This window comes from Sphaerisporangium cinnabarinum (genome assembly GCF_055567015.1).
This window is the reverse complement of the sequence record NZ_JBVHRG010000002.1, coordinates 57672-170695: the sequence shown is the minus strand read 5'-3', so window position 1 is coordinate 170695 and position 113024 is coordinate 57672. Positions and strand designations below refer to the sequence as shown.

Sequence of the window (113024 nt, the reverse complement as noted above, 5' to 3'; positions counted from 1 at the left end):
CCTCGAGGCGCCCGGCGGGGAGGCGGTCGTGCGCGAGCAGGCGGGACTGCTCGACACGTCGGCGATCGCCGGCAGCGAGACCTGGGACGTGGACGGCCGTCGGGTGCACGTGCTGTCTCAGGAGCCGTGGCACGTGGTGTGGCAGTCGGGCGACACGGTGATCGACGTCGTCGCGGACACCGAGCAGGAGACGGTCGCCGCCCTCGTGGCGGCGTTCCCGGCCCGTGACTACGATGCCGGGGTCCCGGCGCGCATCTCCCGGGGCTGGACGACCATGACAGGAGCGCTCGGCACCTCATGACCGACCCCCAGACCGGACCGGAGCAGCCCGGTCCGCGCGACGCTGCGCCGAACCCGTTCGCGCCGCCGTCGGCCTACCGCAGCGTGCCCGTCCCGCCGTCCGCCGACGCGCCACGTCCCACCGAGGGCGGGGCCTCGGGGCACGTCCCGCCCGCGTACGGCCCGGGACCGGTCCCGCCGCCGCCCGCAGCGCCCGCGCCCACGGAGCCCTCGACCGCGGGGTCCACGGACCCCTGGGAGCGGCTGAGCGCGTTCGGCCAGCCCGAGGCGCCGACGCGCCCGGGCGGGTCCGTCGACCCGACCCTCGTGGGCGTGCCCCGCGGCGCCGTCGGGGCCGCGCCGCGGCGTGGCCTGCGCCCGGCCGCGGTGGCGGGCGTCGCGGTGCTCGCGCTCGTCGCGGGTGCCGTCGGCGGCGTCGCCGCCGATCGTCTCGCCGACCCGCGATCCTCCGGCTCGTCGGTCTCGGCGCTGCCGCCCGCGAGCGTCGAGCCCGGCGCGGACCGCCCGGACGGGTCGGTGGCGGACATCGCCGCGACCGTGCTGCCGAGCGTCGTCTCGCTCCAGGTGCGCGGCGCCGACGGCGTCGCGACGGGCTCCGGGTTCGTGCTGCGGGAGGACGGCTTCATCCTCACGAACAACCACGTCGTCGCGTCGGCCGCCGACGGTGGCGACATCGTCGTGCTCTTCTCCGACGGGCACGAGAGCCCTGCCGAGCTCGTCGGGCGGACGGTCGACTACGACCTGGCGGTCGTCAAGGTCGAGGACTCGGGCCTCACGCCGCTCGCGCTCGGCGACTCCGACGCGGTGGTCGTCGGGGACCCGGTGGTGGCGATCGGTGCGCCGCTCGGGCTGAACGGGACCGTCACCACGGGGATCATCAGCGCGCTCAACCGCCCGGTCCAGGCCGGCGCCGCGGCGGAGACGGCCTTCATCAACGCGATCCAGACGGACGCGGCGATCAACCCGGGCAACTCCGGCGGCCCGCTCGTCGACGGCCGCGGCCAGGTCGTCGGCATCAACTCGGCCATCGCGCAGCCGCCGGGGAGCGGCGAGGCCACGGGCAGCATCGGCCTCGGGTTCGCCATCCCGTCCAACCAGGCCCGTCGTACCGCCGAACAGCTCATCGCCGACGGCGTCGCGACGTACCCCGTGATCGGCGTGCTCCTCGACCAGCGCTACCAGGGTGAGGGCGTGCAGGTCTCGACCGACGCGCAGTCCGGCACGCCCGCGGTGACGCCCGACGGCCCGGCGGACGCGGCCGGGATCCGGCCCGGGGACGTGATCCTGTCCATCGACGGCCGGCCCGTCACGGAGTCGGACGAGCTCATCGTCGCGATCCGGGCGAAGGCACCGGGGGACGCGGTGACCCTGCGCGTGCGGACCGGCGACCAGGAGCGCGACGTGCGCGTCGTCCTCGACGAAGCCACGAGCGAGTAGTCTGTCGGCGTGTTCGGGATCAACGGAGCCGAGTTCGTCGTGCTCCTCATCGTGGCGGTCGTCGTCATCGGTCCCGAGCGCCTGCCGCGCTACGCGGAGCAGCTCGGGGCGTTCGTGCGGTCCGCGCGGGGATACCTGCGCGACGCGAAGTCGCGCGTGGACGCGGAGCTCGGCGAGGAGCTGTCGGACGTCGACTGGGCCAAGCTCGACCCGCGCCAGTACGACCCGCGCCGGATCGTGCGCGAGGCGCTCCTGGACGACGATCCGCTGCCCGAGCGCGTCTCCCCGCCCCCGCCGCCCGCGCCGGTCGCGCAGACGGGGCCTGCCCCGTTCGACGACGAGGCCACCTGACCCCGCTCTCGGACCGCGGCGCGACGGGCGATTCGTTCCGGCGCCCGAGCACCTGTCAGAATGGGGCAATGTCCATCGAGGCGACGCACATCGGTCCGGCACCGGTCCCGGAGACCACGCAGGAGCCCGGGAGCCCGACGGGCACCCGGCCACGGATCCTCTCGGGCATGCAGCCCACGGAGGACTCGCTGCAGCTCGGGAACTACATCGGTGCGCTGCGCCAGTGGGTCTCCCTCCAGGACGCGTACGACGCCCTGTACTGCGTCGTGGACCTCCACGCGCTGACCGTCAACCCGGACCCGGAGCGGCTCCGCGAGCGCACGCGCCGCACGGCCGCGCAGTACCTCGCCGGCGGCGTGGACCCGGACCGTTCCGCGCTGTTCGTCCAGTCGCACGTGCCGCAGCACGCCGAGCTGTCCTGGGTGCTGTCGTGCCAGACGGGCTTCGGCGAGGCGGGCCGTATGACCCAGTTCAAGGACAAGTCCGCGAAGCAGGGCGCCGACGGCACGACCGTCGGGCTGTTCACGTACCCCGTGCTCATGGCGGCGGACATCCTGCTCTACGACGCGGCCCTCGTGCCGGTCGGCGAGGACCAGCGCCAGCACCTCGAGCTCACGCGTGACCTCGCCGAGCGGCTCAACGCCCGCTTCGGCGACGGGACGGCCGTCGTGCCGGAGGCCCACATCGTCCGGTCGGTCGCGAAGATCTACGACCTCCAGGAGCCGACGGCGAAGATGAGCAAGTCCTCGTCGAACGGCAAGGGCGTCATCTGGCTGCTCGACGACCCGAAGGTCGCCGCCAAGCGGATCCGGTCGGCCGCGACCGACTCCGGCACCGAGATCCACTACGACCCCGTCGCCAAGCCCGGGGTGTCGAACCTGCTGACCATCTACTCGGCGCTCACCGGCCGCGACGTCGAGGCGATCGCCGCCGAGTACGACGGCCAGGGGTACGGGCGCCTCAAGGTCGACCTGGCGGACGTCGTCGTCGACTTCCTCGTGCCGTTCCAGGAGCGCGCGAACACGTACCTGGCAGACCCTGCCGAGCTCGACGCGGTGCTCGCGCGCGGTGCGCAGAAGGCCCGCGAGATCGCGGCCGGCACGCTCGCGCGCATCTACGACCGCGTCGGCCTGCTGCCCGTGGGCGGGACGACCGCGTGAACCTCCCGGAGCGCGAGCCCCATCAGGTGCGGATCGGCATCGCGATCGAGGTGCCCGAGCCGTTCGCGACCCAGCTCCAGGACGCGCGCGCACGCTTCGGCGACCCGCTCGCACGGTCGATCCCGCCGCACGTGACGCTCCTCGGGCCGACGGTCCTGGACCGGACCGCGCTCGACACGGCGCGTGCGCACCTGGCCGAGGTCGCGTCGACGGCGTCGCCGTTCCGCCTCCACCTGCGGGGGAGCGCGACGTTCCGGCCCGTCTCGCCCGTGGTGTTCGTCCAGGTGGTCGAGGGCATCGCGGAGTGCGAGCACCTCGAGAGCGCGATCCGCACCGGCCCCCTCGCCCAGGACCTGCGGTTCAACTACCACCCGCACGTGACGGTCGCCCACGAGGTGCCGGAAGCGGCGCTCGACGCCGCGTTCGACCAGATGGCGACCTACGAGGCGCAGTTCGACGTCGCGGGCTTCTCGCTCTACGAGCACGGGGACGACGGCGTCTGGCGCCCCGAGCAGCTGTTCCCGCTCGGCGCGGATGCCGGGGGAGCGACCGCCTCGTAGGGTTCGGGGCGTGACGCCGCCCCGCCCTGCCGCACCTCGCGCGGTCGCACGCACGCGCGAGCGGGTGGACGCGCTCGTCGAGCGCTGGAAGGACAGCCGGCCCGGCCGTGCGACCTACCGGTACCTGTACGCGCGCGGCGCGCTCCTGTGCGGCGGCATCGCGTACTCCGCGCTGTTCTCGCTGTTCGCCGCGCTGACGATCGGCTACACCGTCTTCATGCGGATCCTGGGCGGACGCCAGGAGCTCATGGACGTCGTCTTCGGGGAGATCAACGAGCTCGTCCCCGGGCTCATCGCCCTCGACGGCCAGCCGGGCGCCATCCGGCCCGACCAGCTCCTGCTGGACTCCGGGCTCAGCGTCACGAGCGTCGTCGCGGGCGTGGTGCTGCTCTTCTCCGTCGTGTCGTTCATGTACCACCTGCGTGGCGCCGTGCGGACCATGTTCGGCGTGAGCGACGTCGGCCAGAGCCCGGTGCTCGCCCGGGCGCGCGCCCTCCTCGGCTTCTTCCTCCTCGCGCTCTTCCTCCTCGTCTCCGCGGTGGCCGGCATCGCCGTCACGTCCCTGGGCAACCAGATCCTCGAGGCGATCGGGTTCTCCGGGGGGCCCGCCGTCCTCGTGACCGGTGCGGGCCTCGTCGTGAGCGTCCTGCTCGACGCGCTCGTCGTGGTCGTCGTCGTGCGGCTCCTCGCCGGCGTGCGGGTCCGACGCCGCGACCTCCTCGTCGGGTCGCTCACCGCTGCCGTCGGGTTCGGGGTGCTCCGCTACCTCGGGTCGTCGTTCGTCGAGAGCAGCGCCACGCGGAACGCCCTCCTGGCGTCGTTCGCCGTCCTCGTGACGCTGCTGCTCCTCGTCAACTTCACCGCGCGCATCCTCCTGGCCGTGTGCGCGTGGATGGCGAACCCGCCCCGCCCGCCCGACCCGGTGCCCGACGGTGCCCGGCACGCGCGCGACGGCCGCCCCGAGCTGCCCCTGCTCGGCGGCGACCAGACGAGCGACGGCCGCCACCTGCGGGCGCCGCGCCACGTCGTCGGGCACGCGCGGGACGACGTCGAGACCGGACGCCTGGACGTCGAGGGCGCTCGCGACGACGTCGTCCCGTCGGTCGAGGAGGACGTGCGCGCCGGCCACGGCTCGCACCGTCCCTGGAGCCCCGTCGTCCGCGGTGTCCGGCGGGCCCGCCTGCCGCGCGGCACGTGACCGCGTGCGCGCGGCGCGTCGAGGTCGGCACCTGCGGCCGAGATCGGCACGTGCAGCTGCCGATCTCCACTGCGGCTGCCGACCTCGGTCGGGACTGCCGAACGCTGGTGCGGAGGCCGCGCGCCACGGCGCCACCCGGGCACGACGAAGGGCGCCGACCGTACGGTCGGCGCCCTTCGTCGGCGGTGCGGGGGTGTCAGAACGCGCGGGTGATCATCGCGCGCTTGACCTCCTGGATCGCCTTCGTGACCTCGATGCCGCGGGGGCACGCCTCGGTGCAGTTGAAGGTCGTGCGGCAGCGCCACACGCCCTCCTTGTCGTTGAGGATCTCGAGGCGCTGCGTGGCGCCCTCGTCGCGGCTGTCGAAGATGAACCGGTGCGCGTTGACGATGGCGGCCGGGCCGAAGTACTGCCCGTCGGTCCAGAACACCGGGCAGGACGACGTGCACGCGGCGCACAGGATGCACTTGGTGGTGTCGTCGAAGCGCTCGCGCTGCGCGGCGGACTGGAGGCGCTCCTTGCTCGGCTCGTTGCCGGACGTGATGAGGAACGGCATGATCTCGCGGTAGGACGCGAAGAACGGCTCCATGTCCACGACGAGGTCCTTGACCACGGGCAGGCCCTTGATGGGCTCGACCGTGATCGGCTTGTCGGGGTTGACGTCCTTGAGCAGCGTCTTGCACGCGAGCCGGTTGCGACCGTTGATGCGCATCGCGTCCGACCCGCACACGCCGTGCGCGCACGAGCGGCGGAACGTCAGGGAGCCGTCGTGCTCCCACTTGATCTTGTGCAGGGCGTCGAGCACGCGGTCGGTGCCGTGCGCCTGGACGGTGAACTCGTCCCAGTACGCCTCCTCGCCGTGCTCCGACTCGGGGGAGTAGCGGCGGACGCGGAGCGTGACCTCGAACGAGGGGATCTCCCCGGCCTTGGCCTCGGCGGCCGGGCTCTCGAGTGTGGCAGTCATCAGTACTTCCGCTCCATGGGCTCGTACCGGGTCTGGGTGACGGGCTTGGAGCCCAGGGCGACCTTGTAGCCGTCGAACTGCTCGACGTGGTCGAAGTAGCCCGCGACGTGCCCGTCGGCGACGTCGCTGGCGGACGTCGGCCGGCGGTAGGCCATCGTGTGCAGCATGTAGTTGGCGTCGTCGCGGTCCGGGAAGTCCTCGCGGTAGTGGCCGCCCCGGGACTCCTTGCGGTTGATCGCCGCGACCACGGTCACCTCGGCGATGTCGAGGAGGAACCCGAGCTCGATCGCCTCGAGGAGGTCGGTGTTGAACAGGCGGCCCTTGTCCTGCACGGACACGTTCTTGTAGCGCTTCTGCAGGTCGCGGATGTCCGCGAGGGCCTGGTTGAGCGACTCGCCCGTGCGGAACACCTGGGCGTTGGCGTCCATGGTCTCCTGGAGCGCCTTGCGGACGTCGGCGACGCGCTCGCCGTCGGGACGGTTGCGCATCTCCTCGAGCTGCGCGACGACGGCCGCGGCAGGGTTCTCCGGGAGCTCGCTGTACGACGCGGTCGCGGCGTAGGCGGCCGCGGTGCGGCCGGCACGCTTGCCGAAGACGTTGATGTCGAGCAGCGAGTTGGTGCCGAGACGGTTGGAGCCGTGCACGCTGACGCACGCGACCTCACCGGCCGCGTAGAGGCCCTTGACGACGTTGTGGCTGTCGCGCAGCACCTCGGCGTCGACGTTCGTCGGGATGCCGCCCATCGCGTAGTGCGCGGTGGGGTACACGGGCACGGGCTCGGTGTACGGCTCGATCCCGAGGTACGTCCGCGCGAACTCGGTGATGTCGGGGAGCTTGGCGTCGATGTGCGCGGGCTCGAGGTGCGTGAGGTCGAGCAGGACGTAGTCCTTGTTCGGCCCGGCACCGCGGCCCTCGCGGACCTCGTTCGCCATGGACCGGGCGACGATGTCGCGCGGGGCGAGGTCCTTGATGGTGGGGGCGTAGCGCTCCATGAAGCGCTCGCCGTCCGCGTTGCGCAGGATGCCGCCCTCGCCGCGGGCGGCCTCCGAGAGGAGGATGCCGAGGCCCGCGAGGCCGGTCGGGTGGAACTGGAAGAACTCCATGTCCTCGAGCGGCAGGCCGCGACGGTAGGCCAGCGCCATGCCGTCGCCGGTGAGCGTGTGCGCGTTGGACGTCGTCTTGAAGATCTTGCCCGCGCCACCGGTGGCGAAGATGATCGCCTTCGCCTGGAAGACGTGGATCTCGCCGGTCGCGAGGTCGTAGGCGACGACGCCGGTCGCGGTGACCGTCTCGTCGTCGGGGATCTCGCCCGCGGAGAGGTCGTGGTCGGTGATGAGGTCGAGGACGTAGAACTCGTTGAAGAACTCGACGTCCTGCTTGACGCACTGCTGGTAGAGCGTCTGGAGGATCATGTGCCCGGTGCGGTCCGCGGCGTAGCACGAGCGGCGCACCGCGGCCTCGCCGTGGTTGCGGGTGTGCCCGCCGAACCGGCGCTGGTCGATGCGGCCCTCGGGCGTGCGGTTGAACGGCAGGCCCATGCGCTCGAGGTCGAGCACCGCGTCGATGGCCTCCTTGGCCATGATCTCCGCGGCGTCCTGGTCGACGAGGTAGTCGCCGCCCTTGACCGTGTCGAACGTGTGCCACTCCCAGTTGTCCTCCTCCACGTTCGCGAGCGCGGCGCACATGCCGCCCTGCGCGGCGCCCGTGTGCGAGCGCGTGGGGTAGAGCTTGGAGATGACGGCCGTCCGGACCTTGCCGGACGACTCCAGCGCCGCGCGCATCCCGGCGCCGCCTGCGCCGACGATGACGACGTCGTACTGATGGGTTTGCATCGGGGTCGATGCCTCCTGGGAGAGAGCCGGGTGGAGCGAGAGGAAGACGGGGGCGAGCGGTGGTGCGGTGCTCAGGCCGTGCAGAACGACGCGAGCAGCTCGGCCGGCGCGTTCGGGGGGCACGGCTCGAACGTGAAGATCACGAGCGTGCCGAGGACCGTGACGATGGTGAACGCCAGGTACAGCGCGAGCTTGAGGACGAGGCGGGTGCCGTCGCGCTCCGCGTAGTCGTTGATGATCGTCCGGACGCCGTTGGTGCCGTGGAACATGGCCAGCCAGAGCATGAGCAGGTCCCAGATCTGCCAGAACGGCGAGGCCCACTTGCCGGCGACGAAGCCGAAGTCGATCGCGTGCACACCCTCGCCGACCATGAGGTTGACGAAGAGGTGACCGAAGATGAGGACGATCAGCACGACGCCGGACGCGCGCATGAAGATCCAGCTGTACAGCTCGTAGTTGCTGCGCGTCGCCTTGCGGCGCTTGTACGGGTCGCGCGGGCTCGCGACCTCGACCGTGGGTGCGGCGGCCATCAGTGCCCCCCTCCGAAGACGTTCATCAGGTGGCGCGGCAGGAACCCGGCCATCGTCACGACGAACAGCCCGACGACGACCCAGAGCATCGTGCGCTGGTACCGCGGGCCCTTGGACCAGAAGTCGACCAGGATGATGCGGATGCCGTTGAAGGCGTGGAACACGATGGCCGCGACGAGCCCCGCCTCACCGATGCCCATGATCGGCGTCTGGTACGTCCCGATGACGGCGTTGTACGCCTCGGGCGAGACCCGCACGAGCGCCGTGTCGAGCACGTGCACGAGCAGGAAGAAGAAGATGAGCACGCCGGTCACGCGATGCGCGACCCACGACCACATGCCTTCACGGCCGCGGTAGAGCGTGCCAGCTGGTGCACTGGGCACTTTGGGGGCCTCCTGTGGCGAGATCAGGGGGGAGATGTCACGTTCCGGCCGTGGCCCGGAACTCCCTCAGTCCGGACCCCGGGACCGTCGTCGGCATCGGTCTCAGGGCTTCCACCATAGTGACATCGACGTCATGATGCGGACCGCCGGGTGCGGCGGAACCGCGCTCCGCGGGGGGTTTGTGACTGATCCCACAGCCCGCGGGGGAACTGCGGCCCTCACTATGCTGGCCCTCATGGCCTCTTCGCCGCACGACTCCTCCGGCCCGTCCGGGTCTCCGATCCCCGGCTTCTTCGCCGTCGTCCCCGCGGGAGGCGCCGGCACCCGGCTGTGGCCGCTCTCGCGCGCGGGCTCGCCGAAGTTCCTGCTCGACCTCACCGGCTCGGGCCGCTCCCTGCTCCAGGCCACGGTGGACCGGCTCGTGCCGCTCGCGGGGGAGCACGGCGTCGTGCTCGTCACGGGGGACCGGCACGTCGCGGCGGCGCGCACGCAGCTCCCGGCCCTCCCGGCCGAGAACGTGCTCGCGGAGCCGTCGCCCCGGGACTCGATGGCGGCCATCGGGCTGGCCGCGGCGGTGCTCGACGCACGGCACGGCGACGTCGTCGTCGGGTCGTTCGCCGCGGACCAGGTGATCACGGGCCGTGACTCCTTCGAGTCGTCGGTGCGGGAGGCGGTGGAGGCGGCGCGCGCCGGGTACGTCGTGACGATCGGCATCGCGGCGTCGCGGCCGTCGACGGCGTTCGGGTACGTGCACAGCGGCGCCCCGCTCGGTGTCGCGGGCGCGCCGACCGCGCAGCACGTGCGCGGCTTCACGGAGAAGCCCGACGCCGCGACCGCGCAGCGCTACCTCGCGTCCGGGGAGTACCGCTGGAACGCCGGCATGTTCATCGTGCGCTCGTCGGTGCTCCTCGGGCACCTCGCGGACCAGCGCCCCGAGCTGCACGACGGCCTGCGCGCGATCGCGGCCGCGTGGGACGGGCCCGACCGCGACCGCGTGCTGGCGGAGCGGTGGCCCGCGCTCGAGCGGATCGCGATCGACCACGCGGTGGCCGAGCCGGTCGCCGCGGTCGGCGGCGTCGCCGTGGTCCCCGGCACGTTCGGGTGGGACGACGTGGGCGACTTCAACTCCCTCGCCGCCCTCCTGCCGTCCGTCGACGGGGCGGGCTCCAAGGTGCTCGGCGACACGGGGCGCGTCGTGCGCCGCGAGAGCGCCGGCTCGGTCGTCGTGCCGGCGAGCGACCGCGTCGTGACCGTCCTCGGTCTCGACGACGTCGTCGTGGTCGACACCCCGGACGCGCTCCTCGTCACGACGCGGGCGCGCGCGCAGCAGGTGAAGTCGATGGTCGACACGGTGCGCGAGCTCGGGATGGACGAGCTCCTGTGAGCGCCGACGTGACCCTCGCTGCCCGCATCGGGGCCGCCGTCGCGCGGCACGTGGACGAGGTCGTGGCGATCCGCCGGGACATCCACGCCCACCCCGAGGTCTCGCGCGCCGAGACGCGCACGACGGCGCTGCTCGCCGACCGCCTGCGCGCCGCGGGCCTCGAGCCTCGCCTCCTGCCGGGCACGGGGCTGGTGTGCGACGTCGGCCCGGAGCCGGGCACGGCCACCGCCGGCGTGCCCGACGGCGCGGCCGTCCCGCCGGGCCGTGTCGCCCTGCGCGCGGACATCGACGCGCTGCCGCTGCAGGACCGCTGCGGCCTCCCGTGGGCGTCGACCGTGCCGGGTGTCGCGCACGCGTGCGGCCACGACGTGCACACGGCGGTCGTGCTCGGTGCCGGGCTCGTGCTCGCGGACCTCCACGCCCAGGGCGAGCTGAGCCGCGGCGTGCGGCTCGTGCTCCAGCCCGCGGAGGAGGTCCAGCCGGGCGGGTCGCTCGACGTGCTCGCGGCCGGGGCGATGGACGGCGTCGACGAGATCTACGCCGTGCACTGCGACCCGAAGGTCGACGTGGGCCGCATCGGCACGCGGATCGGCCCGATCACGTCGGCGTCCGACGAGGTCTCGGTGACGATCGCGTCCCCGGGCGGCCACACGTCGCGCCCGCACCTGACCGGCGACGTGGTGTACGCGCTGGGCCAGGTCATCACGCAGGTCCCCGCGGTGCTCGGCCGTCGGCTGGACCCGCGCTCGGGCGTGAACCTCACGTGGGGCGCCGTCCACGCGGGCTCCGCGCACAACGCCATCCCGAGCACCGGCACGGTCCGCGGCACCCTGCGCTGCCTCGACGTGCGCGCGTGGGAGTTCGCAGGGCAGGTGCTGCACGACGCCGTGGAGCAGGTCGTCGCGCCGTACGAGGTCGAGGTGACCGTGCACCACACGCGCGGCGTCCCGCCTGTCGAGAACGACGAGCGCTGCACCGGGCTGCTGGAGGCCGCCGCGCGCGACGTGCTCGGCCCGGACAGCGTGGTGCTCACCGAGCAGTCGCTCGGGGGAGAGGACTTCGCCTGGTACCTGACGAAGGTGCCCGGGGCGATGGCACGCCTCGGCACGCGGACGCCGGGCGGGCGCAGCTACGACATCCACCAGGGCGACCTCCAGGTGGACGAGCGCGCGATCGGCCTGGGCATGCGGCTCCTGGCGCGCGTCGCCGCGGGCCAGGACGGGTGACGCGGTCCCGACCCGTGGACAGGGGTGTGTCACGCCTCAGACGCAAAGTGACGCTTGCATAACGAAGCGCCCGCGTTACCGGCAAGTAACGTGCTGGACCCCTCGGGCTGATTAGTGTTCGGTCGTATAGAGGCCGACGGACCGGTCCTCCCGTGCAACGGCGCAGGGGAGGACCCAGGGGTCCTTCCCTGCGCGGCAGTGCTACGAGAACGACAGGAGCTATCAGGTGAAGAGAGCGACTCAGGTCACCGCCCTCGCGGCGGTCGCCGCGCTCGCGCTGGCCGCGTGCGGTGCTGCGCCCGAGGACGACGAGACCACCGGCGGCGGCGAGGGCACCGCGGGCGGCAACTCCGACTTCTCCGCGTGCATGGTCTCCGACGCCGGCGGGTTCGACGACCAGTCCTTCAACCAGTCCGGCTACGAGGGCCTCCAGCAGGCGAAGGACGAGCTCGGCATCACGACGCACGAGGTCGAGTCCCAGGCGGACACGGACTACGGCCCGAACATCGACAGCCTCGTCCAGCAGGGCTGCAACCTCATCATCGGCGTCGGCTTCCTCCTCGAGGACCCGATCCAGTCGGCGGCCGAGGCCAACCCGGACGTGCACTTCGCGCTCATCGACTCGGCGTTCAGCAACCCGGGCGCCACGGCGGCCGACCCGCCGGAGGCGGTCGAGATCGACAACGCGAAGCCGATCCTGTTCAACACCGCGGAGGCGGCGTTCCTCGCCGGGTACCTCGCGGCGGGCATGACCGAGACGGGCACGGTCGCCACGTTCGGCGGCATCCAGATCCCGTCGGTCGCCATCTTCATGGACGGCTACGTCGACGGCGTCGCGAAGTACAACGAGGACAACGGCACCGACGTCAAGGTGCTCGGCTGGGACAAGGAAGCGCAGACCGGCACGTTCACCGGCGACTTCGACAACCAGGCGAACGGCCAGAACGTCACGCAGGGCTTCATCGACCAGGGCGCGGACATCATCATGCCCGTGGCCGGCCCGGTGGGTCTCGGTGCCGCCGCGGCGGCCGAGAGCGGCGGCGCGAAGATCATCTGGGTCGACTCGGACGGCTTCCTCACGACGGACTACGGGAGCATCATCCTCACGTCCGTGATGAAGCAGATCGGCCCGGCGGTCTTCGACACCGTGAGCGAGTCGGCGGACGGCAACTTCACGAACGAGCCGTACGTCGGCACGCTCGAGAACGAGGGTGTCGGCCTGGCGCCGTTCCACGACTTCGAGGACGCGGTCCCGGCCGAGCTGCAGGACCAGCTCGCCCAGTACCAGGAGCAGATCATCGCGGGCGACCTCGTCGTCGAGTCGCCGAACGCGCCGTGACGCGACGCTGAACCCGCCGGCCGCCCACGGGCGACCGGCACCGGTGGCCCGGGCCCAGCGCCCGGGCCACCGTCATGACGACGACGGTGTCGTCGGGGCCGCGACGACGCGCCGCGCTCCCACGAGTGCGGTTCGATGGAGTACCTCGAAGAGATCGGGGTCGACACCGCGGTACGACTGCGAAGCACGAGGAGAGGCAGACCGGTGAAGCTGGAGCTGCGAGGGATCACGAAGGTCTTCGGGTCCCTGGTCGCCAACGACCACATCGACCTGGTCATCGAGCCCGGCGAGATCCATGCCCTGCTCGGGGAGAACGGGGCGGGCAAGAGCACGCTCATGAACGTGCTGTACGGGCTGTACGACCCGGACGACGGGCAGATCCTCGTCGACGACGTGCCCGTGCAGTTCGCGGGCCCGGGCGACGCGATGGCCGCCGGCATCGGCATGGTGCACCAGCACTTCATGCTCGTCCCGGTGTTCACCGTCGCCGAGAACGTCGCGCTGGGGCACGAGCCCGTGAAGGGCGCGGGTCTCATCGACGCGCGCCGCGCGCGTCGCCTCGTCCAGGAGATCTCGGACCGGTTCGGGTTCGAGGTGAACCCCGACGCGATGGTCGAGGACATCCCCGTCGGCGTGCAGCAGCGCGTCGAGATCATCAAGGCGCTGTCGCGCGACGCGCGCGTGCTCATCCTCGACGAGCCGACCGCGGTCCTCACGCCGCAGGAGACGGACGAGCTCATCGCGATCATGCGCGAGCTCAAGGCCGCGGGCACGTCGATCGTCTTCATCACGCACAAGCTGCGCGAGGTGCGGGCGGTCGCCGACCGCATCACGGTCATCCGCCGGGGCAAGGTCGTCGGCACGGCCGACCCGAGCGCGAGCGAGACCGAGCTCGCGTCCCTCATGGTCGGCCGGTCCGTCTCGCTCGGCGTGGACAAGGCACCCGCGGAGAGCGGGGACACCACGTTTCACGTCGACGAGCTCACGGTCATGGACGACGCCGGCACGCCCGTCGTCGACCGCGTGAGCCTGGAGGTCGCGCGCGGCGAGATCCTCGTCGTCGCGGGGGTCCAGGGCAACGGTCAGACCGAGCTCACGGAGACGATCGTCGGGCTGCGCAAGCCGGTCGCGGGCTCGATCCTGCTCGACGGCAAGGAGCTCGTGGGGCGCAGCGTGTCCCAGGTGCTCGAGGCGGGCGTGGGCTACGTGCCCGAGGACCGCAGCACCGACGGGATCATCGGGACGTTCTCCGTCGAGGAGAACCTCGTGCTCGACCTCGTGACGTCCGCGCCGTACTCGCGCGGCGGTGCGCTCGCGCGCGGCACGATCCGCGCGAACGCGGAGCAGCGCATCGGCGAGTTCGACGTGCGCACCCAGTCGGTCGAGACGCCGGCCGGCACGCTCTCCGGCGGCAACCAGCAGAAGGTCGTCCTCGCGCGCGAGATGTCGCGCCCGCTGCGACTGTTCATCGCGTCGCAGCCGACGCGCGGCCTCGACGTCGGCTCGATCGAGTTCGTGCACCGGCGCATCGTGCAGGAGCGCGACCACGGCACCCCCGTGATCATCGTGTCGACGGAGCTCGACGAGGTGCTCGCCCTCGCCGACCGGATCGCCGTCATGTACCGCGGCCGTGTCGTCGGGGTCGTGCCCGGCGACACCGACCGCGACGTCCTCGGCCTCATGATGGCCGGGGTCCCGCTCGAGGAGGCCGTCGTGCAGGCCGCCGAGCACCACACGACCCTCGGCGAGGCGGACGCCGTCGCCGAGGACGCGCCGTCGGACGCCGCGCAGGACGCGGCCGCCGCCCGCGAGGAGGAGATCCAGTGACCCAGCAGGCAACGCCCGACGACGCGTCGGCGCTCCCGCCGACGGCGGCTCCGCCGAGCGACCCCCAGAAGCCGGAGGCGCCCGCCGGGCAGAGCATCCTGCGCGAGATGCTCGAGAGCAGCTGGCTCGTCTCGCTCCTCGCGATCGTCGCCGCGCTGGTCCTCGGCGGCGTCCTCATCGCGGCGGCCGACCCCGCGGTCCAGGAGGCGGCGTCCTACTTCTTCGCGCGCCCCTCGGACTTCTTCCAGGCCGTCTGGGACGCGGTGTTCGGCGCGTACGCCGCGCTCTTCCAGGGCGCGGTCCTCAACGTCGACGCGCCCGACGTCTCGCGGGCGCTGCGCCCCCTCACCGAGACGATGACGGTCGCGACGCCGCTCATCCTCGCGGGCCTCGGGCTCGGCATCGGCTTCCGCGCGGGCCTGTTCAACATCGGTGCGCAGGGCCAGATCATCCTCGGCGGCATCTTCGCCGGGTTCGTCGGCTGGACCTTCGCGCTCCCGCCGGGGCTGCACCTCCTGCTCGCCGTGCTGGGCGCCGCGCTCGGCGGGGCCCTGTGGGCCAGCATCGCGGGCGTGCTGAAGGCTCGCACGGGCGCCCACGAGGTGATCGTCACGATCATGCTCAACAACATCGCGATCTACCTCGTCGCGTACCTGCTCACGACGAAGCCGTTCCAGGCGCCGGGCAGCTCCAACCCGATCAGCCCGCGCATCCCGGGGAACGCGCAGTTCCCGCTGCTGCTCGGCGAGGGCTTCCGCCTCCACGCCGGGTTCGTCCTCGCGCTGCTCGTCGCGGTGGGCGTGTGGTGGCTCATGGAGCGCTCGACGCTCGGCTTCCGCTTCCGCGCCGTCGGGGAGAACCCGAACGCGGCCCGGACGGCGGGCATGTCGGTCCCGTGGACGACGGTGTGGGTCATGGCCATCGCGGGTGCGCTCGCCGGGCTCGCGGGCAGCGCGCAGGTGCTCGGCACGGAGCACGTGCTCACGGCGGGCGTCGCGGCGAGCTTCGGGTTCGACGCGATCACGGTGGCGCTGCTCGGGCGGTCCCGGCCGCTCGGCACGGTGCTCGCCGGCCTGCTGTTCGGCGCGCTGCGCGCGGGCGGGTTCGTCATGCAGGCCCGCACGGGCACGCCGATCGACATCGTCCTCGTCGTGCAGTCGCTCATCGTGCTCTTCATCGCCGCGCCGCCGCTCGTGCGGGCGATCTTCCGCCTCCCGACACCGGGCGGCCCGACGCGCGCGGAGCGGCAGGCAGCCCGCCGTCGCGCGAAGGCCGTCCCGTCCACGACGACCACCCAGGAGGCCGGAGCATGAGCACCGCGACCACGACCCCGGCACCGGCCTCCGCGCCGGAGCGCGCGGCCAAGCCGCTGCCGCCCATCAGCTGGAAGGCCCCGGTCGCCTACGCGGTCATCGGGCTGCTAGCGCTCGTTTTCTTCGCGCTGCTCCCCGCGGGCGGCCAGGAGACGACGTTCCGCCTCTCGACGGCGAAGGACTTCTTCCAGATCGAGCCGGTCACCGTCAGCTCCACCGGGGCGGCGCTGTTCCTGTCGATCCTCGCGCTGCTCCTCGCCGGCCTGTCGTTCTGGGCCGCGCGCGACCGGCGCAAGGTCGGCGTGTGGCTGCCGATCGTGTACGGCGTCGCGGTCGTCTTCGCGTTCCTGTCGTGGGCCGGGGCCGGGAAGTCGGCGATCCCGCTGACGGGCCTGCTCCAGGGCTCGCTCTTCCTCGCGGTCCCGCTCGTGTTCGGTGCGCTGTCCGGTGTGCTGTGCGAGCGCGTCGGCATCATCAACATCGCGATCGAGGGCCAGCTCCTCGCCGGGGCGTTCCTCGCCGCCGTCGTCGCGTCGCTCACGTCGTCGGCGTACGCGGGCCTCATCGCGGCGCCGGTCGCGGGCGCCCTCGTGGGCGTGCTGCTCGTGATCTTCTCGGTGAAGTACTGGGTGAACCAGATCATCGTCGGCGTCGTGCTCAACGTGCTGGTCGTCGGCGTGACGAGCTACCTGTACTCGACGGTCCTCACCGAGGACCCGGCGACGTGGAACGCGCGCAACCCGCTGCCCGTCATCGAGATCCCGGTGCTGTCGCAGATCCCGGTCGTCGGGCCGGTGCTGTTCCGCCAGACGCTCCTCGTGTACCTCATGTACGTGGTCGTGATCCTGCTGCAGGTCTTCCTGTTCCGCAGCCGCTGGGGCCTGCGCCTGCGCGCGGTCGGCGAGCACCCGAAGGCCGCCGACACCGTCGGCATCAAGGTCAACGCGACGCGCGTGCGCAACACGATCCTCGGCGGCGCGGTCGCCGGCCTGGGCGGCGCGTTCTTCACCGTCGCCGCGGGGCTCGCGTTCGGCAAGGAGATGACGGGCGGCAAGGGCTTCATCGCGCTCGCCGCGATGATCCTCGGGCGCTGGAACCCCGTCGGCGCGCTCGTCGCGGCGCTCCTGTTCGGGTTCTCGGACAACCTCCAGACGGTGCTCGGCATCGTCGGGACGCCGATCCCGAGCCAGATCATGCTCATGACCCCGTACGTCGTGACGATCTTCGCCGTCGCCGGCCTCGTCGGGCGCGTGCGTCCGCCGGCCGCCGAGGGCATCCCCTACGTCAAGTGAGGACGGCATGACGGACGTGCACGACGGCGGCACCCGGCCGGGCGGGGGGACGGACCCGGACGGGTCCGCCGCCGGGCCGGCCGTCGACTGGGACGCGCTGCGCACCGCGGCGCGCGAGATCATGACCCGCGCCTACGCGCCGTACTCGGGCTTCCCCGTGGGCGCGGCCGCGCTCGTGGACGACGGCCGCGTCGTCGTCGGCTGCAACGTGGAGAACGCGGCGTACGGCGTGACGCTGTGCGCGGAGTGCTCGCTCGTGAGCTCGCTCGTCGGCTCGGGCGGCGGACGCCTCGTGGCGTTCGCGTGCGTCGACCGGCACGGCGCTCCGCTCATGCCGTGCGGCCGGTGCCGCCAGCTCCTGTGGGAGCACGGGGGCCCCGACCTGCTGGTCGAGACGGTGCGTGGTATCAAGACGATGAGGGACGTGCTGCCCGACGCCTTCGGGCCCGAGGATCTGGAGGAGCGCTCGTGACCAGCGACGACGTGGCCACGCAGGACGGCATCGAGGACGACGGCGAGGACCGCGGCACCGAGGGGCCGGCCCCGGAGAGGTTCGACGCGGTCGACGTCATCCGGACCAAGCGCGACGGGGCGCGGCTCGCGCCCGAGCAGATCGACTGGGTGGTCGACGCCTACACGCGCGGCGTGGTGGCCGAGGAGCAGATGGCCGCCCTCGCGATGGCGATCTACCTCAACGGCATGGACCGCGCCGAGATCGGTCGCTGGACCCAGGCGATGATCGCGTCGGGCGAGCGCATGGACTTCTCCGGTCTGTCGCGCCCGACGGCGGACAAGCACTCGACCGGGGGAGTGGGCGACAAGATCACCCTGCCCCTCGCGCCGCTCGTCGCGGTGTACGGCGTCGCGGTGCCGCAGCTCTCCGGCCGCGGCCTGGGCCACACCGGCGGCACGCTCGACAAGCTCGAGGCCATCCCCGGGTGGCGCGCGGCGCTGACCAACGCGCAGATGATGAACGCGCTCGAGCACGTCGGCGCCGTGATCTGCCAGGCGGGCTCGGGCCTCGCGCCCGCCGACCGGCTCCTGTACGCGCTGCGCGACGTCACGGGGACGGTCGAGTCGATCCCGCTCATCGCGAGCTCGATCATGAGCAAGAAGATCGCGGAGGGCACGGGCGCGCTCGTGCTCGACGTCAAGGTCGGCTCCGGGGCCTTCATGAAGGAGATCGGCTCGGCGCGCGAGCTCGCGCGCACGATGGTCGACCTCGGGACCGACGCCGGCGTGCGCACGGTCGCGCTGCTCACCGACATGTCGACCCCGCTCGGTCTCACGGCGGGCAACGCGCTCGAGGTGCGCGAGTCCGTCGAGGTGATGAAGGGCGAGGGGCCGCAGGACGTCGTCGACCTCACGGTCGCGCTCGCGCTCGAGATGCTCGCGGGCGCAGGCCGCCCGCAGGACGAGGACGACGTGCGCCACGCCCTCCTGGGCGGGCGCGCGCTCGACAAGTGGCGCGAGATGATCGCGGAGCAGGGCGGCGACTCGCGCGCCCCGCTGCCCGTCGCACGCGAGCGCGAGCACGTCGTCGCCGACCGCGACGGGGTGCTCGAACGGCTCGACGCGTACGCCGTCGGGGTCGCGGCGTGGCGTCTCGGGGCGGGCCGGGCCCGCAAGGAGGACCCGGTGCAGGCGGGCGCGGGCGTCGAGCTCTTCGCGAAGCCCGGCGACACCGTCCGCAAGGGCCAGCACCTCATGACCCTGCACACCGACACCCCGGAGCGCTTCGAGCGCGCGGTGCAGGCCCTCGACGGCGCGTGGTCCGTCGCGGAGCCCGGCACCGTGGTCGAGCGCGGCTCGGTCGTCCTGGACCGCGTCGACTGAGCGTGACGGGCGACGAGCAGCCCTCGCCCGAGCCGGCCGACACGCGCCGGCCGCGGTCGGTGTACGGCGTGGGGACCGAGCCCGACGCGCGGTTCAGCCTCGCGAACGAGCGCACCGCGCTCGCGTGGGTGCGCACCGGGCTGGGCCTGGTCGCGGGCGGCGTCGCGCTGACGTCGTTCGCGACGTTCGCGGGCATGGTGGGCCTGCTCGACGTCGTGGCGGGCGGCGCGTGCCTCGCCGGCGCCGGGTTCGCGGGCTATGCGCTCGTGTCGTGGCGCCGCAACGAGCGGGCCCTGCGGCTGCGATGGCGCCTCCCGGCGCCGAGCGGCCTGCCCGTGCTCGTCGTCGGCGTCGTCGTGCTGGCCCTGCTGCTCGCGGGCTACGCCGTCGGGGCGGCGACCGGAGGGTGAGCGTGCCGTCGCGGGAGCCCGGCGCCGCGGCGCCGCGGGACGAGGGCCTGCAGCCCGAGCGTACGGCGCTCGCGTGGCAGCGCACGGTGCTCGGCGTCGTGGTCGGTGCGCTCGTGCTCGCCGCCGCCGGGCTGCGGTCCGGTTCCGTGGTCACGGTGTGCGCGGCGGTCGCGGTCGCCGTGCTCGCGCTCGTCCCCGCCGTGCTGCGGCCCCCGACCGGCGGGCTCCCGCGCGACGGGCGGCTCCACTCGTGGTCGTTCCTCGTGCGCGTGGGCGGCCTCGTCGTGGTGCTCGCGCTGGTGGGGGCCGCGTGGGCGTTCGGCCGGGTCCTCGGCGGTGCCGCGTGAGGCGCGGGCTCGGGGCGCTGCGGGCGACCGACGTCGCGCGCCTCCTCCCCGCGCGCGTCCTCCCGCCGCCCCCGCCACCCGGCGCGCACGCGCCCGACGCCGCGACCTCCCGCGTCCTCGACCTCGCGCGTCGTGCGGGCCACCCGGAGCACCGCGTGGACGCGCTCGCCGCGACCCTCGACGCCCTGCGACCGGTGGACCGGCGGGCCGTCGTCGACCCGCTGCGCCGGCTCGACGGACCCGCCGCGGGTCCCGGTGTCCGGACGCTGGAGATCGCGGGCGCGCCCGCGCGCCAGACCGACGGGACGACGTGCGGCTCGGCCGTCCTGGGACTCCTCGCCGCGGCGGGCGACCCGGTGCTCGCGCTGTGGCTCGCCACCGGGCTGCGCCCGGGGGAGGCCGCGCACCACGAGCCGGCGGACGCGCGCACCCGCTCCGGTGTCGAGCGCTTCCGGAGGCTCCAGCAGGCGCTCAAGCGCCGGACGAACCGGCACGGGCTCGGACCGCTGCCGTGGCCCGCGGCGCTCGGGACGCCGCCCTGGGGCGCCGCCCGGGCCGCGCGGTACGCGGACGTGGCGTTCGTGGACCGGGTCCTCGCGGGGCCGGGCGCGCAGCGCGTCGGGAGGGCGGCGCTCGTGGCCGCGTCGCGCGGGGTGCCCGTGCCGCTCTTCACCGGTGGAGACGTGGCGCTCGGCCTCGCGACCGCGGTCCCGCGCCACGTCGTGCTCCTCACCGACGCCGACGAGGCGGCGGGGTGGTGCCGGGTCTACGAGCCGTCGTCGGGCACGCTGCACACCCTCCCGGCGGGGGCGCTCCTCGACGGCGCCCGGGTGCCCGCGACGCGTCGCGCGCTCGGAGGCTGGCCGCACGTGTGCTGGGCGCTCCTGCCCGGCGGCCGCGCTGGCGAGGGCGCGCGCCCGGCGGCAGGATGGGCGCAGCCGCCACGACCGTGGTGAGCACGCCGATCGTCGAGGAGGAGTCGCGATGAGCACCGTGCCCGGGAACGACGCATGGCGGGACGCCGGTCTGGACGAGCAGGGCGAGGAGGCCGTCAGCCTGGTGGAAGAGGTCGAGGACGACGACCCCGGGGTCGAGGACCCCGTGCACGAGGTCGACGAGTACCAGCCGCGCACCCCGCGCCCCGACCTGGAGGGCGAGGCCGCCGAGGCCGACGTCGTCGAGCAGGCGTCCGCGGTGCCCGGCAGCGACGACGACTACGCCTGACCGCCCGCACCACCCGAACCGACCCGGCCCGGCCGGTACCCTCGGCGCGAGGCCGAGCGTACCGGCCGGTACCGTGAGCGCATGACCACCGAGAACGCCCCGCTGACGGTCGACGTCATCCGCGCGCTGCCCAAGGTCGTGCTGCACGACCACCTCGACGGCGGGCTCCGCCCCGCCACCATCCTCGAGCTCGCCGCCGACGTGGGGCACCAGCTCCCCGCGGACGACGCCGAGGCGCTCGGCGCCTGGTTCGCGGAGTCCGCGGACTCCGGGTCGCTCGTGCGCTACCTCGAGACGTTCGACCACACGATCGCCGTCATGCAGACGCGTGACGCCCTCGCCCGCGTGGCCCGCGAGGCCGTGCTCGACCTCGCGCGCGACGGCGTCGTGTACGCCGAGCAGCGCTGGGCGCCCGAGCAGCACCTCCAGCGCGGCCTGACCCTCCAGGAGACGGTCGACGCCGTGCAGTCGGGCATCGAGCAGGGCGTCGCCGAGGCGGCTGCGGAGGGGCGGACCATCCGCGTCGGGCAGCTCGTCACCGCGATGCGGCACGCCGACCGCTGGTCGGAGATCGCGGAGCTCGCGGTCGCGAACCGCGGCAACGGTGTCGTCGGCTTCGACATCGCGGGCGCGGAGGACGGCTTCCCGCCCTCGCGCCACGTCGAGATCTGGCGCTACCTGGCCGAGCAGAACTTCCCCGTGACGATCCACGCGGGCGAGGCGGCGGGCCCGCAGTCGATCGCCGATGCCGTCCACCTCGGTCAGGCGAGCCGCATCGGCCACGGCGTCCGCATCGTCGAGGACATCGCGTTCGACCCGGAGTTCCCGCACAGCGCCGAGGGCGAGCCCGGGACGGCTGCGCTCGGCCTCCTCGCGCACTGGGTGCGCGACCACCAGATCCCGCTCGAGCTGTGCCCGTCGTCGAACGTGCAGACCGGGGCGGCGACGTCGATCGCCGACCACCCGATCACGCGCCTCAAGGAGCTCGACTTCGCGGTCACGCTCAACACCGACAACCGGCTCATGTCGCGCACGACGATGACCCAGGAGATGGCGCTCCTCGTCGAGCACGCCGGCTGGACCATCGACGACCTCGCGGACGTCACGATGACCGCCGCGTGGAGCGCGTTCCTGCACCACGACGAGCGTCGTGCGCTCGTCGACGACGTGATCCTCCCCGGCTACCAGCAGATCGAAGGAGCGCAGCTGTGAGCGACGCGACCGGCACGCAGCCCCTGGACGCGGCGGGCCTGGCCCGCTTCGTCGACCACACGCTGCTCAAGCCCGAGGCCACCCCCGCGGACGTCGCGGCGCTCGTCGAGGAGGGCGTCCGCCTGGGCGTCTACTCCGTGTGCGTCTCCCCGTCGATGCTGCCCCTGGACCCGGCGACCACGCGCGAGCGCGGGCTGCTGGTCGCGACGGTGTGCGGCTTCCCGTCGGGCAAGCACCACAGCGACGTCAAGGCGTTCGAGGCGGCCCGCTCCGTCCGCGACGGCGCCGACGAGGTCGACATGGTGATCGACGTCGGCGCGGCCAAGGCCGGGGCCTGGGACGCGGTGCGCGACGACGTCGCGGCGGTCCGCGCCGCCGTGCCCGCGGACCGGGTCCTCAAGGTCATCATCGAGTCGGCCGCCCTCACCGATCACGAGATCGTCGAGGCGTGCCGCGCGTCCGAGGCGGCGGGCGCCGACTTCGTCAAGACCTCGACCGGGTTCCACCCCGCGGGCGGCGCCTCGACGCACGCCGTCTCGATCATGGCCGAGACCGTCGGCGGTCGCCTCGGCGTCAAGGCGTCGGGCGGCGTCCGCACGCTCGCCGACGCCCTCGCGATGATCGAGCACGGCGCCACGCGCCTCGGGCTGTCCGGCACCGCCGCCGTCCTCGCGGGGTTCGACGGCACGGACGCCCCCTCCGCCGGGGGCGGCTACTGACGCCGTGACCTGGCGGACCTGACCGGCCGTCGGGAGAACGACACGAGCCGGGGTCCCCGGTCGCCGGAGACGTTCCGGCGACCGGGGACCCCGGCTCGTGGTGGCTCAGAGACCGAGCGCGCGCGTCATGTCGGCCTTGACGCGGTCGAGGCGATCACGGGCGAAGGCCCGGGCGGCGGTGAGGTCGGCGTGCGAGGCGTCCGGGGCGACGGGCACCACGACCTCCAGGTAGCACTTGACCTTCGGCTCGGTGCCGCTCGGGCGCACGACGACGCGCGTGTCGTCCGCCGTGAGGATCCGCACGCCGTCCGTCGGCGGGAGCCCGTCCAGGCCCGCGGAGAGGTCGGTGACGTCGGAGACGCCGGCGCCCGCGAGGGTGCGCGGGGGAGCGGCCCGCAGGTGCGCCATCGTCTCGCCGATGCGGTCGAGGTCCTCGAACCGGGCGGAGAGCTGGTCGCTCACGTGCAGGCCGTGGGCGCGCGCCAGGTCGTCGAGCGCGTCGACGACCGTGCGACCGTCGGCCTTGAGGCGGTTCGCGAGCTGTGCGACGAGCAGCGCCGCGCTGATGCCGTCCTTGTCTCGGACGTGGGCCGGGTCGACGCAGTAGCCGAGCGCCTCCTCGTAGCCGAACACGAGGCCGTCGACGCGTGAGATCCACTTGAACCCCGTGAGCGTCGTCGCGAAGCCGAGCCCGTGCGCGGCCGCGATCTTTCCGAGCAGCCGTGACGACACGATCGAGCACGCGAGCACGCCCCCCGGGGCGCCCGACGCGGTGACGCGGCGCGCGACGTCGTCGCCCAGGAGCGCGCCGACCTCGTCGCCGTGCAGCATGCGCCAGCCGTTCGACCGGGCCGTCTCCGCGCCCTGGTAGGTCCCGACGCGCGGGTCGAGCACCGCGACGGCGCACCGGTCGGCGTCGGGGTCGTTCGCGAGCACGACGTCGGCCGCCGCGTCCTGCGCGACGGCGAGCGCGAGGTCCATCGCGCCCGGCTCCTCGGGGTTGGGGAACGCGACGGACGGGAAGTCGGGGTTCGGGTCGAGCTGCTCCTCGACGGGCACGACCTCCGTGAAGCCCGCGTCGCGCAGCACGTGCGCGACCGTCTCGCCGCCCACGCCGTGCAGCGCCGTGGTGACGACCTTGAGGTCGCGCCGTGCGCCGTCGGACAGCGCGAGGACCGACCGCTCGTAGGCGACGACGACCTCGGGGTCCAGCACGGTCCACCCGGACGACGCGCGCGGGACGGACCGCGCCGGCCCGACGGCCGCGATCGCGGCGGCGATGTGCGCGTCGTACGGCGGGACGATCTGGGCGCCCTGCCCGGAGTCGGTGACGACGCGGCCGCCCAGGTAGACCTTGTACCCGTTGTCGGCGGGCGGGTTGTGGCTCGCCGTCACCATGACGCCCGCGTCGGCGCCGAGGTGGCGCACCGCGAACGCGAGGACGGGGGTCGGCAGGGCCGACGGCAGGACGAGCACGTCGAGGCCCGCCGCGGTGAGCACGGCCGCGCTGTCCACCGCGAACGTGCGGGACCGGTGCCGCGCGTCGAACCCGACGACGACGCGCGGGCGCGCCGCGCCGCCCGCGCCCGCCGGGCCGAGGGCGTCGAGCAGGTAGGCGCCCAGGCCCGCGGCCGCACGGATCACGACCGCGCGGTTCATGCGGTGCGGACCCGCCTCCATGCGCCCGCGCAGCCCGGCCGTGCCGAACTCGAGCGGGCCGGAGAACCGGTCCCGCAGGTCGGCGAGAGCTCGCGCGCGGACGTCGTGCTTGCGCGGGTCCGGGGAGTCGACGAGCTCGAGCAGGCGGCGGAGCTCGTCCTGGTCGCCCGCGTCGACGTCGTCGTCGATCCACGCCCTGACGCTAGCGAGGAACGCCGCGTGGTCGGTCCCCGGGTCGAAGGTCGGGTCGTCGGCCGGGTCGGCCCGGTGCCCCGCAGTGCGGTCCGTCATGTCACACCAGCTTCGCGATGTCGGCCAGGAGGGCGCTGATCCGGGGTCCCGCGGCCTGGCCGGCCTCGATGACCTCGGCGTGGGAGAGCGGCGTCGGACTGATCCCGGCGGCGAGGTTCGTCACGAGCGAGACGCCGAGCACCTCCAGGCCGCAGTGCCGGGCCGCGATGGCCTCGAGCGTCGTGGACATGCCGACGAGGTCGGCGCCGAGGATCCCGGCCATCCGGACCTCGGCGGGCGTCTCGTAGTGCGGCCCGGGGAACTGCGCGTACACGCCCTCGGGCAGCGTCGGGTCGACGCGGTGCGCGAGCTCGCGCAGGCGCGGCGAGTACACGTCGGTGAGGTCGACGAACGTCGGCCCCTCCAGCGGGCTGCGGGCCGTGAGGTTGATGTGGTCGGAGAGGAGGACGGGCGTGCCCGCGCCCCACTCCTGGTTGAGCCCGCCGCACCCGTTGGTGAGGATGAGGGTCTCCGCGCCCGTCGCGGCGGCCGTGCGCACGCCGTGCACGACGGCGCGCACCCCCTTGCCCTCGTACAGGTGCGTGCGCGAGCCCAGGACGAGGGCGTGCCGCACCGAGCCGTCGGCGCGCTCGACCCGGATGGACCGCGTCACCGAGAGGTGGCCCGCGACCGCGGGTGCGGAGAAGCCGGGGATCTCGTGCGTCGGGACCTCCGCGACGACCTCGCCGAGCAGCTCGGCGGCGCCGCCCCAGCCCGACCCGAGCACGAGGGCCATGTCGTGACCCTCGACCCCGGTGGCCTGCGCGATGTGGTCGGCCGCGGCCCGGGCCACGAGGAAGGGGTCGGTCGCGGGATCGTCGAGCGGGGGTGTGCTCGGAGGCGTCGTCGTCATGGTCGCAAGGCTAGTCCGTCCCACGGCGCGCGACCTGACGAGTAACGCCGTCGCGTGCGCGACCCCGGACCGGCCGCGACGTCTCGCATGCTGACACCGAGCGACGCGACGGCCTGACAGAATGTCCGGCGTGACGCACGTGAGCATGGACTCCTCGACCGCCCCGGACAGCACCCGCATCGTCGTCGTGGGGGGTGGGCCCGGCGGCTACGAGGCGGCCCTCGTCGCCCGTCGTCTCGGTGCCGACGTCACCGTCGTCGAGCGCCACGGCCTCGGCGGCGCGGCCGTCCTCACGGACGTCGTCCCCTCCAAGACGCTCATCGCCACCGCCGACTGGATGACCATCGCCGAGCGCGCGGCCGAGCTCGGCATCCGCCTCCCCGTCGACACCGCCAAGGCGCAGCACCCCGCGATGCGGCGGCACATCGTCGACCTCGAGGCCGTCAACACGCGCGTCATGGCGCTCGCGGCGGCGCAGTCCGCCGACATCCACGCGCGGCTGGAGCGCGAGGGCGTGCGTGTCGTCATCGGCGAGGGTCGGCTCGACGGCCCCGAGCGCGTCGTGGTCGACGCGCCCGACGGCACCGACGGCCCGCTCGTGCTCGACGCCGACGTCATCCTGCTCGCGCTCGGCGCGACGCCGCGTGTGCTGCCCACCGCGCAGCCCGACGGCGAGCGCATCCTCACGTGGACGCAGCTCTACAACCTCTCCGAGCTCCCGGAGCGGCTCATCGTCGTGGGGTCGGGCGTCACCGGCGCCGAGTTCGCGGGCGCGTACAACGCGCTGGGCTCCGACGTCGTGCTCGTGTCGAGCCGCGACCGCGTGCTCCCCGGCGAGGACGCCGACGCCGCCGAGCTGCTCGAGGGCGTGTTCCGCTCGCGCGGCATGACGGTCATGTCCCGCTCGCGCGCCGAGTCCGCCGAGCGCACCGAGGACGGCGTCCGCGTCACGCTCTCCGACGGCCGTGTCGTCGAGGGCTCGCACGTGCTCATCGCCGTCGGCGCGATCCCTTCCACGAGCGGCATCGGGCTCGAGGAGGCCGGGGTCCGGCTCACGCCCAGCGGGCACGTCGAGGTGGACAAGGTGTCGCGCACGTCGGTGCGCGGGATCTACGCCGCGGGCGACTGCACCGGCGTGCTGCCCCTCGCGTCCGTCGCGGCGATGCAGGGCCGCGTCGCCATGTCGCACGCGCTCGGCGACGCCGTCGTGCCCATCAAGCTGCGGACCGTCGCGGCGAACATCTTCACCGCGCCCGAGATCGCGACCGTCGGCTACAGCGAGGAGCAGCTCAAGGCGCAGAGCAGCAAGTACGTGACGACCGTGCTGCCGCTCGCCCGCAACCCGCGCGCCAAGATGCTCGGCATGCGCGACGGCTTCGTCAAGCTGTTCGCGCACCCCGAGGCCGGGGTCGTGCTGGGCGGCGTCGTCGTCGCCCCTCGCGCGAGCGAGCTCGTGTTCCCCATCACGCTCGCGGTCTCGCACCGCCTCACGGTCGACGACGTCGCGTCGGCCTTCACGGTCTACCCGTCGCTCAGCGGCTCGATCGCCGAGGTGGCACGCATGCTGCACCACCGGGAGGACTGAGCGCCTGTCGGCCGTCCCGACAGACGCGGGTTCAGGCCAGCGCGGCGGCCAGCCGGCGGGCGCTCGCGGCGACATCCTCCGTTCCCGTGACGAACGTGCGGTGCGCGAGGCTCCGCGTCCCCGGGTCGTCGAACCACTCGGCGAGGAAGTCGTGCCCCGCCGGTCGCCAGTCGGTGCCCTTGGTCGCGAGGGAACGGGCCCGCAGCACGCCGAGCGCGTGCTCGCGGTCGGTGCTCGGCAGCACGAGGACGACGTGCGGCACGGACGCGAGCGCGGCGCGGACCCGGGCGAGCTGCGCGGGGTCGGTGTACGACGCGTGGCCGGCGCCGAGCGCCAGGACCGTGCCGGGATGCTCCGCGACCGCGCGCTCGGCGGCGTGCGCGCGGGCGGGCTCCCACTCGCGCTCCGCCGCCACGCGGCCGACCACGCCGACGCGCTCGACGAGGCGGTCGACGCTCCACCCGACCTCGGGGTAGTACCGGTCGGCCACGGCGTCGAGGTCGACGAACGGTACCCCGAGCCGCTGCGCGACGAGCGCGCCGAGCGTCGACTTGCCGGTCGCCGCGGGCCCGAGCAGGACGAGGACGGGCGCCGGGGGACGTGCGTCCGGCACGTCAGAGCCGTCCGTCGAGACGCAGGCTCCCGTCCGCCCAGGCGAGCTCGGTGAGCTGGAAGCCGGGGAACGTGTGCTCGAGCACGCCGCCCAGGAGCGCCTGCACGTCGACCGCGACGCGCGCCTCGGGCAGCACGCGCACGGCCTCGGGCGGCAGGCCGTGCGAGCGCAGCGCGCCCTGCAGCGGTCCCTCGACGAAGCCGAGGAGCTTGTGGGCGGGCAGGCCGGCCGCGCTCGCCTCGACCGCGAGCACCGCGGTGCCCGCGACGACGGACTCCACGCGCAGCGTCGCGCGGACGACCGGGACGAGCCGGGCCGCGAGCCGGAGGGCCGACGGCGGGTCGGGCACCTCGCGCAGGTCGACGACGACCCGGACGTCGTCGCCCTCGCTCGCGACCGACCGCACGTACGGCGGCAGGCCGCCCGTCGCGCGGGCGATCTCGACGGCCTCGGTCACGGTCAGCTCGATGCGCACCCGTCGACCCTAACCCGCCTCCCCGTGCCCGGTCGGGGGGCACGGGGACCAGGACCTCAGGCCGGAGCGGGCCGGACGAGGTCTCAGTCCTGCGCGCGGAGGTCGGCGAGGAGGGGGCGGTGGTCGGACGTCGTGACGTCGAGGACCTCGACCGACCGGAACGTCACCGCGGGCGAGCCGAGGACCCAGTCGATGCGGTGCGCCGGGGCGACCGCGGGAGACGTGAGCGCCGCGGGGTCGCCCGCGACGTCCTGCCCGCTCTCGAGCCCCGCGTCCTCGAGCAGGACGATCTCGTCCCAGCCCGGCTCCGCGTTGAGGTCGCCCGCCAGGACGTACGCCTCCTCGACGGGCTCCGCGGCGAGGAGCGCGTCGAGCTGGTCGAGGCGCGTCGGGGTGTTCTCCTCCCGGTGCTGCACGTGCACGGACGTCACGCGCACCGGGACGCCCGCGGCGTCGACCGTCGCGGAGAGGGCCGAGCGTTCCTGGGGACCGGCGCCGTAGGGGAGGGCGTGGTGCACGACGTCGGTCAGGTCGCCCCGCAGCGGGTCCCAGAGGATCGCGTTGCCGAACTGGCGGTCGGCCGCGGGCGCGAAGACGACGCGCATGCCGGTCGCGCGCGCGAGGTACGTCGCCATGTCGGCCCCGCCGCCGAGCACCCAGCCGCGGGACACCTCCTGGAGCGTGACGACGTCGGCCCCGGACCCCGCGATCGTCGCCGCCATCTCGTCGAGCCGGACCGACGGGTCGGCGCTCACGCCGTAGTGCAGGTTCCAGTCCAGCAGCCGGAGGTCGCCCACGGGGTAGTCCGCGACGGCGGACGTCGTCGTCGGCACGTGGACCTGGGGGACGCCGACGAGCGCGAGGAGCGCGACCGCGCCCCCGAGGGTGAGCGCGAGCGGTCCGCGCTCCTGGCGGGAGGCCGGCTCGTCGGGGCTCGTCGGGGCGGGCCGGGCACGCCGCCCGGCGACCACGGCGGGGACCGCCACGGCGAGCGCGGCCGCGACGGGCAGCAGGACGTGGGGGAACGGCAGCGGTACGTCGTACTCGAGCTGGTAGCCCAGCAGCGGGACGGCGGCGCCGAGGCCCGCGGCGCTCGCGGCACCGGCGAGCCGGAGCCAGGTGAGCGGCAGCGCCGGGCGGGTCAGCGCGAGGGCGAGCATGCGCGCCGCGACGGGGACCAGTACGACGAGCAGGGCGAGCAGCGCCCAGCCCCACGCGCCCGGCCCGTCCACGCGGGGGACCGCGAGCAGGACGACGGCGACGCCGACCACGAGCACCGCGGGCGAGAGCCACCACGCACCGGGCCCGGACCGCGCGGCGCGCGGGACGGCCCACGCCGTGAGCAGCGCGGCGACGGCGAGACCGGCGACCGCGAACGGGAGCGCGACGCCCGTCTGCGCCGCCGCGAACGCCGGGTTGACCAGCACCTGCACGGCGAGCGCGACGAACGGGCCGAGCACCCACAGCCCGCGCGACCCCGGCAGGGCGTCGCGCCCGCGCAGCACCCACGCGCAGGCGAGCGCCGCCCCCGTGACGGCGACCGTCACGACCCACGCGCCGACGTCGGCCCGCCAGTAGGCGTCCCACGTGCCCAGGGTCGCGCTGAGCGCCGCCGCGAGGAGGGCGCCGAGCACGACGCCCAGGGCCACGAGGCGTCCCCGCGCGAGGCCGTCGGTCGCGCCCGCGCGGGCGCCGCTCGCGAACCCCGCCACGAGGACGAGCACGCCGATCCCGAGGGCGACCGTCGCGAGACCCACGCCGTACCGGACGAGCCCGAGGTCCGCGCCCGAGGCGATCGCCGCGCCGATCCCCTGGAGCACGAGCCGCGCCAGGACGAGCGCGGAGACGGCGAGCAGCACCACGCGGCCGGTGAGCTCGAGCCGCGCGGCGATCATCGCGACGAGCAGCCCCGGCGCCGCGTACGTCGCGAGGGCCGTCAGGGCCACGGTGACGACCCCCGCGGAGAACGCGTGGTCGAGCAGCGGGCCGCTCGACCGCACGAGCTCGACCACCGTCGCCGTGACGGTGACGACGAGGAGCAGCGTGGCGAGGTCGGCGCGGTCGCGCGGGACGGCAGGGGCCTGCGCGGGGTTCACGAGACGTGACGCTACCGTCCCGGGCGCGCGCGGCACTGGGCGGGCTCGGACGGGAGCCAGGCGCGTCCGGACGCCGGGGCCGGGCCCGGTCGTGCGCCCGGTGCCGCCGTCAGTCCTCGGGCGCGCCGTCGAGCAGGGCGCGCAGACCCGGCCAGGCGTCCCCGAAGGCCGGCAGGAGGGGCAGGCCCGCGACGTCGTCGACCGGGACCCAGCGGACCTCGATGCTCTCGGCGTCGGTCGCGCGCGGCTCGACCGACGCGCCGTCCGCGACCTCCGCGAGGACCGTCGTGTAGCGCCACGGGCCGTGGTCGAGCACGCGCTCGGCGACGACGCGCACGGCCGCGGGGTCGAGTCCCGCCTCCTCCTCCGCCTCCCGCAGAGCGCCCTGGGCCGGGGTCTCGTCCGGCCCGACGGCGCCCCCGGGCACGCCCCACGTGCCGCCCTGGTCCGACCACGGTGCGCGGTGCTGGAGCACGACGTCGGTCACGCGCCCGGCACCGTCGCGCCGCGCGAGCAGCAGCCCGGCCGCACCGAACAGCCCCCAGTGCCGGCGGCCGCACGCGCACTCGACCCAGCCGTCGCCGGGCTGGAGGTGGCGGGGGAGCCGGGCCGGCGGCTCGTCGGGGTCGCGGGGGGCGGTCGGGATCGTCACGAGCCCCATGCTGCCAGCCCGGTGCGGCGCCCCGCCCCGTGCGGTGGTGCGCCGTCGGCGAATTCCATGGACCGTGTGGGTGGTGACCGGCACGATGTCCGGGTGAGCCATACGCCGTACGAGAACACCGACGCCGCGACGGCGGACGCCGTCGACCGTCCCGCCGAGGACGACACGCTCGCCCGGCCCCGGTGGCGCCGGGACACGGCCGTGTTCCTCTCGGGGCAGACCGTCTCCCTGTTCGGCTCGATGCTCGTCCAGTACGCCGTCATGTGGCACCTGACGATCGAGACGAAGTCCGGCTCCGTGCTCGCGCTGAGCACGCTCTTCGGGTTCCTCCCGCAGGCCGTCGTCTCCCTCTTCGGCGGCGTGTGGGCGGACCGGGTGAACCGCAAGGCGCTCGTCATCGCCGCCGACGGCACGATCGCGGTGACGACGCTCGCGCTCGCGCTCCTCATGCTCGGCGGGGCCGACGACCTCTGGCTCATCTACGCCGCGCTGGCCGTCCGCTCGACGGGCGCCGGGATCCAGACCCCGGCCGTCGCGGCGCTCCTCCCGCAGATCGTGCCGACGAGCAGGCTCCTGCGGGTCAACGGCATCAACCAGTCGATCCAGTCCGCGATGATGCTCCTCGCGCCCGCGGTCGCCGCGGCCCTCTACGCGAGCATGTCCCTCGTCGCCGTCTTCTTCGTCGACGTCGTCACGGCGGTGATCGGGATCGGGCTCCTCCTGCTCGTGCCCGTGCCGACGCTCGTGCGTGCGGCCACGGGCGAGCGAGCCGGATACTTCGACGACCTCGTCGAAGGGTTCCGCTACCTGGGGTCGCACCCGTTCGTCCGGTGGGTCCTGGGCCTCTACGCCGTCGTGTTCCTGCTCATCGTCGCGCCGTCGTACCTCACGCCGCTCATGGTCGCGCGCACCTTCGGCGAGGAGGTCTGGAAGCTCACCGTCAACGAGGTCGCGTTCTCGGTCGGGATGCTCCTCGGCGGTGTGCTGCTCGCGACGTGGGGCGGGCTGAAGAACCGGATCGCGATGATCGTCGGCTCGACGTTCGTCTTCGGCGTCCTGTCCGTCGCGATGGGCGTCTCGACGAACATGTGGGTGTTCTTCGTCTTCATGTTCCTGCTCGGGCTCTCCGTGCCGCCCTTCTCCACGACGTCGATGACCGTGCTCCAGGAGACCGTCGAGCCGGAGCGCCAGGGCCGGGTGTTCGGCTTCGTCGGCATCGTCATGGCGGTCTCGATGCCGCTCGGGATGGTCGTGTTCGGCCCGCTCGCGGACCGCTTCTCCGTCGAGTCGCTGCTCGTGGTCTCCGGGGTCCTCATGTTCCTCGTCGTGACCGTCGCCGTCGTGCTGCCCTCGGGCCGCCGGGCGATCCGCGCCGCCGCCCTGTCCGGCTGACGGCGGGAAGACCGCGAGCTCGGCACTCGCGGTCGGGATCGGCAGTCACTGCTGCCGATCGCGACCCCGACTGCCGAGCTCGGTCGGAGGTGTCGATCTCGGGACGACCGCGGCTGCCCCGTCGGACGCCGGGCGGGACGCGCAGGTCAGTCGACGATCTCGCAGATGGCCGTGCCGGAGCTGACGCTCGTGCCCGCGGTCGCCGAGAGCGAGCGGACGGTGCCGGCGCGGTGGGCGAGGAGGGGCTGCTCCATCTTCATCGCCTCGAGCACGACGACGAGGTCGCCCTCGGCGACCTGGGTGCCGTCGGCGACGGCGACCTTGACGATGGTGCCCTGCATGGGGGAGGCGAGCGTCGTGCCCGACCCGCCGCCGTTGGACTTCGCGGCGCTGCGGCGCGCGGGGCGCCGGGCGGCGTTGGCGGTGCGGGCACGCCCGGCGGCCATGCCGAGCCCGGCGGGCAGCACGACCTCGAGCCGCTTGCCGCCGACCTCGACGACGACGCGCTCGGTCGCGAGCGGCTCGTCGTCCTCGTCCGCGGGCGCCGCCGGGGCCGGTGCGAGCGTGGCGAGCCGGTCGGCGAACTCGGTCTCGATCCACCGGGTGTGCACCCGGAACGGCTCGTCGTCGGTGGGGACGAACGCCTCGGCGTCGAGCACGGCGCGGTGGAACGGGACGACGGTCGGGATGCCCTCGACCTCGAGCTCGCGCAGGGCGCGGCGGGCGCGCTGGACGGCCTCCGCGCGCGTGGCGCCGGTGACGACGAGCTTGGCGATCATCGAGTCGAACGCGCCGGAGATCGTGTCGCCCTCGACGACGCCGGAGTCGACGCGGACGCCGGGGCCGGACGGGAACCGCAGGCGCGTGATGCGTCCCGGGGCGGGGAGGAAGTTGGCGGCCGGGTCCTCGCCGTTGATGCGGAACTCGATCGAGTGGCCGCGCACCTGGGTGGAGGTGTACCCGAGGGGCTCCCCGGCGGCGATGCGCAGCTGCTCGCGCACGAGGTCGATGCCGGTGACCTCCTCGGAGACGGGGTGCTCGACCTGCAGGCGGGTGTTGACCTCGAGGAAGGAGATGGTGCCGTCGGCGCCGACGAGGAACTCGCACGTCCCGGCGCCCACGTACCCGGCCTCCCGGAGGATGGCCTCGGAGGCCTTGTACAGCTCGGCCTCCTGGGCGGCGCTGAGGAACGGCGCGGGCGCCTCCTCGACGAGCTTCTGGTGGCGACGCTGGAGCGAGCAGTCGCGCGTGGAGACCACGACGACCGTGCCGTGCTCGTCGGCGAGGCACTGGGTCTCGACGTGGCGGGGGGTGTCGAGGTACCGCTCGACGAAGCACTCGCCGCGACCGAACGCGGCGGTCGCCTCGCGGACGGCCGACTCGTAGAGCTCGTCGATCTCGTCGGTGGTGCGCGCGACCTTGAGGCCACGCCCGCCACCGCCGAACGCCGCCTTGATCGCGATGGGGAGCCCGTGCTCGGCCGCGAACGCGTGGACCTCGCTCGCGTCGGCGACCGGGTCGGGCGTGCCCGGGACGAGAGGGGCGCCCGCGCGGTGCGCGATGTGGCGGGCGCTGACCTTGTCGCCGAGCGCGTCGATCGCGGCAGGCGGCGGCCCGATCCAGACGAGCCCGGCGTCGAGCACGGCCTGCGCGAACTCGGCGTTCTCGGCGAGGAACCCGTACCCGGGGTGCACGGCGTCGGCGCCGGAGCGGCGCGCGACGTCGAGGAGCTTCGCGATGTCGAGGTAGGTCTCGGCCGCGCGCGTGCCGCCGAGCGCGAACGCCTCGTCGGCGAGGTGCACGTGCAGGGCCTGGCGGTCGGGGTCGGCGTAGACCGCGACGGACGCGATGCCGGCGTCGGCGCAGGCGCGCACGATCCGGACGGCGATCTCGCCACGGTTGGCGACGAGGACCTTGCTCAGGGGGCGGGTGGGGTTCGCGGGCACGGCTCACGGTAACGCGTGCGCACGGCGCGGTTCACGCTCCTGCGCGCGGTACCGGACAAGATTGGAGAACAAACCAAGCCGCGCCGAGGGCGGTTGTCGGAAACCTCCATAGCGGCCCGTCCCTGGGCTCCGTGAGGTGCGCCGGGTTGTCCGCCCTCGACAACGCGGCGCACGCGCGACGCGTCAGGCGCGCAGCGCGTGCCAGGCCACCCCGACCTCGCGCAGGAGCGACCGCACGAGCGGCAGGCTGATCCCGACGACGCCGTGGTGGTCGCCCTCGATCCGCTCCACGTACGGGCCGCCGAGGCCGTCGACCGTGAAGGCGCCGGCCACGTGGAGCGGCTCGCCGGTGGCCACGTAGGCGTCGATCTCGTCGTCCGCGAGGTCGGCGAAGTGCACGACGGTCGAGCTCGTCGCGCCCACCGCGGCGCCCGTCCCCCCGGCGTCGGCCGGGCGCAGGTCCACGAGCCAGTGCCCCGTGTGCAGGAAGGCGGCACGGCCCCGCATGGCGCGCCAGCGGGCGCGCGCGTCGTCCGCGTCGGCGGGCTTGCCGAGCACCTCGCCGTCGAGCTCCAGCATCGAGTCGCACCCGACGAGCAGCGCGGCGTCGGCCTCCGGCGCCCCTGCGGCCGGGTCGAGCGTGCGGACGACCTCCTCCGCCTTGGCGCGCGCGAGGACCAGCACGGCGTCGACGGGCTCGAGCCCGCCGCGCTCCGCGGCGGCCTCGCGCAGCACGGCGTCCTCGTCGACCCCGGACACGCGCACGAGCGGGTCGACGCCGGCCGCGCGGAGCGTCGCGAGGCGGGCGGGGGAGCGGGAGGCGAGGAGCAGTCGGAGCACCCGCGCAGACTACCCGGGACGGTGCGCGGCCCCGGCTACGCGAGGAGCAGCGCCGCGACGAGGAGCACGACGGGCGAGCCGACCGTCGTGACGAGGATCGTGTCGCGCGCGAGGATCTCGGCGCGCCCGAACCTCGCCGCGTAGTTGTAGACGTTCTGCGCGGTGGGCAGCGCGGCGAGCGTGACCGCCGAGGCGACCGCCGCGTCGTCGAGCCCGAGCACGAGGTGCGAGACGACGAACGCGACCACCGGCATGACGAGGAGCTTCGCGGCGCTCGCGACGCCCACGGCCGCGCGCGGCTCGCCGCGCCGGAGCGGGCGCGTGCCGTGCAGCGACATGCCGAACGCGAGCAGGATCATGGGGATCGCGGCCCCGCCGAGGATGTCGAGCGGGGCCATGACGGCCGCCGGCGGCGTCCAGCCGCTCACCGAGACGACGGCGCCCGCGAGCGACCCGAGGATGATCGGGTTGCGCACGGGCTGGGCGAGCACGAGCCGCCACGACGCCCGTCCGCTCGTCGTCACGTCGAGCACGAGCAGCGTGACGGGCGCGAGCACGAGGAGCTGGAGCAGGATCACCGGCACGACGGCGGTCGCGTCCCCCAGCACGTAGACCGCGACGGGCAGCCCGATGTTGTTCGCGTTCACGTAGCCGGATCCGACGGCGCCGACCGTCGCCTCGGGAGCGGGCAGCCGCAGCCAGAGCCGGTCGACGAGCACGAACACGCCCGCCGTCACGACGGCGGACGTCGCGGCGACCGCGAGGGGCGCCTGGAACAGCGCGCCGACGTCGGCCCGCGCGAGGACGGTGAACAGCAGCGCCGGGCTCGCGACGAAGAACCCGACGCGGTTGAGCGCGGTCCGCGCGTCGGGACCTCCGATGCCGAGGCGCGCGGTGACATACCCGGCGGCCACGACGACGGCGATGACGGCGAAGCCGGTGAGGACGGCGCCCACGGCTCAGGGCAGCCGGACGCCGGCCGGCCCGGGGCGGCGTGCCGCCGTCCCGGGCCGGTCGTGCGCGGGGGTCACGACGAGAGCGCGTCGCGCAGCACGTCGAGGCCCACGGAACCGAGGTTGAGCGCGCGCTCGTGGAACGCCTTCGCGTCGAACTGCTCGCCGCGAGACTGCGCCGTGGCGCGCGCGTCGTCGCGCGTGGCCTCCCACAGCCGCTGCCCGACCTTGTACGACGGCGCCTGGCCCGGCCAGCCGAGGTAGCGGTCGAGCTCGAACCGCACGAACGAGTCGGGCATGTTGACGTTGGCGCGCAGGAACGCGAGCGCCTTGTCGGCGTCCCACGTGCCGCCGCCCCACTCCTGCGGGGCGGGGAGCCCGAGGTGCACGCCGATGTCGAGCACGACGCGCGCGGCACGCATGCGCTGCGCGTCGAGCATGCCGAGGCGGTCGCCGTCGTCGTCGAGGAACCCGAGGTCGGCCATGAGGCGCTCGGCGTACAGGGCCCAGCCCTCGCCGTGGCCCGAGACCCAGCACGCCAGGCGGCGCCACGTGTTGAGCGTCGCGCGCGCGTACACGGCCTGGCCGCACTGCAGGTGGTGGCCGGGGACGCCCTCGTGGTAGACGGTCGTCTTCTCGCGCCACGTGTTGAACTCGGTGACGTCCGCGGGGACGGACCACCACATGCGGCCCGGGCGGGAGAAGTCGTCGCTCGGCGGGGTGTAGTAGATCCCGCCGGTCTGGGTCGGCGCGATCATGCACTCGAGGTCGAGCACCGGGGCCGGGATGTCGAAGTGGACGCCGTTCAGCGCGGCGACCGCGGCGTCCGACGTCTCCTGCATCCACGCCTTGAGGGCGTCCTTGCCGAGGAGCTTGCGGGTCGGGTCGGCGTCCAGCGCCGCGACCGCGTCCTCGACGCTCGCCCCCGGGCCGGCGATACGGCGCGCGATCTCCTCCTGCTCCGCGACGACGCGCGCGAGCTCTTCCAGACCCCACGCGTACGTCTCGTCGAGGTCGACCTCGGCACCGAGGAACGTGCGCGAGAAGAGGCGGTAGCGCTCGCGGCCGACGGCGTCCTCGGCGCGCGCCTGCGGGGCGAGGGTCGTCTCGAGGAAGTCCGCGAGCCGGCCGTAGGCCTCGCGCGCGGCGGCGGCGCCGTGCTCGAGCTCCTTGCGCACGAGCGAGCACGCGGCGGAGTCGTCGAGGACGGCGTCGGCCTCGGGACCCGAGACGAAGGACGTGAAGAACGAGCCCTGCGGGTCGGCGAGCTCGCGCGACTGCGCCACGCCGATCCGCACCTGGCGGATCGCGGCGACGTTGCCGCGCGACGCCGCCTCCGTGAGCGACGCCATGTAGCCGTCGATCGCGCCGGGAAGGCCGTTGAGGCGGGCCGCGATGTTCTCCCACGCCTCGACCGTGCCCGTCGGCATGATGTCGAAGACGTCGCGCAGCTCCTGCACGGGCGACGCGATGTTGTTGAGGCTCGCGAGCGGCTCGCCGGCCTCGTGCAGCTCGAGCTGCAGGCCGATGCGCTCACGCATCGCCGCGAGGGTGACGCGGTCGACGTCGTCGACCGGCTCGAGGCCGTCGAGCTCGCGCAGCACCGCGCGGTCGGCCTCGGCGCGTGCCTCGTGCCCGGCGGGGGAGAGGTCGGTGACGAGGTGGTCGTAGCCGGCCAGGCCCATCGAGGTGGCGGCCAGCGGGTCGAGCTCGGCGACCCGCGTGACGTAGGCCTCGGCGACGGCGTCGATCGGCGTGGGGGTGCGGTCGGGGGTCCCGGCGGAGGCGCCGGCGGGGGTGGTGGTGGTGTCGCTCACCCGGACGAGACTACTCGGCGCGGGGCGGGCGCTCCGTGCGAACATCGGGCTGGTCCGGCCCGTCCTGGTCCGCCCCGTCGTCCGCTGCCGGGCCGCCCCTGCGCAGCGCGGCGAGCAGGTCGTCGGCCCACTCGCGGTGGTAGCGGACGAGCAGCACCCCGGCCGCGTCCTCGTCGTCGGCCGCGTGCCAGACGGCGACCGGGTCGCCCGGGCGGGGGCCCGCCGCGCCCGCGGGCACGACGACGCGCACCGGCCGCGCCGTCGCCACGCCCGAGCCCGTCGTGACGACGAGCGTCCCGCGCACGTCGTGCGCACCGGGCGGCGGGCCGTCGGTGTCCGGTGCGGGCACGGTGAGCGTGCCCGTGGCCCGGACGGGGGCGGCGAGGAGCGCGTCGCGACCGCGCGCGAGACGCGCGGCGGCGCGGTCGTCCTGGTAGCGCACGAGCGCGAGCAGCGCGGTCAGGAGCAGGCCGAGGGTCGCCACGACCACGAGCGCCTCCGGGACCAGCCAGCCGCGCGCGGCGCCCGCACGCTGGTAGACGAGGAGCGCGACCGTCGGCACGAAGGCGACCGCCCAGGCCCAGCGGCGCCACACGGCGACGGGTGCGACCGGCGGCAGCGCCGTCGGGTCGGCCTCGACGGCGTCGGCCGACGGAGCGGGCTCCACGAGCACCGCCCGCTCGGGCAGCCGGCGCACGCGGGGGGACGGGCCGGGCGTCGTCACGAGCGCAGGCTCCAGCGCCAGGAGTCGGCGTTGTGCCGCCCGGCGCGGCCGCCGAAGCTCTTCGCGGTCGCGCCGTCGCCCGTCCCGCGCAGCACGCGCGCGCGGTTGGTCCACTCGTCCACGGGCGCGACGTCGTCGGGCACGTCACCGGCCGCGGCCGCCGCGGCGAGCCCGGCCACGAGCGCGGCAACCTCGAGATCGTCGGGGGCGCCGCGCACGACGCGCACGCTCGGGGCGCCGGGCACCGCCCGCTGCTCGCTCACGCGTCGTCCTCGTGCTCGTCCGTGCCGCGGCCGACGCCCCACTCGGGGACGTCGTAGCCCGCCTCGGTGAGGCGCGCGTGCGCCTCGTGGCCCCACGAGTCCAGCAGCCCGACGACGTCGTCCAGGTCGGGCCCGCCGGGCCGCGAGACGACGACGTACTCCAGGGTGAACGTGTCGTCCTCCAGGTCCGCGGGCGCGGCGTCCGCGTCGCCGGTGTCCTCGCCCTCCACGGGCTCCCAGACGGACGACGTGAGGTCCGGGTGGATGCCGAGCGCCTCGTGCAGCACGTCGAAGAGCTGCGCGTTGAGCGCGCCGACGCGCGCCTCGAGCGCGAGGACGCGCGGGTCCTCGTCCGCCTCCGACGCCCCGAACTCGGCGCGCACCCCCACGGCCGTGCCGACGTACTCGTGCAGCGCCGCGGCGAGCGCGTCGACCGCGGCGTGCATCGGTGCCGGGTCGACCGCGCCCAGCGGCGCGGGGCCGTGCGTGGCGTCCTCGTGGCTCATGACCGTCCTTCTCTCGGGCTGCTCGTGCGGCGGGTCGTCGGGCTGGTGCGGTCCGCGGCGCTCACAGGGGGATGTTGCCGTGCTTCTTGGGCGGCAGGCTCGCGCGCTTGGTCCGCAGGGCGCGCAGCGCGCGCACCACCTGCACGCGCGTCTCCGACGGCCGGATCACCGCGTCCACGTAGCCGCGCTCCGCGGCGTCCCACGGGTTGACGATCGCGTCCTCGTACTCGGCGACGAGGCGCGCGCGCTCCGCCTCGACGTCGTCGCCCGCGTCGGCCGCCCGCTTGAGCGCCGCGCGCTGCAGGATGTTCACCGCGCCGCCGGCACCCATGACCGCGACCTGCGCCGTCGGCCACGCGAGGTTGACGTCCGCGCCGAGCTGCTTGGACCCCATGACGATGTAGGCGCCGCCGTACGCCTTGCGCGTGATGACCGTGACGAGCGGGACCGTGGCCTCCGCGTAGGCGTAGATGAGCTTCGCGCCGCGACGGATGATGCCCTGGTGCTCCTGGTCGACGCCCGGCAGGAAGCCCGGGACGTCCACGAGCGTGAGCACCGGGATGTTGAACGCGTCGCACGTGCGCACGAACCGCGCCGCCTTCTCGGCCGCGTCGATGTCGAGCGTGCCCGCCATCGCGAGCGGCTGGTTCGCGACGACGCCGACCGACTGGCCCTCCACGTGCCCGAACCCGACCAGCACGTTCTTCGCGAACAGCGGCTGCACCTCGAGGAACGCGCCCTCGTCGAGCACGTGCTCGATCACCGTGCGCATGTCGTACGGCTGCGAGTCGGAGTCCGGGACGAGCGCGTCCAGCTCCTCGTCCTCCTCCGTCACCGCGAGCTCGACGTCGTCGGGCGGGAACGACGGCGCGTCCGACAGGTTGTTCTGCGGCAGGTACGACACGAGGTGGCGCACGTAGTCGATCGCGTCGTCCTCGTCGCTGCCCAGGTAGTGCGCGACACCGGACCTCTCGTTGTGCGTCAGGCCGCCGCCGAGCTCCTCGAAGCCCACGTCCTCGCCCGTCACGGCGCGGATCACGTCCGGCCCGGTGATGAACATGTTCGACGTCTTGTCGGCCATGACGATGAAGTCCGTGAGGGCGGGGGAGTACACCGCGCCGCCCGCGCTCGGGCCGAGGATGAGCGAGATCTGCGGGATCACGCCCGACGACGCGACGTTGCGGCGGAAGATCTCCGCGAACTGCGTGAGCGCCGCGACGCCCTCCTGGATGCGCGCCCCGCCGCCGTCGGAGATGCCGACGAGCGGCACCCCGGTGCGCAGCGCGAGGTCCTGCACCTTGGTGATCTTCTGCCCGTGGACCTCCCCGAGGCTCCCGCCGAACACCGTGAAGTCCTGCGAGTACACGCACACCTGGCGGCCGTCGATCGTGCCGTGCCCGACGACGACGCCGTCGCCCGCGAGCCGCTTCGTCTCCAGGCCGAAGTTGTGGGAGCGGTGCTTCGCGAACGCGTCGAGCTCGACGAAGCTCCCCTCGTCGAGGAGCGCGTCGATGCGCTCGCGGGCCGTCTTCTTGCCGCGCGCGTGCTGCTTGGTCCGCGCCGCCTCCTCGGGCAGCCCGGCCGCCTCCGCGCGACGGCGGTCGAGGTCGGCGAGCTTCGCCGCGGTCCCGGTGAGGCGGGGCGCGTCGGCGCTCTCGGTCGTCGCGGGCGAGGTCGTCGCAGAGTCCGTCACGCACCCGAGCCTAGTTGGAGGATCGCACCCACTCGATGCGGTCGCCGCCAGCACCGCGGGGGCCCGGGTTGGTGGGTCCCCACAACTCGACCGGTCGCGGCTCGGCCGGTCCCCGCCTCGTGCGGCGCGCGCGGCGTGCGCGAGGATGGCGGGCATGGCGAGCGCCCACGACCCCGAGACCCCGTCCGGCGACGAGCGACCCCCGCTGCGGGCCGACTTCCTGCGCGAGCTGCTCGTGGCGCCCGCCGGGCCGCTCGCCCGGCTCGAGGTCGTGCCCGAGTCCGCGTCCACCAACGCGGAGCTCGCGGCCGCCGTCGCGCGCGACCCGGCGGCGTGGCCCGCTCCCGCGCTCCTCGTCGCCGAGCACCAGCCCGGGGGTCGCGGCCGGCTCGGCCGCTCGTGGACGACGCCGCCCCGCACCGCCCTGCTCGGCTCCCTCCTGCTGCGGCCCGACGTGCCGCGCGAGGCCCTGAGCTGGCTCCCGCTGCTCGCCGGCCTCGCGACCGCCCGCGCGCTGCGCGCCACCGCCGGCGTCGACGCCGTCGTCAAGTGGCCCAACGACGTCCTCGTCCCCGACCCCGGCGCGGGCGAGCCCGCGCCGCTGCGCAAGGTCGCGGGGATCCTCGCCGAGGTGCTGCCCGACGGCGGGGTCGTCGTCGGCGTCGGCCTCAACGTCGCGCAGCGGCGCGACGAGCTGCCCGTCCCGACGGCCACGTCGCTCGCCCTCGCGGGGGCCGCGACGACCGACCGGGAGGTCGTGCTCGTCGCGCTGCACGAGGCCTTCGGCGAGGTCCTCGCGCGCTGGCAGGACGCCGGCGGCGACGCGCACGCCGCCGGGCTCGACGCCGACTGCGCCGAGGTCAGCGCCACGCTCGGCACGCGCGTGCGCGTCGAGCGCGTCGCGGGCGGGGACGTCGTCGGGCTCGCAGCCGGGCTCGCCCCCGACGGCGGCCTCGAGGTCCGCCTCGACGACGGCACGACGACCGTCCACCACAGCGGCGACGTGCACCACCTGCGCCCCCACGTCTGACCGGCCCCACGCCCGACCGCACCCGCGCGAGGTCGGCGGTCCCAGGCCGGGTCGGCGGTCGTGCGTACCGATCTCGCGTGCGACCGCCGATCTCGGCGAGCCCGGCCGAGGAATAGGATCGCCGGGTGCCAGTGGACCCGGAGAACGAGCTCGCCCCCGCACCGTCCGCGACGACCGCGGAGGGCGACGCACCGACCACCGAGGCCGAGGCGACCGAGGCGGTGCTCGACGAGGCGCTCCTCGGCGGACCCCGCACCCTGACGGTCGAACGGCTCGCCGAGCGGGCCGGGGTCGACGAGGACCGCGTCCGCGGCTACTGGCAGGCCCTGGGGCTCCCGCTCACCGAGGGCGAGGAGCACGCCTTCACCGAGCGCGACGCGCAGGCGCTCGCGGACGTGTTCGCGTTCGCCGCGCAGGAGCAGCTCGACCAGCGTGCCCTCACGACGCTCATCCGCTCGACGGGGCACACGACCGAGCGCCTCGTGCTGTGGCAGGTCGAGGCGCTCGTCGAGCACCTCACGCGGCGGTTCGACCTCGACGACACGAGCGCGCGCCTGCTCGTGCTCGACCGGCTCCCCGAGCTCGCGCCCGTCCTCGAGGAGCAGCTCCTGCACGCGTGGCGACGCCAGCTCGCGGCCGTCGCCGGGAGGTTCGCGGTCGAGTTCTCGGACGCCCGCGCCACCGCCGTCGACGAGCACGAGCTCCCGCTGCCGCGCGCGGTCGGCTTCGCGGACATCGTGTCCTTCACGCAGCGCACCCGCGGGCTCGGATCGAGCGAGCTCGCCGAGTTCGTGCAGCTCTTCGAGACGAGCGCGCGCGACGTCATCACCGCCGCCGGCGGGCGCGTCGTCAAGACGATCGGCGACGCGGTGCTCTACGTGGCCGACGACGTCGCGACCGGCGCGCGGGTCGCGCTCGGCCTGGCCGCGGCGGGCGGCCGCGAGGAGGACGTCGACGTGCCGCCGGTGCGCGTGAGCCTCGTGTGGGGCCGCGTGCTGTCCCGGTTCGGCGACGTGTTCGGCCCGAGCGTCAACCTCGCGGCGCGCCTCGTCGACATCGCCGACCCGACGACGGTGCTCGTCGACCGCGAGACGGCGGGCCTGCTCGCCGGCGACCAGCGGTTCGCGCTCACGGCGCAGCCCGAGACGGAGGTGCAGGGCCTCGGGACGATCGAGCCCGTGCGCCTCCAGTGGGCCTACCGCGGCTGACCGGCTGCGTCGGGCGCGCGGCCGCTGACGTCCGCGCGGCAGGACCCGTGCCGGTCAGACGGCCTCGAGGAGCCCCGGGCCGTCGTTCGTCACCGAGTTGACCAGGGTCGAGATCTCGCGCGCGACCATGGGGACGTCGTCGTGCGGGCCGCCGAGCCCGAGGAGGTCGGCGGCGCCCCGCGCGTCGACCGCCGGGTCGAGCCACGCGTCCCAGGCGTCGGACGGCAGGGCGAGCGGCATGCGGTCGTGGATCTCGGCGAGGTAGGGCGCCGCGTCGGTCGTGATGATGGTCGTCGAGACGAGCCAGCGGTCCGGGTCGTCGTCCGCCTTGGTGCGGTCGCGCCAGAACTCGTAGAGCCCCGCGAACGCGGCGCTGCGCCCGTCGCCGGGCGCGATCCAGTACGGCTGCTTGGGGACCTTGCCCCGGCGCGCCGGCGCGCCCGCCGACCCGGCGGGGGACGCGCCGTCGGGCAGGACGCGCCACTCGTAGTAGCCGTCGGCGGGCACGAGGCACCGCCGCACGCCGAACGGCTTGGCGAACGCCGGCTTGTCGAGGATCGACTCCGCGCGCGCGTTGATCATCCGTGCGCCGCCCTTCGGGTCCTTCGACCACGACGGCACGAGGCCCCAGCGCGCGAGCCGCAACGAGCGGCGCACCTCGCCCGTGTCCTTCGCGGCGCGCTCGACGACGATCCGCACCGGGTCCGTCGGCGCGAGGTTCCACGACGGCGGGAGGAGGCGCGCGTCGTCGGCCACGTCGGCGATCGCGAACTCGTCCGCGAGGTCCTGGGCGTCCCGGAAGGAGGCATAGCGTCCGCACATGCCTCCAGCGTGCCGCACGCCACCCACGCTCGCGCCGGGGACGACGGGCGGGCACGGGGGAGGGTCCCGCTCCGCGGGCACGGCGGCCGAGACGGTTGCCGAGGGAGAGCAGGGTCACGCCCAGGACCCCGGTCCGCGCGCGATCGAATCGTTACGATGGGAGTCATGCCCCCCTCCTCGGTCGACCCCGCCGTGCCCCGACCGAGATCGTCCGCCCGCTGGGTCCTGCTGCTCGGTGCGCTCGCCACGCTGCCCGCGCTCACGGTGGACATGTACCTCCCGCTCCTGCCCGACGTGGGCGCCGAGCTCGGCGCGCCCGACTCCCTCGCGCAGCTCACGCTGTCCGGCATGCTCCTCGGCGGCGCCGTCGGGCAGCTCGTCATCGGGCCGCTCTCCGACCGCTACGGCCGGCGCCTGCCCGTGCTCGTCGGGCTCTCGCTGCACGTCGTCACGTCGCTCCTGTGCGCGTTCGCGCCCAGCATCGGCTTCCTCATCGGCCTGCGCGTGCTCCAGGGGTTCTTCAACGCGTCCGCGTCGGTCGTCGCGATCGCCGCCATCCGCGACCGGTTCACCGGATCCGAGGCCGCGCGCGTCCTGTCGCGGCTCATGCTCGTCATCGGGCTCGCGCCGCTCCTCGCGCCCTCCATCGGGTCGTTCATCGGCGCGCACGCCACCTGGCGGGCGGTCTTCTGGGTCCTCGCGCTCGGCGGCGTCGTGCTCGGCGCGATCGTCCTGTTCTTCATGCCCGAGTCCCTGCCGCTCGAGCGCCGTCGCCCCGCCGGCGCGCGCACCGTCCTGCGCGGGTACGCGGGCCTCCTGCGCGACCGGCACTTCGTCGCGCTCGCCGTGCTCCCCGGCCTCGGGCAGGCCGTGCTCATGAGCTACGTCGTCGGCTCGCCCTTCGTCCTGCAGGAGGGGTACGGGCTCAGCCACGGGCAGTTCGCGCTCCTGTTCGCCGTGAACGGCATCGGGCTCGTGCTGTCGGCGCAGGCGAACGCCGCGCTCGTCCGCCGCGTCGCGCCCGTGCGGCTGCTCCGGACGGCGCTCGTCGTGCAGGGCGTGCTCGCCGTCGGTCTCCTCGTGGTCGCCCTGACCGGGGCGGGCGGGATCGTCGGGATCGTCGCCGCCCTGTTCCTCGTCCTGTCGATGCAGGGCCTCATCCCCGCGAACGCCTCCGCGCTCGCGCTCACCCGGCACGGCGAGATCGCCGGCACCGCCGCCGCGGTCATCGGCGCGTTCCAGGCCGGCGTCGCCGGGCTCGTGAGCCCGCTCGTCGGCGTCCTCGGCGGCGACGCCGTCGCGATGTCCACCGTCATGCTCGGGGCCGTCGTCGCGTCGATCCTCGTGCTCGCGCTCGCGACGCCCGCGTTCCGCCGCGGGGGCTGGCACACGCCCGTCTGACCCGTTCTTCGCCGCCCTTTCACATGTCCTCCTGCCGGTCCGGCACACGTTTTCGCGCGCGACCCTCTACTCTCGGACCGTGCCGAAGTCCGCCCCCGCCTCGCCGCCCGCACGCGCGAGGTCCCGCGCGACGCAGGAGACGCGCTCCCGGGAGGGCGGGACGGACAAACCCACCGGCGGCCCGCACCACGCCCGCGCGCTCCGCTCGCACCGCGTCGCCCGCGCGATCGGGCTCGTCCTCACCGGCGCGTTCGTCTTCGTCGCCGTCGGCGCCGGAGCCGTGTACCTCGACCTCAAGTCGAAGATCACGGTGAGCGACGTGTCCGAGTACGTCGTCGGCATGCCGACCGCGGCGCCGCCCAAGGACCCGTCCGACCCGTTCGCGGGCAAGGCGCTCAACATCCTCGTCATGGGCACGGACTACCGCGACGCCGAGAACGCGGCGCTCGCGGGCGAGGAGGAGGGCATGCGGTCCGACACCACGTTCATCGTGCACGTGTCCGGCGACCGCACGCGCATGGAGGTCGTGTCGATCCCGCGCGACTCGCTCGTCGACCTGCCCGCGTGCAAGCTGCCCGACGGATCCATGTCCTCGCCGCGGCGCAACACCATGTTCAACGAGGCCTTCCAGATCGGGTCGGGCGGCGTCGACGACATGGAGGCGGCCGCCGGCTGCACGATCTCGTCGGTCTACAGCCTCACGGGCGTGCCCATCACCAACCACGTCGTCGTCAAGATGACCGGGGTCATCGGCGTGGTCGACGCGATCGACGGCGTGACCATGTGCTTCCCGGAGCCGATCAAGGAGGACCCCCGGTACGGCACCCTCGACCTCCCTGCCGGCGAGCACACGCTCGACGGGCACGAGGCGATCGGCTTCCTCCGGGCACGGCACGGCACCGGCATGGGCCTCGAGATGGGCTCCGACCTCACCCGCATCGCGCGGCAGCAGGCGTTCATCGACTCGGCGGTGCGCGAGCTCCTCTCGCAGAACATCATCACCAACTCGCCCCAGCTCTACGGGGTCATCGAGGCCGTGCTCGGCTCCATCAGCGCGGACCCGACGATCGCGGACCCGACGGCGCTCGCCGGGCTCGCGTTCAGCCTGCGGGCCATCAAGCCCGCCGAGGTCGTCTTCACCCAGGTCCCCGTCGTGGACGCGGCGAGCGACCGCAACCGCGTCGAGTGGACGGCGGAGGCGGACGCGATCTGGCAGCGGCTGATCGACGACACGCCCCCGCCCGGGCACGAGCCCGTCGCGGACCCCCGCGACGACGCCACGGCGCCCGCGGACGGCGCGACCGACCCCGGTGCAGGGACGGACCCGGGCACCACCGACCCCGGGACCGGTGGCGTCGACCCCGGCACGGGCGCGACGGACCCCGGTGCCGGGACCGACCCGGGCGCCGGCGCGACGGAAGAGCCGCGCGACGGCGTGTGCGCCTGATCTCGCTCAGGGCCGCGATGCGCCGAGCGCGGCCAGGCGCCGCACCGCCTCGTGCAGGACGTCCGCGCTCTTGACGAACGTGAACCGGACGCGCGACGCGAGCGCGCGCGCCGTCGTCGACCCCGGGGTGCAGAACGCGCTCACGGGGACGGCCACGACGCCCGCGAGGGCGGGCAGCGCGCGGCACAGCGCGGCGCCGTCCTCGAACCCGAGCGCGGCGCCGTCGGCGATGACGAAGTACGTGCCCTGCGGCACGACGACGTCGAACCCCGCGCGGACCAGCCCCTCGCACAGCAGGTCCCGGCGCGCGGCGAGCGAGTCGGCGAGCGCACGCGGGGTCTCGTCGTCCGCGAGCGCGTCGGCGATCGCCGGCTGGAACGGCGCGCCCGACGTGTAGGTGAGGAACTGCTTCACCGTGCGGACGGCCGTGACGAGCGGCTCGGGTCCGTGCAGCCACCCGACCTTCCAGCCCGTGAACGAGAACGTCTTGCCGGCCGACGAGATGGTGATCGTCCGCTGCCGCATCCCCGGCAGGGTCGCGATCGGCACGTGCCGGGCGTCGTCGAACGTCAGGTGCTCGTACACCTCGTCCGTCACGACCACGGCGTCGTGCCGGCGCGCGACGGCGGCGATCGCGTCGAGCTCGTCGAGGTCGAGCACCGTGCCCGTCGGGTTGTGCGGCGAGTTCACGACGATCAGGCGCGTGCGGTCGGTGACGGCCGCGCGCAGCGCGTCCACGTCGAGCCGGAACCGGTCGGGCCCGGGGAGCAGGGGGACCGTGACGTGCCGCGCGCCCGCGAGCGCGATGCACGCGGCGTGGGAGTCGTAGAACGGCTCGAGCGTCACGACGTCGTCGCCCGGGCCGGCGAGCGCGAGGATCGTCGCCGCGAGCGCCTCGGTCGCGCCCGTCGTCACGAGCACCTCGGTCTCCGGGTCCGGGTCCAGGCCGTAGTGGCGGAACTGGTGGCTCGCGACGGCGTTGCGCAGCGCGAGGATGCCAGGACCCGGCGGGTACTGGTTGTGGCCGTCCTCGATCGCGCGCACCGCGGCGTGCTTCACCGCGAGCGGGCCGTCGACGTCCGGGAAGCCCTGCCCGAGGTTGATCGCCCCGGTGCGCTGCGCGAGCGCCGTCATCTCGGCGAAGATCGTCGCTGCGACCGCGCCGTCGGAGCCGAGCAGGCCCGTGGCGCGCGCGGCGGCCTGCCAGCGGCCGGGCGGGAGGTCCGTCATGGCCCGACCCTAGCCCTCGCGACGACCACGATGTGGGACGCAGGGAGCGCGGTCCCCCCCTCGACGGCGCGGGATTCCAGGGCGCCCGCGACCTTGTCCACAGGGGCGGTTCACGAGGGCGCGTCCATGCCCTACTCTCTGGCGCAGATCGTTGACGACCGGCGGGGCAGCCGGCCGACGGAGCAGGGGGAATGCTCGACATGTCTACGGACACGCACGCCGTCGGCGTGCTCGAGGGCGAGGTGCGCGAGCTCGTCCGACGGCGCGGGGTCGACCCCGCGCGCGACCGCGCGGCCGTCGACCAGCTGGTCCGCGACGTCGTCGCGGACTACGAGACGCGCAGCGCGCTCGGGGCCGTCGCGCCCCTCGCCGACCCGGCCGCCGCCGGTCGCGCGGTCGTCGACGCCGTCGCCGGGCTCGGTCCGCTCCAGCCGTACCTCGACGACCCGGAGATCGAGGAGATCTGGATCAACGCACCCTCCCAGGTGTTCGTGGCGCGCGGCGGGACGTCGGAGCTGACGACGACGATCCTCACCGCGCAGCAGGTGCGCGACCTCGTGGAGCAGATGCTGCGGTCGTCCGGGCGCCGGCTCGACCTGTCGAGCCCGTTCGTCGACGCGTGCCTCCCGGGCGGGGAACGGCTGCACGTCGTCATCCCCGACGTCACGCGCAGCGAGTGGGCGGTGAACATCCGCAAGCACGTCGTCCGGGCGTCGCACCTGGACGACCTGGTCCGGCTCGGCGCGCTCCCGCCCCAGGCCGCGGCGTTCCTCGACGCGTCCGTGCGCGCCGGGCTGAACATCCTCGTCGCGGGGGCAACGCAGGCGGGCAAGACGACGATGCTCAACGCCCTCGCCGGGTCCGTCCCGCCCGCGCAGCGCGTCGTCACGTGCGAGGAGGTGTTCGAGCTGCGCTTCGCCGTGCGCGACGTCGTGTCGCTCCAGTGCCGGCAGCCGAGCCTCGAGGGCACGGGGGAGATCCCGTTGCGACGCCTGGTCAAGGAGGCGCTGCGCATGCGCCCGGACCGCATCGTCATCGGCGAGGTCCGCGAGGCGGAGAGCCTCGACCTGCTCGTCGCGCTGAACGCGGGAGTCCCGGGGATGTGCACGATCCACGCCAACTCCGCGCGGGAGGCGATCACCAAGATGTGCACGTTGCCCCTGCTCGCGGGCGAGAACGTGTCGGACCGCTTCGTGGTGCCGACGGTCGCGGCCGCCATCGACCTCGTCGTGCACCTGGGCGTCGACGCCGACGGGCGTCGCGGCGTGCGAGAGATCCTCGGTGTGACGGGACGCGTCGAGCAGGGCGTCGTGGAGGCCGCGGAGATCTTCGTCCGCTCGGGCGACCGTCTGGTGCGCGCCGGAGGATTCCCGCCGCGCGCCGAGCGCTTCGTCCGCGCGGGCATCGACCTGGCAGCGGTCCTGCGGCCCGGGCCGGCCGGTGCCGACGTGCTCGACGGCGCCGCGCCGACGAGGGTGGGGTGACCGTGGGCGTGGCGGTAGGACTGCTCCTCGGCGCCGGGCTGTTCTGCGTCTGGTGGTCGTTCTGGGCGCCCGGGCCCCCGCGCGTGCGGCGTGCCGACGGGTGGGCGGCACGCACCCAGGACCTGCTCGTCCAGGCCGGTGCACCGGCGGTGACGCCCGGCGCCCTGGTGGTCGCGAGCGTCGGCGTCGGGCTCGTCGTGCTCCTCGTCGGGACCGTGCTCGCGCGGTCCTGGACGATCGCGACGTACTTCGCCGTGATCGCCGCGGGTGCACCGGCGCTCCTCGTGCGCTCCCGCGCGCGTCGGCGGCGTGCGCGACTGCGGGAGGTCTGGCCCGAGGTGCTCGACCATCTGTCCTCGGGCGTGCGGGCCGGGCTGTCGTTGCCCGAGGCCGTGGGTCAGCTCGGCGAGCGCGGTCCCGTCGAGCTGCGCGAGCCGTTCACCCAGTTCGCGCGCGACTACCGCGCCTCCGGCCGGTTCGGGGAGTGCCTCGACCTGCTCAAGGACCGGCTCGCGGACCCGGTCGCCGACCGCATCGTCGAGGCGCTCCGGATCACGCGGGACGTCGGCGGCACCGACCTGGGTCGCCTCCTGCGCACCCTCTCGACCTTCCTGCGCGAGGACGTCCGGACGCGCGGCGAGCTCGAGGCCCGGCAGTCGTGGACCGTGAACGGGGCACGGCTCGCCGTCGCCGGGCCGTGGGTCGTGCTCGGCTTCCTCGCGACGCGCCCGGAGACGGCGGCCGCGTACAACTCGATGACGGGCGGACTCGTCCTCGCCGCGGGCGCGGCCTGCTCGGCGGCGGCCTACCAGCTCATGCTGCGGATCGGGCGGCTGCCCGAGGAGGAGCGGGTGCTGCGATGAGTGCCGTCGACGTGTCCTGGACCGGCGCCGTGATCGGCGCGCTCGGCGGGCTGGGCGTCCTCCTCGTCCTCACCGGGCTCCGAGGGCGGGCGATCCGCCTCGACGAGCGGCTCGCACCCTACCTGCGCACGCACGACCGCACGTCGGTGCTGCTGCGCGACCACCCCGTACGTTCACCCTTCCCGACCCTCGAACGCCTCCTCGCACCGCTGCTCGCCGACGCGGGCCGCGCGCTGGAGCGGTTCGGCTCGACGGCGTCCGACGTCCGGCGCCGTCTCGACCGCGCCGGTCGTGGCCGCAGCGTCGAGCAGTTCCGCGCACGGCAGCTCGTGTGGGGCGTCGTCGGGCTCGGCGGCGGGACGGCGCTCGCGGTGCTGCTCGCGGCGACGCGGGGGTCGTCGGCCGCCGCGCTGCTGGTCCTCGTGCTGCTGTGCGGCGCCGGCGGGGTGCTCGCGTGCGACCACGCGCTGACCCGCGCCGTGCGACGTCGGGAGGAGCGCATGCTCGCCGAGTTCCCCACGGTCGCGGAGCTCCTCGCGCTCGCGGTGAACGCGGGCGAGGGACCGGTCGCCGCGCTCGAGCGCGTCGCGACCACCGCGCACGGCGAGCTCTCCGGGGAGCTGCGCACGACCCTCGCGACCGTGCGCGCCGGGACCCCGCTCGCGCGGGCGCTCGAGCAGCTCGCCGACCGCACGGGGCTGCCGAGCCTCACCCGCTTCGCGGAGGGGGTCGCGGTGGCCGTCGAACGGGGGACCCCGCTCGCCGACGTGCTGCGCGCGCAGGCGCAGGACGTGCGCGAGTCGGGTCGCCGCGCGCTCATGGAGGCGGGTGGCAGAAAGGAGGTCGTGATGATGGTCCCCGTCGTCTTCCTCATCCTCCCCGTGACGGTGGTCTTCGCCGTCTTCCCGTCGCTCGCGACCCTGCGGGTCGGCTTCTGAGCAGCAGCCACGAACGTCCCCACGAGCCGACACGAACTCTAGACACGACCGTCCGGCACGACCGTCCGGCACGACCGTCCGGCACGACCGTCCGGCACGACCGATCGACCGACCACGAAGGAGAGCCATGCAGGGGTGGAACCGAGGGAACCAGGCCGTGCGCGCCGCAGCGCGCGGCGTGCTCGGGCGACTGACCGGGCAGGACCGGGAACGCGGTGACGTGCCGGGCTGGGTGCTCATCACCCTGATGACGGCGGGACTGGTGATCGCCCTGTGGGCCGTCGCGGGGCCGGCGCTGACCCAGGCCTTCAGCAACGCGATCTCGAGCGTCGGTGCCCCCTGAGGTGGAGGGTCGCGGTGGTCCGGGAGCCGGCGTCGACGATCCGGAGCGGGGCTCCGCCGTCGTCGAGTTCACCCTCGTCTCCGTCCTCGTGATCGTGCTGTTCCTCGGGGTGGTCCAGGTCGCGCTCGCCGTCCACGTGCGCGCGACGCTGGTGGACTGTGCGGCGGAAGGCGCCCGCGTCGCGGGCCGGGCGGACCGTGGCCCGCGCGACGGCGCGGACCGCACGCGCGATCTCGTCGTGTCCGCGCTGTCGGCGCGGTACGCGCAGGACGTCGTCGCGCGCGAGACGGTGGTGGACGGTCTTCCCGTCGTCGAGGTCACGGTGACCGCCCCGCTCCCGGTCGTCGGGCTGCTCGGCCCTGCCGGAGCACTGACCGTCCGCGGTCACGCGCTGGAGGAGGCTCCGTGAGGCACGCGCTCCTCCGGCTCCGTACGAGGCTGACAGGGCAGTCCGCGGACCGGGGGAGCGCGGTCGTCGAGTTCCTCGGCGTCGCGCTCGTCCTCCTCCTGCCGGTCCTCTACCTCGTGCTCACGGTGGGTCGGGTGCAGGCGGCGACGTTCGCCGTGGAGGGCGCCTCCCGCGAGGCGGCGCGCGCGTTCGTCACCGCGCCGTCGTCCGACGACGGCGCCCGGCTCGCCTCGGCGGCCGTGACCCTGGCGCTCGGCGACCAGGGGTTCGCCCCGACCCCGGGCGGCCTGAGGATCGCGTGCTCGTCGGAACGCTGCCTGGAACCGGGCGGCGAGGTCACGGCGCACGTCCGGCTCGACGTGCCGCTCCCGCTCGTGCCCGAGTTCGTGCGGGGGGTCGTCCCGCTCTCCGTCCCCGTGGAGGCGCGGCATGTCGCGTCCGTCGACGCGTACGCGGCGCGGCGGCCGTGAGCTCCTCGACACCCGTGAGCGCCCCGTCGCCCCTGGGCGCCTCGACACGGGGAGGCGCACCGGCGCCCGCAGGCACGCCGGCACCCGTAGGCACCCCGACGCCCGTGGGCGCCTCGACATCTCTCGTCACGGTGACAGCTCGGGGCACCCCGACACCCGGGGGCACACTCGGACTCGGTCCCGGGCGACGGTCCGGGGCCGTCGTCCGCGGGCCGGCCGCGCTCGTCGGGCGGCTGCGGAGATCGGACGACGGAGAGGAGGACGGCCGCATCATGCTCCTCACGAGCGCCTTCGTCGCGTTCGCGCTCCTCCTCGTGACGGTGGTGGTGAGCGCCTCGGAGGTACACCTCGAGCGCAAGCGGCTCTACGAGCTCGCGGACGCGCTCGCGCTCACGGCGGCCGACTCGACGACCCACGAGACGTTCTACTCCGGCGGCGCCGCGCCGCCGGTCGAGGGTGCCGTCCTCACACTCACCGACGCCGGGATCCGCGCGGACGTCGACGACTATCTCGCCCGGAACCCGAAGGCGCTCGCCGGTCTGAGCGAGGTCGTGGTGACCGACGCGTCGACCGGAGACGGGCGCACGGCGTCGGTCGGCCTCGCTGCGCGGGCGCGACCCGCGATGATCAGCTGGGTGACCGGGGCGTGGAGTGATGGCATCATCGTGCGTGCAGAGTCACGTGCCAGAGCGTGGTGAGCACCTGTTGCTTTTCGACGAAGAACGTCCAGGGAAAGGAATGCCGCAACGTCGCGTGAGCGCGCTCCCGCGCCTTTGTTCACTTCCTTAACTTTGGATGGCCACTTCTGTTCCGACCCTGTCAAAACCCTGGGTTCGCCGCTATGGTGATCCGGTCCGACAACAACTCCAACGATGGAGAGCTACAACATGAACGCACGAGCAACGAAGAAGCTCGTCGCCGGGGGTGCCCTCGGCGCGATGCTCATCGGCACGGTCGCCCTCGCGTCCGCTGCCTCCGCCGACCAGGTGGGCGACGACACGAACGTCGACGTCTCCGTCGAGATCGAGTCCAACGTGGAGCCGGGCAACCTCGCCCTCACGGTCGCTGCGAACTCGACCACGCTGACCGAGGCCGACGAGTCGTCGGTCGAGGGCACGCGCGAGTTCAACGGCGCGCTCCCGGAGGTCACCGTCACCGACACGCGGACCGAGGTGCCCGAGGGCGCCTACTGGTACGTGCTGGGCAGCGCGTCCGCCTTCACGGGCGACGCGGGCGAGATCGGCGCCGACAACCTCGGCTGGGCCCCCACCCTCGTCGACGGTGGCGACACCGGCCTGGTCTCCGAGGGTGAGCCGGTCGAGCCGGCCCTCGAGGACGGCCCGGGTCTCGTCGATCAGGAGCTCCTGGTCTCGACGTTCGACTCGGCCGAGGTCAACCCGGAGGGTTCCTGGACCGCCGGCGCGAACCTCACGCTGCGCACGGGCGAGGACGTCGCGCCGGGCGCGTACAACTCGACCATCACGCTGTCCCTGTTCGAGGACTGAGCCGTCCCGACGTCCCGGTGACCGGTCCCGACCGGGCACCGACCGAGTAGTCACACGACGGGTCGCACCGTCCCGCACGACCACGGTCTGCGGGGCGGGCGACCCGTCGTCGTACGGAGAGAAGCCCCTGCGTGATCCCCGCACCAACGCACCCCGCCCGCACCGGGAGGTCGTCCCGCCGTCGTGGGCGTCGTCTCGTCCTCGCCGCGAGCGCCCTCGCCCTCGGCCTCCTGCCCGCGACCCCGCTCGCGGTCGCCGCGTCTGCGACGACCGCCGCCACGAGCGCGCACGCCGGCCTCGGGAGCGCGCAGAGCGACGTCGTGAGCGCTCTGTCGACGGCGCTGCCCCTCGACACCGAGGACCGCATCACGTGGGGCGTCAAGCCCGCGGACGCGAACGGTCCCGACGGGCGTCGCGGCGTCGACCTCGTCGCCGACCCGGGCACGACGGTCGAGGAGCACATCGCCGTCTCGAACTTCAGCGACGTGCCGGCCACGTTCGCGCTCAAGGCCGCGGACGGCTATCTCACCGCCAACGGGCGATTCAACATGCTCTCCTCGGACCAGGAGTCCACCGACGCGGGGACGTGGTTCACCGTCCAGGAGAGCGTCGAGGTGGGCCCCAAGGAGACGGTGGTCGTCCCGTACACGATCACGGTCCCCGAGAACGCCACCCCGGGCGACCACCCGGCGGGCATCGCGGCGTCGGTCACGAGCACGGGCGGTGGCGAGGGCGGTACGAGCGTCGGCGTCGAGAGCCGCGTCGGGTTCCGCGTCACGACGCGCGTCACCGGCGAGATCCAGCCCGCGCTCGCCGTCGAGGGCGTCAAGGCGTCCTACGCGCCCTCGTGGAACCCGTTCGCGGCGGGCGACCTCACCGTCTCCTACGACGTCGCCAACGACGGCAACGTGCGCCTCGGCGCCGAGGGCCAGGTCGCGACGTCCGCCCTCTTCGGCGCCCTCGTCGACGAGGCCGCCGCGGAACCGCTCGGCGAGGTCCTGCCGGGCGGCTCGCTGCGGAGCAAGGTCGCGTTCGCCGACGTCTGGCCGCTCGGACCGGTCAGCACGACGATCACCGTGACGCCGACCGTCGTCGGCGACGACCAGGTCGACGCGCCGCTCGACCCGGTCACCGTCACCGTGACCACGTGGGCGGTGCCGTGGCCGCAGCTCCTGCTCCTCGCGATCGTCGTCGTCGTGATCCTCGGCGTCCGGGACGACCGGCGGCGCCGGCGCCAGCGCCTCGAGGCGATGCTCGCGAAGGCGCGCGACGAGGGCCGCCAGCAGGCCACGACCACCGAGCCGGCCTCGTCGACCACGGGCGGGTCCGCCGCGCAGGGCGGCACGAAGGACTGACGGCGACGCGCCGTCGGGCGGGCCTCGCCCGACGGCGCCCAACCCCGCGCCGACCCCCGCGGCGGTCCCACGCGCGGACCTGGCGAGGAGACCCTGCGCGGAACCGTCGCCGTGCCCTCGCGCGACGGCGCCGACCGCGCGCGGGGTCGCGTAACCTTGAACCTCGTGGCCACCATCGACTTCCCGTCCGAGATCAAGGCGCTGCGGAGCACGCTCGAGTCCATCGAGAGCGTGAGCGACCCGGAGGAGCTGCGCGCGACGATCGCGGACCTCTCGGAGAAGGCGTCGGCGCCCGACCTGTGGGACGACCCGGACGCCGCGCAGAAGGTGACGTCGGCGCTCTCCGCCGCGCAGTCGGAGCTGGACCGGGTGAAGAAGCTCGGGCAGCGCATCGCCGACGTCGAGACCCTGGTCGAGATGGGCCAGGAGATGGAGGACGAGGACACCCTCGTCGAGGCCGAGAACGAGGTCGCCGCCATCCGCAAGGACCTCGACCAGCTCGAGGTCCGCACCCTGCTCGCCGGCGAGTACGACGCGCGCGAGGCCGTCGTGACGATCCGCGCAGGCGCCGGCGGCGTGGACGCGGCCGACTTCGCCGAGATGCTGCTGCGCATGTACCTGCGCTGGGCGGAGCGCCACGGCTACCCGACGACCGTCCTCGACACGTCGTACGCGGAGGAGGCCGGGCTCAAGTCCGCGACGTTCGAGGTGAAGGCACCGTACGCGTTCGGCCACCTGTCGGTCGAGGCGGGCACCCACCGCCTCGTGCGCATCTCGCCGTTCGACAACCAGGGCCGTCGCCAGACGTCGTTCGCGGCGGTCGAGGTGATCCCGCTCATCGAGCAGACGGACTCCATCGAGATCCCGGAGTCGGAGATCAAGGTCGACGTGTTCCGGTCCTCGGGCCCGGGTGGGCAGTCGGTCAACACGACGGACTCCGCGGTGCGCATGACGCACATCCCGACGGGCATCGTCGTCTCGATGCAGAACGAGAAGTCGCAGATCCAGAACCGCGCCGCCGCGCTCCGCGTGCTCCAGTCCCGCCTGCTGCTCGTGCGTCAGGAGGAGGAGAACGCGAAGAAGAAGGAGCTCGCGGGCGACATCAAGGCGAGCTGGGGCGACCAGATGCGCTCCTACGTGCTGCAGCCGTACCAGATGGTCAAGGACCTGCGCACCGAGCACGAGGTGGGCAACCCCTCGGCGGTGTTCGACGGCGACATCGACGACTTCATCGAGGCCGGGATCCGCTGGCGCCGTGGGGTGCAGAAGGACGCCTGACCCTCCTCGGCCGCCCCGGGCCGATTGATCCGAGCAACGGATCGATGCGCCCGGGTGCGGCGTGTCCACCCCGTCGGGCCGGAGACGCATGCCTACCCTCGGGATCGTGCGACGAACCTCGTTCGTCCACGGATCGACCCCCGACCCGAGGAACGTGCCGCTGTGATCCGCTTCGAGAACGTCACCAAGGTCTACGCGCGCGGCGCGAGGCCGGCCGTCGACGACGTGTCGTTGGAGGTCCGACGCGGCGAGTTCGTCTTCCTCGTCGGCGCCTCCGGCTCCGGCAAGTCGACGTGCCTGCACCTCGTCCTGCGCGAGGAGCGCCCGACGAAGGGCAAGGTCTTCGTCGCGGGCCGCGACCTCGGGTCGATGTCGAGCTGGAACGTCCCCAAGCTGCGCCGCCAGATCGGGGTGGTCTTCCAGGACTTCCGCCTGCTGCCCAACAAGACGGTGTTCGAGAACGTCGCCTTCGCGCTCCAGGTCATCGGCAAGCCGCGTCACACCATCGCCATCACGGTGCCCGAGACGCTCGAGATGGTGGGGCTCGCCGGCAAGGAGAAGCGCCGCCCGCACGAGCTCTCCGGTGGTGAGCAGCAGCGCGTCGCCATCGCGCGCGCCATGGTCAACCGCCCGCCGATCCTGCTCGCCGACGAGCCGACCGGGAACCTCGACCCCACGACGTCCCTCGGGATCATGCGCCTGCTCGACCGCATCAACCGCACCGGCACGACCGTCGTCATGGCGACGCACGACGAGGAGATCGTCAACCAGATGCGCCGCCGCGTCGTCGAGCTCGACACCGGCACGCTCGTGCGCGACCAGGCGCACGGGTCGTACGGCGCGCGCGGTCAGGTCATCCCCGACCCGACGACCACCGCCGCGGCACCCGAGTCGGCGCCGACCGCCGTCGTGCGACGCGCGGCGCGCCCGACCGCGGCGCCCGACCCGGCGTCCCGGTCCGGGCAGGCCCCCGCCGAGACCGCGGACCAGGCGTCGACGCCCGGCACGACGACCGGTGCGACGCCCGTGGCGGACGCGCCCGGGCGACCCCCGCTGCCCCGGCGACGCTCGACGCGTCGCCGCGTCGACGCGAACGCGGGGGAGTGAGCGGCGTGCGACTCCAGTTCATCCTCGCGGAGCTCGGTCAGGGCCTCCGGCGCAACGTCTCCATGGCGGTCTCCGTCGTGCTCGTCACCTTCGTCTCGTTGACGTTCGTCGGGTCGTCCCTGCTGCTCCAGGCGCAGATCGGCAAGCTCAAGGACGACTGGTACGACAAGGTCGAGGTGTCCGTCTTCCTGTGCCCGGCCGGGTCGCCGTCGCCCACGTGCGCGGCCGGCGAGGCCACGCCCGAGCAGATCGCGGCGATCGAGGACCTGTTCGACTCCGAGCTCGGCGACGAGATCCAGACGGTGTACTTCGAGTCCAAGGACGACGCGTTCGCGGCGTTCACCGAGCGCTACCCCGACGGGTACCTCGGCACACAGCTCACGGTCGACGACATGCAGGCGTCCTTCCGCCTCAAGCTCACCAACCCGGTTAACTACGAGGTCGTCAACGACGTCGTGACGGGGCGGCCTGGCGTCGAGGTGGTCGAGGACCAGCGTCGCATCTTCGACTCGCTCTTCCTCGCGCTCAACCGCGCGTCGCTGCTCGCGGCCGGTCTCGCGGCGGTCATGCTGCTCGCCGCCGTGCTGCTCATCACGACGACGATCCGCCTCTCCGCGCTGAGCCGACGGCGCGAGACGGGCATCATGCGGCTCGTCGGGGCGTCGAACCTGTTCATCCAGCTCCCGTTCCTGCTCGAGGGGGCGATCGCCGCCGTGCTCGGCGCGGTCCTCGCGGTCGGCGGGCTCTGGGTCGGGGTGAAGTACCTCGTCACCGACTGGTTGTCCCAGTCCGTGACGTGGGTGGCCTACGTCGACGAGGCGGACGTGCTGCGCATCGCACCCGTGCTCGTCGGGATCGCTTTCCTGCTGGCGGCCGTGTCCTCGGTCGTCACGCTCAACCGCCACACGAGGGTGTGAGATGACCCGGGACCTCCGCCGCGCGACAGCGGCTCTGATCGCCACGACCCTGCTCCTCGTGGGCGGCGTCTCCTCGGCCTCCGCCGACGACATCGACGACCGCCGTGCCGCGGCGGAGCGCCGCCAGTCCGAGATCCTCGGCAACCGCGAGCAGCTCCAGTCCGAGCTCGAGGACACGGACTCGGCGCTCGCCCAGGCCGTCGTGGACCTCCAGGCCATCGAGGCGCGGCTGCCCGTCGCGCAGGCCGAGCTCGACGCCGCCCAGGCCGAGGTCGAGCGGACGCAGCGCGAGGCGGAGCTGCTCGCGCAGCGGCTCGAGGACGCGCTGGGCCAGGAGGCCGCTATCAGCGCCGAGATCGAGCGCGGCGCGACCGAGGTGGCCGACGCCAAGTCGAGCATCGCCGAGATGGCGCGCCAGGCGTACCGCGGTCAGGGCGACGTCTCGAGCCTCGGCATCGTCACGGGTGCGCAGAGCACCGAGGAGTTCATCGCGGAGTACGCCGTCTCCTCGACGGCGGCGCGCAGCCAGTCCCGCTCGCTCCAGGAGCTCCTCGAGGCGGAGTCCGTGTCGCGCAACCGCGAGGCGCGCCTCCAGGCGGTGCGCGAGACCGTCACCGACCTCAAGCAGCAGGCGGACGAGAACCTCGTCGCCGCAGAGGCTGCGCGCACGGCGGCGGCGGACCGCAAGGCCGAGGTCGAGCAGCTCATCGTCGACCAGCAGGCCAAGAAGGCGACGATCGAGGAGCGCAAGTCTGCGGCCGAGGCGAAGGTCGCCGAGAACGAGGCGGCGCAGCAGTCCCTGCAGAGCGAGATCAAGGGCATCATCGCGGAGCAGGCCGAGCGCGACCGCAAGGCCGCCGAGGAGGAGGCGCGCCGCCAGCAGCAGAGCCAGCAGTCCGGCGGCGGTGGCGGTGGCGGTGGTGGCGGCGGCGGGTCGTCCTCCGGCGGGGGCGGCGGTGGGGGTGGTGGTTCGTCCTCCGGCGGCGACCGCGGCAGCATCTCGAGCTTCCTGTCGTACCCGACGGCGGTGCCCTACGTCACGTCGAGCTACGGGATGCGGCTGCACCCCATCCTCGGCTACTACCGGCTGCACGCGGGGACGGACCTGCGGGCCTACTGCGGCACGCCGATCATGGCGGCCGGGCCCGGGACGGTCGTCCACGCCCAGTGGCGCAACGGGTTCGGCAACCAGGTGCTGATCAACCACGGCACGGTGGGCGGCAAGAACCTCATGACGAGCTACAACCACCTCACCCGCTTCGCCGTGTCGTCGGGCCGGACCGTCAACAAGGGCGATGTCATCGGGTACTCGGGCAACACCGGCCTCTCGGGGGCGTGCCACCTGCACTTCGAGGTGTACGTCAACGGGTCGACGATCGACCCGATGTCCGTGCTGCGCTGACCGCACCCGGGGGATAATCGGTACCAGGCGTCGTCGGGCACCCGTACGCTGGGGCGCCCGGACGAACGTCACGGATCCCGGGGACAGCACCGACAGCGACGAAGGACGGTAGGACACGGATGGCGAAGGACAGCGGCCGCAAGGTCGTCGCCAGCAACCGCAAGGCACGCCACGACTACGTGATCGAGGACGTGTACGAGGCGGGGATCGTGCTCTCCGGGACCGAGGTCAAGGCGCTGCGGATGGGCAGGGCGTCGCTCGTCGACGGCTACGTCGCGGTCGACCGCGGCGAGGCCTGGCTCGAGAACGTCCACATCCCCGAGTACACCGAGGGCACGTGGAACAACCACGCCCCGCGGCGCAAGCGCAAGCTGCTCCTGCACAAGGAGGAGATCCTGCGCCTGGAGTCCAAGACGCGCGAGAAGGGGCACACGATCGTGCCCCTCGCGCTGTACTTCCTCGACGGCCGCGCCAAGGTCGAGATCGCGCTCGCGCGCGGAAAGAAGGAGTACGACAAGCGGCAGGCGCTCCGGGAGAAGCAGGACAACCGCGAGGCGCAGCGCGCCATGCGGCAGCGCGAGCTGCGCTGACGCCGCGCAGGGCGTCCCGCACGCGGTCCTGTGCCCGACGCCGGCCCTACCCGCTGGTGACGCGGTCGCCCTCGACGTACGGTCGAGGGCGAGACGACGACCGCGAACCAGGAGGCCCCATGGTCAAGCTCCGCCAGTACATCCCGCGCCTCGCGGCGGGGGCGTACATCCTCAACTCCGGCCTGAGCAAGCGCGGTGCCGACGAGGAGACCGCGCAGGGACTGCACGGGATGGCCGCCGGCACGTACTCGTTCCTCGGGGACGTCGAGCCCAAGCAGTTCACCAAGACCCTGTCGACCGCCGAGATCGCACTCGGCGCGGCGCTCGTGGCGCCCTTCGTCCCGACCGGGCTCGTCGCCGTCGGGCTGGGCGTCTTCTCGGCCGGCCTCGTGGGCATGTACCTCAAGACCCCGGGCATGACGCGCGAGGATGGTGTCCGGCCCACCGAGCAGGGGACCGGGCTCGCCAAGGACGTCTTCCTGCTCGGGATCGCCGGCGGGCTGCTCGTCGACTCGCTGAGCCGGAAGAAGTAGCCGCGACGCGGGCACCGGCGGCGAGACCGCCGGTGCCCGCGTCGCGCGGAAATATCCGTGCGGGGCACGGCGTTGATCGCGTAGGCTGGACCTGCTGCACGAGGTCCGGGTCCGCCCGGGCGCCGCGCAGTGCTTGACAACTGCACAGGGGGTGATCGGTTTCGACGGTGGTCGTGCTTCGAGGAGAAGCGGGCCGAGGATGCAGACTCATCTCGTCAACGATGTCTGCAAAACACAGGTGCCGATAACAAGCGCACCGACTTCGCCCTCGCCGCCTGAGCGAGCCCCGAAGTCCGTCAGCCCGAGCTAGCTCTCGACTCGGATCCTGGCGTCATCTAGAGAGCCACTGCTCGCAGTCCTCGTCACCGGGGCTGCGGGGACTTTCAGGTGACTGAGCCCGTCCGCATCTTGTCTGCGTGAGTGCGGGGGCCGAGAAAAACGACAGCAGACTGCGCCCGGAGAAGTCCTCGATCGGCGTCACCGGACCGGGGTTCGATTCCCCGCACCTCCACCCCTGCGACGACGGCCCGCACCCCTCCCGGGGTGCGGGCCGTCGTCGTGCCGGCGCTCGGTAGATCTCACCAGCCGTAGCGCTCCCAGGCCGCCGACGCCTCGTCGCCGTCGAGCCACTCGAGCCGCAGCCGTCGCCCGCTGACCTCGAGCCGGGCGTCGTCGTCACGAGGGAGCGGGGGCGCGCCGGGGTCGTCGCTGTACAGGTCCTCGTCGCCGCCCGCGCCGTCGAGGTGGGCCCGCCACTGCACGCGCGGCTCCGGGTTGACGTGCCGGGGGAACGTCTGCGGCCCGACCGTGTCCCAGTGCGTGCACACGCGCGTCACGAGGTGCCCGGCGAGCCGGGCCGTGCCCTCGTCGTCGGCCCACAGGCGCGCGACGCGCCCGGCGCCGTCGCGAGCGACGGGCTCAGTCACGGGCGGATGCCCCGACGAGCGGCTCCCGCCCCGAAGTCGGCGCCCCCGGGTCGTCGTCCGGTCCCGTGCCGCCGTCGTCGGCCGGGGGAGCGCCGCCGTCCTGTGCACGCCGGCGCACCCGGCGCAGCACCCAGCGCACGACGAGCAGCACGAGACCGGCGACGACGAGCCACGGGAGCAGGGCGCCGAGGACGACGACCAGGCCGTTGAGCGTCGTGAGCAGAGCGTTCCAGCCGTTCTGCAGCCCGCCGAGGAAGCCGCCGGGCGCCAGCTGCTCGGTCGGCGCCACCTGCACGACCGTGACGTGCAGCGTCGACATCGACACCTGGTCCGTGAGCGCGGCGCGCTGCGACTGCAACGACTCGAGCTCCGCCTGGCGGGTCGTGAGCTCCTGCTCGGCGGCGAGCAGGTCCGCGGTCGTCGCGGCGTCGCCCATGAGGGTCCGCAGCCGCTCGACCGACGTGGTGAGCGCCGCGACGCGGGCGTCGAGGTCGCGCGCGGTGCCGGTCACGTCGACCGCCTCGATCGCGAGGTCGCGCACCTCGCCGACCTGGCCGAGAGCGTCCACGGTCGCGGTCGTCTGGGCCGCGGGCACGCGCACCGTCAGCTCGGCCGTGGGCCGCGCGTCGCCCTCGGGCTCGGACTGCCGACGGCTCTCGACCCGACCTCCCGCGCTCTCCGCGAGCTCGGCGACCTGCTCGGCGGCCGCCGACGGGTCCTTCGCGACGACGGTCACCGAGCCGGTGGTGACGATCTCGCGGTCCGCCTCGACCACGGCGTCCTCGTCGCCGGGCGCGATACCGGCGGAGGCGCCGGACGAGGTGTCGGTGCCGTCGACCACCGCCGCCTCGGACCCCGCGCCGGAGTCGGACGCGCCGTCTCCCGACGTCGCGGAGCAGCCGGCCAGGAGCGCGCCGCCGAGCACCAGCGCGGCGACGACGGCGAGAGGGCGAGTGGTCCGCATGGTGCGAGGGTAGGGGGCCAACCGCGCGAACCGGACAGCCGCACCCACATCGTGACCGTCTTGTGAACTGACCGTGATCCGACCGCCGCCCGGCGTCGTGCGGACGGGTCCGTCCGCGCGCGAGGATGGGCGCGTGCTGGTGTGCTGCGGACTCGTGACCCTCGACGTCGTCCAGGTGGTCGACGCCCTGCCCGGACCTGACGAGAAGGTCGTCGCGCGGTCCCTCGCCGCGACGTTCGGCGGCCCGGCCGCGAACGCCGCGGCGACCGCCGTCGGGCTCGGCGTCCCGACGACCCTCGTGACCGCCGTGGGTCACGGTCCCCTCGCCGCGGTCGTGCGGTCCGAGCTCGAGGCGGCGGGCGTCGCGCTCGTCGACGCCGCCGCCGACGCCGCCGGGCGGGCCCAGCCCGCGGTCTCGACCGTGCTCGTCACCCGCGCGACCGGGGAGCGTGCGGTCGTGAGCACGAACGCGTCGGGCTTCGGCGACCTCACGGACGCGTCGCTCGTCGTGCCGGAGAGCACGACGGGCCTGCTGGACGCGCTCCGCCCTGGGGACGTCCTGCTGCTCGACGGCCACCACCCCGGGCTCGCGCTCCGGGTCGCGCGCCGCGCGAGGGAGCGCGGGTGCGTCGTCGTGCTGGACGGAGGCTCCTGGAAGCCCGACGCGCCCGCGATGATCGGGCTGTGCGACGCCGTGGTCGTGTCCGCGGACTTCCGGCCGCCCGGCGTCGCGGCCGACGACGTGCTCGACGCCGTCGCCGCGCTCGGGCCGCGGCTCGTCGCGCGGACCCGTGGTCCGCTGCCGGTCGAGGTGCTCGACGCGGGGGAGAGGTACGAGGTCGCGGTCCCGCAGCCGGGTCGCGTCGTCGACACCCTGGGTGCGGGCGACGTGGTCCACGGCGCGTTCGCCGCGGCGGTGGCGCGCGGGTCGTCGTGGCGCCTCGCGCTGGAGGACGCCGTGCGGGTCGCGTCCCGCTCGGTCGAGCACGCCGGGGCGCGGGGCTGGATCGCCGCGGCTCCCTGACACGGGCGGCCGTGGGACCAAGGTCCCGCGTCGTGACCTCCTCGGCTACATTTCGGTCACGAAGCCGAGAGGGAGTTGACAGCCACTTAGTAAAGGCAGTCTACTAACAAACATGACAACGGCAGTCACCGGCACCGGCGCACCGAGGAGGCGACTGAGCACAGGGCTCAGGCCGACCTCGAAGGTGCTCCCCGAGCACGCTCGGGCCCACAACCGGTCGCTCGTGCTGCAGCACCTGTTCCACGAGGGGCCCACGTCGCGCGCCGACCTCGCGCGCGCCACGTCCCTCACTCGCGTGACCATCTCCGACCTCGTGTCCGTGCTCATCGCCGAGGGCCTGGTCGAGGAGCTCGGCGTCCGCCCGGGCCAGCGTGTCGGCAAGCCCGCGATCCTCGTCGGCATGCGCACGAGCGCCTACCAGATCGTCTCCGTCGACCTCACCGACGACGAGGTCCTGCGCGGCGCCGTCGTCACGCTCACGGGCGACTTCGTCGTCCGGCAGAGCCTCGCCGTGGACGGCCGCACCGGCACCGAGCTCGTCGACCTCCTCATGCGCTTCTGCCGCGGGCTCATCGCGTCCGCGACCCAGCCGGTCATCGGCGTGGGGATCGGGTCGCCCGGCGTCGTCGACGCCGAGGGCCGTGTCATCGAGGCGCCGAACCGGCGCTGGTACGACGTCCCGCTCGCAGCCCAGCTCACGGAGCGGCTGGGGCTCGCGGTCCACGTCGCCAACGACGCCAACATCGCCGCGCTCGGCGAGTTCACGTTCGGGGGAGCGGCCGGCGACGGCCTGCTCGTCCTCACCGTGGGCGAGGGCGTGGGCGCCGGCATCATGGTCGACGGCGCACGCGTGCACGGGCACGCCGACGCCGCCGGCGAGCTCGGCCACGTGACCGTGGTCGAGGACGGCGAGCCGTGCGCCTGCGGGCGTCGCGGGTGCCTGGAGACCGTCCTGTCCGTGCCGGCGCTGCGCCGCGCGGTGGACGGGCTCGACACCGAGGCTTCCGACGCCGTGCTGGCGTCGGTGGGCAGGACGCTGGGCATCGCCCTGGCCCCTGTCGTCAGTGCGCTCAACCTCGCGGAGGTGCTCGTGAGCGGTCCGGCGGACCTGCTCGACGGCCCCCTGCGCGAGTCGGCGTTCGAGACCATCCGCTCCCGCACCATGCCGGTCATCGGCAGCGGGCTGCAGGTGCGGATGGCCACGCTCGACGAAGACGTCGTCCTCGCTGGGGCCGCCGTCCTCGTCCTCTCCGGACAGCTGGGGGTCTCGTGAGCCGACGACGCTCCGACTGACCCGCTCTGCCCGACCGGGGCGCGGGCCACGACCCGCCCCTCAGGCCTCCTGGGACCCCCAGTGCAGCACCCCCAGGAACGCAGTAACACAGCAGCACCCCTGCACACGCTCGATTACGCAGGACTCCTGCCACACCTCCGGTGGGGGCATCGCCGCCACCACCAAGAATCACCGAGAGGAAGCACCCAGTGAAGAGGAACCGTCTCGTCGCCGCCTCCGTGGCCTCGACGATCACCCTGGCGCTCGCGCTGACCGCCTGCAGCACCGGCGGGAGCGGGAACAACGGCTCCGGCGACGGCGAGTCCGCCTCCGGCGACGTCCGCGTCTGGCTCGTGGGCTCCGACACCCCCGACGCGGCCCGCGACTACCTCAAGACGACGTTCGAGGAGGAGAACCCGGGCAGCACCCTCACGATCGAGGAGCAGTCCTGGACGGGCCTCGTCGACAAGCTGACGACCTCGCTCTCGGGCTCCGACAGCCCTGACGTCGTCGAGGTCGGCAACACGCAGTCCGCCGCGTTCACCTCCGCGGGCTACTTCCGCGAGATCACCGCTGACGAGTTCGAGTCCTACGGTGGCGACGACCTCCTGCCCGCCTTCGTCGAGGCCGGCACGTGGGAGGACAAGCACTACGCGCTGCCGTACTACGCGGGCTCGCGCGTGGTGTTCTACTCGCCCCAGATCACGGGTGACGCCGCGGTGCCGACCACGCTCGACGAGTACGTCGCGAGCGCCAAGGCCCTCACGACGCCCGACGTGTCCGGCCTCTACTGGCCGGGCCAGGACTGGTACAACGCTCTCCCCTTCATCTGGGAGAACGGTGGCTTCATCGCCGAGCAGGGCGAGGACGGCACGTGGGAGGCGGGCTTCTCCTCGGAGGGCGGCCTCAAGGGCATGGAGCAGGTCGCCGACCTGATGGCCAACGCCTCGCACGCACCGAAGGACGGCCAGGAGACCGACCTCCAGGTGCCGTTCTGCGAGGGCAAGGTCGCATACCTGTCCGCCCCGACGTGGATCCAGTGGTCCATCAAGGCCCCGGAGGACGCGGAGACGCCGGGCTGCGAGTCGACCTACGGCTCGGACCTCACCGCGCTCCCGCTGCCCGGCAAGGACGGCGGTACCGCGACCGTCTTCGGTGGTGGCTCGAACCTCGCGGTCGCGTCGAAGTCGAACAACCCTGAGCTCGCCGTCAAGGCCTACGCGATCATGATGAGCGACGAGTACCAGACGATCCTCGCCGAGAACGGTCTCATCCCGGCCAAGACCTCGCTCGCCGACAAGGTGCCGACGGACAACCCGATCGCTCAGGCCGGTGTGGACGCAGCGATGAACACGCAGGTCACGCCCGTGTCGCCGAAGTGGGCCGACGTCGAGGCGCAGAACGTCCTCCAGACGGCTTTCACGCGCATCGCGAACGGCGAGGACGTGAAGACGGTCGCCGAGGACCTCGACGCGAAGATCGAGCAGATCCTCAACAGCTGAGCTCGGCCGGTGCCGCCTCGGGTTCGCCCGGGGCGGGACCGGACGCTCGTCAGGGGTGGGGACTCCTCGCGGGTCCCCACCCTTCGCATGACGCGTCCCGCACGTCACCACTGCGCACCACCGCGCACCATCCGACGGAGTGAGGAAATGAGCTCTACCACTCTTGAGCCCCGGACGGCGTCCCCGCACGCGTCCGTGCGGCCCCCCAAGAAGCGGCGTCCACCGGTCCTGCCGTGGACTCTGCTGGTCCCCAGCCTCGTCCTGCTGGGTGTCATGGTCGGCTACCCACTGGTCCGGCTGTTCGTCATGTCCTTCCAGGAGTACGAGCGCGCCCAGCTCATGGGCGTGCCGGCCGAGTGGGTAGGCCTGGACAACTACGTACAGGTCCTCACCGACGTCGACGGGTTCTGGACCGTCCTGCTGCGCAGCTTCGTCCTGATGGTGATCTGGGTCGCCCTCACGATGCTGCTCGGCACGCTCGTCGCGCTGCTCATGATGCGCCTCAACAAGGGCTTCCGGCTGCTCGTCTCGGTCGGGCTGCTGCTCGCGTGGGCGATGCCGCCCCTCGCCGGCACCATCGTCTGGGGGTGGCTGTTCGACACCGAGTACGGCGTCGTCAACAACTTCCTCACGAAGATCACCGGGAACAACTGGATGGGCCACCCGTGGCTCCTCGACCCGATGCAGTTCTTCCTCATCCTCACGCTCATCATCGTGTGGGGCGCGGTGCCGTTCGTGGCGTTCACGCTGTACGCCGGCCTGACACAGGTGCCGGGCGAGGTCCTCGAGGCCGCGCAGCTCGACGGTGCGACGCCGTTCCAGCGGTTCCGTCTCATCATGGTGCCCTACGTGCGGAGCATCTACACGGTGCTGATCGTGCTGTCGATCATCTGGGACCTGCGCGTCTTCACGCAGGTCTACGCCCTGCAGGGCATCGGTGGCGACCGCGAGAAGACGAACACGATCGGCGTGTACATCTACCAGATGGGCATGGCGCAGGGGCACTACGGTGTCGCCGGCGCGATCGCCGTCATCTTCGTCTTCATCATGCTCGGCATCTCGTTCTACTACGTGCGCCGGACCGTCCGGGAGGAAGAACTGTGAGCACCATCTCCACCCCGACGATCCCCGTCTCGCGCGCCGCGGTTCCCGCGCGCGGCGGCCAGAAGACGCGGCGCGAGGGACAGAGCAAGAAGCGCGCGGCGAACATCGTCTACTCGGTCATCGCGATCGTCGTCTTCGTCGCGTCGGCATTCCCCGTCTACTGGATGATCAACACGTCGTTCCTGCCGACGAACCTCATCCGTGGGACGGACCTGCACTTCTTCCCGACCCCAGACGTCTTCACGCTGAACAACTACGTGAACGTGTGGACCGACGACCGTCGTGCGCCGCTGCCGCCCGCGATGGTCAACTCGATCACCGTCACGCTCATCACGCTGGTCGTGTCGATGATCCTGGGCTTCCTCGCCTCGCTCGCGATCACGCGCTTCTCGTTCAAGGGGCGCAAGTCGTTCATCGTCGCGCTCCTCGTGATCCAGATGATCCCCGGCGAGGCCATGATGATCTCGATCTTCCGGATCATCGACGGCTGGCAGATGCTCAACACGATCACCGGACTGGCGTTCGTCTACATCTCCGCGGTGCTGCCGTTCACGATCTGGACCTTGCGCGGCTTCGTCCAAGGTGTGCCGGCGGAGCTCGAGGAAGCGGCCATGATCGACGGGTGCTCACGCCCGAAGGCGTTCTGGAAGGTGACGTTCCCCCTGCTCGCGCCCGGTCTCGTCGCCACCGGTGTCTTCGCGTTCATCCAGGCGTGGAACGAGTTCCTCATGGCGCTGATCATCATGTCCCGGCCGGAGTCCATGACGCTGCCGGTCTGGTTGCGCACGTTCCAGCAGGCGACGATGGCGACGAACTGGGGAGCGCTGATGGCCGGCTCTGTCATCGTGGCGATCCCGGTGGTCATCTTCTTCGTCATCGTCCAAGGCAGGATGACCGGTGGCCTCGTCTCGGGTGCGGTGAAGGGCTGACGTGAGCGACCTGAGCACGGCTGCCTCGCTCGACGGGGAGGCGGCCGCAGCCCTGGCCGGACGCCCCGGGCCCGGGGCCGCGTCACGACGCGGCCCCGTGGGCCCGGGGAGCGCGGTGGGCCTCGACATCGGCGGCACCAAGGTGCTCGCGGCCTTCCTCGGCCCCGACGGGGTCGCGCGCGAGACGCTGCGCCTGCCGACGGTGCGCGGACCGGAGGGCGTCGTGTCCAGCGCGGCGCGCGCGGTCCGCGAGCTGGTCCGCCGCGCCTGCGGTGACCTCGCGGACGTCGAGGGCGTCGGCGTCGGGGTCCCCGGGCTGGTGGACCCCGCCGACGGCTCCGTCATGCACGCGGTGAACCTCGGTATCGAGGGCGGACGCTTCGGGCTCGCCGAGGCGCTGTCCGCCGAGCTCGGCGGTGTCCCGGTCCAGGTCGACAACGACCTCAACGTCGCCGCCCTCGGTGCCTCGCACCTGCGCGGCGCGGAGGGCGAGGACCTGGCGTTCCTCGCGCTCGGCACCGGGCTCGCGGCCGGCATCGTGCTCGGCGGCGAGCTGCGCCGGGGCGTGAGCGGCGCCGCGGGCGAGATCGGGCACATCCCGATCGACCCGCGCGGGCCGGAGTGCGCGTGCGGGCAGCGCGGGTGCGTGGAGGTCTACGCGTCGGGCTCCGCCGTGTCGGCGCGCTGGCCGTCCCGGCACGGCCGACCGGCCCCGGCCGAGCTCTTCGAGGCTGCGGCCGCGGGCGACCCGGACGCGATCCGCATCAAGGACGAGTTCGCGTCCGCCGTCGCGTCCGCCGTGCGGATCCTCGAGCTGACGGTGGACGTGCGCCACGTGGTGCTCGGCGGCGGCGTGTCCGCGCTGGGCCAGCCGCTGTTGGACGCGGTCCGCGACGCGCTCGATGCGCAGTCGAGCACGTCCCCCTTCCTGTCCTCGTTGCGTCTCTCGGAGCGGGTCTCCCTCGCTCCGTCGGACGTCCCGGTCGCCGCCGTGGGTGCTGCCCTCGTCGGCCGTCGAAAGGTGTTGTGATGGAGGTCGTGATCGCTCCGGCGGAGCGGTTGGCGGTGCTGGCTGCGGATGCCGTGGAGGCGGTGGTGCGGTCGGGGCCGGGGGCGGTGCTGGGGTTGGCGACGGGTTCGTCGCCGTTGAAGGTGTACGACGAGCTGGTGCGGCGGCATGTGCAGGACGGGTTGTCGTTCGCGGGGGTGCGGGCGTTCATGCTGGACGAGTACGTGGGGTTGCCGGTCGATCATCCGCAGCGGTACCGCAACGTGATCGAGACCGAGATCGCCTCGCGGGTGGACTTCGCCCCGGGTGCGGTGCAGGGTCCGGACGGCAACGCGGCGGACCTGGTGGCGGCGTGCGCGGCCTATGAGGACGCGATCGCGGGGGCGGGGGGTGTGGACCTGCAGATCCTGGGGATCGGGACGGACGGGCACATCGCGTTCAACGAGCCGGGCTCGTCGCTGGCGTCGCGCACGCGGATCAAGACGTTGACGGCCCAGACGCGTGAGGACAACGCGCGGTTCTTCGGTGACGACGTGGAGCGGGTGCCGCGGCACTGCCTGACGCAGGGTCTGGCCACGATCATGTCGGCGCGGCACCTGGTGCTGCTGGCCACGGGCAAGGGCAAGGCGGAGGCGGTGCACCAGCTCGTGGAGGGTCCGATCAGCGCGATGTGGCCCGCGACGATCATGCAGATGCACCCGCACGCCACGGTCCTGGTCGACGACGCGGCGGCCTCGCGCCTGCAGCTGGGGGACTACTACCGCCAGACGTACGCGTCCAAGCCCGACTGGCAGGGCCTCTGACCCGACGGGTCGACGACGCCTCGCGGGAGCTCCCGCGACACCGAGCCGCCCGTCGGCGCGCGGTCCACGCCCCTGGGCCGTCGCGTCGGCGGGCTTCGTCGTGCCGTCGTCACGGGCGTCGACGAGCACCCCAGTCAGCCACGACCTCGCGTTCTGTAATATCTGCTGACAAAGTCTTGCTCTCTGATACCGCGCCTGCGAGAGTTCTCGTGGCACCAACGCCGGTGCCATGTCGAAGGGGGTCATCTCGATGAAGAAGAAGCTTGCCGGTCTCGTCCTTGGCGCAGGTCTCGTCCTCGGTCTCGCTGTCGGGCCGGTCGGTGCGGCCCACGCCAACGGGGGCGTGACCTGCCCCTCAGGGCGGACGGTGTACTTCACGTCCTCCTCGCCGTTCAAGGTCCGGGTGTACCCGCCCCAGGGCGGTCAGCTCTACGCGAGCAGCAAGATCGGCACACAGCACCGCGTCTACACGGGGCGCCAGAGCATCCTCGAGTGGCACGTCGTGAGCGGCAACCCGTCGGTGAGCTGCGCAGCATGAGCCGGGTGCCTGTGGGGCGGGAGCCGCCCCACAGGCACGCGCCGGCGCCCGGGCCGCGTGTCGGGCGGCCCGGCTCGACCGTCACCTGCGCGACGTAGACTTCCCTCCATGATCGAACTGCGCGCGAGCACGCCACCCGGGGGTCCCGAGGACCCGTTCCGGACCCCTGCGACCGAGCCGACGACCGGCACGTCGACCGGGGTGCTCGAGCGCGAGGAGACGCGCGAGCAGACCGAGCCCGGCGACCACGAACGCTTCGCGCACTACGTGCGCAAGGAGAAGATCATGCAGTCGGCGCTCTCCGGCAAGCCGGTGATCGCACTGTGCGGCAAGGTCTGGGTGCCCGGTCGTGACCCGAACAAGTTCCCCGTGTGCCCCACGTGCAAGGAGATCTACGAGGGACTGCGAGACCCGCAGGACGGCGAGGGTGACTCCGGCAAGTGAGCGCGGAGCACCACACGACGTCCACCGGTCACTCCGCCCCCGACTCCCGTAGCAGCAGGACCTCGCCGCCGGCGCCCCAGAGCCCGTCGTCCGCTGCGGCGTCGCACCTCTCGCCCGCGTTCCCGCGGCGCGCCCCGTGGGGCTCGGCGTCCAAGCTGCGTGCCTGGCAGGCCGAGGCGCTCGAGCTGTACCGCACGCGCTCGCCGCGCGACTTCCTCGCCGTCGCGACGCCCGGCGCGGGCAAGACGACGTTCGCGCTGCGCGTCGCGACCGAGCTCCTGGAGCAGGGCGTGGTGCGGCGCGTGACCGTCGTCGCCCCGACCGAGCACCTCAAGCACCAGTGGGCCGACGCCGCGGCCCGCGTCGGCATCCGGATCGACCCGAACTTCCGCAACAGCCAGGGCCGGCACGGCGCGCACTACGACGGCGTCGCGCTCACGTACGCGCAGATCGCCGCGAAGCCGGCGCTGCACGCGGCGCGCACGACGGCCGACCGCACGCTCGTCATCCTCGACGAGGTGCACCACGGCGGCGACGCGCTGTCGTGGGGCGAGGCGGTGCGCGAGGCGTTCGAGGACGCGACCCGGCGCCTGGCGCTCACGGGCACGCCCTTCCGCTCGGACACCGCGGCCATCCCGTTCGTCGAGTACGAGCGCGGTCCGGACGGCATCCGGCGGTCGCGCGCCGACTACACGTACGGGTACGGCGACGCCCTGCGCGACCACGTCGTGCGCCCGGTGCTGTTCCTCTCCTACTCGGGCAACATGCGCTGGCGCACCAAGGCCGGCGACGAGGTGAGCGCCCGTCTCGGCGAGGCGCTCACCAAGGACATGACGGGGCAGGCGTGGCGCACCGCGCTGGACCCGAACGGCGAGTGGATCCCGTCGGTCCTCGCGGCGGCGGACAAGCGGCTGACCGAGGTCCGGCGGGCGATCCCCGACGCGGGCGGCCTCGTCATCGCCACCGACCAGACGGACGCGCGCGCGTACGCGGGCCACCTCGCGCGCATCACCGGGAAGTCGCCGACGGTCGTCCTGTCCGACGACGACGGCGCGAGCAGCCGCATCGAGGAGTTCTCCGACGGCGACGCGCGCTGGATGGTCGCCGTCCGCATGGTGTCGGAGGGCGTCGACGTCCCGCGGCTCGCGGTGGGCGTGTACGCGACCTCGACCGCGACGCCCCTGTTCTTCGCGCAGGCCGTCGGGCGGTTCGTGCGTGCCCGCAAGCGCGGCGAGACGGCGTCGGTGTTCCTGCCCAGCGTGCCCCACCTGCTCGAGCTCGCGAACGGGCTCGAGCTCGAGCGCGACCATGCGCTGGACCGGCCGCTCACCGCGGAGGAGCAGGGCGAGGGGTTCAACCCCGAGGACGCGCTGCTCGCTGAGGCGAACCGCGAGGACAAGGCGTCGGGCGAGCTCGTCCAGGGCTCCTTCGAGGCGCTCGAGGCGCAGGCGTCGTTCGACCGCGTGCTGTTCGACGGCGGCGAGTTCGGCACGGGCGCGGACGTCGGCTCGGACGAGGAGCTCGACTTCCTCGGGCTGCCCGGTCTGCTCGACGCGGACCAGGTCACGACCCTCCTGCGCCAGCGGCAGGCCGACCAGATGAGCGCGCGCTCCCGCACCACGCAGTCCGCGGAGCGCGAGCGTGCCGAGATGGACCACCGGCGCGCCGCGGAGCTCCGCAAGGAGCTCCAGCAGCTCGTCTCGGCGTGGTCGCGCCGCAGCGGGCAGCCGCACGGGTCGGTGCACACCGAGCTCCGGCGCCGCTGCGGAGGTCCCGAGGTCCCGCTCGCGACGGTCGAGCAGCTCGGCGCGCGGGTCGCGACGGTGCGCGGCTGGTTCGTCGGCAAGCGATAGCCGCGCGTCGCCCGGCGGTGCCGGGTGCCGGTCGCGTCAGGACAGCGTGTGCACGACCGTCGGGATCGCCGGGTCGCCGGCGGAGAGGCGACGCGCGCCGCGCGGCAGCTCGGCGCGCGCCTCGCGGTGGCGGTGCGCGGCGTTCTCGACGCCGTACGACCCGACCCAGCGCGAGTCGACGGCGCCGTCGACGACGAGCGGCACCTGGAGCCGGCGCAGGTCGACGTCGTCGGGCTCCCACTCCTGGACGGCGAGGTCGTCGCCGGAGACGACGACCTCCTCGACCGCGCGCCCGTCGGCGTCGTAGCGGCGTGCGGCGCACTTGCGGCCGCCGGTGCTCGTCTTGGCGGTGGACGCCTTGGCGACGGGCTGGAGCACGCCGGTGGAGTCGGCGCGGGCGACGAGCTTGTAGACCATGCCGCACGTGGGGGCGCCGGAGCCGGTGACCAGGGACGTGCCGACGCCGTAGGAGTCGACGGGTGCGGCGGCGAGCGACGCGATGGCGTACTCGTCGAGGTCGGAGGTCACGGTGATCTTCGTGTCGTGCGCGCCGAGGGCGTCGAGCTGGCGGCGCACCTCGACGGCGAGGACGCCGAGGTCCCCGGAGTCGAGCCGGACGGCGCCGAGGCGGCCACCGGCCGCCTTGACGGCGTTCTCGACGCCGCGGCGCACGTCGTAGGTGTCGACGAGCAGCGTGGTGCCGGGGCCGAGGGAGGCGACCTGCGAGGCGAAGGCGGACTCCTCGTCGTCGTGCAGGAGCGTGAAGGCGTGCGCGGCGGTGCCGATGGTGTCGAGGCCGTACCGGCGGCCCGCCTCGAGGTTGGACGTCCCGGCGAACCCGCCGACGACGGCGGCCCGCGCCGCGGCGACGGCCGCCTGCTCGTGCGCGCGCCGCGCGCCCATCTCGAGGCACGGGCGCTCGACGGCGGCGCTCGTCATGCGGGACGCGGCGGACGCGACGGCCGAGTCGTAGTTGAGGATCGACAGCACGAGGGTCTCGAGCAGCACCGCCTCGGCGAACGTGCCCTCGACGGTCATGACGGGAGACTGGGGGAAGAAGACCTCGCCCTCGGGGTATCCGGTGATCGTGCCCGTGAAGCGGTAGCCGGCGAGGAACTCGAGGGTGCGGTCGTCGACGACGGACTGCGCGTGGAGCCAGTCGAGCTCCTGCGCGGAGAAGCGGAACGCCGACAGCGCCTCGAGCACCCGTCCGGTCCCGGCGAGGACGCCGTACCGGCGACCGGGCGGGAGGCGGCGCGTGAAGACCTCGAACAGGCAGTGCCGGCCCGCGGTGCCGTCGGCGAGCGCGGCCTGGAGCATCGTCAGCTCGTAGCGGTCGGTGAGGAGCGCCGTCGACGAGGCCGGCTGGTACGCCGGCTGGTACGTCGACCGGTGCGTCGGCGAGGCGGAGGGGGCAGCGCTGTCGGTCGCGGGGAGGGCGACGCTGCCCGGGTCGGCGAGGCTCATGCGGAATACCGTAGGGCAGCGACCGCCGCGGTGGGTGCCGACAGGCTCGCGAATACAGTGGTCACGTGAGACCCCACCCGATCTTCACCCGTCCCGCGGTCGCGCGGGCGTCCTTGACCGTGCCCGAGGAGGCGGTCCGCTCCGAGGAGGAGACCCGGCTCGACAGCCCGTGGGTCACGCTCGTGTGGAACGACCCGGTCAACCTCATGAGCTACGTCGCGTACGTGTTCGAGTCGTACTTCGGGTACTCGACCGCGCGGGCCCACGAGCTGATGATGCAGGTGCACCGGGAGGGCCGGGCCGTCGTGTCGACGGGCGACCGCGAGCGCATGGAGGTCGACGTGCAGGCGATGCACTCGTTCGGGCTGTGGGCGACGCTCCAGAAGGACGGCGAGCAGTGAGGCCGTTCCGCGCGGAGGCGCACGGGTACGTCGCCGAGCTCGAGCCGTCGGAGCGGATCGTGCTGGCCCAGCTCGCGGGCGACGTCGCCCAGATGCTCCAGGAGGGCGTGCCCGGGCGCGCGCCGGACGCACCGGGCCGTGCCGTGCCCGACGACGCGTGGTCGCCCCCGGGCTGGACCGGCCCGACGCCCGGCGGCGGCGGGTCGGAGGCGACGCCGCCGCCGGACCCGGCCGTGCGCCGTCTGCTCCCGGACGCGTCCGACGACGTCGAGGTGGCGCACGAGTTCCGGCGCTTCACGCAGGACGACCTGGCGGCGCGCAAGGTGGGGCGGCTGGTGCTGCTCGGCCGGATGCTCGTGGACTCCGAGCCGGCCGAGGCGGCGCCGTTCGTCGTCGGGCGCGAGGAGGCGGAGGACGTCGCGGGCGCGCTGACCGACGTGCGCCTCGTCCTGGCCGAGCGCCTGGGGCTGCGCACGGACGAGCAGGTGGAGGGCCTCTACGACGAGCTGGACCGCGAGGGCGACGACGGCCCCGACGACGGCGAGGTGGGTGGTGCGCCGCGCCGCTTTCTCGTGAGCGTGTTCCTCCTCACGGGGCTGCTCCAGGAGTCGCTCGTCGACGGCATGCTCGCGGACCTGCGGGCGGGGCGCGGCGGTCCGCGCCCCGAGCCGCGGGACTGAGCGTGCCCGGGGCCTGTGGGCGCTGCCACAGCCACGTACGCGTGGTTCGGGGCGCCTCGCGCGGGACGGCGACAGTAGGCTCGGCCGGGTGAACGACGCTCCCATCGGGATCTTCGACTCGGGCGTGGGTGGCCTGACCGTGGCTCGCTCGATCCTCGACCAGCTCCCCAACGAGGCCCTCCTCTACATCGGGGACACCGCGAACAGCCCGTACGGGCCGAAGCCGCTCGCGGCGGTCCGGGCGATGGCGCTGGCGATCATGGACCAGCTCGTCGACGACGGCGTGAAGATGCTCGTCATCGCGTGCAACTCCGCCTCGTCCGCGGTGCTGCGCGACGCGCGCGAGCGGTACACGCAGCGCCACGGGCTCCCGGTCGTCGAGGTGATCCTCCCGGCGGCGCGCCGCGCCGTGGCCGCGACGCGGTCGGGCCGCATCGGCGTCATCGGGACGCGGGCCACGATCACGTCGCGCTCGTACGAGGACGCGTTCGCCGTGACCCCCGGCCTGACCCTGACGACCCAGGCGTGCCCCGAGTTCGTGCCGCTGGTCGAGCAGGGCGTGACGTCGGGCCCCGAGGTGCTGGAGGTCGCGCACCGCTACCTGGACCCGGTGAAGGCCGCGGGCGTGGACACGCTCGTGCTCGGGTGCACGCACTACCCGCTGCTGACGGGCGCCATCTCGTACGTCATGGGCGACGAGGTCACGCTCGTATCGAGCGCGGAGGAGACGGCGAAGGACGTGTACCGCACGCTCGTCGCGCACGACCTCGAGCGCTCGCGGGACGCGGGGCCGCCGCGGCACCGGTTCCTCGCGACGGGGAGCGCGGAGCCGTTCGAGCACCTCGCGCGCCGGTTCCTCGGCCCCGAGGTGCTGAGCGTGGAGGCGGCCTGATGCGTCTCGTCACGGTCGGGTGCTCCGGGTCGTTCGCGGGCCCGGCGTCGCCCGCGTCGTCGTACCTGGTCCAGGTCCCCGCCGCGGAGGCCGCGGCCGCGGGCTTCGAGGCGCGCGACTGGAACGTCGTGCTGGACCTGGGCAACGGCTCGCTGGGCGCGCTCCAGCGGTTCGTCGACCTGCTCGACCTCGATGCGGTGGGACTGTCCCACCTGCACCCGGACCACTTCGTCGACGTGTGCGGCCTGTACGTCTACCTGCGCTACCACCCGGTGCGCGGCTCGACCCGCACGGGCGTGCCGAGCCGGCTCACCGTGCTGGGCCCCGCGGGCACGGCCGCCCGCATCGAGGCGGCGTACGGCGCGGAGCCGGGCGACGGCGTGACGGAGGAGCTCGACGTGCGCACGTGGGAGCCGGGCGCGCCGGTCCGGGTGGGCCCGCTCGTCCTCGAGCCGTACCGCGTGTTCCACCCGGTCGAGGCGTACGGGGTGCGTGTCACCGGGCCGTCGACGCTGCGCCCGGGGGAGAGCGCCGTCCTCGCGTACACGGGAGACACGGACGCGTGCGACGGCGTGGTGGAGCTCGCGCGCGACGCCGACCTGCTGCTGTCGGAGGCGGCGTTCCACGAGGGCCGCGACGACGGCGTCGAGCGGGGCATCCACCTCACGGGGCGGCGCGCGGGCGAGGTCGCGACGGCGGCGGGCGCGCGCCGGCTCGTGCTCACGCACCTGCCCGCGTGGAACGACCCCGAGCGCTCGCGCGCCGAGGCGCGCGAGACGTACGCCGGCCCGGTCGACGTCGCGACGACGGGCGCGGTCTTCGACCTCTGACCGCCGAGTGCGGGAGCTCGTCGCGGTCGGCCCCGGACGGCGCGACGGATTCCCGCGCTCAGCGGTCGGCCGGCGGTCGGTAGGGTGGCGGCATGACCACCCCCTCCTCGTCCACGGGCACGGCCGCGCCCCTCCGCGCCGACGGCCGCACGCCCGACCAGCTCCGCCCCGTGACCATCACCCGCAACTGGCTCGACCAGGCCGAGGGCAGCGTGCTCGTCGAGTTCGGCCGCACGCGCGTGCTGTGCGCGGCGTCGTTCACCGAGGGCGTGCCGCGCTGGCGCAAGGGGTCGGGCGAGGGCTGGGTCACCGCCGAGTACGCGATGCTCCCGCGCGCGACGAACGAGCGCAGCCAGCGCGAGTCGGTGAAGGGCAAGATCGGCGGGCGCACGCACGAGATCTCCCGCCTCATCGGCCGGTCCCTGCGCGCCATCATCGACGTCTCCGCGCTCGGCGAGAACACGATCGTGCTGGACTGCGACGTCCTCCAGGCCGACGGCGGCACGCGCACCGCCGCGATCACCGGCGCCTACGTCGCGCTCGCCGACGCCGTCGCGTGGGGCCAGCGGCACGGCCACATCAAGGGCGGCAAGCCCGTGCTGACCGACTCCGTCGCGGCCGTGAGCGTCGGCATCATCGACGGCACGCCCATGCTCGACCTCCCGTACGTCGAGGACGTCCGCGCCGAGACGGACATGAACGTCGTCGTCACGGGGTCGGGGACGTTCGTCGAGGTCCAGGGCACCGCGGAGCACGCCCCGTTCGACCGCGCCGAGCTCGACGCGCTGCTCGACCTCGCGGTGGCCGGCACCGCCGACCTCACCGCGATCCAGCGCGCGGCGCTCGCGGCGGACGCGCGGTGAGCGGCGCACCCGGGGCGACGGGCGTCGTCGTGCCCGACGGCGCGCGCCTCGTCCTCGCGACGCACAACCCGGGGAAGATCGCCGAGCTGCGCGCGATCCTCGCGGCGGAGCTCGACGCGCACCCCGGCCTCGAGCTCGCGCCCGGGGCGATCGTCGGGGCGGGCGACGTCGGTGCGCCCGAGCCGGTCGAGGACGGCGTGACGTTCGCCGAGAACGCGCTCATCAAGGCGCGCGCCCTGGCCGCGGCCACGGGGCTGCCGGCCGTCGCGGACGACTCCGGTCTCGCCGTCGACGTGCTGGGCGGCGCGCCGGGCATCTTCTCGGCGCGCTGGGCCGGGCGGCACGGCGACGACGTCGCGAACCTCGAGCTCCTGCTCGCGCAGCTCGGCGACGTGCGCGCCGAGCACCGCGCGGCCGGGTTCGTGTGCGCCGCGGCGCTCGTGACGCCCGACGGCACGGAGGTCGTGCGCACGGGGGAGATGCGCGGGACCCTGCTCACGGCGCCGCGCGGCGCGAACGGGTTCGGCTACGACCCGATCCTCCTGCCGGACGAGCAGCCGGAGGCAGGGGCGGACCGCTCCGCGGCCGAGCTGAGCCCGGCGGAGAAGAACGCGATCAGCCACCGGGGCAAGGCGTTCCGCGCTCTCGCGCCGGACGTCGTCGCGGCGCTCTCAGCGCGGTAGGGGGCGGCCGGCGAGCTCGCGCTCGCGGCGTCGGCGGTCGCCCGGCCGCAGCACGCCGACGAGCGCGACCACGCCGCGCCAGCCGAGCATCGTCACCGCGAGGAACCCGAACGACACGAGCTGGAAGGCCGGGGCCACGCCCTGGTCGGTGAGCACGCGGAGCAGGACGCCCAGCGCCCACGTGCAGCCCCAGACGACCACGCCCGTCGGCCACAGGGCCCACGGGCGACGCCACGCGCGCGTGACGAGCCAGCCCAGCGCGGTGCCCGCGGCGAACGGCCACGCCACGACGAGCAGCCGGGCCAGGCCCTCGTCGGCGGAGTGCGTCGCGAGGCCGCCGGTCGCGAGCGCGAGGACGCACGCGACGTCGGCGAGCGCGGCGAGCAGGACGAGCCCGGGGCGACGAGCGCGCGGTCCGGTGGGCGCGAGGTCGGTCATGCTCCCGACGGTACCCCGCCCGCGAGATCGACCCGCACGGCCGAGATCTACCCTCGGGAGGTCGATCCGGCGACGGCCGGGTCGATCTCGCGGAACATAGGGTGGTCCCCGTGCACCTCGCCGCCGACGACCTCGCCTTCGCCTACCCCGGACGTCCCGTCCTCGACGGGGTCGGGCTGCGCGTCGCCGCCGGGACGCGGCTCGGGGTCGTGGGGGAGAACGGCACGGGCAAGTCGACGCTCCTGCACGTGCTCTCGGGCGGCCTCGCGCCCGGCCGCGGGGAGGTGCGCCGCGCGGGCTCGCTCGCGCTCGTCGAGCAGGAGCTCGCCATCGCGCCGGGCCAGACGGTCGGCACGCTCGTCGCCGCGACGCTGAGCGGGCTGCGGGCGGTCGCCGCCGAGCTCGAGGCGGCGGCCCGCGACTTCGACCACGAGGCGGGCGACCTCGCCGAGCTCACGGACATCCTCGCCCGCGCCGAGCACCTCGCCGTGTGGGACGCGGACCGCCGGGTCGACGTCGCGCTCTCGCGCCTCGGTGCGTGCCGCGACCGAGACCGCGAGCTCGCGACCCTGTCCGTCGGCGAGCGCTACCGCGTGCGGCTCGCGTGCCGGCTCGCCGAGCGCGCCGACCTGCTCCTCCTCGACGAGCCGACGAACCACCTCGACACCGGCGGGATCGACTTCCTCACCGGCGAGCTCGTCGCGTGGCGGGGCGGCGTGGTGATGGTGACGCACGACCGGCAGCTGCTCGACGACGTCGCGACCGAGATCCTCGACCTCGACCCGGCGATGGACGGGAAGCCGGTGCTCTACGGGCAGCCGGGCTACCTCTCCTACCGGTTCGCGAAGAACCAGGCGCTGCACCGGTGGCGGCAGCGGTTCCGGGCGGAGCAGAAGCGTGCGGAGAAGCTCGCCGCGGTGCTCGACGCGTCGTACGAAGGGCTGTCCGACGAGTGGCGCCCGCCCAAGGGCAGCCAGAAGCACCGCCGCGCGACGCGCGCCCGGATCCACGTCAAGGCCGCGGACCGGCGCCTCCAGCAGCTCGAGGCCGAGGCCGTCGAGGTGCCCGTGCCGCCGCTCCAGCTCGTGTTCCCCGAGCTCCCCGCGATGTCGCCCGGTTGGGAGCCGGGCGACCCGGTGCTCGAGCTGCGCAGCCCGCGCGTCGGGCCCGACGGCGGCGCGCGCCTCGACCTGCCCGGGACCCGGGTCGCGCTCCCGCCCTCGGGACGCCTCCTCGTGACCGGGCCGAACGGCAGCGGCAAGTCGACGTTCCTCGCCGCGCTCGCGGGCCTGGTGCCTCTCGACCGCGGCACGCGGTCCGTGGTCGACGGCGCGCGGCTGGGCGTCGTCGCGCAGGAGGGCCCGGCGCTGCCCCCGGAGGCGGAGGACCGCACCGGGTTCGACGAGTACGCGCGCGAGGCGCTCGACCTGCTCGACGCCGGTCGCCTGGACCCGGAGCATCTCGTGCCCGTCGCGTTCCTCGGCCTGCTCACGGAGGAGGACCTGGAACGCCCGCTGCGCGAGCTGTCCGCGGGGCAGCGCCGCCGGTTCGACCTCGCCCGCGCGCTCCTGGCCGCGCCGCACGTGCTGGTCCTCGACGAGCCGACCAACCACCTGTCGATCGACCTCGTCGACGAGCTCACCCAGGCGCTGCGCGTCACGCCCGCGGCGGTGGTCGTGGCGACGCACGACCGCCGCATGCGCGAGGACCTCGACGACTGGCCCCGGCTCGAGCTCGGCTGACCTGCCGCCGCCACGAGAGCGGCGCGGGCGGGGCCGCCGGGTCAGCGGCCCTCGGCCGGGCTGCCCGCGGGGACGAGCACCTTGCCCAGCGCGCGACCCCACGCGCGCGCCCGGTCGAGCTCGCCGTCGTCCAGGGGTCCCTCGACGTCGCCGACGTAGAACGACGCGGACGGGACGACGAGCCGGAACCCCGCGCGGCGCATCGCCCTGGCGGCGCCGCGGGCCGCCGAGCCCGGGAGCGAGCGGACCTTCGTCGCGCGCGTGTCGAACGTCGCGGCGAGCCGCTCCTCGTCCTGCGGCGGGAGGGACTCCACCCACTCGCGCAGCCCGGTCGCCCGGTCGGAGACCGGGCCCGTCGCGCGCTGCACCGCCTCGGCGCGGGTCGCGGGGCGGGTCATGCCCAGGGCGTGGGTCGGGCCGCCGGCGACCACCAGCTGCACGTGGCGCAGGGCGTCCGGGTGGGCGGCCGGGTCGGTCACGTCGACGACCTCGACGCGCACCGTCTCGCACAGACCCTCCGCGATGGCCTGCGCGACGCGCTCGCTGTTGCCGTACATCGACTCGTAGACCACTGCGGCGTCCATCGCGCTCACCCCTTCGTCGACCGCCCGTCCGGACCGGACGGGTCCCCTCCCTCCAGCGTCCGGCTCCGAGGGCGCGGCGCCCAGGGCCGACGGGAACGAGCGCCCGGGCCCTTGGTCCCGGACGCCCGGACGGGGCGCGACAGGGTCAGGGTGCGGGGCGCAGGCGGGAGTCGACGAGGCGCACGAGCCACGCGAGGGCGAGGAAGACGACCGCCACGACGGCGGTGTTGAGGAGCGCCCGGCCGAGGCCGAGCTCGCCCACGTCGAGGAACGGGTAGGGGTACCAGCCGACGACGGCGCCCCGGACGAACGTGTACGCGATCCACGCGAGCGGGTACGCGACGGACCACCAGACCGTCGCGGCGTCGACCCGCGGTCGCGGGCCCACGAGTCCCCAGGCGGCCACCGCGAGCAGCGGCGCGACGAGGTGCAGCAGGAGGTTCGAGACCTGGCCGGCGCTCGTCAGGTCCTGCAGACCGCGCAGCACCGTGTTGTAGACGATCCCGGTCACCGCGATGCACAGCAGCGCGTCGAGGCGCGCGACGCGGAAGACGGTCCCGTCGCGCGCGGGTCGCGCTGCGAGCAGGACGGAGACGACCCCGACGAGCAGGTTCGACTGGATCGTGAAGTAGGAGAACAGGCGCACGAGGCGCTCGGCCTGGCTCGGGGCCGTGCCGGGACCGTCGACGAGCGCGATCGCGACCTCCAGGACGACGCCCGTGAGCGCCGCGACGGCGACGAGCGCGTGCAGGGTGCGGGCCACGACGTGCCGGCCCGCGTCGGCCCGGACGCGCGGCGCGTCGGTCACGGCAGGCGGCCGACGTACGCCATCGCCTGGCGCAGCAGCACCCCCTGGCCGCCGCGCATCTCGAGCTGGACCTCGTCGCTGCACGCCTGCTCGGGCGTGAGCCACGCGAGCTCGAGGGCGTTCTGCTGCGGCCGGCAGTCGCCCGTCACCGGCACGACGTACGCGAGCGAGACCGCGTGCTGGCGCGGGTCGTGGTACGACGTGATGCCCGGCGTCGGGAAGTACTCCGCGACCGTGAAGGGCTGCGGCGAGGCGGGCACCTGGGGCAGCGCGACCGGGCCGAGGTCCTTCTCGATGTGCCGCAGCAGCGCGTCGCGGATGCGCTCGTGGAACATGACCCGGCCGGAGACGAGGGCCCGCGTCATCATGCCCTCGGGCGTCACGCGCAGCAGGAGGCCGACCGCGACCACGTCGCCCGAGTCGTCGACCCGGACCGGGACGGCGTCCACGTAGACGAGCGGGAGCTGGGCGCGCGCCACCGCGATCTCCTCCGGGCTGAGCCAGCCCGCGGGGCGCGGGTTCTCGTGGGAGAAGTCGTCGGGCGGGAAGTCGGCGGTTTCGGTCACGCGACTGTTCTACCCCGAGCGCTGCGGCGGGGCGAGTCCGCCCCCGGCGCCGCACCACGGCGCAGCCGCACACGCAGCCGTCACGCGGCGCCGTCATGCGGTGCCGGGCGTCTCCGCGGGCGGTTCGGAGACGCGCGCCACGATCTCCACGAGCGCCCGCTCCGCGACCGGACCGGGCAGCACCTCCATGAGGGCCATGAGCGGGGCGAGGCGGTCGGGCAGCACGGAGCCGCGCTGCGCGTCGTCGTCGCCCTCCGCGGTGCGGCCGCCTCCGGCGAGCACCTCGGCGAGCGCCCCCCACACGTCGTCGGCGGTGGGCGCGGCGTCACCGTCGGGAGCGAGCGCACCGGCGAGCGCGCCGAGCACGCCGCCCACGTCGGGGCGCCCGGCCCCGCGGACGGCGTCGGCGCCCGCGCCGAGCGCCGCGACGAGGTCGTCGAGGCCGGCCTCGGTGACGGGGGTGACCGTGAGGTGGGTCGTGTGCGGCAGGCGCGTGCCGTCGGCCTGGACGAGCCCGGGCTGGGGCTGGAGCACCCACCCGAGGGACCGGACGGCGTCGGCCCACAGGTGCGGGTCGACGCGCCGCTCGGACGGCACGGACTCGTCGGTCGCCACGGCGACGAGCGGGCCGGTGGGGCGCCCGACGACGCGGAGCCCGTCGATCGCGTCCACGGCCGCGTGCAGGGCGTGCGTCGCGCGCACGCACCGCGCGGTGAGGGCCGTGTACCCGGCGGTGCCGAGCGCCTGGCTCACGGCCCACGCCGCGGCGAGGGGCGCGGCCGAGCGGGAGCCGGAGAGGGTGGGGTTGACGACCGGGTACCCCGGCCAGCCCGTGGTCGCGAAGAACTGGAGGCGCTGGCGGTCGCGCCCGCGCACGAGCAGGACGGACGCGCCCTTGGGCGCGTAGCCGTACTTGTGCACGTCCGCGGAGATGCTCGTCACGCCCGGCACGGAGAAGTCGAACGGCGGCACGTCCTCGCCCCCGGCCGCGGTCCAGAACGGCAGCACCCAGCCGCCGACGCACGCGTCCACGTGCACCGGCACGCCGCGCGCGGCCGCCGCCGCGGCCACCTCGGCGACCGGGTCGACGACGCCGTGCGGGTAGGACGGCGCGGACACCACGACGAGCGCGACGTTGTCGGCGTCGAGCGCCGCGACGAGGTCGGTGGCGGCGGGCGTCCCCGTCGCCGGGTCGACGGGGACGAGCGTGAGGTCCACGTCGAGGTGCTGCGCGGCCTTGCGGAACGCGGCGTGCACGCTCACGGGCGCCACGACGCGCGGACGCGCGCCCGGGTGCTGCGCGCGGAACGCGTCGCGCGCGATCTTCACCGCGAGCAGGCAGCTCTCCGTCCCGCCGGACGTCACCGAGCCCACGACGGCGTCGGGCCCGTCGGCGGGTCCGTGCAGCATCGTGCGCGCGAACGTGAGGAGCTCGCTCTCCATGACGGCCACCGACGTGAACGTCGTGGGGTCGAGACCGTTGACCGGCTGGACGGCCCGTGCGGCGGCGGCGGCGAGCTCGTCGAGCTCGGCGAGACCGGGGTCGTAGACGTAGGACAGCACGCGTCCGCCGTGCGTCGGGGCGTCGGAGGCCCGGAGCGCGGCGAGCCGGTCGAGGATCCCGTCGGTGCGCAGCGGCACGTCGTCCGCGGGCCGCGGCAGGGCGCCGGGGGCGCTCGCTCCCGCGTCAGTCACGGGCTCGGTCGGTCGGGGAGTGGTCACGCGGCAGCTCCGGTGCTGTGTCGTCGATGTCCCCCCTGCGCAGACCGTAGCGCACGAGCGGGACGAGGCTCAGCAGGACGAGCGCGGCGGGCACGACCGAGAAGGAGAGCGCGATCCCGTCCACCGCGGCGGCGGGCTGGTCGACCGTCTCGCCCGCCCGCGTGGACACGTACCCGGTGACGCCCAGGACGAGCGAGAGCACCGCGGCGCCGAGCGCCATGCCCGTCGTCTCGCCCGCCGTCCACACGCCGCTGAAGGCGCCGCCGCGGCCGTCGCCGTGCGTCCGCGCGTCGTGCGCGATGGCGTCGGGGAGCATCGCGAGCGGCAGCGCCTGCATGCCCGCGTACGCGACGCCGGCGAGCGCCGTCGGGAGGTAGACCCATGCGCCCGGTGCCCACACGAGCGGGACCATCCCGAGCGCGGCGACCGCGAACAGCACGGTCGCGACGACGAACCCGCGCTCCTTGCCGTCGCGGCGCGCGAGCCGCGTCCACACCGGCATGCAGAGCAGCGCGGGCGCGACGAGCGCGGCGAAGAGGTAGCTGACGGCCGCCTCGTCGCGCAGCACGTACCGCGCGACGTACGCCGCCCCGGCGAGCATGAGCCCCGTCGCGACGGCCTGGAGCACGAACGCGGCGAGCAGCGTGCGGAACGGGCGCGAGCGGCGCAGCGCGTCGACCGCCTCGCGCACGGCGAGGGTCCACGCGCGCGCGGCGGAGGAGGGCGCCGTCGCCCCGGCGGCGGCACCGGCGGGCGCCGCGGGAGCGTCGGCCGGGGGAGCGGGCGTGCCCCGGCCGCGGGGCGCGACGCGCGCCGCCACGAGCATCCCGGCCCCGATGACGACGCCCGACACGATGCCCATGACCAGGTACCCCGTCGTGGAGTCGCCGTCACCGCGCAGCGCCGGTCCGCCCGCCCCGAACAGGAGGATCGCGAACGCGAGCGTCGCGACGCGCCACGCGAGCAGGCGGGTGCGGCCGTCGTACGTGGGGTCGAGCTCCGCGGGGAGCGCGATGTACGGGACCTGGAAGAGCGAGAAAGCGGTCGCGGCCAGCAGGAACGCGACGAGCACCCAGATCGCGGCGGCGGTCGGGCCCGCGGCCGCCGGGACCGCGAACGTCAGCGCGAAGAGCACGGGCAGCGTGAGGGCGCCCAGCGTCATGAAGCGACGGCGCGAGCCGGTGCGAGCCAGGTCCCGGTCCGACCCGTACCCGATGAACGGGTCGACGACGACGTCCCACACCTTGGCGCCCGTGACGATGAGGCCGGCGGCCGCGGCGGGGACCGCGAGCGCGTCGGTGAGGTAGACGAGCAGGACCAGGCCGGGCAGGGTGCCGAACCCGCCGGTGCCGACGGACCCGGCGGCGTAGCCCGCGACCGTGGCGCGCGAGAGCCGGTGGGCGGAGGTGGCGTGCGTCACAGGGGCAGCGTAGAGGGTGCGCGCGCCGGGCCTGCGCGGTCGTGCGCGGGGAATACTCGGGGCAGGGTGTGCGCTCTACGAAGCAGACCCCTATAGCCCCAGGAGGAACATCCATGGCCACGCAGACGCTCACCGAGTCCACGTTCGAGCAGACGATCAAGGAGAACGACATCGTCCTGGTCGACTTCTGGGCCGACTGGTGCGGACCGTGCAAGATGTTCGCGCCCGTCTTCGAGGCGTCCTCGGAGGAGAACCCGGACGTCGTGCACGGCAAGATCGACACGGAGGCCGAGCGCGGCCTGGCGGCCGCCGCCAACATCACGTCGATCCCGACGCTCATGGCGTTCCGGGAGGGCATCCTCGTGTTCTCCCAGCCCGGCGCCCTCCCGGCCCCGGCGCTCAAGCAGGTCGTCGACGCCGTGAAGGGCCTCGACATGGAGGACGTGCGTCGTCAGATCGCCGAGGCGAGCGACGGCTCCCCGGCTCAGGACGCCTGAGCCCGCACGCAGGACGACGGCCCGGCACCCTCGGAGGGTGCCGGGCCGTCGTGGTGTCGAGGGCCGTCTCGCGCGCAGGCGCTGCGTGGCGGGTGTGGAGCCGGTGCCCGTACCGGCAGGGGGCAAGTGGTGCGGGCACCGGCTCTGCCACCACGGTAGACACCGAACTGGACGGTCGTCCAGATGGGGTGCGGGTGAATCCGCGAGTGCCGCCACGCGGTCCCCACGAGGGCTCCGGCGGGACGGGAACGGTGCGCGAGGCGGGACTCGAACCCGCACGTCCGAGGACACCAGGACCTAAACCTGGCGCGGCTGCCAGTTACGCCACTCGCGCGCGGTGGTCAGTCTACGGCGCGGGCGGCGCGGCCCTGGCGGCCGGTGCGCGTCGCTCGACGCGCACCGGGCCAGGACGGCGCCGCCCGGGTGCGCTACCTCGGGTCGATGCCGAGGTCGCGACGGAGCTTCGCGACGTGGCCCGTGGCCTTCACGTTGTACTGCGCGAGCTCGACCTTGCCCTCCGGGTCGACGACGACCGTCGAGCGGATGACGCCCACGACCGTCTTGCCGTAGAGCTTCTTCTCGCCCCACGCGCCGTACGCCTCGAGGACGGACCTGTCCTCGTCCGACACGAGCGGGAAGGTCAGGTGCTCGGCCTCGACGAACGCGGCGATCTTGTCGACCGGGTCGGGGGAGACGCCGACGACCGAGTACCCCGCGCCCTGGAGCGAGGCGAGGTTGTCGCGGAAGTCGCACGCCTCCGTCGTGCAGCCGGGCGTGCCGGCCGCGGGGTAGAAGTAGACGACGACGTGCTTGCCACGCAGGTCGGACAGCGTGACGGTGCTGCCGTCGGCGGCGGGCAGGGAGAAGTCGGGAGCGGTGTCGCCGACGGTGAGGCGCGTGGACATGGATCTCCTTCGGTCCGGCCAGGGTGTGGTTCGAGCGTAGGTGAGGGTGGGCGGCACCGGTAGCGTTGTCGCTGTGAGCAAGACGACGTCCGCCCCCGCCACCACCTCGTCCCGCCCGTCGCCGTCCCGGCCGGCCGCCAGCGACCTGCCGATCCGGATGCTGCACGACCGCCTGCTCGTCGACCCGGAGGTCGACGCGAGCGAGCGGCAGAGCTCGGCGGGTCTCGTCATCCCCGCGACCGCGGTGGGGCCGAAGCGGCTCGCGTGGGCCGTCGTCGTCGCGGCCGGTGAGCACGTGCGACAGGTCGCGGTGGGGGACCGCGTGCTGTTCGACCCGGACGAGCGCGCCGAGGTCGAGCTCGGCGGCAAGGACCTCGTGCTGCTGCGCGAGCGCGACGTGCACGCCGTCTCGCAGGAGGTCGAGGAGGACGGCCCGACAGGGCTGTACCTGTAGCCGGAGCCGCTCCGCGGGCCCGCCGGCCCGTGTCGCCGACGTCACACGAGGGCGGGCGGAACGGATTTTCCCGGCGCGCCCGCGGCTGCTAGTGTTTTCTCTCGCGCGCCATTAGCTCAATTGGCAGAGCAGCTGACTCTTAATCAGCGGGTTCGGGGTTCGAGTCCCTGATGGCGCACCACCACCGATCGGGCCGTCCGCATGGCGGGCGGCCCGAGCCGTGCCGGTCGAGAGCCGGCGCGGCGGGCGGGCCCGCTCTCCTCGCGGAGAGCGGCGGTCCTGGCCGCTGGTAGTGTTCCCTCTCGCGCGCCATTAGCTCAATTGGCAGAGCAGCTGACTCTTAATCAGCGGGTTCGGGGTTCGAGTCCCTGATGGCGCACCCTTGCTGACCAGGCCGTCCACCCTCGTGGTGGGCGGCCTTCGTCGTCCGGGCCCTCCGGGGGAACCGTCCCTCCGCACTCTGCTCGTGCCGGACGCCTGCGCGCGCCTGTCGCCCGCCGCAACCGTCGCCGTCCGTTTCGCCGGAGTTCGCCCGGCGCCGACCTCGTGTTCACCCCCGCCGGGAAGGGTCCGGTGCGGGCGTCGTCGCCGCTCGGCAGCGTCGCCCGTCGACCCGTTCGCCACGGAAGGGAACCACGATGGACACGTCCGTGCCCACGCACAGGACTTCGAGACGCGCCGAGAAACGCGCCGAGAGACGCGCCGAGAGACGGACCGACGGCGGGGCGCGGCGCCGCGCCGCGGTCGCCGGGGCGCTCGGCACGGTGCTCGTCGCCGGCCTGCTCGCGCCCGGCGCCGCCGCCGCGACCGCGCCGGGAGCCTCCCCGACCCTCGACCGGACGACCGCCCGGACCACCGGGGCCGCCCCGGAGACGCGGCCCGTGCTGAGCCCGACGACCGGCACGTTCCTCGACGGCACGGTGCGCGTCGCGGCCGACCCCGTCCGCGCGGGCGACGCCGTCACGGCGCTCGCGGTCGACGGCACCGCCCTCGACGCGTCCGTGACGCCCGCGACCGCGCGCCTGCTGTTCGACGTCGGCAGCAACTCGATCGAGAAGCGGTACGGCAGCCACGTGCTCGTCAACGGCGAGCGCCTCGAGCTCGACCGGGACATGGTGTCCGAGCGCGTCGCGCTCGACGTCCCCGCGCAGTGGCTCGTGCCGGGCGAGAACCGGGTGCGGTTCGTCGTCGGCGCGGTCACGACGTCGTGCGGGACGAACTACGACGACTACGACCTCACCGACGTGTCCCTCGAGCTCCTGGGCGAGACGGCCGACGGCTCCGCCAACAGCTTCTCCTACGCGTTCGGCGACGGCTCGTGCGGCACGAACACGTCGCGCGTGCTCTCGGCGGACCTCACGTTCGACCTCGACCAGGACCCGGCCGCCACGACCGGCCTCGCCGCGGAGCTCGACACGACGACGCTCGAGAACGGCGCCCACACGCTCACCGCGACGACCGCGTCGGGCGCGAGCGCGTCGAGCGCGGTCACCGTGAACAACGGTGCCGCGGGGGCGCCCGTCATCCTCCCTGCGGACGGCGCGCTGCTGCACGGCCCGCAGACCGTGCTCGCCACGCCGCCCGCCGGGGGCGAGTCGCCCGTCGGCATCGAGCTGGACGGCGCCCCGCTGACGACCGTCGCGACGCTCGGCACGGGCTCGTCCCGGTTCGTCTTCACCGTGGGCTCGAACTCGATCGAGGCCCGCTACACGAACCACCTGCTCGTCAACGGGCAGCGGATCGACCTCGTGGACCGCGACTACGTGAGCGAGACGGTGCGGATCGACGTCCCGAACGCCTTCCTGTCGCCGGGCCGCAACGTGGTGCGCTTCGTCACGGGCACCTACCCGACGGCGTGCGGCGACAACCGCGACGACTTCGCGATCTCCGGGATCGCGCTCGACGTGACCGACGGCACGGCGACCGGCGTGGGCATCGCGCCGTCGTACTCGATGGGTGACGGCGACTGCGGGACGAGCACGACGAAGCCGCGCGAGGTCGACCTCGCGTTCGACGTGGTCCGCGACGCCGACGCGCCCGCGACGGGCCTGCGGGCCGACGTCGACACGACGACGCTCGCCGACGGCGAGCACGCGATCACGTCGGCGACCGCCGCGGGTGCGGCCGCGCGCCGGACGGTGACCACCGACAACACCGGTCCCGCGATCGTGTCCAGCACCCCGGCCGCGGGCGCGGAGCTCGCGAGCGCGACGAGCCTCGCGGTCGACCTCGCGGACGCCTCCGGTGTCCTGACCGGCCCCGACGTCACGCTCGACGGCGAGACGCTCGAGCTCGGCGCGCCCGTCGGGCCGGGTCTCGCCCCGGGCGCGCACACGCTCGTCGTCACCGCGTCGGACGTGCTCGGCAACGCGAGCACGCACGAGATCGCGTTCACGAGCCTCGGCGTGCCGGACGTGCCGACCGACCTGGCCCCGGCGCACGGCACGCGCGACGTCGCGGGGAGCGTCGACCTGTCGGCTCGTGTCGCGGCGCCCGGCGGCGGCGACGTCACCGCGACGTTCTCCCGCGCCGACGTCACCGCCCCCGCGCTGGTCGCCCAGGGCGAGTCGGCCGAGATCCCGACGACGCTCCCGGTCGAGGGCGAGCAGCCCGCCGCGGCGGACGCGCTCGCCCCGGGCGACGAGCTGACGCTCGACTCCCCGCAGAGCCGCGACGTCACCTACCAGCGCTTCGAGCTGCCCGCCACGGGCACGACCGTCGGCCAGGTCGTGCGCTGGGAGGGCGTCGTCGACCCGCAGCGGCTCGCGACGCTGCACGTGTGGGACGGGCAGCGGTGGGAGCCGCTCGCGTCCGCACGCGGTGCGGTCGAGGGCACGACGTCGCTGAGCACGGTGCTCGGCGAGGGTGCTGCGACCGACGGCACCGTGCACGTGCTCGTGACGGGCACCGACCCCTTCGCGGACGACATCGCGGCAGGCGGGTCGCGGGACGAGACCGACTTCGCGCCGCGCGACGACTACGACTTCTCGCTCGTCCACTTCACCGACACGCAGTACCTCACCGAGGGCGCGGTCGAGCAGGAGACGGCCGAGGAGCGAGCCGTCTGGGGCAAGGCCTACACCGACCTCACGCAGTGGGTCGTGGACAACGCCGAGGCGCGCGGGATCGCGTACGTGGGGCACACGGGCGACGTGAACGAGAACTACACGCGCCTGCCGGCCGACGACGCGATGGCCGCCCAGATCCGGGGCGAGTTCGAGTTCTCCTCGTCCGCGCAGGAGATCCTCGACGACGCGAACATCCCCAACGGGGTCCTCGCCGGCAACCACGACAACCTCACGGGCCAGGACAACGGGCCGGGGGCGCTGTTCAACGAGTTCTACGGCCCCGAGCGCTACGAGGCCCTGTCCGCAGGGTGGGAGAACGCGTCCTACGGCGGCCCGTGGCGCGAGGGCGACAACCAGAACCACTACGACCTGTTCAGCGCGGGCGGGCTCGACTTCGTCGCCGTGTACCTGTCGTACGGGGTGACGGACGAGGAGGCCGCGTGGGCGGACGGCGTCCTCAAGCAGTTCCCCGACCGCAACGCGGTCGTCCTCACGCACGACTACCTCGTGCCGAGCTCGAACCCCGACGGTCGTGACTCCGAGATCTCGACGCCCGACGGCCGCCTCGTGCACGCCAAGGTCGTCGAGCCCAACCCGAACGTGTTCCTCGTCCTCGCGGGGCACCGGCACGGCGTGGGCATCAACGTGCGCCAGGACGTCGGGACGCCGGGCAACGGCGTCGTCGAGCTGCTCGCGGACTACCAGTTCTACGAGGTCACGGCCGAGGAGGCGGGGCTCACCGAGATCGGCGGGTACACGCCGGAGGAGGGGCTGCGGCTCGGCGCGAGCTTCCTGCGCCTGCTCCAGTTCGACGTCGACCGCTCCGAGATGATCGTCGACACCTACTCGCCGTGGCTCGAGAACTTCGGCGCCACCGAGTACGACGACGAGCACCGCTACGACGGTCGCGAGGACGACTTCACCGTCCCCGTCGACCTCACGTCGCGCGTCACGAGCCTGGCGACCGACGCCGTGTCGCTCTACGCCCCGGGCGAGGAGATCGGCCGGGCGACCGTGCCGTCGGGCGAGGTCGCGACCGTCACGTGGGACGGGCTCGAGCCGGGTGCCGTGCACGCGTGGACGGTCACGGCCACCAGCGCGGGCGGCGGCACCGCCGTGTCGCCGGTGAGCACGTTCACCACCGCGCCCGCCGAGGACGGCCTCGTCGTCGAGACGACGGCGCGCACGCAGTGCCTCGCCGGCACGGCGTACGTCGCGGTCCGGGCCCGCAACGCGGACACCGTCCCGATGGACGTCACGCTCAGCACGCCGTTCGGCGAGCGCACCGTCACCGGCGTCCGGCCCGGCGCGTCGGCGTACCAGGCGTTCTCCGTCCGGGCGTCCGACGTCGCGGCGGGCGCCGCGCACGTCGGCGCGAGCGGGGACGGCCGGTCGTTCGCGGCCGACGTCGCGCACGACGCGCTCGCGTGCGGCTGACACGGCGCTGACGCGCTGCGACGCGCTGCCGACGCGCCGCTGACGCGGTGCCGACGGCACGAGGGCGGCCCCCGGACCGGACGGTCCGGGGGCCGCTCCGTCGCTCGCCCGGTCTGCCGGGGGAGCGGGACGGTCAGACGGCGGCCCACCCGCCGTCGCTGTGCAGGACGGCGCCCGAGACGTTGGCCGAGTCGTCCGACAGGAGCCACGTGATCGCCGCGGCCAGCTCGTCGGCGCTCGCGGCCGGCGGGACCGTCGTCGCCATGACCGGTCCGAGCCGCTCGCCCGCGTACTGCGAGCGGAACGGCGCCTCGATGCTCGTCGCGACGGCTCCGGGGGCCACGACGTTCGCCCGCACGCCGCGGGGCGTGTAGAAGAACGCGGTGCTCTTCGTGAAGCCGACGACCGCGTGCTTCGACGTCGCGTACGCGGTGCCCGACGCCGACGCGCGCGAGCCCGCCTCCGACCCGACGTTGACGATCGAGCCCTTCCCCGCCTCGAGCATGAGGGGCAGGACCGCGCGCGTGAGGCGCATGACCGCGGTGACGTTGACGGTCATGACGAGGTCCCACGTCGCGTCGTCGACCTCGGCGCTCGGCAGGAAGCCGTCCATGATGCCGGCGACGTTGGCGAGGGCGTCGACCCGGCCGCCCGCGGCGGCGACCACCGCGTCGATCGTGGTCTGGGCGCTCACGTCGCCCGCGACGGTCACGAGCGCGTCTGTGCCGACGTCGGCGACGAGCTTGTCGAGGCGGTCCTCCCGGACGTCGGTGGCGACGACGCGTGCGCCCTCCGCGAGCAGCCGCTCGACCGTCGCGCGGCCGATGCCGGCGCCCGCGCCGGTGACGATCGCCGTGCGGCCCTCGAACCTGCCCGGGACGTGGTTGCTGACCATGACGGCTCCCTTCCGTCCGCGCCGGCCTGCCGTCGTCCGGCGTCTGCTCCCATCCCAGCTCGCGCGCACCCGCGCGCGCGAGAGCCGATCGTCCTCGCCCGGGCGCCGGTGGTCCCGAGCGGGCGCGCGGGGGTAGGGTCGGCCTCGTGACGCACCCGTCCGTGACCACCTGGTGGCCGGCCGCCTGACGGCCGGTGACCTCATCCGGCCGTGCCCCGACGACGTGGGCGGCCTCGGTGAACCCGGTGCGCGCGTCGTCGGCCCAGCGGCCGTCCCCTGAGCTGGAGCCGAGCATGACGACACAGCAGACCCCGCCGACGGCCCTGCCCGTCCGGTCCCTCGAGCCGACGGGCGCCGAGGTGCCCTCGACCGTCCCGACGCACTGGTACAACCTCGCGGCCGACCTCCCCGAGCCGGTGCCCCCGCACCTGCACCCGGGCACGCGCGAGCCGCTCACTCCCGACGACCTCGCGCCGCTCTTCCCGCTCGCGCTCGTGCAGCAGGAGGTGACGACGGAGCGCTACGTCGAGATCCCGCAGACGATCCGCGAGATCTACGCGCTGTGGCGGCCGTCCCCGCTCGTGCGCGCGCGGCGCCTCGAGCGTGCCCTGGGTACCCCGGCCCGGATCTACTACAAGTACGAGGGCGTGAGCCCGGTCGGCTCGCACAAGCCGAACACCGCCGTCGCGCAGGCGTACTACAACGCGCTCGAGGGCACGACGAGGCTGACGACCGAGACGGGCGCGGGCCAGTGGGGCGCCTCGCTGTCGTTCGCGGGCGCGCTGCTCGGGCTCGACGTCGAGGTGTGGCAGGTGCGCGCGTCGTACGACTCCAAGCCGTACCGGCGCGCGCAGATGGAGGTGTACGGCGGGATCTGCCACCCGTCGCCGTCGGACCTCACGGAGGCCGGGCGAGCGATGCTCGCCGCGGACCCGGGGACGACCGGCTCGCTCGGCATGGCGATCAGCGAGGCCGTCGAGACGGCCGCGAAGGACCCCGCGGCGCACTACGCGCTGGGCAGCGTGCTCAACCACGTCATGCTGCACCAGAGCGTCATCGGCCAGGAGGCCCTCGTCCAGCTCGACGAGGCCGGCGAGGGCGCGCCGGACGTGGTGTTCGGCTGCGCGGGCGGCGGGTCGAACCTCGCGGGCCTGACGTTCCCGTTCCTGGGCCGCAACCTGCGCGAGGGCACGACCACGCGGCTCGTCGCGTGCGAGCCGGCCGCGTGCCCGTCGCTCACGCAGGGCGAGTACCGCTACGACTTCGGCGACGTCGCGGGCCTCACGCCGCTGCTCAAGATGCACACGCTCGGCAAGGACTTCGTCCCGCCCGCGATCCACGCGGGCGGCCTGCGGTACCACGGCATGTCGCCGATGGTGTCGCACGCGGTCCACCTCGGGCTCATGGACGCCGTCGCCGTCGAGCAGGACGAGGCGTTCACGGCAGGGACGCGGTTCGCGCGCAGCGAGGGCATCATCCCCGCCCCCGAGTCGACGCACGCCGTGGCGGCGGCCATCGCGCACGCGCGCGCGGCGACGGAGCCCGAGGTGATCGTCCTCGGGCTGTCGGGCAACGGCGTGCTCGACCTGCCCGCGTACGCGGCGTACGTGTGACGAGCCGGGCGCCTCGCGCGGCACGACCCCCGCGCGAGGCGCCCGTACCCTGGTGCGGTGCCCGAACCGACCCCCGACACCCTCGACGAGCCCGTGACCGGCGCCCCCTCCGTGACCCCGGGGACCGGCGACGCCCGCCCGCGCTACCGCACCCAGCCCGTGTCGTTCGTGCGGCGCAGCGGCCGCCTCGCGCCGCGCCAGCAGCGCGCGTGGGACGCGTACCGCGACCGCTACGTCGTGGACGTGCCGCGCGACGTCGCGCGGACGTCGGTGGACCCGGACCACGTGCTCGACGTCGCAGCCACCTTCGGGCGCGACGCGCGCCTCGTCGTCGAGATCGGGTCGGGCCAGGGCGAGGCCGTCGTCGCCGCCGCCGAGCGGGAGCCGGGCACGAGCTTCCTCGCCGTCGAGGTGTACGCGCCCGGGCTGGCGCAGACCGTGCTGCGCGCGTCGCAGCGCGACCTGACGAACGTGCGGCTCGTCCAGGCGAACGCGGCCGAGGTCCTCGCCACCACGCTGCCCGCGGGGAGCGTCGACGAGCTCTGGGTGTTCTTCCCCGACCCCTGGCACAAGTCCCGCCACCACAAGCGCCGTCTCGTGACGCCGTCGTTCGCGGCGCTCGCCGAGCGCGTGCTGCGCGCGCCGGGGGAGGGCGACGACGGCCGCCCCGGCGGGACGCTGCGGCTCGCGACCGACTGGGCCGAGTACGCGGACCAGATGCTCGAGGTCCTGGACGCCGCGCCGGGGCTGCGCAACGCGCACGGGCCGGGGAACGTCGCGCCGCGCTTCGAGGGCCGGGTGCTCACCGGGTTCGAGCGCAAGGGCGAGGCCGCGGGGCGCGTCATCACGGACCTGGAGTACGTGCGCGTCTGACGCTCGGCACGGCCTCGCGACCGGCCGCGCGCGGTCCTTGCGGACAACAGTGATCTACGGCACATTGTGCCGGGGGTGGAAGGTCGCCCCGGGCACGCAGTGTCGCGTGCGGTCGCGTCGACAGGCGACCGTCCGCGGGGTGCGGGCTCTCTGTCTGTCCACGGAATGAGCCAACGGAGGCGTCATGACCGACGTGACGGCCGCCCCCGGACCGGGGCCCGCCGAAGAGACCGACTACCAGCGGGTGCAACGCTCGCCCGAGTTCCAGGACCTGCGCCGACGCTTCCGGAACTTCGTGTTCCCGATGACCGCGCTCTTCCTCGTGTGGTACTTCGTCTACGTGCTGCTGGCGAACTACGCGCACGACCTCATGAGCGTCCGGGTGTGGGGGAACGTCACGGTCGGGCTCCTCCTCGGGCTCGGCCAGTTCGTGTCCACGTTCGCGATCACGATGATCTACGCGCGCTGGGCCAACAAGCGCTTCGACGCCCAGGCGGACGAGCTCCGCCGGGAGATCGAGGAGGACGAGCTGTGAGCGCGCACCTCCTGGCCGCCGAGGCCACGGACGTCGGGAACCCCGTCGTCAACGTCGCGATCTTCGCCGTCTTCGTCGCCGTGACGCTCGTCATCGTGCTGCGCGCGTCCCGGCAGAACAAGTCCGCCGCGGACTACTACGCGGGCGGACGGTCGTTCACCGGGCCGCAGAACGGGACCGCCATCGCGGGCGACTACCTGTCCGCCGCGAGCTTCCTCGGGATCTGCGGCGCCATCGCGATCAACGGCTACGACGGGTTCCTCTACTCGATCGGCTTCCTCGTCGCGTGGCTCGTCGCGCTGCTGCTCGTCGCCGAGCTCCTGCGCAACACGGGCAAGTTCACGATGGCCGACGTGCTGTCCTTCCGGCTCAAGCAGCGGCCCGTCCGCATGGCGGCCGCCCTCGCGACCCTCGCCGTCGTGTTCTTCTACCTGCTCGCGCAGATGGCCGGGGCCGGCGGCCTCGTGGCGCTGCTGCTCGGCGTCGACACCACGGCTGGCCAGAGCGTCGTCGTCGCCGTCGTCGGCGCGCTGATGATCCTCTACGTGCTGGTCGGTGGCATGAAGGGCACCACCTGGGTCCAGATCATCAAGGCCGTGCTGCTCATCGCGGGCGCCGCCGTGATGACGGTGTGGGTCCTCGCGAAGTTCGGCTTCAACCTGTCCGACCTGCTTCAGGGCGCGATCGACAAGGCAGGCCCGGGCGGCGAGGCGCTCATCGAGCCCGGCAAGCAGTACGGCGCCACCGGCACCACGAAGCTCGACTTCCTCTCGCTGGCCCTCGCGCTCGTGCTCGGCACCGCCGGCCTGCCGCACGTCCTCATGCGCTTCTACACCGTGCCCTCCGCCAAGGAGGCCCGGCGCTCGGTGGTGTGGGCGATCTGGCTCATCGGCATCTTCTACCTCTTCACCCTCGTGCTCGGGTACGGGGCGGGCGCGCTCGTGGGGCCGGAGACGATCAGCGCCGCGCCAGGAGGCGTGAACTCCGCGGCACCCCTGCTCGCGTTCGCGCTCGGCGGCGAGATCCTCCTCGGCTTCATCTCCGCCGTCGCGTTCGCGACCATCCTCGCCGTCGTCGCCGGGCTCACGATCACCGCGGCGGCGAGCTTCGCGCACGACATCTACGCGAACGTCATCAAGCGCGGCGAGGTCAAGCCCGACGGCGAGGTCAAGGTCGCGCGCATCACCGTCGTCGTCATCGGGATCCTCGCGATCCTCGGCGGCATCTTCGCGCAGGGGCAGAACGTCGCGTTCCTCGTGGCGCTCGCGTTCGCCGTCGCGGCGAGCGCGAACCTCCCGACCATCCTCTACTCGCTGTTCTGGAAGCGGTTCAACACCGCGGGCGCGCTGTGGAGCATGTACGGCGGCCTGATCTCGTGCGTCGTGCTCATCGCGTTCTCGCCCGTCGTGTCGGGCAAGGTCGACCCGGTGACGGGCGCCAGCCTGTCGATGATCAAGAACACGGACGTCGACTTCGCGATCTTCCCCCTGAGCAACCCCGGCATCGTGTCGATCCCGCTGGCGTTCCTCCTCGGGATCGTCGGGACGCTCCTCAGCAGGGAGAAGCCGCACCCCGAGAAGTTCGCCGAGATGGAGGTGCGCTCGCTCACCGGGGCAGGCGCCGAGAAGGCGACGGTGCACTGACCAGCCAGACGGCAACCCCTCGCATGCAGGACGCCCTCGGCCCCGGGCCGGGGGCGTCCGCGCGCGGCAAAGCCCTCGCGCGGTGGGCCGGCCGCGTCGTACGGTCCCGCCATGCCCTCCGCGACCCCAGCCCCCGCCGCCTCCCGCGGCGTGGCGCCCGCGCCGGTCCTCGTCGTCACCGGCGCGATGGCCTCGGGGAAGTCCACCGTCGCCGACGCGCTCGCCCGGACGTTCGCGCTCGCGGCGCACGTGCGCGGCGACCAGTTCCGGCGGTTCGTGGTCAGCGGCCAGGCGGAGATGGCGCCATCCCTGACCGCCGAGGCACGGGCCCAGCTCGACCTGCGGCAGGCGCTCGCGGCGCAGGCGGCCGACACCTACGCCGCCGCGGGCGTCACGGTCGTCGTCCAGGACATCCTGCTCGGCCCCGACCTCGCGCGGTTCACGGCGCGCGTGCGCACCCGGCCGTGCTTCGCCGTCGTGCTGACGCCGGACGCCGCGACCCTCGCCGCGCGCGACGCCGGCCGCCACAAGCAGGCGTACGGAGCCTGGACCCCGGAGGAGTTCGCCGCCGCCGCCCGCGCGACCCCCGGCGGGCTGCACGTCGACACGACCGGGTGGACGGTCGCGCGGACCGTCCGGCACGTCCTCGACCACCTCGACGAGGCACGGGTCGCCTGACCCGCCCGGCGGCACCGCCGGGCGCCGACGGGACCCTCGCGCGAGGATGGGGTCCATGACGTCCGAGGCGCAGCACCCGACCACTCCTGACGAGACCTACGACGTGATCGTGATCGGCGGCGGGCCCGTCGGCGAGAACGCCGCCGACCGCGCGTCGCGCACCGGCCTGAGCGTGGCGCTCGTCGAGGCCGAGCTCGTGGGCGGCGAGTGCTCGTACTGGGCGTGCATGCCGTCCAAGACGCTCCTGCGCCCGGGGGCCGTGCGGGCCGAGGCGCGGGGCGTCCCGGGCGTCAGCGTCGGCGACGACCTCGACGTCGCCGCCGTCCTCGCGCGGCGCGACCAGATGGTCTCGGACTGGGACGACTCCGGCCAGGTCTCGTGGGTCGAGGGCGCGGGCCTCACGCTCGTGCGCGGGCTCGGGCGGATCGTCGGCCCGCGGCTCGTGGAGGTCGTCGCCGAGGAGCCCGACGCCGACCCGGACGACCTGCCGCGCGCCCGCCGGCTCGCCGCCCGCCACGCGGTGATCGTGGCGACCGGCAGCGTGCCGGTCCTGCCCGACGTCCCCGGGCTGGCGGACGCGAACCCGTGGACGAGCCGCGAGGCGACCGCGGTCGAGGACGTGCCCGAGTCGCTGGCGATCGTCGGCGGGGGAGTGGTCGCGACGGAGATGGCGGTCGCGTTCGCCGACCTCGGGGCGCGCGTGACCGTGCTCTCGCGGGGTGGCCTGCTCGGGCGCACCGAGCCCTGGGCCGGCGAGGCGGTCGCCGCGTCGCTGCGGGACCTGGGGGTCGACGTGCGGCTCGGCGTGTCGACGGAGGCCGTCGAGCCGCTGCCCGACGGCGGCGCGCGCCTCGTCCTCGCGGCGACCGGTCCCGCGGACGGCGGGGACGCGCCCGAGCTGGCGCCCGTCACGGCCGAGCGCGTGCTCGTCGCGACGGGCCGCGTGCCGCGCACCCAGGACCTCGGGGTCGACTCCGTCGGGCTCGCGCCCGGCCACGCGCTGGAGGTCGACGACACGATGCTCGTCCAAGGGCTCGGGTCGCAGGCCGGCACCGGGTGGCTGTACGCGGCGGGCGACGTCACCGGTCGCGTCGCGACCACCCACCAGGGCAAGTACCAGGGCCGCGTCGCGGGCGACGTCGTCGCCGCGCGCTTCGGCGACCCCGACGCCGAGGACGCCCCGACCGCGGGCGAGCGACCGCCCGCCGTCGGCGCCGACCCCGAGCCGTGGTCGCGGTTCGCCGCGACCGCGGACGCCGTCGCCTCGCCCCAGGTCGTGTTCACGCGGCCCGAGGTGGCGGCCGTCGGGCACACCGAGTCGTCCGCGCGCGACGCGGGCCTCGACGTGCGCGTCGTGCGCTACGACCTCGCGAACGTCGCGGGCTCCTCGGTGCGCTCCGCCGACTACGCGGGCAGCGCGCAGCTCGTGGTCGACGCCGCGCGCGAGGTCGTCGTCGGCGCCACGTTCGTGGGCCCCGACGCGGCGGAGATGCTGCACGCCGCGACGATCGCCGTCGTGGGGGAGGTCCCGCTGCGCAGGCTGTGGCACGCCGTGCCGTCGTACCCGACGGTGAGCGAGGTGTGGCTGCGGCTGCTCGAGGAGTACGGGCTGTAGGGACCGCCCGGCGCGGGCCCGGCGCCCGCGCCGCGGCCCGGTCGCCTAGGCTCGGGGACGTGACGACCGAGAACACCGCCCCGCGCGTCGCCCTCGCGACGTGCTCCGTCCTCCCGCAGCTCGACCCCGACGACGCGCCGCTCGTGCGGGCGCTCGACGCCCGGGGCGTCGCGGCGCAGCCCGCCGTCTGGGACGACCCCGACGTGGACTGGGCCGCGTTCGACGCCGTCGTCGTGCGCTCGACCTGGGACTACTCGGCCCGGCGCGACGAGTTCGTCGCGTGGGCGAGCCGGGTCCCCCGCATCCTCAACGCGGAGCAGGTGCTGCGCTGGAACACCGACAAGGGCTACCTGCGCGAGCTCGAGGGCGCGGGCATCCCCGTCATCCCGACGCTGTGGCTCGACCCGGCGCGCAACCTCTCCTCGCGCGCGATCCACACGCGCCTGCCCGCCCAGGGCGACTTCGTCATCAAGCCGGTCGTCAGCGCGGGCGCGAAGGACACGGGCCGGTACCAGGCGGGCGAGGCGCACTCGCGCGGGCTCGCCATCCAGCACGCCAAGAACCTGCTCGTCTCCGGGCGCGAGGTCATGGTGCAGCCCTACGTGACGAGCGTCGACACCGCGGGGGAGACGGGCCTCGTCTTCGTCGACGGCGAGTTCTCGCACGCCGTGCGCAAGAACGCGCTGCTCACCGGCCCGCACCGCCCGACGCGCGGCCTCTACCAGCAGGAGGAGATGAGCCCGTTCACCGAGTCCGACGAGCAGCTCGACGTCGCACGCCGCGCCCTCGCCGTGGCGGCCGACGCCGTCGGTGGCGGGGACCCGGCGAGCTTCCTCTACGCGCGCGTGGACGTCGTGACGGGCAACGACGACGGCGGCGTCGTCGTCATCGAGCTCGAGCTCACCGAGCCGTCGCTGTTCCTCGCGCTCGCCCCGGGCTCGCTCGACCGGTTCGCCGACGCGATCGCGGCTCGCGTCGCGCGCTGACCCGCGCCACCGGGCGGCCGAGCAGGACGACCCGCAGCGACGCGGCGATGCGTCCTCGGCGGTGCTGCTCCGGCCCCACGCACGACGACGGCGGCCCGTCCCGGAACCGGGACGGGCCGCCGTCGTGCGACGCGGGCCTGCTCAGGCGAGACCGTTCTCCGAGAGCCAGTCGGCGGCGATGTCCTCGGGCGAACGCTGGTCGACGGTGGACTTCACGTTGAGGGCGACGAGGCCCTCGGGCGTGAGTGCCTCGCTCACCGGGTTGATGACGTCCGCGATCTCGTCGGCGATGTCCGCGTTGACGAGCGGCACGACGTTCGAGGCGAGGAACAGGCCCTCCGGGTCCTCGAGCGTGACGAGCTTCTCCGTCTGGATGCGCGGGTCGGCGCTGAACACGTTCGCGATGTTCACCGTGCCGGCGACGAGGTCCTGGACGGTCGTGTCGCCCGTCGCGACGAACGACACGTCGACGCCGTACACGTCCTTGAGCCCCTGTGGGCCGTACGGGCGCTGCTCGAGCTCGGCGGGGCCGCCGAGCGTGAGCGGCACGTCGAGACCGGCGAGGTCGGACAGGCTGGTGAGGTCGTTCTCCGTCGCGAACGCCTCGGTGACGTTGTAGGAGTCCTGGTCGGTCGCGGTCGACTGGTCGAGGACCGTGAGGCCGTCGGGCAGCGCCTCCTGGAGCGCCGCGTACACGTCGTCGGGCGACGTCGCCGTGGTCTCCGGGTCGAAGAACTGCAGCAGATTGCCCGTGTACTCCGGGAAGACCTGCACCTCGCCGCTCTCGAGCGCGGGCATGTACGCGTCGCGCTGACCGATCGAGAAGTTGCGCTCGACCGTGAAGCCCTCGGCCTCGAGCGCCTGCGCGTAGATCTCCGCGATGATCTCGTTCGAGTAGTAGGCCTGCGAGCCGACGACGATCGTGTCGGACGAGGCGCTGCCGCCGCCGTCGGCGCTCGTGGTGTCCTCGGCGAGCGGGTCGGACCCGCCGCCGCAGGCGGTGAGGGCGAGGACGGCGGTCGCCGCGGTGGCGACGAGGGCGGCGGTGCGTCGGGTGGTGCGCATGTGTCTGCCTTTCTGAGGGCCGTCCCGGAGACCGGGAGGGATCGGTTCGGCGCGTGCGGCGGGGAGCGGCCGTCCGCGTCAGGCGGTGGTGGGTTCGGGGGCGCGGCGGCGCCGCCGGGACGGGGAGTCCTCCACGGACCGTCCCGCCGTGACGCCGCGCGGCACGACGACCCGTTGGAGGATCGCGAACAGCGCGTCGAGCACGACGGCCAGCACCACGATGACGAGGGCCGCACCGAGGATCTGGGAGAAGTCGCGGATCTGGATGCCCTGCACGATGTAGAAGCCGAGGCCCCAGTTGCCGACGTAGCCGGCGAGCGTGACGGTCGCGACGACCTGGAGCGTCGCGGACCGCAGCCCCCCGATGAGCAACGGGAGGCCGAGCGGGACCTCGGCCTGGAACAGCACCTGGCGACCGGTCATGCCGACGGACCGGGCGCCGTCGACCACGCGGCGTTCGACGGCCTCGATTCCGGCGTACGCCCCCGCGAGGATCGGCGGGATCGCGAGGAGCACGAACGCCGTGATCGAGGCCGCGATCTTGTGCGTCACCCCGAGCACGAGCACGAGCAGCAGGACGAGCCCGAACGAGGGCACCGCGCGCGCCGCGCCCGAGAGGGCGACGGCGACCTCCCGCCCATGCCCGGTGTGGCCGATGGCCCAGCCCGCGGGGACGGCGATCGCCGCGGCGATCAGCACCGCCACGAACGTGAAGGCGAGGTGGGTCCAGATCGCCTCGGGGAGGGGGAGCGCGCCCGTGAGCCGGTCGGGGGAGAAGATCCAGGCGACCGCGTCGGAGAAGACGTTCATGCGCGCACCTTCCGGGACCAGGGCATGACCGCTCGTCCGGCGAGCACGAGCAGCAGGTCGACGAGCAGGGCGATGACGACGACCGCGACGACGCCGGCCAGGATCTCGGGGACGATCTGTCGCTGGTAGCCGTTGGTGAAGAGGTAGCCGAGGTTGTCGATCCCGATGAGGATGCCGACCGTCGCGAGCGAGATCGTCGAGACGGCGGTGACGCGCAGCCCGGCGAGCACGACCGGGCCGGCGAGCGGGAGGTCGACCTGCCAGAAGCGCCGCCACGGCCCGTACCCGACGGCGAGAGCCGCCTGCCGGACGGTCGGGTCGACCGACGCCAGGGCGTCGGCGACGAACCGCGTCATGATCGCGACGGCGTAGATCGTCAGCGCGACCACCAGGTTGACCTCGGACAGGAAGCTGATGCCCAGGAGCGGTGGGAGCAGCGCGAAGAGCGCGAGCGACGGGATCGTGTAGAGCAGCCCGACGAGCGTGAGCACGAGCCCGCGCGTGAGGCGGAACCGGAACGCGAGCCAGCCCAGCGGGATCGACGCGGCGAAGCCCAGCACGATCGGCACGACGCACTGGCGCAGGTGCTCGACGGTCAGGCGGCCGATGAGGTCGAGGTTGTCCAGGACCCAGGTCATGCGCCGCCCTCGGGGGCGTCGCCGACGAGCACGCCCTGCGTCCGGCCGGCGCCGTCGACGAGGACCGTGCCGTGCGCCGTCCGCTTCGTGCGCAGCGCACGACGGCCGCGCTCGGCGCCGATGAAGCTCGCGACGAACTCGCTCGCGGGGTTCTCGAGGATCTCGCTCGGTGAACCGATCTGCGCGACGTGCGCCCCCTTCTCCAGGATCACGACCTGGTCGCCGAGCAGGAACGCCTCGTCGATGTCGTGCGTGACGAACACCACCGTCTTCTCGAGCTCGCGCTGCAGCCGGATGGTCTCGGTCTGGAGCTCGGCCCGCACGATCGGGTCCACCGCGCCGAACGGCTCGTCCATGAGCAGGATGTTCGGGTCCGCGGCGAGCGCCCGCGCCACCCCGACGCGCTGCTGCTGGCCCCCGGAGAGCTGGCTCGGGTAGCGGTCCGCGAGCGCCCGGTCGAGGCCGACGGTGTCGAGCAGCTCGAGGGCGCGCTCGCGCGCCTGTCGCCGGGGCGTGCCCTCGAGGCGCAGGACCGTCGTCACGTTGTCGACGACCTTGTAGTGGGGGAGCAGGCCGCCGTTCTGCAGGACGTACCCGATGCTGCGCCGCAGCTTCACCGGGTCGCGGTCGAGGACGGAGCTGCCGTCGATCTCGATCGTGCCCGACGTGGGCTCCACCATCCGGTTGATCATGCGCAGGAGCGTCGTCTTGCCGCTGCCGGACGACCCGACGAGCACCGTGGTGCGGTGCGGCGGGATGACGAGGTCGAAGTCGGCGACCGCCGCCGTGCCGTCGGGGTACGTCTTCGTGACCGATCGGAACTCGATCATGGGCGCTGCCTCCCGACAGTCGGTGAACGGCCTCCACCCAACCACGACCGCGGCTCGGCTCGTCGAGCGCGATGCCGCGCGTCCCCCAGACCGTACGACGAACCACCGACACGCCGCACCCGGACCGCGCGGGCCGCCCGGCCCCCTCGGTCCGCTCGTGGCGCGCGTCCGGTGGCGGGCGGGATGTGCCCGTGACGTGCGTCACGCCGAGGCCTATCGTGGCGCTGTGCCGCACCTCGACGCCCTCCTCGCCTTCGCGCTCGCCTCCCTCGTGCTCGTCGCGATCCCGGGCCCGAGCGTGCTCTTCGTCGTCGGCCGCTCGCTCGCGCTGGGTCACCGCGGCGGCGTGCTCAGCGTGCTCGGCAACGAGCTGGGCGCGCTCACGCTCGTCGTCGCCGTGGCGCTCGGGGTCGGGACGGTCGTCGCGACGTCGGTCGCGATCTTCACCGTCGTCAAGCTCGTCGGTGCGGCCTACCTCGTGTGGCTCGGCGCCCAGGCGATCCGCCACCGGCGCGACGGCGCCGTCACCGTCGACGCCGCTCCCGTCCGCGAGCCCTGGTGGCGCGTGGTGCGGCAGGGCTACGTCGTCGGGGTGAGCAACCCCAAGACGATCGTGTTCTTCGTGGCCGTGCTGCCGCAGTTCACCGACTTCCACGCCGGGCGCGTGCCGGCGCAGATGATCGTGCTCGGCCTCGTCTTCACCGTGATCGCCTTCGTGTGCGACAGCGTCTGGGCGCTGGCCGCGGGCGCGGCCCGCTCGTGGTTCGCGTCCTCGCCCCGGCGCCTCGGCACGGTGCGGGCCGCGGGCGGCGGGATGATGATCGGCCTCGGCGGCGTCCTCGCCGTCGCGTCGCACCGGGCGCCCTGAGCAAGCCCCGGAGCGCGCCGCCGGGGAGCGCGTCGGGCTCGGACGCGACGAGGGCCGGTCTCCGTCAGGAGACCGGCCCTCGTCGTCTGGGGTGAGTAACGGGACTTGAACCCGCGACCCCCTGGACCACAACCAGGTGCTCTACCAGCTGAGCTATACCCACCATGTGAGCCGTGCTCACGGACCGGCGCCTGGAGCACCGGCCGTCGAAAAGTGTACCCGGTCTGCGGGGTGCTCCCGGACGCCTTTCTCGCGTCAGGCCTCCGTGGACCCTGTGACGGTCGCCACGGTGGCGTCGTCGGCGGTCGTGGCGGCGCTCTCGCCGGGCTCGTGCGGCCGTGTGCGTCCCCGGGTCACGCTCGTCGCGACGACCTGCTCCGCGATCTTGCGGGCGGTCGCCGAGTCCGGGCCCGGCGCAGGGACGAAGACGGCGGCGCGGTAGTAGCGCAGCTCGTCGATGCTCTCGAGGATGTCGGCGAGCGCGCGGTGCCCGCCGTGCTTCTCGGGCGAGGAGAAGTACGCGCGCGGGTACCAGCGGCGGGAGAGCTCCTTGACGGAGGAGACGTCGACGATCCGGTAGTGCAGGTGGCTCATGAGGGCCGGCATGTCGCGGTCGAGGAACGCCTTGTCGGTCCCGACGGAGTTCCCGGCGAGGGGCGCCTTCCCGGGCTCCGGCACCCAGGTGCGGACGTAGTCCAGGACGCGCTGCTCGGCCTCGGCCAGCGTCAGGCCCTCGTCGAGCTCGTCGAGGAGACCGGAGGTCGTGTGCATCTGGCGCACGAAGTCGCCCATCTGCTCGAGCGCCTCGGCCGGCGGGCGGACCAGGACGTCGACGCCGTCACCGAGCACGTTGAGCTCGGAGTCGGTGACGACCGCGGCGACCTCGACGAGGGCGTCGGCGCCCAGGTCGAGCCCGGTCATCTCGCAGTCGATCCAGACGATGCGTTCGTTCGCGTTCACAGGGCTCACGCCCACAGCCTAGTCGCGCGGCGGGTGTCAACCCGGCCGCCGCGGTGCGAGCGGTCCGACGACGCCCGCACGACGAAGGCCCCGGCGGTCCGGTCCACGGAGGGTCCGGACGGCCGAGGCCTTCGACGTGCCGCGCTCTCGCCCGGCGGGGTGTGCCCCCGGCGTGCCGAGCGCTCGGTGCGCGTCATGCGGTGCGGCGCGACAGGCGGGCCTGCCGGGTGTGCGCCGGGACGCGGGTCGTGGTGCGGCGCAGCTGCGACCGGCGCAGGGTCTGCTCCTGCAGCTGCTCGCGACGGCTGAGGGCCGCCACGTCGTACGTGATCAAGGGATGCATGGTGCTGCTCTCGTGACGCTGGGTTCGTGGGTCTGGCCGGACCCTCCACCGCCCGGTACGGACCGGACGGACGCCACCGCGGTGTGTGCTCATACGACCACGACGGGCGCCGGCGGCGCACGGGTTTTTCGCGGGGGACCGTCCTGCCCTTCGCCGGGGTCTCGCCCGGGGCCCCCGCCGCCCTGCGTCGTCGGCCCGCGTTCCGTAGCCTCCGGGGATGGGAGCGACGACGAGCGGGTCGGAGGAGGGCACGTCGCCGCGGGCGGTGCTCGCGAGCGTGTGGCCGGGGCTGCTCCTGGTCCTGGTCGGCGTCCTGGGCTTCGCCGGCCTGCTGGACTCGGTCCGGGAGCGGGACGACCTCTGGAGCTTCGACGAGCCGCTGCTGGCCTGGATGGTGGCGCACCGCACCCCCGTCGCGACGGGGGTGCTGACGGTCGTGACGACCGTGTTCGGCCCGTTCGTGCTGCCCCTCCTCGTGGCGGTGGGGTGCGTCGTGTGGGCACGGCGCTCGGGGACCTGGTGGGAACCGGGTCTGCTGGCGGGGGCGATGGTGCTCGCGACGCTCGTCTCGAGCGTGCTCAAGGCGGTGATCGCCCGTCCGCGCCCGCCGGACGCCTCGATGGTCGTGGCCGGGGTCGAGCGGTCGTTCTCGTTCCCCTCGGGGCACACGATCGGCGCGGCGACCCTGGTGCTCGTCGGCGGCTACCTCGTGTGGCACCGCCACCGCGACGCTCGCGTGCTGACGGTCTGGGTCGTGGCGTCGGTGCTCGTCGTCGGGACCGTGGCGCTGAGCCGCCTCTACCTCGGCTACCACTTCCTCACCGACGTCCTCGCGGGCCTCGCGCTCGCCGTGGCGGTGCTCGGCGTCGTCGTCGTCGTGAGCCGGGTGCACGACCTCCGGGCGCGGGCGCGACCGGTCGAGGCGGGGCCTGAGGGCTCTTAGGAAAGAAGTCTTGCGCAAGATATCTTTCGTGACGTAGCGTCGTCCCCATGACGACCGCCGCCGACCACCCTGGGCAGGGCGCCTCCGCAAGCACGTCCCCGCCCGGACCGGTGGTCGCGAGCGACCCCGCGAGCATCCGCGCCCTCGCGCACCCCCTGCGTCTGCGGATCCTCACGCTGCTCGACGACGAGGGCGAGGTCACGGCCACGCGCTGTGCCGAGGCGACGGGCGAGTCCGTCGCGAGCTGCTCGTTCCACCTGCGCATGCTCGCGAAGTACGGCTACGTCGAGCCCGCCGAGCGGCGGGGCAAGGAGCGCCCCTGGCGGACGGTCGGGCGCGGGCGCCAGACCCGCTTCGACCCCGACGTGCCCGAGTCGCTGCCCGCGGCGAGCGCCGTGGCCGACCTCGTGCTCGGCCAGGAGGCGGCGCGCGTGCGGGCGTGGCTCGCCGGCGCCGCGGCGGAGGACCCGCGGTGGCTGCTCGCCTCGACGCTCAGCTCGTCGTCGTTCTACGCGACGCGCGAGGAGCTCGACGCGCTCGCGCGCGAGGTCGAGGCGCTCACCGACCGGTTCGCCGGGCGCTGGGACGACCCGTCGCTGCGCCCCGAGGGGGCCCGGCCAGCGCGGCTGTTCGCCGTCGTCAACGCCGACCCGCCCGCGGACCACCGGTGACCGCCCCGCCCGAGCCGGCGGCCGCGGCACCGACTGCGGACACCGCACCGACCGCACCGACCGCACCGACCGCAACGGTCGCGCCGCGGAGCGGGGCCACGACGCCGGGAGCGGACGCGCGGGCCGCGCTCCGCGGGCGACCCTTCCGCCTGCTCTCGGTCGCGTGGGGGTTCACCAACTTCGCCGACTCGGTGCTCGCGATCATCCTCGCCGTGTGGGTCAAGGACCTCACGGGCTCGAACGGCGCAGCCGGGCTCGTGTTCGCCGCGCTGGGCCTTCCCGCGCTCGCGTCGCCGTTCCTCGGCCAGCTCGCCGACCGGGTGTCCCGCCGCCGGATGCTCGTCGCGACGTACCTCGTCGGCGCGGTCGTCCTCCTCGCCCTCCTCCTCGTCCGCGGGCCGGGGCAGGTGTGGCTCGTGCTCCTCGTCACGGTCGTGTACTCGGGGGTCGGGTTCGCGACGTCCGCGGCGCAGTCCGGGCTCGTCCGCGACATGCTGCCCGACGACGCGCTCGCCGCCGCGAACGGCCGCCTCACGACGATCGACCAGGTGTTCCGGCTGCTCATGCCCGTCGTGGGCGCGGGTGCGTACTCCCTCGCGGGCGTGTGGCCGCTCGTCCTGACCGCGTCGGGTGCGTTCGTCGTCGCGGCCGGGGTGGTCGCGCGCGTGCGGGTGCGCGAGACCCCGCCCGCCGACGAGCGCGAGCCGTACCTCGCCGAGGTGACCGCGGGCTTCCGGCACCTCGCGCGGACCGCCCCGCTCGGCGTGCTCACGGTCGCGCTCGTCGTCGCGTTCGGCGCGGTGGGGCTGCTCAACGCCGTGAGCCTCGCGATCGTCGAGGACGGCCTCGGGCTCCCGGCCGCGCTCCTCGGGCCGGTGTCGTCCGTCCAGGCGATGACCGCGATCGTGGCCGGCCTCACCGCCGCCCGGCTCGTGGCCCGGTGGGGGGCGCAGCGCCTCGTCGCGCTGGGCCTGCTCGTGCTCGCGCTCGGCATCGTCCCCGCGACGGGCACGAGCGTGGTGGCGGTCGTCGTCGGGCTCGGCGGCGTCGGCCTCGGCGTCACGTGGGCGATCGTCGGGTTCGTCACCGAGCGCCAGCTCCGCACGCCGCCCGCGCTCCAGGGCCGGGTGGCCGCGGCGAGCACCATGCTGCTCAACGTGCCCCAGCTCCTGCTCACCGTGGTGGGGGCCGCGCTCGTCGGGGTCGTGGACTACCGGGTGCTGCTCGTCGTGACCGTGGCGGGCATCGCCGTCGCCGCGGCGCTCGCCCTGCGTGGCCGCCGCGCCGTCGCCGGCGCGCGCTAGCGGGACCGACCGGCGGCACAGCGGCGGGGCCGGGACAGCGGGCACGACAGCGGGGGGCACGACGGCGGGGCGCAGCACCGGGACCGCCGGCGAGACGACGCCGGGGCGGCCTCAGTCGTCGAGGCCGCGGGCGCGCAGCGCGTCGCCGAGCGCGTCCGCCTGGCGCAGGGCGCCCACGACGAGCGGGACGGCGAAGGCCCGGACGTCGTGCTCCCGGCCGCGCGCGCGGGACGCGTCCCGCACGCGCTGCGCGAGCGCCGCGACCACCGGGACGGAGCGCACGGCGAGCGAGAGGACGAGCGCGACCCGGCCGACGTCGACCCCCGCGCGGCCGAGCGGGCGCAGGCCGCGTTCGATCGCGGCGAGCACCGCGGCCGTGCGGGTCGTGAGCAGCACGAGCCCCGCGAGCGCGACGAGCGCCACGAGGCGGGTCGTGAGGACCACCGCGGCGGCGGGACCGAGCGCGAACCACTGCACCGCCAGGAGCACCGGCACGACGAGCCGCAGCGGCCGGACCTGGTCCCACGCGGCGCGGGTGCCCACCCCCGCCACCGCGTAGAGCGCTGCGACCACGACGACCACGACCCCCACCGCGACCGGCGACGACACGAGCAGCACCGCGCCCGACGCCGCCGCGAGACCGACGAGCTTCGCCCCGGCCGGGAGGCGGTGCAGCACCGAGGTCCCCGGCCGGTAGCCGCCCGCCGTCACCCCGGCCCCGCGTCGACCAGGCGGCGGTAGTGCGCGACGGCCGGGCCCGGCGCGTCGTCCGCGACGACGCGCCCGCCGTCGACCACGAGGACGCGGTCCATGGCGTCCATGAGCGCGAGGTCGTGCGAGACGAGCACGACCTGCTGGGGGAGGGACGCGAGCTCCGCGGCGACGCGCCGCGTGTTGCGCAGGTCGAGGAGCGTCGTCGGCTCGTCGGCCACGACGAGGCGCGGGCCCGCCGCGAGCACGGAGGTGAGCGCGAGGAGCTGCTTCTGCCCGCCCGAGAGCAGGTGCGCGGGATGGTCGGCGTGCTCGGCCAGGCCGCGCGCGGCGAGGGCGCGCCGCACGACCTCGCCGCGCTCGTCCGCCGGGACGCCGCGCAGCGAGTACGCGACGTCCTCCGCCACGGTCGGCATGACGATCTGCGCGTCCGGGTCGGTGAACACGAACCCCACGCGCCGTCGCACCGCCGCGCCCTGGCGGCGCGTGTCGAGGCCGTCGACGAGCACGCGTCCCGCCGTGGGCACGACGAGCCCGTTGAGCAGGCGGGCCAGGGTGCTCTTGCCCGAGCCGTTCGCCCCGACCACGCCGACCCGGTGCTCGCGCAGCTCGAGGCTCACGCCGCGCAGGACGTCGCGCTCGCCGAGCCGCACGTGCACGTCCTCGAGCCGCACCACGCACCCCCCGGCGGTGTCCTCGACGGGGGCCTCCGGTGCGGGCGGCGCGACCTCGGCCGGGCGGTCCCGGCGTCGCCCCCGCACGGCGCGCGCCGCGCGCGCGATCACCGTGCCACCTCCACGAGCACCGCGACGCCCTGGCCGCCGCCGACGGCCGCCGTCGCGAGCCCGAGCGTCCCGGCCCGCGCGCCCCCGCGCACGAGCCGGGAGAACAGCCGGACCACGGCCACCGCGCCGCTCGCGCCCCACGGGTGGCCCAGCGCGAGCGCGCCGCCGTCGGGGCACACCCGGGCGTCGTCCGCGGGGTCGCCCAGCGGGTCGAGGCCGAGCGCGTCGGTGACCGCGAGCACCTGGGCCGCGAACGCCTCGACGACCTCGACCGCCGCGACGTCGTCGAGCCGCGCGCCGGCGCGGTCGAGCACGGCGCGCACCGCGGGCACCGGGCCCCACCCGGGCAGCGCCGGGTCGCAGCCCACGGTGGCGGACGCGACGACCCGCAGGCCCGCGAGCCCCAGGTCGCGGCGCACCGCCTCGGGGACCACCGCGACGACCGCGGCGCCGTCGCTCGCCGGGCTCGACGTCGCCGCCGTGACGGTTCCCCCGGCGCTGAACGCGGGGGAGAGGCGCGCGACGACGGCCGGGTCGAGGCGGCGCGCGCGCTCGTCGCGTTCCAGGGCACGGCCCGGCGGGCCGACGCGCACGGTCTCCGCGGCGAACCGCCCGGCGTCGTGCGCCGCGCGGGCGCGCGCGTGGCTGCGCAGCGCGTACGCCTCCTGGCGCTCGCGGGTCACGCCGCGGCGGCGGGCGAGCTCGTCGGCCGCCGCGCCCATCCCCGGGTCGGCCCACGGCACGGGCGCGAACGCCGCGCGCGCGTACGGGACGTCGCCCCACGGCGTGCGGTGGGCCCGCGCGGGCGAGCGCGTCGCGCTCTCGGTGCCGCCCGCGAGGACGAGCGCCGCCTCGCCCGCGCGGACCTGCTGCGCCGCGACGAGCACGG

Annotated in this window: 111 protein-coding genes, 4 tRNA genes, 1 other RNA gene and 1 pseudogene (2 of these 117 cut by a window edge); 75 read left to right on the top strand and 42 right to left on the bottom strand. The window is 74.2% G+C overall.

Annotated features, from left to right (window positions below; genetic code table 11):
- From ACZ4MO_RS03835 to ACZ4MO_RS03810, 6 genes are all read left to right on the top strand, one after another.
- A protein-coding gene (locus ACZ4MO_RS03835) for a zf-HC2 domain-containing protein (protein WP_175008021.1) crosses the window boundary here: on the top strand, positions 1-301 show its end. The gene continues 668 nt to the left of window position 1, outside the view; the window shows 301 of its 969 coding nt (coding positions 669-969); its start codon lies beyond the left edge, outside the window; its stop codon occupies positions 299-301.
- On the top strand, positions 298-1737 hold the full coding sequence (locus ACZ4MO_RS03830; protein ID WP_175008022.1) for a trypsin-like peptidase domain-containing protein: 1440 nt from the start codon (positions 298-300) through the stop codon (positions 1735-1737). Before ACZ4MO_RS03835 ends, ACZ4MO_RS03830 begins: the two co-directional genes overlap by 4 nt.
- Positions 1738-1746: 9 nt before the next feature.
- Positions 1747-2088 (top strand): twin-arginine translocase TatA/TatE family subunit, encoded by a 342-nt coding sequence (locus tag ACZ4MO_RS03825; RefSeq protein WP_175008023.1) that lies wholly within the window; start codon positions 1747-1749, stop codon positions 2086-2088.
- Positions 2089-2156: 68 nt separating this feature from the next.
- On the top strand, positions 2157-3248 hold the full coding sequence (trpS, locus tag ACZ4MO_RS03820; RefSeq protein WP_175008024.1) for a tryptophan--tRNA ligase: 1092 nt from the start codon (positions 2157-2159) through the stop codon (positions 3246-3248).
- Entirely contained in the window at positions 3245-3808 is a 564-nt protein-coding gene (locus ACZ4MO_RS03815; protein WP_108048052.1) for a 2'-5' RNA ligase family protein, read from the top strand. Before trpS ends, ACZ4MO_RS03815 begins: the two co-directional genes overlap by 4 nt.
- A gap of 10 nt (positions 3809-3818) precedes the next feature.
- Positions 3819-5006 carry a YhjD/YihY/BrkB family envelope integrity protein gene (locus ACZ4MO_RS03810; protein WP_186810351.1) on the top strand — a complete coding sequence of 396 codons (1188 nt, stop codon included), beginning with the start codon at positions 3819-3821 and terminating at the stop codon, positions 5004-5006.
- Between the two features lie 196 nt (positions 5007-5202).
- Here the strand turns inward: ACZ4MO_RS03810 and ACZ4MO_RS03805 are convergent, their stop codons facing one another.
- The 4 genes from ACZ4MO_RS03805 to sdhC all read right to left on the bottom strand — a co-directional run bounded on the left by ACZ4MO_RS03805 (position 5203) and on the right by sdhC (position 8715).
- Positions 5203-5970 carry a succinate dehydrogenase iron-sulfur subunit gene (locus ACZ4MO_RS03805; protein WP_108048056.1) on the bottom strand — a complete coding sequence of 256 codons (768 nt, stop codon included), beginning with the start codon at positions 5968-5970 and terminating at the stop codon, positions 5203-5205.
- Positions 5970-7802, bottom strand: coding sequence for a succinate dehydrogenase flavoprotein subunit (sdhA, locus tag ACZ4MO_RS03800; protein ID WP_175008026.1), 1833 nt, complete (start codon positions 7800-7802; stop codon positions 5970-5972). Before sdhA ends, ACZ4MO_RS03805 begins: the two co-directional genes overlap by 1 nt.
- 71 nt (positions 7803-7873) lie before the next feature.
- On the bottom strand, positions 7874-8332 hold the full coding sequence (locus tag ACZ4MO_RS03795) for a succinate dehydrogenase hydrophobic membrane anchor subunit (RefSeq protein WP_175008027.1): 459 nt from the start codon (positions 8330-8332) through the stop codon (positions 7874-7876).
- Positions 8332-8715 (bottom strand): succinate dehydrogenase, cytochrome b556 subunit, encoded by a 384-nt coding sequence (gene sdhC / locus ACZ4MO_RS03790; RefSeq protein WP_021481379.1) that lies wholly within the window; start codon positions 8713-8715, stop codon positions 8332-8334. Before sdhC ends, ACZ4MO_RS03795 begins: the two co-directional genes overlap by 1 nt.
- Positions 8716-8950: 235 nt before the next feature.
- On the opposite strand from sdhC, the gene ACZ4MO_RS03785 reads away from it, so the two are divergent.
- The 14 genes from ACZ4MO_RS03785 to deoC all read left to right on the top strand — a co-directional run bounded on the left by ACZ4MO_RS03785 (position 8951) and on the right by deoC (position 22844).
- Positions 8951-10099, top strand: coding sequence for a sugar phosphate nucleotidyltransferase (locus ACZ4MO_RS03785; RefSeq protein ID WP_175008028.1), 1149 nt, complete (start codon positions 8951-8953; stop codon positions 10097-10099).
- Positions 10096-11325, top strand: coding sequence for an amidohydrolase (locus ACZ4MO_RS03780; protein ID WP_175008029.1), 1230 nt, complete (start codon positions 10096-10098; stop codon positions 11323-11325). Before ACZ4MO_RS03785 ends, ACZ4MO_RS03780 begins: the two co-directional genes overlap by 4 nt.
- Before the next feature lie 226 nt (positions 11326-11551).
- A complete protein-coding gene (locus tag ACZ4MO_RS03775; protein ID WP_175008030.1) occupies positions 11552-12664 on the top strand; it encodes a BMP family ABC transporter substrate-binding protein in 1113 nt (370 codons plus the stop codon).
- A gap of 204 nt (positions 12665-12868) precedes the next feature.
- Complete coding sequence (locus ACZ4MO_RS03770) at positions 12869-14491, top strand: ATP-binding cassette domain-containing protein (protein ID WP_175008031.1); 1623 nt, start codon at positions 12869-12871, stop codon at positions 14489-14491.
- Positions 14488-15804 carry an ABC transporter permease gene (locus tag ACZ4MO_RS03765; protein ID WP_499278611.1) on the top strand — a complete coding sequence of 439 codons (1317 nt, stop codon included), beginning with the start codon at positions 14488-14490 and terminating at the stop codon, positions 15802-15804. Before ACZ4MO_RS03770 ends, ACZ4MO_RS03765 begins: the two co-directional genes overlap by 4 nt.
- Positions 15801-17096, top strand: a complete 1296-nt coding sequence (locus ACZ4MO_RS03760; protein ID WP_175008032.1) for an ABC transporter permease subunit — start codon at positions 15801-15803, stop codon at positions 17094-17096. Before ACZ4MO_RS03765 ends, ACZ4MO_RS03760 begins: the two co-directional genes overlap by 4 nt.
- Before the next feature lie 7 nt (positions 17097-17103).
- Entirely contained in the window at positions 17104-17568 is a 465-nt protein-coding gene (locus ACZ4MO_RS03755) for a cytidine deaminase (protein WP_175008033.1), read from the top strand.
- Between the two features lie 29 nt (positions 17569-17597).
- Positions 17598-18932 carry a thymidine phosphorylase gene (locus tag ACZ4MO_RS03750; RefSeq protein WP_175008206.1) on the top strand — a complete coding sequence of 445 codons (1335 nt, stop codon included), beginning with the start codon at positions 17598-17600 and terminating at the stop codon, positions 18930-18932.
- A gap of 2 nt (positions 18933-18934) precedes the next feature.
- The gene (locus ACZ4MO_RS03745; protein WP_255437018.1) at positions 18935-19342 is read left to right on the top strand and encodes a YidH family protein; all 408 of its coding nucleotides are present in this window, start codon (positions 18935-18937) and stop codon (positions 19340-19342) included.
- 2 nt (positions 19343-19344) lie between these two features.
- Positions 19345-19689, top strand: a complete 345-nt coding sequence (locus ACZ4MO_RS03740) for a DUF202 domain-containing protein (protein ID WP_499278610.1) — start codon at positions 19345-19347, stop codon at positions 19687-19689.
- Positions 19686-20645 carry a hypothetical protein gene (locus ACZ4MO_RS03735; protein ID WP_175008035.1) on the top strand — a complete coding sequence of 320 codons (960 nt, stop codon included), beginning with the start codon at positions 19686-19688 and terminating at the stop codon, positions 20643-20645. The genes ACZ4MO_RS03740 and ACZ4MO_RS03735 overlap by 4 nt, the downstream gene beginning before the upstream one ends.
- 28 nt (positions 20646-20673) lie before the next feature.
- A complete protein-coding gene (locus tag ACZ4MO_RS03730; protein WP_074809280.1) occupies positions 20674-20913 on the top strand; it encodes a hypothetical protein in 240 nt (79 codons plus the stop codon).
- An 81-nt stretch (positions 20914-20994) separates the two neighbouring features.
- Entirely contained in the window at positions 20995-22125 is a 1131-nt protein-coding gene (locus ACZ4MO_RS03725; protein WP_175008036.1) for an adenosine deaminase, read from the top strand.
- Positions 22122-22844, top strand: coding sequence for a deoxyribose-phosphate aldolase (gene deoC / locus ACZ4MO_RS03720; RefSeq protein ID WP_175008037.1), 723 nt, complete (start codon positions 22122-22124; stop codon positions 22842-22844). The genes ACZ4MO_RS03725 and deoC overlap by 4 nt, the downstream gene beginning before the upstream one ends.
- 105 nt (positions 22845-22949) lie before the next feature.
- On the opposite strand, the gene ACZ4MO_RS03715 is transcribed toward deoC, so the two are convergent.
- Entirely contained in the window at positions 22950-24794 is a 1845-nt protein-coding gene (locus ACZ4MO_RS03715; protein ID WP_175008038.1) for a phosphohexomutase domain-containing protein, read from the bottom strand.
- Between the two features lies 1 nt (position 24795).
- Positions 24796-25647: a purine-nucleoside phosphorylase gene (locus ACZ4MO_RS03710; protein ID WP_031316850.1), complete on the bottom strand. Its 852-nt coding sequence runs from the start codon at positions 25645-25647 to the stop codon at positions 24796-24798.
- A gap of 145 nt (positions 25648-25792) precedes the next feature.
- Between ACZ4MO_RS03710 and ACZ4MO_RS03705 the strand changes: the two genes are divergently transcribed.
- Positions 25793-27232: an NAD(P)H-quinone dehydrogenase gene (locus ACZ4MO_RS03705; RefSeq protein WP_108048146.1), complete on the top strand. Its 1440-nt coding sequence runs from the start codon at positions 25793-25795 to the stop codon at positions 27230-27232.
- A 31-nt stretch (positions 27233-27263) separates the two neighbouring features.
- Here ACZ4MO_RS03705 and ACZ4MO_RS03700 read toward each other — a convergent pair whose 3' ends face one another.
- The 4 genes from ACZ4MO_RS03700 to ACZ4MO_RS03685 form a co-directional block, all read right to left on the bottom strand.
- Entirely contained in the window at positions 27264-27845 is a 582-nt protein-coding gene (locus ACZ4MO_RS03700) for a shikimate kinase (protein WP_175008039.1), read from the bottom strand.
- A gap of 1 nt (position 27846) precedes the next feature.
- Complete coding sequence (locus ACZ4MO_RS03695; RefSeq protein ID WP_175008040.1) at positions 27847-28320, bottom strand: hypothetical protein; 474 nt, start codon at positions 28318-28320, stop codon at positions 27847-27849.
- 83 nt (positions 28321-28403) lie between these two features.
- Positions 28404-30416, bottom strand: a complete 2013-nt coding sequence (locus ACZ4MO_RS03690; RefSeq protein ID WP_175008041.1) for an endonuclease/exonuclease/phosphatase family protein — start codon at positions 30414-30416, stop codon at positions 28404-28406.
- A gap of 109 nt (positions 30417-30525) precedes the next feature.
- Complete coding sequence (locus ACZ4MO_RS03685) at positions 30526-31068, bottom strand: NUDIX hydrolase (protein WP_499278609.1); 543 nt, start codon at positions 31066-31068, stop codon at positions 30526-30528.
- Positions 31069-31170: 102 nt separating this feature from the next.
- Here ACZ4MO_RS03685 and ACZ4MO_RS03680 point away from each other — a divergent pair, with 102 nt between their 5' ends.
- Complete coding sequence (locus tag ACZ4MO_RS03680; protein WP_342779535.1) at positions 31171-32469, top strand: MFS transporter; 1299 nt, start codon at positions 31171-31173, stop codon at positions 32467-32469.
- A 146-nt stretch (positions 32470-32615) separates the two neighbouring features.
- Here the strand turns inward: ACZ4MO_RS03680 and ACZ4MO_RS03675 are convergent, their stop codons facing one another.
- From ACZ4MO_RS03675 to ACZ4MO_RS03640, 8 genes are all read right to left on the bottom strand, one after another.
- Positions 32616-34391 (bottom strand): ATP-binding protein, encoded by a 1776-nt coding sequence (locus ACZ4MO_RS03675; protein WP_175008208.1) that lies wholly within the window; start codon positions 34389-34391, stop codon positions 32616-32618.
- 207 nt (positions 34392-34598) lie between these two features.
- Complete coding sequence (locus ACZ4MO_RS03670; protein ID WP_499278608.1) at positions 34599-35255, bottom strand: Maf family protein; 657 nt, start codon at positions 35253-35255, stop codon at positions 34599-34601.
- A gap of 35 nt (positions 35256-35290) precedes the next feature.
- Positions 35291-36211, bottom strand: coding sequence for an AEC family transporter (locus ACZ4MO_RS03665; RefSeq protein ID WP_175008045.1), 921 nt, complete (start codon positions 36209-36211; stop codon positions 35291-35293).
- Between the two features lie 71 nt (positions 36212-36282).
- On the bottom strand, positions 36283-38025 hold the full coding sequence (locus ACZ4MO_RS03660; protein ID WP_255437022.1) for a DUF885 domain-containing protein: 1743 nt from the start codon (positions 38023-38025) through the stop codon (positions 36283-36285).
- A 10-nt stretch (positions 38026-38035) separates the two neighbouring features.
- Positions 38036-38749: a hypothetical protein gene (locus tag ACZ4MO_RS03655; protein WP_175008047.1), complete on the bottom strand. Its 714-nt coding sequence runs from the start codon at positions 38747-38749 to the stop codon at positions 38036-38038.
- Complete coding sequence (locus ACZ4MO_RS03650; RefSeq protein ID WP_255437023.1) at positions 38746-39012, bottom strand: acyl-CoA carboxylase epsilon subunit; 267 nt, start codon at positions 39010-39012, stop codon at positions 38746-38748. The genes ACZ4MO_RS03655 and ACZ4MO_RS03650 overlap by 4 nt, the downstream gene beginning before the upstream one ends.
- Positions 39009-39518 carry a hypothetical protein gene (locus ACZ4MO_RS03645; RefSeq protein WP_175008048.1) on the bottom strand — a complete coding sequence of 170 codons (510 nt, stop codon included), beginning with the start codon at positions 39516-39518 and terminating at the stop codon, positions 39009-39011. The genes ACZ4MO_RS03650 and ACZ4MO_RS03645 overlap by 4 nt, the downstream gene beginning before the upstream one ends.
- A gap of 61 nt (positions 39519-39579) precedes the next feature.
- Positions 39580-41211 (bottom strand): carboxyl transferase domain-containing protein, encoded by a 1632-nt coding sequence (locus ACZ4MO_RS03640; protein WP_175008049.1) that lies wholly within the window; start codon positions 41209-41211, stop codon positions 39580-39582.
- 154 nt (positions 41212-41365) lie between these two features.
- On the opposite strand from ACZ4MO_RS03640, the gene ACZ4MO_RS03635 reads away from it, so the two are divergent.
- Entirely contained in the window at positions 41366-42241 is an 876-nt protein-coding gene (locus ACZ4MO_RS03635; protein ID WP_175008050.1) for a biotin--[acetyl-CoA-carboxylase] ligase, read from the top strand.
- Between the two features lie 125 nt (positions 42242-42366).
- Complete coding sequence (locus ACZ4MO_RS03630; RefSeq protein ID WP_499278607.1) at positions 42367-43449, top strand: adenylate/guanylate cyclase domain-containing protein; 1083 nt, start codon at positions 42367-42369, stop codon at positions 43447-43449.
- Positions 43450-43503: 54 nt separating this feature from the next.
- On the opposite strand, the gene ACZ4MO_RS03625 is transcribed toward ACZ4MO_RS03630, so the two are convergent.
- The gene (locus ACZ4MO_RS03625; RefSeq protein WP_061267671.1) at positions 43504-44271 is read right to left on the bottom strand and encodes an SOS response-associated peptidase; all 768 of its coding nucleotides are present in this window, start codon (positions 44269-44271) and stop codon (positions 43504-43506) included.
- A 165-nt stretch (positions 44272-44436) separates the two neighbouring features.
- On the opposite strand from ACZ4MO_RS03625, the gene ACZ4MO_RS03620 reads away from it, so the two are divergent.
- Both ACZ4MO_RS03620 and ACZ4MO_RS03615 read left to right on the top strand, forming a co-directional pair.
- Positions 44437-45672 carry a Bcr/CflA family efflux MFS transporter gene (locus ACZ4MO_RS03620; RefSeq protein WP_175008051.1) on the top strand — a complete coding sequence of 412 codons (1236 nt, stop codon included), beginning with the start codon at positions 44437-44439 and terminating at the stop codon, positions 45670-45672.
- Between the two features lie 79 nt (positions 45673-45751).
- Positions 45752-47119, top strand: a complete 1368-nt coding sequence (locus tag ACZ4MO_RS03615) for an LCP family protein (protein WP_499278606.1) — start codon at positions 45752-45754, stop codon at positions 47117-47119.
- Positions 47120-47125: 6 nt separating this feature from the next.
- Here ACZ4MO_RS03615 and ACZ4MO_RS03610 read toward each other — a convergent pair whose 3' ends face one another.
- Complete coding sequence (locus ACZ4MO_RS03610; protein ID WP_175008053.1) at positions 47126-48349, bottom strand: pyridoxal phosphate-dependent aminotransferase; 1224 nt, start codon at positions 48347-48349, stop codon at positions 47126-47128.
- Between the two features lie 191 nt (positions 48350-48540).
- On the opposite strand from ACZ4MO_RS03610, the gene ACZ4MO_RS03605 reads away from it, so the two are divergent.
- The 16 genes and pseudogenes from ACZ4MO_RS03605 (at position 48541) to ssrA (ending at position 62057) form a co-directional block, all read left to right on the top strand.
- A complete protein-coding gene (locus ACZ4MO_RS03605; protein ID WP_499278605.1) occupies positions 48541-49833 on the top strand; it encodes a TadA family conjugal transfer-associated ATPase in 1293 nt (430 codons plus the stop codon).
- Positions 49830-50696 (top strand): type II secretion system F family protein, encoded by an 867-nt coding sequence (locus tag ACZ4MO_RS03600; RefSeq protein WP_499278604.1) that lies wholly within the window; start codon positions 49830-49832, stop codon positions 50694-50696. The genes ACZ4MO_RS03605 and ACZ4MO_RS03600 overlap by 4 nt, the downstream gene beginning before the upstream one ends.
- Positions 50693-51634: a type II secretion system F family protein gene (locus tag ACZ4MO_RS03595; protein ID WP_175008054.1), complete on the top strand. Its 942-nt coding sequence runs from the start codon at positions 50693-50695 to the stop codon at positions 51632-51634. Before ACZ4MO_RS03600 ends, ACZ4MO_RS03595 begins: the two co-directional genes overlap by 4 nt.
- A gap of 127 nt (positions 51635-51761) precedes the next feature.
- On the top strand, positions 51762-51977 hold the full coding sequence (locus ACZ4MO_RS03590) for a hypothetical protein (protein WP_175008055.1): 216 nt from the start codon (positions 51762-51764) through the stop codon (positions 51975-51977).
- Complete coding sequence (locus ACZ4MO_RS03585) at positions 51967-52386, top strand: TadE family protein (RefSeq protein ID WP_255437024.1); 420 nt, start codon at positions 51967-51969, stop codon at positions 52384-52386. The genes ACZ4MO_RS03590 and ACZ4MO_RS03585 overlap by 11 nt, the downstream gene beginning before the upstream one ends.
- Positions 52383-52856 carry a TadE/TadG family type IV pilus assembly protein gene (locus tag ACZ4MO_RS03580; protein ID WP_175008056.1) on the top strand — a complete coding sequence of 158 codons (474 nt, stop codon included), beginning with the start codon at positions 52383-52385 and terminating at the stop codon, positions 52854-52856. Before ACZ4MO_RS03585 ends, ACZ4MO_RS03580 begins: the two co-directional genes overlap by 4 nt.
- 272 nt (positions 52857-53128) lie before the next feature.
- On the top strand, positions 53129-53554 hold the full coding sequence (locus ACZ4MO_RS03575; protein WP_255437025.1) for a hypothetical protein: 426 nt from the start codon (positions 53129-53131) through the stop codon (positions 53552-53554).
- A gap of 189 nt (positions 53555-53743) precedes the next feature.
- Positions 53744-54361, top strand: a complete 618-nt coding sequence (locus tag ACZ4MO_RS03570; RefSeq protein ID WP_175008057.1) for a hypothetical protein — start codon at positions 53744-53746, stop codon at positions 54359-54361.
- A 131-nt stretch (positions 54362-54492) separates the two neighbouring features.
- The gene (locus ACZ4MO_RS03565) at positions 54493-55716 is read left to right on the top strand and encodes a DUF916 domain-containing protein (protein ID WP_222592349.1); all 1224 of its coding nucleotides are present in this window, start codon (positions 54493-54495) and stop codon (positions 55714-55716) included.
- Positions 55717-55881: 165 nt separating this feature from the next.
- Positions 55882-56994, top strand: coding sequence for a peptide chain release factor 2 (prfB, locus tag ACZ4MO_RS03560; protein ID WP_175008058.1), 1113 nt, complete (start codon positions 55882-55884; stop codon positions 56992-56994).
- A 162-nt stretch (positions 56995-57156) separates the two neighbouring features.
- Positions 57157-57834, top strand: a pseudogene (gene ftsE, locus ACZ4MO_RS03555) (cell division ATP-binding protein FtsE); the annotation flags it as partial.
- Between the two features lie 272 nt (positions 57835-58106).
- Positions 58107-59018, top strand: a complete 912-nt coding sequence (gene ftsX, locus ACZ4MO_RS03550; RefSeq protein WP_175008060.1) for a permease-like cell division protein FtsX — start codon at positions 58107-58109, stop codon at positions 59016-59018.
- Between the two features lies 1 nt (position 59019).
- Entirely contained in the window at positions 59020-60420 is a 1401-nt protein-coding gene (locus ACZ4MO_RS03545) for a peptidoglycan DD-metalloendopeptidase family protein (RefSeq protein ID WP_175008061.1), read from the top strand.
- A gap of 119 nt (positions 60421-60539) precedes the next feature.
- On the top strand, positions 60540-61010 hold the full coding sequence (gene smpB, locus ACZ4MO_RS03540; RefSeq protein ID WP_021482407.1) for an SsrA-binding protein SmpB: 471 nt from the start codon (positions 60540-60542) through the stop codon (positions 61008-61010).
- A 119-nt stretch (positions 61011-61129) separates the two neighbouring features.
- On the top strand, positions 61130-61543 hold the full coding sequence (locus ACZ4MO_RS03535) for a hypothetical protein (protein WP_021482408.1): 414 nt from the start codon (positions 61130-61132) through the stop codon (positions 61541-61543).
- A gap of 147 nt (positions 61544-61690) precedes the next feature.
- Positions 61691-62057: a transfer-messenger RNA gene (gene ssrA, locus ACZ4MO_RS03530) on the top strand.
- Between the two features lie 64 nt (positions 62058-62121).
- Here ssrA and ACZ4MO_RS03525 read toward each other — a convergent pair.
- Together ACZ4MO_RS03525 and ACZ4MO_RS03520 are read right to left on the bottom strand one after the other, a co-directional pair.
- Entirely contained in the window at positions 62122-62469 is a 348-nt protein-coding gene (locus ACZ4MO_RS03525; protein WP_175008062.1) for a hypothetical protein, read from the bottom strand.
- Positions 62462-63433, bottom strand: a complete 972-nt coding sequence (locus tag ACZ4MO_RS03520; RefSeq protein ID WP_175008063.1) for a DUF4349 domain-containing protein — start codon at positions 63431-63433, stop codon at positions 62462-62464. The genes ACZ4MO_RS03525 and ACZ4MO_RS03520 overlap by 8 nt, the downstream gene beginning before the upstream one ends.
- Positions 63434-63566: 133 nt before the next feature.
- Between ACZ4MO_RS03520 and ACZ4MO_RS03515 the strand changes: the two genes are divergently transcribed.
- The 10 genes from ACZ4MO_RS03515 to ACZ4MO_RS03470 all read left to right on the top strand — a co-directional run bounded on the left by ACZ4MO_RS03515 (position 63567) and on the right by ACZ4MO_RS03470 (position 73912).
- Positions 63567-64457 (top strand): PfkB family carbohydrate kinase, encoded by an 891-nt coding sequence (locus ACZ4MO_RS03515; RefSeq protein ID WP_175008216.1) that lies wholly within the window; start codon positions 63567-63569, stop codon positions 64455-64457.
- Between the two features lie 112 nt (positions 64458-64569).
- Positions 64570-65730, top strand: a complete 1161-nt coding sequence (locus ACZ4MO_RS03510; protein ID WP_051027709.1) for an ROK family transcriptional regulator — start codon at positions 64570-64572, stop codon at positions 65728-65730.
- Positions 65731-65939: 209 nt separating this feature from the next.
- Positions 65940-67232, top strand: a complete 1293-nt coding sequence (locus ACZ4MO_RS03505; RefSeq protein WP_175008064.1) for an extracellular solute-binding protein — start codon at positions 65940-65942, stop codon at positions 67230-67232.
- 147 nt (positions 67233-67379) lie between these two features.
- Positions 67380-68336, top strand: coding sequence for an ABC transporter permease subunit (locus ACZ4MO_RS03500; protein WP_175008065.1), 957 nt, complete (start codon positions 67380-67382; stop codon positions 68334-68336).
- On the top strand, positions 68333-69265 hold the full coding sequence (locus tag ACZ4MO_RS03495; protein ID WP_499278603.1) for a carbohydrate ABC transporter permease: 933 nt from the start codon (positions 68333-68335) through the stop codon (positions 69263-69265). The genes ACZ4MO_RS03500 and ACZ4MO_RS03495 overlap by 4 nt, the downstream gene beginning before the upstream one ends.
- A 1-nt stretch (position 69266) precedes the next feature.
- Positions 69267-70295, top strand: coding sequence for an ROK family protein (locus tag ACZ4MO_RS03490; RefSeq protein WP_255437027.1), 1029 nt, complete (start codon positions 69267-69269; stop codon positions 70293-70295).
- A complete protein-coding gene (gene nagB / locus ACZ4MO_RS03485; RefSeq protein ID WP_175008066.1) occupies positions 70295-71077 on the top strand; it encodes a glucosamine-6-phosphate deaminase in 783 nt (260 codons plus the stop codon). Before ACZ4MO_RS03490 ends, nagB begins: the two co-directional genes overlap by 1 nt.
- Positions 71078-71306: 229 nt before the next feature.
- Positions 71307-71615 carry a hypothetical protein gene (locus ACZ4MO_RS03480; protein ID WP_175008067.1) on the top strand — a complete coding sequence of 103 codons (309 nt, stop codon included), beginning with the start codon at positions 71307-71309 and terminating at the stop codon, positions 71613-71615.
- 201 nt (positions 71616-71816) lie between these two features.
- Positions 71817-72059, top strand: a complete 243-nt coding sequence (locus ACZ4MO_RS03475) for a DUF3039 domain-containing protein (protein ID WP_114554089.1) — start codon at positions 71817-71819, stop codon at positions 72057-72059.
- 155 nt (positions 72060-72214) lie between these two features.
- A complete protein-coding gene (locus ACZ4MO_RS03470) occupies positions 72215-73912 on the top strand; it encodes a DEAD/DEAH box helicase (protein WP_499278632.1) in 1698 nt (565 codons plus the stop codon).
- 36 nt (positions 73913-73948) lie between these two features.
- Here the strand turns inward: ACZ4MO_RS03470 and ACZ4MO_RS03465 are convergent, their stop codons facing one another.
- The gene (locus ACZ4MO_RS03465; RefSeq protein WP_499278631.1) at positions 73949-75232 is read right to left on the bottom strand and encodes a nicotinate phosphoribosyltransferase; all 1284 of its coding nucleotides are present in this window, start codon (positions 75230-75232) and stop codon (positions 73949-73951) included.
- A gap of 260 nt (positions 75233-75492) precedes the next feature.
- Between ACZ4MO_RS03465 and clpS the strand changes: the two genes are divergently transcribed.
- The 6 genes from clpS (at position 75493) to rdgB (ending at position 79728) form a co-directional block, all read left to right on the top strand.
- A complete protein-coding gene (gene clpS / locus ACZ4MO_RS03460) occupies positions 75493-75780 on the top strand; it encodes an ATP-dependent Clp protease adapter ClpS (protein ID WP_209827769.1) in 288 nt (95 codons plus the stop codon).
- The gene (locus ACZ4MO_RS03455; RefSeq protein WP_175008071.1) at positions 75777-76460 is read left to right on the top strand and encodes a DUF2017 family protein; all 684 of its coding nucleotides are present in this window, start codon (positions 75777-75779) and stop codon (positions 76458-76460) included. The genes clpS and ACZ4MO_RS03455 overlap by 4 nt, the downstream gene beginning before the upstream one ends.
- Positions 76461-76548: 88 nt before the next feature.
- Positions 76549-77352 carry a glutamate racemase gene (murI, locus tag ACZ4MO_RS03450; protein WP_031316087.1) on the top strand — a complete coding sequence of 268 codons (804 nt, stop codon included), beginning with the start codon at positions 76549-76551 and terminating at the stop codon, positions 77350-77352.
- On the top strand, positions 77352-78182 hold the full coding sequence (locus ACZ4MO_RS03445; protein ID WP_175008072.1) for an MBL fold metallo-hydrolase: 831 nt from the start codon (positions 77352-77354) through the stop codon (positions 78180-78182). Before murI ends, ACZ4MO_RS03445 begins: the two co-directional genes overlap by 1 nt.
- Positions 78183-78274: 92 nt before the next feature.
- Positions 78275-79045, top strand: coding sequence for a ribonuclease PH (gene rph, locus ACZ4MO_RS03440; protein ID WP_175008073.1), 771 nt, complete (start codon positions 78275-78277; stop codon positions 79043-79045).
- Positions 79042-79728 carry an RdgB/HAM1 family non-canonical purine NTP pyrophosphatase gene (gene rdgB / locus ACZ4MO_RS03435; RefSeq protein ID WP_175008074.1) on the top strand — a complete coding sequence of 229 codons (687 nt, stop codon included), beginning with the start codon at positions 79042-79044 and terminating at the stop codon, positions 79726-79728. The genes rph and rdgB overlap by 4 nt, the downstream gene beginning before the upstream one ends.
- On the opposite strand, the gene ACZ4MO_RS03430 is transcribed toward rdgB, so the two are convergent.
- Entirely contained in the window at positions 79717-80166 is a 450-nt protein-coding gene (locus ACZ4MO_RS03430) for a DUF3054 family protein (RefSeq protein ID WP_175008075.1), read from the bottom strand. The genes rdgB and ACZ4MO_RS03430 overlap by 12 nt on opposite strands.
- A 110-nt stretch (positions 80167-80276) precedes the next feature.
- Between ACZ4MO_RS03430 and ACZ4MO_RS03425 the strand changes: the two genes are divergently transcribed.
- The gene (locus ACZ4MO_RS03425) at positions 80277-81908 is read left to right on the top strand and encodes an ATP-binding cassette domain-containing protein (protein WP_175008076.1); all 1632 of its coding nucleotides are present in this window, start codon (positions 80277-80279) and stop codon (positions 81906-81908) included.
- Positions 81909-81949: 41 nt separating this feature from the next.
- Here ACZ4MO_RS03425 and ACZ4MO_RS03420 read toward each other — a convergent pair whose 3' ends face one another.
- The 5 genes from ACZ4MO_RS03420 to ACZ4MO_RS03400 all read right to left on the bottom strand — a co-directional run bounded on the left by ACZ4MO_RS03420 (position 81950) and on the right by ACZ4MO_RS03400 (position 87008).
- Positions 81950-82492, bottom strand: coding sequence for a flavodoxin domain-containing protein (locus tag ACZ4MO_RS03420; protein ID WP_086151454.1), 543 nt, complete (start codon positions 82490-82492; stop codon positions 81950-81952).
- Positions 82493-82637: 145 nt separating this feature from the next.
- Positions 82638-83300: a Pr6Pr family membrane protein gene (locus ACZ4MO_RS03415; RefSeq protein WP_186810353.1), complete on the bottom strand. Its 663-nt coding sequence runs from the start codon at positions 83298-83300 to the stop codon at positions 82638-82640.
- Complete coding sequence (locus ACZ4MO_RS03410; RefSeq protein ID WP_043652560.1) at positions 83297-83866, bottom strand: NUDIX hydrolase family protein; 570 nt, start codon at positions 83864-83866, stop codon at positions 83297-83299. The genes ACZ4MO_RS03415 and ACZ4MO_RS03410 overlap by 4 nt, the downstream gene beginning before the upstream one ends.
- A gap of 93 nt (positions 83867-83959) precedes the next feature.
- Entirely contained in the window at positions 83960-85588 is a 1629-nt protein-coding gene (locus ACZ4MO_RS03405; RefSeq protein WP_499278602.1) for a pyridoxal phosphate-dependent decarboxylase family protein, read from the bottom strand.
- Entirely contained in the window at positions 85554-87008 is a 1455-nt protein-coding gene (locus ACZ4MO_RS03400) for an MFS transporter (RefSeq protein ID WP_175008078.1), read from the bottom strand. Before ACZ4MO_RS03400 ends, ACZ4MO_RS03405 begins: the two co-directional genes overlap by 35 nt.
- A gap of 113 nt (positions 87009-87121) precedes the next feature.
- Between ACZ4MO_RS03400 and trxA the strand changes: the two genes are divergently transcribed.
- Complete coding sequence (trxA, locus tag ACZ4MO_RS03395) at positions 87122-87505, top strand: thioredoxin (RefSeq protein ID WP_043652553.1); 384 nt, start codon at positions 87122-87124, stop codon at positions 87503-87505.
- Between the two features lie 252 nt (positions 87506-87757).
- Here the strand turns inward: trxA and ACZ4MO_RS03390 are convergent.
- A tRNA-Leu gene (locus ACZ4MO_RS03390) sits at positions 87758-87839 on the bottom strand.
- 94 nt (positions 87840-87933) lie between these two features.
- Positions 87934-88410: a thioredoxin-dependent thiol peroxidase gene (bcp, locus tag ACZ4MO_RS03385; RefSeq protein WP_061268538.1), complete on the bottom strand. Its 477-nt coding sequence runs from the start codon at positions 88408-88410 to the stop codon at positions 87934-87936.
- A 73-nt stretch (positions 88411-88483) separates the two neighbouring features.
- Here bcp and ACZ4MO_RS03380 point away from each other — a divergent pair, with 73 nt between their 5' ends.
- From ACZ4MO_RS03380 to ACZ4MO_RS03365, 4 genes are all read left to right on the top strand, one after another.
- Positions 88484-88864: a GroES family chaperonin gene (locus ACZ4MO_RS03380; RefSeq protein ID WP_499278601.1), complete on the top strand. Its 381-nt coding sequence runs from the start codon at positions 88484-88486 to the stop codon at positions 88862-88864.
- Positions 88865-88969: 105 nt separating this feature from the next.
- Positions 88970-89045: transfer RNA gene (locus ACZ4MO_RS03375), tRNA-Lys, on the top strand.
- Positions 89046-89170: 125 nt separating this feature from the next.
- A tRNA-Lys gene (locus tag ACZ4MO_RS03370) sits at positions 89171-89243 on the top strand.
- A gap of 385 nt (positions 89244-89628) precedes the next feature.
- Positions 89629-93369 carry a metallophosphoesterase gene (locus tag ACZ4MO_RS03365; protein ID WP_175008079.1) on the top strand — a complete coding sequence of 1247 codons (3741 nt, stop codon included), beginning with the start codon at positions 89629-89631 and terminating at the stop codon, positions 93367-93369.
- Between the two features lie 133 nt (positions 93370-93502).
- Here ACZ4MO_RS03365 and ACZ4MO_RS03360 read toward each other — a convergent pair whose 3' ends face one another.
- On the bottom strand, positions 93503-94264 hold the full coding sequence (locus ACZ4MO_RS03360; RefSeq protein WP_175008080.1) for an SDR family NAD(P)-dependent oxidoreductase: 762 nt from the start codon (positions 94262-94264) through the stop codon (positions 93503-93505).
- Positions 94265-94557: 293 nt separating this feature from the next.
- Here ACZ4MO_RS03360 and ACZ4MO_RS03355 point away from each other — a divergent pair, with 293 nt between their 5' ends.
- From ACZ4MO_RS03355 to ACZ4MO_RS03325, 7 genes are all read left to right on the top strand, one after another.
- Positions 94558-95877, top strand: a complete 1320-nt coding sequence (locus tag ACZ4MO_RS03355; protein WP_175008081.1) for a TrpB-like pyridoxal phosphate-dependent enzyme — start codon at positions 94558-94560, stop codon at positions 95875-95877.
- Between the two features lie 57 nt (positions 95878-95934).
- Entirely contained in the window at positions 95935-96750 is an 816-nt protein-coding gene (trmB, locus tag ACZ4MO_RS03350) for a tRNA (guanosine(46)-N7)-methyltransferase TrmB (RefSeq protein WP_499278600.1), read from the top strand.
- A 184-nt stretch (positions 96751-96934) separates the two neighbouring features.
- Positions 96935-97285 (top strand): DUF485 domain-containing protein, encoded by a 351-nt coding sequence (locus tag ACZ4MO_RS03345; RefSeq protein WP_021482757.1) that lies wholly within the window; start codon positions 96935-96937, stop codon positions 97283-97285.
- Entirely contained in the window at positions 97282-98928 is a 1647-nt protein-coding gene (locus tag ACZ4MO_RS03340; protein WP_175008082.1) for a monocarboxylic acid transporter, read from the top strand. Before ACZ4MO_RS03345 ends, ACZ4MO_RS03340 begins: the two co-directional genes overlap by 4 nt.
- 111 nt (positions 98929-99039) lie before the next feature.
- Positions 99040-99606, top strand: coding sequence for an AAA family ATPase (locus ACZ4MO_RS03335; protein WP_175008083.1), 567 nt, complete (start codon positions 99040-99042; stop codon positions 99604-99606).
- Positions 99607-99661: 55 nt separating this feature from the next.
- On the top strand, positions 99662-101221 hold the full coding sequence (locus tag ACZ4MO_RS03330) for an FAD-dependent oxidoreductase (RefSeq protein ID WP_175008084.1): 1560 nt from the start codon (positions 99662-99664) through the stop codon (positions 101219-101221).
- Positions 101222-101280: 59 nt separating this feature from the next.
- Complete coding sequence (locus ACZ4MO_RS03325; RefSeq protein WP_175008085.1) at positions 101281-102207, top strand: DcsG N-terminal domain-containing protein; 927 nt, start codon at positions 101281-101283, stop codon at positions 102205-102207.
- A gap of 141 nt (positions 102208-102348) precedes the next feature.
- Here ACZ4MO_RS03325 and ACZ4MO_RS03320 read toward each other — a convergent pair whose 3' ends face one another.
- From ACZ4MO_RS03320 to ACZ4MO_RS03305, 4 genes are all read right to left on the bottom strand, one after another.
- The gene (locus tag ACZ4MO_RS03320; protein ID WP_175008086.1) at positions 102349-103272 is read right to left on the bottom strand and encodes a glycine betaine ABC transporter substrate-binding protein; all 924 of its coding nucleotides are present in this window, start codon (positions 103270-103272) and stop codon (positions 102349-102351) included.
- A 78-nt stretch (positions 103273-103350) separates the two neighbouring features.
- The gene (locus tag ACZ4MO_RS03315; RefSeq protein ID WP_175008087.1) at positions 103351-104082 is read right to left on the bottom strand and encodes an ABC transporter permease subunit; all 732 of its coding nucleotides are present in this window, start codon (positions 104080-104082) and stop codon (positions 103351-103353) included.
- Entirely contained in the window at positions 104079-104720 is a 642-nt protein-coding gene (locus tag ACZ4MO_RS03310; RefSeq protein WP_175008088.1) for an ABC transporter permease, read from the bottom strand. Before ACZ4MO_RS03310 ends, ACZ4MO_RS03315 begins: the two co-directional genes overlap by 4 nt.
- Entirely contained in the window at positions 104717-105550 is an 834-nt protein-coding gene (locus ACZ4MO_RS03305; RefSeq protein ID WP_175008089.1) for an ATP-binding cassette domain-containing protein, read from the bottom strand. Before ACZ4MO_RS03305 ends, ACZ4MO_RS03310 begins: the two co-directional genes overlap by 4 nt.
- 226 nt (positions 105551-105776) lie before the next feature.
- On the opposite strand from ACZ4MO_RS03305, the gene ACZ4MO_RS03300 reads away from it, so the two are divergent.
- A complete protein-coding gene (locus tag ACZ4MO_RS03300; RefSeq protein ID WP_255437030.1) occupies positions 105777-106418 on the top strand; it encodes a LysE family translocator in 642 nt (213 codons plus the stop codon).
- 87 nt (positions 106419-106505) lie between these two features.
- On the opposite strand, the gene ACZ4MO_RS03295 is transcribed toward ACZ4MO_RS03300, so the two are convergent.
- The 3 genes from ACZ4MO_RS03295 to ACZ4MO_RS03285 all read right to left on the bottom strand — a co-directional run bounded on the left by ACZ4MO_RS03295 (position 106506) and on the right by ACZ4MO_RS03285 (position 107712).
- Positions 106506-106581: transfer RNA gene (locus tag ACZ4MO_RS03295), tRNA-His, on the bottom strand.
- A 92-nt stretch (positions 106582-106673) separates the two neighbouring features.
- Complete coding sequence (gene orn / locus ACZ4MO_RS03290; protein WP_175008090.1) at positions 106674-107387, bottom strand: oligoribonuclease; 714 nt, start codon at positions 107385-107387, stop codon at positions 106674-106676.
- A 184-nt stretch (positions 107388-107571) separates the two neighbouring features.
- Positions 107572-107712: a hypothetical protein gene (locus ACZ4MO_RS03285; protein ID WP_157446647.1), complete on the bottom strand. Its 141-nt coding sequence runs from the start codon at positions 107710-107712 to the stop codon at positions 107572-107574.
- A 226-nt stretch (positions 107713-107938) separates the two neighbouring features.
- Here ACZ4MO_RS03285 and ACZ4MO_RS03280 point away from each other — a divergent pair, with 226 nt between their 5' ends.
- The 3 genes from ACZ4MO_RS03280 to ACZ4MO_RS03270 are packed head-to-tail and all read left to right on the top strand — an operon-like array spanning position 107939 to position 110639.
- The gene (locus tag ACZ4MO_RS03280; RefSeq protein WP_175008091.1) at positions 107939-108664 is read left to right on the top strand and encodes a phosphatase PAP2 family protein; all 726 of its coding nucleotides are present in this window, start codon (positions 107939-107941) and stop codon (positions 108662-108664) included.
- Positions 108665-108711: 47 nt separating this feature from the next.
- A complete protein-coding gene (locus tag ACZ4MO_RS03275) occupies positions 108712-109335 on the top strand; it encodes a helix-turn-helix domain-containing protein (RefSeq protein WP_175008092.1) in 624 nt (207 codons plus the stop codon).
- On the top strand, positions 109332-110639 hold the full coding sequence (locus ACZ4MO_RS03270; RefSeq protein ID WP_186810354.1) for an MFS transporter: 1308 nt from the start codon (positions 109332-109334) through the stop codon (positions 110637-110639). The genes ACZ4MO_RS03275 and ACZ4MO_RS03270 overlap by 4 nt, the downstream gene beginning before the upstream one ends.
- A gap of 111 nt (positions 110640-110750) precedes the next feature.
- Here ACZ4MO_RS03270 and ACZ4MO_RS03265 read toward each other — a convergent pair whose 3' ends face one another.
- The 3 genes from ACZ4MO_RS03265 to ACZ4MO_RS03255 form a co-directional block, all read right to left on the bottom strand.
- Complete coding sequence (locus tag ACZ4MO_RS03265; RefSeq protein ID WP_175008094.1) at positions 110751-111350, bottom strand: energy-coupling factor transporter transmembrane component T family protein; 600 nt, start codon at positions 111348-111350, stop codon at positions 110751-110753.
- Positions 111347-112027: an ATP-binding cassette domain-containing protein gene (locus ACZ4MO_RS03260; protein ID WP_175008220.1), complete on the bottom strand. Its 681-nt coding sequence runs from the start codon at positions 112025-112027 to the stop codon at positions 111347-111349. The genes ACZ4MO_RS03265 and ACZ4MO_RS03260 overlap by 4 nt, the downstream gene beginning before the upstream one ends.
- A 104-nt stretch (positions 112028-112131) precedes the next feature.
- Positions 112132-113024: the 3' portion of a thiolase family protein gene (locus ACZ4MO_RS03255; protein ID WP_255437032.1), read on the bottom strand. Its footprint extends 319 nt past the window's final position; the window shows 893 of its 1212 coding nt (coding positions 320-1212); the start codon falls outside the window, past its right edge; it ends in the stop codon at positions 112132-112134.

Bases quoted from the DNA above. Each gene is read 5' to 3' on its own strand.
- ACZ4MO_RS03830 (WP_175008022.1), top strand. From the start codon at position 298: ATGACCGACCCCCAGACCGGACCGGAGCAGCCCGGTCCGCGCGACGCT.
- trpS (WP_175008024.1), top strand. From the start codon at position 2,157: ATGTCCATCGAGGCGACGCACATCGGTCCGGCACCGGTCCCGGAGACC.
- ACZ4MO_RS03805 (WP_108048056.1), bottom strand. From the start codon at position 5,970: ATGACTGCCACACTCGAGAGCCCGGCCGCCGAGGCCAAGGCCGGGGAG.
- sdhA (WP_175008026.1), bottom strand. From the start codon at position 7,802: ATGCAAACCCATCAGTACGACGTCGTCATCGTCGGCGCAGGCGGCGCC.
- ACZ4MO_RS03795 (WP_175008027.1), bottom strand. From the start codon at position 8,332: ATGGCCGCCGCACCCACGGTCGAGGTCGCGAGCCCGCGCGACCCGTAC.
- ACZ4MO_RS03785 (WP_175008028.1), top strand. From the start codon at position 8,951: ATGGCCTCTTCGCCGCACGACTCCTCCGGCCCGTCCGGGTCTCCGATC.
- ACZ4MO_RS03760 (WP_175008032.1), top strand. From the start codon at position 15,801: ATGAGCACCGCGACCACGACCCCGGCACCGGCCTCCGCGCCGGAGCGC.
- ACZ4MO_RS03755 (WP_175008033.1), top strand. From the start codon at position 17,104: ATGACGGACGTGCACGACGGCGGCACCCGGCCGGGCGGGGGGACGGAC.
- ACZ4MO_RS03730 (WP_074809280.1), top strand. From the start codon at position 20,674: ATGAGCACCGTGCCCGGGAACGACGCATGGCGGGACGCCGGTCTGGAC.
- ACZ4MO_RS03725 (WP_175008036.1), top strand. From the start codon at position 20,995: ATGACCACCGAGAACGCCCCGCTGACGGTCGACGTCATCCGCGCGCTG.
- ACZ4MO_RS03715 (WP_175008038.1), bottom strand. From the start codon at position 24,794: ATGACGGACCGCACTGCGGGGCACCGGGCCGACCCGGCCGACGACCCG.
- ACZ4MO_RS03710 (WP_031316850.1), bottom strand. From the start codon at position 25,647: ATGACGACGACGCCTCCGAGCACACCCCCGCTCGACGATCCCGCGACC.
- ACZ4MO_RS03705 (WP_108048146.1), top strand. From the start codon at position 25,793: ATGGACTCCTCGACCGCCCCGGACAGCACCCGCATCGTCGTCGTGGGG.
- ACZ4MO_RS03645 (WP_175008048.1), bottom strand. From the start codon at position 39,518: ATGAGCCACGAGGACGCCACGCACGGCCCCGCGCCGCTGGGCGCGGTC.
- ACZ4MO_RS03635 (WP_175008050.1), top strand. From the start codon at position 41,366: ATGGCGAGCGCCCACGACCCCGAGACCCCGTCCGGCGACGAGCGACCC.
- ACZ4MO_RS03625 (WP_061267671.1), bottom strand. From the start codon at position 44,271: ATGTGCGGACGCTATGCCTCCTTCCGGGACGCCCAGGACCTCGCGGAC.
- ACZ4MO_RS03620 (WP_175008051.1), top strand. From the start codon at position 44,437: ATGCCCCCCTCCTCGGTCGACCCCGCCGTGCCCCGACCGAGATCGTCC.
- ACZ4MO_RS03610 (WP_175008053.1), bottom strand. From the start codon at position 48,349: ATGACGGACCTCCCGCCCGGCCGCTGGCAGGCCGCCGCGCGCGCCACG.
- ACZ4MO_RS03605 (WP_499278605.1), top strand. From the start codon at position 48,541: ATGCTCGACATGTCTACGGACACGCACGCCGTCGGCGTGCTCGAGGGC.
- ACZ4MO_RS03595 (WP_175008054.1), top strand. From the start codon at position 50,693: ATGAGTGCCGTCGACGTGTCCTGGACCGGCGCCGTGATCGGCGCGCTC.
- ACZ4MO_RS03590 (WP_175008055.1), top strand. From the start codon at position 51,762: ATGCAGGGGTGGAACCGAGGGAACCAGGCCGTGCGCGCCGCAGCGCGC.
- ACZ4MO_RS03575 (WP_255437025.1), top strand. From the start codon at position 53,129: ATGCTCCTCACGAGCGCCTTCGTCGCGTTCGCGCTCCTCCTCGTGACG.
- ACZ4MO_RS03570 (WP_175008057.1), top strand. From the start codon at position 53,744: ATGAACGCACGAGCAACGAAGAAGCTCGTCGCCGGGGGTGCCCTCGGC.
- ACZ4MO_RS03545 (WP_175008061.1), top strand. From the start codon at position 59,020: ATGACCCGGGACCTCCGCCGCGCGACAGCGGCTCTGATCGCCACGACC.
- smpB (WP_021482407.1), top strand. From the start codon at position 60,540: ATGGCGAAGGACAGCGGCCGCAAGGTCGTCGCCAGCAACCGCAAGGCA.
- ACZ4MO_RS03535 (WP_021482408.1), top strand. From the start codon at position 61,130: ATGGTCAAGCTCCGCCAGTACATCCCGCGCCTCGCGGCGGGGGCGTAC.
- ACZ4MO_RS03520 (WP_175008063.1), bottom strand. From the start codon at position 63,433: ATGCGGACCACTCGCCCTCTCGCCGTCGTCGCCGCGCTGGTGCTCGGC.
- ACZ4MO_RS03510 (WP_051027709.1), top strand. From the start codon at position 64,570: ATGACAACGGCAGTCACCGGCACCGGCGCACCGAGGAGGCGACTGAGC.
- ACZ4MO_RS03500 (WP_175008065.1), top strand. From the start codon at position 67,380: ATGAGCTCTACCACTCTTGAGCCCCGGACGGCGTCCCCGCACGCGTCC.
- nagB (WP_175008066.1), top strand. From the start codon at position 70,295: ATGGAGGTCGTGATCGCTCCGGCGGAGCGGTTGGCGGTGCTGGCTGCG.
- ACZ4MO_RS03480 (WP_175008067.1), top strand. From the start codon at position 71,307: ATGTCGAAGGGGGTCATCTCGATGAAGAAGAAGCTTGCCGGTCTCGTC.
- ACZ4MO_RS03465 (WP_499278631.1), bottom strand. From the start codon at position 75,232: ATGCTCCAGGCCGCGCTCGCCGACGGCACCGCGGGCCGGCACTGCCTG.
- ACZ4MO_RS03445 (WP_175008072.1), top strand. From the start codon at position 77,352: ATGCGTCTCGTCACGGTCGGGTGCTCCGGGTCGTTCGCGGGCCCGGCG.
- rph (WP_175008073.1), top strand. From the start codon at position 78,275: ATGACCACCCCCTCCTCGTCCACGGGCACGGCCGCGCCCCTCCGCGCC.
- ACZ4MO_RS03430 (WP_175008075.1), bottom strand. From the start codon at position 80,166: ATGACCGACCTCGCGCCCACCGGACCGCGCGCTCGTCGCCCCGGGCTC.
- ACZ4MO_RS03420 (WP_086151454.1), bottom strand. From the start codon at position 82,492: ATGGACGCCGCAGTGGTCTACGAGTCGATGTACGGCAACAGCGAGCGC.
- trxA (WP_043652553.1), top strand. From the start codon at position 87,122: ATGGCCACGCAGACGCTCACCGAGTCCACGTTCGAGCAGACGATCAAG.
- bcp (WP_061268538.1), bottom strand. From the start codon at position 88,410: ATGTCCACGCGCCTCACCGTCGGCGACACCGCTCCCGACTTCTCCCTG.
- ACZ4MO_RS03360 (WP_175008080.1), bottom strand. From the start codon at position 94,264: ATGGTCAGCAACCACGTCCCGGGCAGGTTCGAGGGCCGCACGGCGATC.
- ACZ4MO_RS03355 (WP_175008081.1), top strand. From the start codon at position 94,558: ATGACGACACAGCAGACCCCGCCGACGGCCCTGCCCGTCCGGTCCCTC.
- ACZ4MO_RS03345 (WP_021482757.1), top strand. From the start codon at position 96,935: ATGACCGACGTGACGGCCGCCCCCGGACCGGGGCCCGCCGAAGAGACC.
- ACZ4MO_RS03335 (WP_175008083.1), top strand. From the start codon at position 99,040: ATGCCCTCCGCGACCCCAGCCCCCGCCGCCTCCCGCGGCGTGGCGCCC.
- ACZ4MO_RS03330 (WP_175008084.1), top strand. From the start codon at position 99,662: ATGACGTCCGAGGCGCAGCACCCGACCACTCCTGACGAGACCTACGAC.
- ACZ4MO_RS03320 (WP_175008086.1), bottom strand. From the start codon at position 103,272: ATGCGCACCACCCGACGCACCGCCGCCCTCGTCGCCACCGCGGCGACC.
- ACZ4MO_RS03315 (WP_175008087.1), bottom strand. From the start codon at position 104,082: ATGAACGTCTTCTCCGACGCGGTCGCCTGGATCTTCTCCCCCGACCGG.
- ACZ4MO_RS03310 (WP_175008088.1), bottom strand. From the start codon at position 104,720: ATGACCTGGGTCCTGGACAACCTCGACCTCATCGGCCGCCTGACCGTC.
- ACZ4MO_RS03305 (WP_175008089.1), bottom strand. From the start codon at position 105,550: ATGATCGAGTTCCGATCGGTCACGAAGACGTACCCCGACGGCACGGCG.
- ACZ4MO_RS03280 (WP_175008091.1), top strand. From the start codon at position 107,939: ATGGGAGCGACGACGAGCGGGTCGGAGGAGGGCACGTCGCCGCGGGCG.
- ACZ4MO_RS03275 (WP_175008092.1), top strand. From the start codon at position 108,712: ATGACGACCGCCGCCGACCACCCTGGGCAGGGCGCCTCCGCAAGCACG.